107 protein-coding genes, 1 tRNA gene and 1 pseudogene (2 of these 109 cut by a window edge) are annotated in these 113561 nt (G+C 64.4%); 66 read left to right on the top strand and 43 right to left on the bottom strand.

Annotated elements, in window-relative coordinates; translation table 11 throughout:
* Positions 1-33: the final stretch of a CatB-related O-acetyltransferase gene (locus tag EN786_RS39285; protein ID WP_127310285.1), read on the top strand. It extends 543 nt beyond the left edge of the window; the window shows 33 of its 576 coding nt (coding positions 544-576); its start codon lies beyond the left edge, outside the window; its stop codon occupies positions 31-33.
* Here EN786_RS39285 and EN786_RS14660 read toward each other — a convergent pair.
* Complete coding sequence (locus tag EN786_RS14660; RefSeq protein ID WP_127282787.1) at positions 30-737, bottom strand: glycosyltransferase family 25 protein; 708 nt, start codon at positions 735-737, stop codon at positions 30-32. The genes EN786_RS39285 and EN786_RS14660 overlap by 4 nt on opposite strands.
* A 315-nt stretch (positions 738-1052) precedes the next feature.
* Here EN786_RS14660 and EN786_RS14655 point away from each other — a divergent pair, with 315 nt between their 5' ends.
* From EN786_RS14655 to EN786_RS14645, 3 genes are all read left to right on the top strand, one after another.
* Complete coding sequence (locus tag EN786_RS14655; RefSeq protein ID WP_127282788.1) at positions 1053-1643, top strand: VOC family protein; 591 nt, start codon at positions 1053-1055, stop codon at positions 1641-1643.
* Positions 1644-1663: 20 nt separating this feature from the next.
* A complete protein-coding gene (locus EN786_RS14650) occupies positions 1664-2557 on the top strand; it encodes a glutathione S-transferase family protein (protein WP_127310286.1) in 894 nt (297 codons plus the stop codon).
* A 337-nt stretch (positions 2558-2894) separates the two neighbouring features.
* Positions 2895-3215: a hypothetical protein gene (locus EN786_RS14645; RefSeq protein ID WP_245478266.1), complete on the top strand. Its 321-nt coding sequence runs from the start codon at positions 2895-2897 to the stop codon at positions 3213-3215.
* 39 nt (positions 3216-3254) lie between these two features.
* Here EN786_RS14645 and EN786_RS14640 read toward each other — a convergent pair whose 3' ends face one another.
* Together EN786_RS14640 and EN786_RS14635 are read right to left on the bottom strand one after the other, a co-directional pair.
* Positions 3255-3470, bottom strand: coding sequence for a hypothetical protein (locus EN786_RS14640; RefSeq protein ID WP_127282790.1), 216 nt, complete (start codon positions 3468-3470; stop codon positions 3255-3257).
* A gap of 150 nt (positions 3471-3620) precedes the next feature.
* Positions 3621-3968 carry a hypothetical protein gene (locus tag EN786_RS14635; protein WP_127282791.1) on the bottom strand — a complete coding sequence of 116 codons (348 nt, stop codon included), beginning with the start codon at positions 3966-3968 and terminating at the stop codon, positions 3621-3623.
* Between the two features lie 183 nt (positions 3969-4151).
* Between EN786_RS14635 and EN786_RS14630 the strand changes: the two genes are divergently transcribed.
* The 7 genes from EN786_RS14630 to phoB all read left to right on the top strand — a co-directional run bounded on the left by EN786_RS14630 (position 4152) and on the right by phoB (position 14699).
* A complete protein-coding gene (locus EN786_RS14630; protein WP_135908632.1) occupies positions 4152-7922 on the top strand; it encodes a response regulator in 3771 nt (1256 codons plus the stop codon).
* A gap of 553 nt (positions 7923-8475) precedes the next feature.
* The gene (locus tag EN786_RS14625; protein WP_127282793.1) at positions 8476-9504 is read left to right on the top strand and encodes a substrate-binding domain-containing protein; all 1029 of its coding nucleotides are present in this window, start codon (positions 8476-8478) and stop codon (positions 9502-9504) included.
* A gap of 141 nt (positions 9505-9645) precedes the next feature.
* Positions 9646-11106 (top strand): phosphate ABC transporter permease subunit PstC, encoded by a 1461-nt coding sequence (gene pstC, locus EN786_RS14620; protein ID WP_127282794.1) that lies wholly within the window; start codon positions 9646-9648, stop codon positions 11104-11106.
* Complete coding sequence (gene pstA, locus EN786_RS14615) at positions 11103-12419, top strand: phosphate ABC transporter permease PstA (protein ID WP_135908630.1); 1317 nt, start codon at positions 11103-11105, stop codon at positions 12417-12419. Before pstC ends, pstA begins: the two co-directional genes overlap by 4 nt.
* Before the next feature lie 15 nt (positions 12420-12434).
* Positions 12435-13259 carry a phosphate ABC transporter ATP-binding protein PstB gene (pstB, locus tag EN786_RS14610; protein WP_127282796.1) on the top strand — a complete coding sequence of 275 codons (825 nt, stop codon included), beginning with the start codon at positions 12435-12437 and terminating at the stop codon, positions 13257-13259.
* Positions 13260-13282: 23 nt separating this feature from the next.
* Complete coding sequence (gene phoU / locus EN786_RS14605; protein ID WP_127282797.1) at positions 13283-13990, top strand: phosphate signaling complex protein PhoU; 708 nt, start codon at positions 13283-13285, stop codon at positions 13988-13990.
* A gap of 19 nt (positions 13991-14009) precedes the next feature.
* A complete protein-coding gene (phoB, locus tag EN786_RS14600; RefSeq protein ID WP_006203872.1) occupies positions 14010-14699 on the top strand; it encodes a phosphate regulon transcriptional regulator PhoB in 690 nt (229 codons plus the stop codon).
* A gap of 3 nt (positions 14700-14702) precedes the next feature.
* Here the strand turns inward: phoB and EN786_RS14595 are convergent, their stop codons facing one another.
* The gene (locus EN786_RS14595; protein ID WP_127282798.1) at positions 14703-15947 is read right to left on the bottom strand and encodes an ROK family protein; all 1245 of its coding nucleotides are present in this window, start codon (positions 15945-15947) and stop codon (positions 14703-14705) included.
* A 265-nt stretch (positions 15948-16212) separates the two neighbouring features.
* Here EN786_RS14595 and xylF point away from each other — a divergent pair, with 265 nt between their 5' ends.
* From xylF to EN786_RS14575, 4 genes are all read left to right on the top strand, one after another.
* Positions 16213-17253, top strand: a complete 1041-nt coding sequence (gene xylF, locus EN786_RS14590) for a D-xylose ABC transporter substrate-binding protein (RefSeq protein ID WP_127310418.1) — start codon at positions 16213-16215, stop codon at positions 17251-17253.
* Between the two features lie 151 nt (positions 17254-17404).
* Positions 17405-18724 carry a sugar ABC transporter permease gene (locus EN786_RS14585; protein ID WP_127286893.1) on the top strand — a complete coding sequence of 440 codons (1320 nt, stop codon included), beginning with the start codon at positions 17405-17407 and terminating at the stop codon, positions 18722-18724.
* Positions 18725-18752: 28 nt separating this feature from the next.
* Positions 18753-19550: an ATP-binding cassette domain-containing protein gene (locus EN786_RS14580; RefSeq protein WP_127391062.1), complete on the top strand. Its 798-nt coding sequence runs from the start codon at positions 18753-18755 to the stop codon at positions 19548-19550.
* A 228-nt stretch (positions 19551-19778) separates the two neighbouring features.
* Positions 19779-21401 carry a CHASE domain-containing protein gene (locus EN786_RS14575; RefSeq protein ID WP_127286894.1) on the top strand — a complete coding sequence of 541 codons (1623 nt, stop codon included), beginning with the start codon at positions 19779-19781 and terminating at the stop codon, positions 21399-21401.
* A 100-nt stretch (positions 21402-21501) separates the two neighbouring features.
* Here the strand turns inward: EN786_RS14575 and EN786_RS14570 are convergent, their stop codons facing one another.
* The 6 genes from EN786_RS14570 to EN786_RS14545 all read right to left on the bottom strand — a co-directional run bounded on the left by EN786_RS14570 (position 21502) and on the right by EN786_RS14545 (position 24950).
* A complete protein-coding gene (locus EN786_RS14570; RefSeq protein WP_127286895.1) occupies positions 21502-21744 on the bottom strand; it encodes a YMGG-like glycine zipper-containing protein in 243 nt (80 codons plus the stop codon).
* 81 nt (positions 21745-21825) lie between these two features.
* The gene (locus EN786_RS14565) at positions 21826-22155 is read right to left on the bottom strand and encodes a hypothetical protein (RefSeq protein WP_127286896.1); all 330 of its coding nucleotides are present in this window, start codon (positions 22153-22155) and stop codon (positions 21826-21828) included.
* A 106-nt stretch (positions 22156-22261) separates the two neighbouring features.
* Positions 22262-22441, bottom strand: coding sequence for a hypothetical protein (locus tag EN786_RS14560; RefSeq protein ID WP_127287285.1), 180 nt, complete (start codon positions 22439-22441; stop codon positions 22262-22264).
* A 148-nt stretch (positions 22442-22589) separates the two neighbouring features.
* Positions 22590-23624 (bottom strand): PAS domain-containing sensor histidine kinase, encoded by a 1035-nt coding sequence (locus EN786_RS14555; protein WP_127287284.1) that lies wholly within the window; start codon positions 23622-23624, stop codon positions 22590-22592.
* Positions 23625-23793: 169 nt separating this feature from the next.
* Complete coding sequence (locus EN786_RS14550; RefSeq protein WP_127287283.1) at positions 23794-23958, bottom strand: DUF1328 domain-containing protein; 165 nt, start codon at positions 23956-23958, stop codon at positions 23794-23796.
* Positions 23959-24155: 197 nt separating this feature from the next.
* Entirely contained in the window at positions 24156-24950 is a 795-nt protein-coding gene (locus tag EN786_RS14545; protein ID WP_127310416.1) for a response regulator, read from the bottom strand.
* Positions 24951-25181: 231 nt separating this feature from the next.
* Here EN786_RS14545 and EN786_RS14540 point away from each other — a divergent pair, with 231 nt between their 5' ends.
* Both EN786_RS14540 and EN786_RS14535 read left to right on the top strand, forming a co-directional pair.
* Positions 25182-25385 carry a NepR family anti-sigma factor gene (locus tag EN786_RS14540; protein WP_187331438.1) on the top strand — a complete coding sequence of 68 codons (204 nt, stop codon included), beginning with the start codon at positions 25182-25184 and terminating at the stop codon, positions 25383-25385.
* 3 nt (positions 25386-25388) lie between these two features.
* Positions 25389-25940 (top strand): RNA polymerase sigma factor, encoded by a 552-nt coding sequence (locus tag EN786_RS14535; RefSeq protein WP_126057999.1) that lies wholly within the window; start codon positions 25389-25391, stop codon positions 25938-25940.
* Positions 25941-26009: 69 nt separating this feature from the next.
* Here the strand turns inward: EN786_RS14535 and EN786_RS14530 are convergent, their stop codons facing one another.
* On the bottom strand, positions 26010-26381 hold the full coding sequence (locus EN786_RS14530; RefSeq protein ID WP_127286212.1) for a response regulator: 372 nt from the start codon (positions 26379-26381) through the stop codon (positions 26010-26012).
* A 240-nt stretch (positions 26382-26621) separates the two neighbouring features.
* On the opposite strand from EN786_RS14530, the gene EN786_RS14525 reads away from it, so the two are divergent.
* Both EN786_RS14525 and EN786_RS14520 read left to right on the top strand, forming a co-directional pair.
* Positions 26622-26948 (top strand): DUF883 family protein, encoded by a 327-nt coding sequence (locus EN786_RS14525; RefSeq protein WP_127286206.1) that lies wholly within the window; start codon positions 26622-26624, stop codon positions 26946-26948.
* 9 nt (positions 26949-26957) lie between these two features.
* Complete coding sequence (locus EN786_RS14520; protein ID WP_127286207.1) at positions 26958-27413, top strand: hypothetical protein; 456 nt, start codon at positions 26958-26960, stop codon at positions 27411-27413.
* Positions 27414-27459: 46 nt separating this feature from the next.
* Here EN786_RS14520 and EN786_RS14515 read toward each other — a convergent pair whose 3' ends face one another.
* Entirely contained in the window at positions 27460-28986 is a 1527-nt protein-coding gene (locus EN786_RS14515) for an HWE histidine kinase domain-containing protein (protein ID WP_127286208.1), read from the bottom strand.
* Between the two features lie 151 nt (positions 28987-29137).
* Between EN786_RS14515 and EN786_RS37715 the strand changes: the two genes are divergently transcribed.
* Positions 29138-29305 carry a hypothetical protein gene (locus EN786_RS37715; RefSeq protein ID WP_187331436.1) on the top strand — a complete coding sequence of 56 codons (168 nt, stop codon included), beginning with the start codon at positions 29138-29140 and terminating at the stop codon, positions 29303-29305.
* Between the two features lie 58 nt (positions 29306-29363).
* Here EN786_RS37715 and EN786_RS14505 read toward each other — a convergent pair whose 3' ends face one another.
* Positions 29364-30284, bottom strand: coding sequence for a diacylglycerol kinase family protein (locus EN786_RS14505; RefSeq protein WP_127286209.1), 921 nt, complete (start codon positions 30282-30284; stop codon positions 29364-29366).
* Between the two features lie 251 nt (positions 30285-30535).
* Between EN786_RS14505 and EN786_RS14500 the strand changes: the two genes are divergently transcribed.
* Positions 30536-31852, top strand: a complete 1317-nt coding sequence (locus EN786_RS14500; protein WP_127309886.1) for a PRC-barrel domain-containing protein — start codon at positions 30536-30538, stop codon at positions 31850-31852.
* An 80-nt stretch (positions 31853-31932) separates the two neighbouring features.
* Here EN786_RS14500 and EN786_RS14495 read toward each other — a convergent pair whose 3' ends face one another.
* Complete coding sequence (locus EN786_RS14495; protein WP_127309895.1) at positions 31933-33474, bottom strand: alkaline phosphatase family protein; 1542 nt, start codon at positions 33472-33474, stop codon at positions 31933-31935.
* Positions 33475-33696: 222 nt separating this feature from the next.
* Here EN786_RS14495 and EN786_RS14490 point away from each other — a divergent pair, with 222 nt between their 5' ends.
* The 5 genes from EN786_RS14490 to EN786_RS14470 all read left to right on the top strand — a co-directional run bounded on the left by EN786_RS14490 (position 33697) and on the right by EN786_RS14470 (position 37239).
* Complete coding sequence (locus tag EN786_RS14490) at positions 33697-34629, top strand: VOC family protein (RefSeq protein ID WP_127309887.1); 933 nt, start codon at positions 33697-33699, stop codon at positions 34627-34629.
* 3 nt (positions 34630-34632) lie between these two features.
* On the top strand, positions 34633-35256 hold the full coding sequence (locus tag EN786_RS14485) for an alpha/beta hydrolase (protein ID WP_127309888.1): 624 nt from the start codon (positions 34633-34635) through the stop codon (positions 35254-35256).
* A 3-nt stretch (positions 35257-35259) separates the two neighbouring features.
* Positions 35260-35559, top strand: a complete 300-nt coding sequence (locus EN786_RS14480) for a GNAT family N-acetyltransferase (protein ID WP_127309889.1) — start codon at positions 35260-35262, stop codon at positions 35557-35559.
* A gap of 165 nt (positions 35560-35724) precedes the next feature.
* Complete coding sequence (locus EN786_RS14475; RefSeq protein WP_127285285.1) at positions 35725-36783, top strand: dipeptidase; 1059 nt, start codon at positions 35725-35727, stop codon at positions 36781-36783.
* 42 nt (positions 36784-36825) lie between these two features.
* Positions 36826-37239 (top strand): VOC family protein, encoded by a 414-nt coding sequence (locus EN786_RS14470; RefSeq protein WP_127309890.1) that lies wholly within the window; start codon positions 36826-36828, stop codon positions 37237-37239.
* A gap of 18 nt (positions 37240-37257) precedes the next feature.
* Here EN786_RS14470 and EN786_RS14465 read toward each other — a convergent pair whose 3' ends face one another.
* From EN786_RS14465 to EN786_RS14450, 4 genes are read right to left on the bottom strand one after another with little or no spacing between them, the layout of a single operon-like run.
* Complete coding sequence (locus EN786_RS14465; protein WP_127309891.1) at positions 37258-37518, bottom strand: hypothetical protein; 261 nt, start codon at positions 37516-37518, stop codon at positions 37258-37260.
* Position 37519: 1 nt separating this feature from the next.
* Positions 37520-38779 carry an aminomethyltransferase family protein gene (locus EN786_RS14460; RefSeq protein WP_127309896.1) on the bottom strand — a complete coding sequence of 420 codons (1260 nt, stop codon included), beginning with the start codon at positions 38777-38779 and terminating at the stop codon, positions 37520-37522.
* A 2-nt stretch (positions 38780-38781) separates the two neighbouring features.
* Positions 38782-40356: an NAD(P)/FAD-dependent oxidoreductase gene (locus tag EN786_RS14455; RefSeq protein WP_127309892.1), complete on the bottom strand. Its 1575-nt coding sequence runs from the start codon at positions 40354-40356 to the stop codon at positions 38782-38784.
* Positions 40343-41962, bottom strand: coding sequence for an NAD(P)/FAD-dependent oxidoreductase (locus EN786_RS14450; RefSeq protein WP_135908628.1), 1620 nt, complete (start codon positions 41960-41962; stop codon positions 40343-40345). Before EN786_RS14450 ends, EN786_RS14455 begins: the two co-directional genes overlap by 14 nt.
* A 197-nt stretch (positions 41963-42159) precedes the next feature.
* Between EN786_RS14450 and EN786_RS14445 the strand changes: the two genes are divergently transcribed.
* From EN786_RS14445 to EN786_RS14420, 5 genes are all read left to right on the top strand, one after another.
* Positions 42160-42954, top strand: coding sequence for a methyltransferase domain-containing protein (locus tag EN786_RS14445; RefSeq protein WP_135908626.1), 795 nt, complete (start codon positions 42160-42162; stop codon positions 42952-42954).
* 27 nt (positions 42955-42981) lie between these two features.
* A complete protein-coding gene (gene betI / locus EN786_RS14440) occupies positions 42982-43647 on the top strand; it encodes a transcriptional regulator BetI (RefSeq protein ID WP_245478508.1) in 666 nt (221 codons plus the stop codon).
* A 53-nt stretch (positions 43648-43700) separates the two neighbouring features.
* Positions 43701-44783, top strand: coding sequence for an ABC transporter substrate-binding protein (locus tag EN786_RS14435; protein WP_127312148.1), 1083 nt, complete (start codon positions 43701-43703; stop codon positions 44781-44783).
* Between the two features lie 385 nt (positions 44784-45168).
* Entirely contained in the window at positions 45169-46245 is a 1077-nt protein-coding gene (locus EN786_RS14425; protein ID WP_127311819.1) for an extracellular solute-binding protein, read from the top strand.
* Entirely contained in the window at positions 46242-47552 is a 1311-nt protein-coding gene (locus EN786_RS14420) for a flavin monoamine oxidase family protein (RefSeq protein ID WP_127311820.1), read from the top strand. Before EN786_RS14425 ends, EN786_RS14420 begins: the two co-directional genes overlap by 4 nt.
* Here the strand turns inward: EN786_RS14420 and EN786_RS14415 are convergent.
* The 3 genes and pseudogenes from EN786_RS14415 to EN786_RS39455 form a co-directional block, all read right to left on the bottom strand.
* Positions 47516-48589, bottom strand: a complete 1074-nt coding sequence (locus EN786_RS14415; protein WP_127311822.1) for an ABC transporter ATP-binding protein — start codon at positions 48587-48589, stop codon at positions 47516-47518. The genes EN786_RS14420 and EN786_RS14415 overlap by 37 nt on opposite strands.
* Positions 48590-48644: 55 nt before the next feature.
* Positions 48645-49469: an ABC transporter permease gene (locus EN786_RS14410; RefSeq protein WP_127391304.1), complete on the bottom strand. Its 825-nt coding sequence runs from the start codon at positions 49467-49469 to the stop codon at positions 48645-48647.
* A pseudogene (locus EN786_RS39455) lies at positions 49466-50383 on the bottom strand (ABC transporter permease). Before EN786_RS39455 ends, EN786_RS14410 begins: the two are co-directional and overlap by 4 nt.
* 315 nt (positions 50384-50698) lie before the next feature.
* On the opposite strand from EN786_RS39455, the gene EN786_RS14400 reads away from it, so the two are divergent.
* The gene (locus EN786_RS14400) at positions 50699-52117 is read left to right on the top strand and encodes an aminotransferase (protein ID WP_127286990.1); all 1419 of its coding nucleotides are present in this window, start codon (positions 50699-50701) and stop codon (positions 52115-52117) included.
* Positions 52118-52387: 270 nt separating this feature from the next.
* Here EN786_RS14400 and EN786_RS14395 read toward each other — a convergent pair whose 3' ends face one another.
* Positions 52388-53590: an aromatic ring-hydroxylating dioxygenase subunit alpha gene (locus EN786_RS14395; RefSeq protein ID WP_127311626.1), complete on the bottom strand. Its 1203-nt coding sequence runs from the start codon at positions 53588-53590 to the stop codon at positions 52388-52390.
* Positions 53591-54103: 513 nt separating this feature from the next.
* On the opposite strand from EN786_RS14395, the gene EN786_RS14390 reads away from it, so the two are divergent.
* Positions 54104-54508: a hypothetical protein gene (locus tag EN786_RS14390; RefSeq protein WP_127282675.1), complete on the top strand. Its 405-nt coding sequence runs from the start codon at positions 54104-54106 to the stop codon at positions 54506-54508.
* A 248-nt stretch (positions 54509-54756) separates the two neighbouring features.
* On the opposite strand, the gene EN786_RS14385 is transcribed toward EN786_RS14390, so the two are convergent.
* Positions 54757-56844, bottom strand: a complete 2088-nt coding sequence (locus EN786_RS14385) for a hybrid sensor histidine kinase/response regulator (RefSeq protein WP_245478382.1) — start codon at positions 56842-56844, stop codon at positions 54757-54759.
* A 230-nt stretch (positions 56845-57074) separates the two neighbouring features.
* Positions 57075-57803: a response regulator transcription factor gene (locus EN786_RS14380; protein WP_245478381.1), complete on the bottom strand. Its 729-nt coding sequence runs from the start codon at positions 57801-57803 to the stop codon at positions 57075-57077.
* A gap of 94 nt (positions 57804-57897) precedes the next feature.
* On the opposite strand from EN786_RS14380, the gene EN786_RS14375 reads away from it, so the two are divergent.
* Positions 57898-58584, top strand: a complete 687-nt coding sequence (locus EN786_RS14375; protein WP_127282650.1) for a response regulator transcription factor — start codon at positions 57898-57900, stop codon at positions 58582-58584.
* 64 nt (positions 58585-58648) lie between these two features.
* Here EN786_RS14375 and EN786_RS37710 read toward each other — a convergent pair whose 3' ends face one another.
* Together EN786_RS37710 and EN786_RS14370 are read right to left on the bottom strand one after the other, a co-directional pair.
* The gene (locus EN786_RS37710; protein WP_189340605.1) at positions 58649-58816 is read right to left on the bottom strand and encodes a hypothetical protein; all 168 of its coding nucleotides are present in this window, start codon (positions 58814-58816) and stop codon (positions 58649-58651) included.
* A 32-nt stretch (positions 58817-58848) separates the two neighbouring features.
* Entirely contained in the window at positions 58849-59181 is a 333-nt protein-coding gene (locus EN786_RS14370) for a hypothetical protein (RefSeq protein ID WP_127311128.1), read from the bottom strand.
* Between the two features lie 347 nt (positions 59182-59528).
* On the opposite strand from EN786_RS14370, the gene EN786_RS14365 reads away from it, so the two are divergent.
* On the top strand, positions 59529-59987 hold the full coding sequence (locus EN786_RS14365) for a L,D-transpeptidase (protein WP_127311127.1): 459 nt from the start codon (positions 59529-59531) through the stop codon (positions 59985-59987).
* 150 nt (positions 59988-60137) lie between these two features.
* Here EN786_RS14365 and EN786_RS14360 read toward each other — a convergent pair whose 3' ends face one another.
* Positions 60138-63221 (bottom strand): efflux RND transporter permease subunit, encoded by a 3084-nt coding sequence (locus tag EN786_RS14360; RefSeq protein ID WP_127282653.1) that lies wholly within the window; start codon positions 63219-63221, stop codon positions 60138-60140.
* On the bottom strand, positions 63218-64480 hold the full coding sequence (locus tag EN786_RS14355; protein WP_245493363.1) for an efflux RND transporter periplasmic adaptor subunit: 1263 nt from the start codon (positions 64478-64480) through the stop codon (positions 63218-63220). Before EN786_RS14355 ends, EN786_RS14360 begins: the two co-directional genes overlap by 4 nt.
* A 145-nt stretch (positions 64481-64625) precedes the next feature.
* Here EN786_RS14355 and EN786_RS14350 point away from each other — a divergent pair, with 145 nt between their 5' ends.
* The 12 genes from EN786_RS14350 to EN786_RS14295 all read left to right on the top strand — a co-directional run bounded on the left by EN786_RS14350 (position 64626) and on the right by EN786_RS14295 (position 77477).
* Positions 64626-65165: a TetR/AcrR family transcriptional regulator gene (locus EN786_RS14350; protein ID WP_127282655.1), complete on the top strand. Its 540-nt coding sequence runs from the start codon at positions 64626-64628 to the stop codon at positions 65163-65165.
* A gap of 321 nt (positions 65166-65486) precedes the next feature.
* Positions 65487-66275: a 3-hydroxybutyrate dehydrogenase gene (locus tag EN786_RS14345; protein WP_127282656.1), complete on the top strand. Its 789-nt coding sequence runs from the start codon at positions 65487-65489 to the stop codon at positions 66273-66275.
* A 159-nt stretch (positions 66276-66434) separates the two neighbouring features.
* Positions 66435-67253: a chromate resistance protein ChrB domain-containing protein gene (locus EN786_RS14340; RefSeq protein ID WP_127282657.1), complete on the top strand. Its 819-nt coding sequence runs from the start codon at positions 66435-66437 to the stop codon at positions 67251-67253.
* Positions 67250-68632 carry a chromate efflux transporter gene (chrA, locus tag EN786_RS14335; protein WP_127310824.1) on the top strand — a complete coding sequence of 461 codons (1383 nt, stop codon included), beginning with the start codon at positions 67250-67252 and terminating at the stop codon, positions 68630-68632. Before EN786_RS14340 ends, chrA begins: the two co-directional genes overlap by 4 nt.
* A gap of 208 nt (positions 68633-68840) precedes the next feature.
* A complete protein-coding gene (locus EN786_RS14330; RefSeq protein ID WP_127310825.1) occupies positions 68841-70232 on the top strand; it encodes a multicopper oxidase family protein in 1392 nt (463 codons plus the stop codon).
* A gap of 197 nt (positions 70233-70429) precedes the next feature.
* Complete coding sequence (locus EN786_RS14325) at positions 70430-71314, top strand: dihydrodipicolinate synthase family protein (protein ID WP_127310826.1); 885 nt, start codon at positions 70430-70432, stop codon at positions 71312-71314.
* A 19-nt stretch (positions 71315-71333) separates the two neighbouring features.
* A complete protein-coding gene (locus EN786_RS14320) occupies positions 71334-71993 on the top strand; it encodes a GntR family transcriptional regulator (RefSeq protein ID WP_127282661.1) in 660 nt (219 codons plus the stop codon).
* Between the two features lie 63 nt (positions 71994-72056).
* Entirely contained in the window at positions 72057-73394 is a 1338-nt protein-coding gene (locus EN786_RS14315) for a sugar ABC transporter substrate-binding protein (RefSeq protein WP_127310827.1), read from the top strand.
* On the top strand, positions 73394-74332 hold the full coding sequence (locus EN786_RS14310; RefSeq protein ID WP_127282663.1) for a sugar ABC transporter permease: 939 nt from the start codon (positions 73394-73396) through the stop codon (positions 74330-74332). Before EN786_RS14315 ends, EN786_RS14310 begins: the two co-directional genes overlap by 1 nt.
* Positions 74333-75154 (top strand): carbohydrate ABC transporter permease, encoded by an 822-nt coding sequence (locus tag EN786_RS14305; protein ID WP_135908624.1) that lies wholly within the window; start codon positions 74333-74335, stop codon positions 75152-75154.
* Positions 75155-75190: 36 nt separating this feature from the next.
* A complete protein-coding gene (gene ugpC, locus EN786_RS14300) occupies positions 75191-76249 on the top strand; it encodes a sn-glycerol-3-phosphate ABC transporter ATP-binding protein UgpC (RefSeq protein ID WP_127282665.1) in 1059 nt (352 codons plus the stop codon).
* 190 nt (positions 76250-76439) lie between these two features.
* The gene (locus EN786_RS14295) at positions 76440-77477 is read left to right on the top strand and encodes an ATP-grasp fold amidoligase family protein (protein ID WP_189340648.1); all 1038 of its coding nucleotides are present in this window, start codon (positions 76440-76442) and stop codon (positions 77475-77477) included.
* Positions 77478-77842: 365 nt separating this feature from the next.
* On the opposite strand, the gene EN786_RS14290 is transcribed toward EN786_RS14295, so the two are convergent.
* Positions 77843-78112: a hypothetical protein gene (locus EN786_RS14290; protein ID WP_245478422.1), complete on the bottom strand. Its 270-nt coding sequence runs from the start codon at positions 78110-78112 to the stop codon at positions 77843-77845.
* Between the two features lie 302 nt (positions 78113-78414).
* Positions 78415-79389 (bottom strand): helix-turn-helix domain-containing protein, encoded by a 975-nt coding sequence (locus EN786_RS14285; RefSeq protein ID WP_127311531.1) that lies wholly within the window; start codon positions 79387-79389, stop codon positions 78415-78417.
* Between the two features lie 223 nt (positions 79390-79612).
* Between EN786_RS14285 and EN786_RS14280 the strand changes: the two genes are divergently transcribed.
* The 8 genes from EN786_RS14280 (at position 79613) to EN786_RS14250 (ending at position 89430) form a co-directional block, all read left to right on the top strand.
* Positions 79613-80407 carry a hypothetical protein gene (locus EN786_RS14280; RefSeq protein ID WP_127311532.1) on the top strand — a complete coding sequence of 265 codons (795 nt, stop codon included), beginning with the start codon at positions 79613-79615 and terminating at the stop codon, positions 80405-80407.
* A gap of 559 nt (positions 80408-80966) precedes the next feature.
* Positions 80967-82472, top strand: a complete 1506-nt coding sequence (locus EN786_RS14275) for an arylsulfatase (protein ID WP_127311120.1) — start codon at positions 80967-80969, stop codon at positions 82470-82472.
* Between the two features lie 37 nt (positions 82473-82509).
* A complete protein-coding gene (locus EN786_RS14270; protein ID WP_245478380.1) occupies positions 82510-83469 on the top strand; it encodes a formylglycine-generating enzyme family protein in 960 nt (319 codons plus the stop codon).
* Positions 83470-83522: 53 nt separating this feature from the next.
* A complete protein-coding gene (locus tag EN786_RS39450; protein WP_348642238.1) occupies positions 83523-85268 on the top strand; it encodes a mechanosensitive ion channel domain-containing protein in 1746 nt (581 codons plus the stop codon).
* Positions 85174-85425: a hypothetical protein gene (locus EN786_RS39445; protein ID WP_348642241.1), complete on the top strand. Its 252-nt coding sequence runs from the start codon at positions 85174-85176 to the stop codon at positions 85423-85425. Before EN786_RS39450 ends, EN786_RS39445 begins: the two co-directional genes overlap by 95 nt.
* A gap of 67 nt (positions 85426-85492) precedes the next feature.
* Positions 85493-86488, top strand: coding sequence for a GlxA family transcriptional regulator (locus EN786_RS14260; RefSeq protein ID WP_348627102.1), 996 nt, complete (start codon positions 85493-85495; stop codon positions 86486-86488).
* Positions 86489-86892: 404 nt separating this feature from the next.
* A complete protein-coding gene (locus EN786_RS14255; RefSeq protein WP_127282673.1) occupies positions 86893-88458 on the top strand; it encodes a BCCT family transporter in 1566 nt (521 codons plus the stop codon).
* 168 nt (positions 88459-88626) lie between these two features.
* A complete protein-coding gene (locus tag EN786_RS14250; protein ID WP_127282674.1) occupies positions 88627-89430 on the top strand; it encodes a TerC family protein in 804 nt (267 codons plus the stop codon).
* 39 nt (positions 89431-89469) lie between these two features.
* Here EN786_RS14250 and EN786_RS14245 read toward each other — a convergent pair.
* Positions 89470-89546 (bottom strand) — tRNA-Arg (locus tag EN786_RS14245).
* Positions 89547-89713: 167 nt separating this feature from the next.
* Entirely contained in the window at positions 89714-90877 is a 1164-nt protein-coding gene (locus EN786_RS14240; RefSeq protein WP_127285671.1) for a M20 aminoacylase family protein, read from the bottom strand.
* A gap of 218 nt (positions 90878-91095) precedes the next feature.
* Here EN786_RS14240 and EN786_RS14235 point away from each other — a divergent pair, with 218 nt between their 5' ends.
* A complete protein-coding gene (locus EN786_RS14235) occupies positions 91096-92268 on the top strand; it encodes a D-alanyl-D-alanine carboxypeptidase family protein (protein WP_127311736.1) in 1173 nt (390 codons plus the stop codon).
* Between the two features lie 4 nt (positions 92269-92272).
* Positions 92273-93397, top strand: a complete 1125-nt coding sequence (locus EN786_RS14230; RefSeq protein WP_127286901.1) for a GTP-binding protein — start codon at positions 92273-92275, stop codon at positions 93395-93397.
* An 18-nt stretch (positions 93398-93415) separates the two neighbouring features.
* On the opposite strand, the gene EN786_RS14225 is transcribed toward EN786_RS14230, so the two are convergent.
* From EN786_RS14225 to EN786_RS14205, 6 genes are all read right to left on the bottom strand, one after another.
* The gene (locus EN786_RS14225) at positions 93416-93667 is read right to left on the bottom strand and encodes a sulfurtransferase TusA family protein (RefSeq protein ID WP_127286900.1); all 252 of its coding nucleotides are present in this window, start codon (positions 93665-93667) and stop codon (positions 93416-93418) included.
* Positions 93668-93720: 53 nt separating this feature from the next.
* Positions 93721-95010, bottom strand: a complete 1290-nt coding sequence (locus tag EN786_RS14220) for a murein L,D-transpeptidase family protein (RefSeq protein ID WP_127286899.1) — start codon at positions 95008-95010, stop codon at positions 93721-93723.
* 255 nt (positions 95011-95265) lie between these two features.
* Positions 95266-95394 (bottom strand): hypothetical protein, encoded by a 129-nt coding sequence (locus EN786_RS39280; protein ID WP_281015756.1) that lies wholly within the window; start codon positions 95392-95394, stop codon positions 95266-95268.
* Between the two features lie 234 nt (positions 95395-95628).
* On the bottom strand, positions 95629-96579 hold the full coding sequence (locus EN786_RS14215) for an acetyl-CoA carboxylase carboxyltransferase subunit alpha (RefSeq protein ID WP_127286898.1): 951 nt from the start codon (positions 96577-96579) through the stop codon (positions 95629-95631).
* 100 nt (positions 96580-96679) lie between these two features.
* Positions 96680-97591 carry a site-specific tyrosine recombinase XerD gene (locus EN786_RS14210; protein WP_127310077.1) on the bottom strand — a complete coding sequence of 304 codons (912 nt, stop codon included), beginning with the start codon at positions 97589-97591 and terminating at the stop codon, positions 96680-96682.
* Between the two features lie 10 nt (positions 97592-97601).
* Positions 97602-97754 (bottom strand): histidine kinase, encoded by a 153-nt coding sequence (locus EN786_RS14205; protein ID WP_126058048.1) that lies wholly within the window; start codon positions 97752-97754, stop codon positions 97602-97604.
* 198 nt (positions 97755-97952) lie between these two features.
* Here EN786_RS14205 and EN786_RS14200 point away from each other — a divergent pair, with 198 nt between their 5' ends.
* The 3 genes from EN786_RS14200 to EN786_RS14190 are packed head-to-tail and all read left to right on the top strand — an operon-like array spanning position 97953 to position 100572.
* Entirely contained in the window at positions 97953-98564 is a 612-nt protein-coding gene (locus EN786_RS14200; protein WP_127310078.1) for a shikimate kinase, read from the top strand.
* A complete protein-coding gene (gene aroB, locus EN786_RS14195; protein WP_127285326.1) occupies positions 98561-99682 on the top strand; it encodes a 3-dehydroquinate synthase in 1122 nt (373 codons plus the stop codon). Before EN786_RS14200 ends, aroB begins: the two co-directional genes overlap by 4 nt.
* Positions 99679-100572, top strand: coding sequence for a transporter associated domain-containing protein (locus EN786_RS14190; protein WP_127285327.1), 894 nt, complete (start codon positions 99679-99681; stop codon positions 100570-100572). The genes aroB and EN786_RS14190 overlap by 4 nt, the downstream gene beginning before the upstream one ends.
* Positions 100573-100611: 39 nt before the next feature.
* Here the strand turns inward: EN786_RS14190 and EN786_RS14185 are convergent, their stop codons facing one another.
* The 3 genes from EN786_RS14185 to EN786_RS14175 are packed head-to-tail and all read right to left on the bottom strand — an operon-like array spanning position 100612 to position 105454.
* Positions 100612-102162, bottom strand: coding sequence for a SpoVR family protein (locus EN786_RS14185; protein WP_127285328.1), 1551 nt, complete (start codon positions 102160-102162; stop codon positions 100612-100614).
* An 11-nt stretch (positions 102163-102173) separates the two neighbouring features.
* Entirely contained in the window at positions 102174-103487 is a 1314-nt protein-coding gene (locus EN786_RS14180) for a YeaH/YhbH family protein (RefSeq protein ID WP_127285329.1), read from the bottom strand.
* Positions 103488-103504: 17 nt separating this feature from the next.
* Entirely contained in the window at positions 103505-105454 is a 1950-nt protein-coding gene (locus tag EN786_RS14175) for a PrkA family serine protein kinase (protein ID WP_127285330.1), read from the bottom strand.
* 375 nt (positions 105455-105829) lie between these two features.
* On the opposite strand from EN786_RS14175, the gene EN786_RS14170 reads away from it, so the two are divergent.
* Positions 105830-106642 (top strand): alpha/beta hydrolase, encoded by an 813-nt coding sequence (locus tag EN786_RS14170; protein WP_127285331.1) that lies wholly within the window; start codon positions 105830-105832, stop codon positions 106640-106642.
* Between the two features lie 3 nt (positions 106643-106645).
* Here the strand turns inward: EN786_RS14170 and EN786_RS14165 are convergent, their stop codons facing one another.
* A complete protein-coding gene (locus tag EN786_RS14165) occupies positions 106646-106948 on the bottom strand; it encodes a BolA family protein (protein WP_127285332.1) in 303 nt (100 codons plus the stop codon).
* 135 nt (positions 106949-107083) lie between these two features.
* On the opposite strand from EN786_RS14165, the gene EN786_RS14160 reads away from it, so the two are divergent.
* The 5 genes from EN786_RS14160 to EN786_RS14140 all read left to right on the top strand — a co-directional run bounded on the left by EN786_RS14160 (position 107084) and on the right by EN786_RS14140 (position 113229).
* The gene (locus tag EN786_RS14160) at positions 107084-107704 is read left to right on the top strand and encodes a J domain-containing protein (protein WP_127285333.1); all 621 of its coding nucleotides are present in this window, start codon (positions 107084-107086) and stop codon (positions 107702-107704) included.
* A 123-nt stretch (positions 107705-107827) separates the two neighbouring features.
* Positions 107828-108814: a cobaltochelatase subunit CobS gene (cobS, locus tag EN786_RS14155; RefSeq protein WP_127285334.1), complete on the top strand. Its 987-nt coding sequence runs from the start codon at positions 107828-107830 to the stop codon at positions 108812-108814.
* 60 nt (positions 108815-108874) lie between these two features.
* A complete protein-coding gene (gene cobT / locus EN786_RS14150; protein WP_135908622.1) occupies positions 108875-110773 on the top strand; it encodes a cobaltochelatase subunit CobT in 1899 nt (632 codons plus the stop codon).
* Complete coding sequence (locus EN786_RS14145) at positions 110770-111792, top strand: esterase-like activity of phytase family protein (RefSeq protein ID WP_127287059.1); 1023 nt, start codon at positions 110770-110772, stop codon at positions 111790-111792. The genes cobT and EN786_RS14145 overlap by 4 nt, the downstream gene beginning before the upstream one ends.
* Before the next feature lie 132 nt (positions 111793-111924).
* The gene (locus EN786_RS14140) at positions 111925-113229 is read left to right on the top strand and encodes a hypothetical protein (protein ID WP_127310171.1); all 1305 of its coding nucleotides are present in this window, start codon (positions 111925-111927) and stop codon (positions 113227-113229) included.
* A 96-nt stretch (positions 113230-113325) separates the two neighbouring features.
* Here the strand turns inward: EN786_RS14140 and EN786_RS14135 are convergent, their stop codons facing one another.
* Positions 113326-113561, bottom strand: partial view of a hypothetical protein gene (locus EN786_RS14135; RefSeq protein WP_127310170.1) — the end only. Its footprint extends 445 nt past the window's final position; only the last 236 of its 681 coding nucleotides appear in the window; the start codon falls outside the window, past its right edge; its stop codon occupies positions 113326-113328.

The following is a 113561-nucleotide window of genomic DNA, read 5'->3' as shown; positions in this document are numbered from 1 at the left end:
CCGGCTGAGCGGTTTGTCGAGCGCTTTGGTTAGTTCGCGGTGTGGCCAAAGAACTGCCGGCGATACTTTTTCCACCTCCATTCAATGCGTTTCCACCAGAGAGGCCTCTGCTTGCCGCCCTCGATCGACGTCGTGAACCGGCCGTTGTGCGTGCCCTGTTCTACGATAGGGCGCTCGAACCACAGTATGTCCGTACCGGTGGCCTTGTCGCAGTCATTTACCGCAATATCGATTGGAAGATTAAGTTCGTTTCGGTCGAACCAGTTGCATCGCGCTTGCGCGGCGGAGCGAGTCAAGATGTAGGAATCCGTGCAGCGACTATGGTTCGCAGGATAGAGCGATCTGCCCTTTGTCAGCTTGGACCTTGGCGTGTAGTAGTTGCCGCCATTGCCCAGATAAACGACCGCCTGTCTGCCCGCCGCAAGCTCCTGAAGCGCGTCTTCGAGGCGTGCCACGAAGTTGCGAGCGAGAAACACGTCATCCTCAAACACCAGGCAATACGGCAAGTCCGTGTTGAGGAATTCTCTCCAGATGCCAATGTGCTTGCGCGCCAGGGACACCTGCGCAGGTTTGAGAGCTGCCTGTCGATCCTCTGCAGAGAGATCGGCGACGTCGTGGTCCAGATACCAGTGAACCGGGACACCGCGATGAGCAAACTCGCTGCGAATGTGCAGCTCCCGCTCCTCATATCCGATCTTTACGTGACAGATGCGGCAAAAGACTTGGTTGGGAAACATCGATACCCCCAGGGCATACGAAAACGGCGACTAACATTAGTGACTGCCCATCGACAAGTCACCGCGCTCGCACCCTTGAAACAAGCCCATGAGCTCGAAAGAGCCCTGTCGTCAACGCGACGGAGGCACGCACTTTCCAACGTGCACGATCGGCGTTTCTGATCTGGCAGACGGAACCGCCTTCGCTTCTGGCGCGCAGGGCCCGATTGATTTAGCATCGTGTGATGGGACTTTGGCTATCGCTCGGCGCGGCGGTGCAAAAGGCCGGGCGTAGATCCGGTGGGCGCCGATGCCGGGTTCCGGGAAGGGAGACCGATGCAGAAACTGCAGTCGCAGGGCGTCCATCACATCACGCTGGTCGGCGCCGGGCGCCAGACCTCGATCGATTTCTGGGAAGGCGTGCTCGGCATGCCCTTCGTCTTCGAGCAGCCCAATCTCGACAAGGCGAGCGAGAGCCATCTCTATTTCGATCCGGGCGACGGCCGGCTGATCACCGTCTTTACCGACGAGAGCCGCGCGGCGGTGGCCAGGCGCACGCCAACCGATACGGGCTGCGTCCACCACATCGCCTTTTCGGTGTCGCGCGTCACCTTCCTGCAGGCGGTTGGCCGGCTCGACGAGCGCGGCATCAAGCATAGCGGCGTCAAGGATCGCGGCTTCATGGATTCGATCTATTTCGAGGATCCGCTTGGCCTGCTGATCGAGCTCGCCTCGTATCGCTTCGAGCCGCCGACGGGCTTCACCCATGCCGACGTGCTGATGCAGGCGCACAAGATCCGTGTCGCGCGCGGCGATTACAACATCGCGGAAGTGCATCTCGCCGACGCGATCCAGACGCTGGTCGAATGGTCGCGCGCGACCTTGTCGGATGATCGGGGGCCAAAAAATCCATACGCACGAGACTGACAAGCCTGAGGGAGGAACAGATGGCGAAGGCAGCAACAAAGAGCGCAAGCAAACCGGCAACCAAGCCGGCAACAAAGACCGCCAAGCCGGCGGCGAAAGCGGCTGCGAAGTCGGCAACAAAGGCAAAGGCAAAAGCAGCAGCCAAGCCAGCCGCGAGGGCGACAGCTAAGGCCGGGCAGGCGACGGCAAGGGCCGCGCCTAAGGCCAAACCGGCGAAGAAGCCGGGGCTGAAGCTCAGCATGCTGAAGCCGAGCGTCAACAACATGACAGTTCGGGTGTTCGCGCGCGCCGCCGGCTTCGACCATGCCGAGACCGACGCCTGGGGGCTTACGCGCTCGCCGGAATTCCTGGCGCGCAACCCGGCCCATCTGACGCCGATGATCGAGGACAAGGGCCTGCCGCGGGGCGTGCTGTGGGAAAGCTGCGCCATCATGCAGTATCTCGCCAACAAGCACGGACTGGAGAAGTTCTACCCCAAGGCGCCGGCCAAGCGGGCCATGATCGACAGCGCCATGTTCTACCTTGTCGGCACGCTCTACCCTTACGTGGCGCGCGCCACTTATCCGGCGCTCGGCTTCCCGCAATATGCCGGCGAGGTCGGCCACAGCGACGCGCATCCCGACAGGAAATCGGAGGCCCAGAAGGCGGCCGCCTCCGCAATCGCCGAGCCGCTGGAGGTCTTCCACAGCTTCTTCCGCAACGGCAAGCCGTTCATCGGCGGCAGCAACCCGTCGATCGCCGACATAAGGCTGGCGGCGACGCTCGAATTCCTGGCGGTCATCGACTATGCGCTGCCGCAGTGGGCGAAGGACTATATGGCGGCGATGGAGAAGAAGCTCGGCAAGGCGTATGCCGAGCCGGCCGGCGACGTGCGCGGCTACATTGCCTATGTGCGGTCGCAGGCCAAGGCGTAAGCGCCGGCAAGTGGCGTCGCTGAGCCTGGCGACCGGTCGGGGTTAGGGATTGGTTAACCAAAGACCTGTCTACTGGCCGCTGGTTCACCTCAGGCGCGCGACCACGGATGTACTGGCGCGGATGCCGAGGCGAAAGGAAGGTCGGCCTTGCGCCGGCCTTTTGCTTTTCGCCGGCTGCCCGACCCTGGCGAAGGCGCCTGGCTATCCCTGCAAAACCTGTTGGCATCTTCGGCTTTGACCGTAGCATGAAGGTGGCGGCGGAGCGGGAGAGAGGAGAGGATCCCCGGCAATGAAAGGCACTGCACTCTCGGCATGCTTCGTCGCACTGCTGGCAGCCATGCCCTGTCAGTCGAATGCCGCCTCGCTCAACACCATGAACGATGTCGGAGCGGCGCTGCAGGCATGCTGGACCCCGCCGGCCAATTCGGAGAACTCGTCGGTGACCTTGAGCTTCAGCTTCAGGCGGGACGGCACGCTGATCGGCCCACCCAAGCCGACGGCGATAAAAGTGAAGGGCGACGCGAAGGCGAGGCAGGCCTATGTCGACGCAGCGACCGCGGCACTGCAGCAGTGCCTGCCGCTGAGCCTCTCGCCGGCGCTGGCGCAGGGCATTGCCGGCAACATCTTCACGCTGCGGTTCAATTCGCCCAAGCAATAAAGACATGGGCGGACTGCTGAAAGCTGGTCGGTCTGGGGATCAGTGCCGCGCGCGCCTCGCATCGACATGGCGCTGCAATTCCGGTGCCTCGAAGACGTAGTCGCTCCAGGCCGATTCCGGAATCTGGCCCGCCAGATAGCATTCCAACAGAAGGTTCTGCTCTTGTGTCAGGGGTCTCGGCGCCCGCTCATGATCCAGTCCAAGTGAATGGATGAGGTTCCTGGTCAGGCCAGAGACGGTGAAGTGAATCGACATCCTCTGTCTCCTTTGCCCTAGAACGCCGATTGTGCGCCAAAGGTTTCAACGAGGCCATTCGACACTTTGAGCTAGGCCCCGCGTTGGCGGCCGAGGACGCCGTCGGATCGAGCCGCCGGCCTTCCTTCCGGCCAACTGACCTTGCCGCCGCTATTCGCAGACCACGCGGTAGCGCTTGCCGGGCTCGCTGACGTTCCGGCAGGCGAGCGGCTGCTTCGGCTCGGACGACAGCGAGGGAGGGCTCGCCACCTGCCCTGCCGGCGCTGGCGGGGGGCCGAGCCTGCGGCCAGGCAACCGCCTTGGCGCCTGCGGCGCCACCGGAAAGGGGCCTGCCTGCATTCGCGGCGGTCCGGCCTGCGGCTGCGGCGGGGGCCTGTCCCAGATACGCCTGACGTCGAGCGGCTTCGGGATCATCACGGTGCCATCGTCGCTGCGTGCGCAGCCGCCTGCCGCAAGCAGCGCGGGGCACAGGAAAAACAGCACGATCCGTCCGAACATTAGCAACACCCCAATATACGGTTTATAACGCGGCAGCGCCGCAGCCGACAACCTGCGCGATGCGGCCAGACCGCGACAGTTCGCCCCCGGTCGCGGTTTGTTAAGGTTAGCGGATCGTTAATGCTTCTGAGGCACAGTCCGCCGACGAACCGCGACGGGGGTTCGGCTGGGGGTGGCATCAGCATGGCGGACGTGGACGGGACGGGGAACGGCGGCAAACGCGACCCCCTCGAAGCAGCGGTTGCGCGCAGCGACGACGCGCTCGCCGAAGACGGCGTACAGCATCTTGCCGATCTCGAGCGCACGATGGACGCCATGCATATGGGCGTCGTGCTCCTGGATGCCCAGCTCGACACGCTGATCATCAACAAGGCCTATCGCGACCTCTCCAGAATTCCCGACGGGGCAGTGAGCGTCGGCGCTCCGTTCAGCCGGCTGATGGAACTCAATCGCCGCAACGGCATCTATGGCGATATCGGCGAAGAGGAATGGCAGCGCTACCTCGCCAGCCGCTTCGCGGAGATTCGCGGCGGCTCCGTCGCGCCGCGCGAGTTTGTCCACGCCAACGGCAGGACAATGATGTTCTCGGTCACCGCGCTGTCCGGGGGCAAGCGGCTGTTGACCTACTACGAGGTCACCGACGTCAAGCGCCGCGATGCCGAGGTCGAGAGCGCCAACGCCAGGACCGCGGAGACCTTCGCCAATCTTCGCGCCATGGTCGACCAAATGCCGATCGGCGTCCTTGTCCTCGACGCGGACATGCGCGCGCAGGTGATCAACCGCGCCTTCCACGAGTTCTGGAAAATCGAGCCCAGCCGCGCCGGGATCGGCAGCGGCTTCCGCGAGCTGATGGAAGCGAGCCGCGGGATCGACCCCTACGGAGCCGACGACGAGGCATGGCAGCGCCTCATGGCCGAGCGCGAAGCCGAGATCAGGGCTGGCGTTGCCGGATCGCGGCAGCTGCCACTCAATGACGGCCGCACGCTGATTGCCTCGCTGGCGCCGCTTGCCGGCGGCAAGCGGCTGATCTCCTATGTCGACGTCACCGACATGAAGGAGCGCGAGGCGGAGGCCGAGGACGCGCGCAAGAACCTCGCCACCGTGCTGGAATCGCTGCCGGCCGGCGTCATCATCTACGATCGTGACGACAGGTTCGTCTTCGCCAACCGAAAACTGCAGGAGACGCTTCCGGCGCTGAAGCCGGTGTGGCAGCCCGGCCGAAGCTTCCGCGAGGCGCTGGCGCTCGGCCATTCGGTCGGCTATTTCCGCCAGAGCGGCGATCCTGAGATCGACAGCCTCTACGAGCGCGATCGCGACGGGTGGTTCGACGCGATGCTCGCCCACAACCGGCTGCCGAACTCATCCTATGAACGGCGCAATCCGGACGGCCGCTGGTACCAAGTCTACGACATGCGGACCGAGGACGGCACCTTCATCGGCGTGCGCGTCGACATTTCCGACATCAAGAGCCGCGAGAAGGCGCTGCATGACTCGATGCGGCAGATCGATCTGTTCCGGCACGTCATGGACGAGCTGCCGGTGGCTGCCTTCATCAAGGCCCAAGATCTCAGCATCGAATTCGTCAACAAGGTCTGGTGCGCCATCACCGGCCTCGCCAAGGAGGACGTCATCGGCCGCAGCGACCGCCAGTTGTTCGGCGCCGAGGATGCCGAAAGCTACAGCCATGACGACACCGAAGTGGTCGTCGCCGGCAAGGTCCTGGAGGTCGAGGAGCCTGTCACCCATCGCGACGGCACCGTGCGGCAACTGATGACGCGCAAGAGCCGCCTGGTGGCGACAGACGGGTCGGTGCATCTGGTCGGCTCCAGCACCGACATCACCGACGTCAAGGCGCGCGAGCGGGCGCTGGAAGAGAGCATGCGCGAGAACGAGGTGTTCCGCAGCCTCATCGACAACGTGCCGGTGTCGATCTACGCCAAGCGTTCGGACCTCAGGCAGTTCTACGTCAACAAGGGCTGGTGCGACCTCACCGGCTTCGCCAAGGAAGATGCGATCGGCAGGACCGACGTCGAAATCTTCGGGCCGGACGGCGAGGCCTTCGTCGCTGGCGATCTCGCCGTGCTGCGCACCGGCGAGACGCAGGAGATCGAGGAGAGCGTGACGCTGCCCGACGGCAGCGTGCGGCACCAGTTCGCGCGCAAGGGGGCGATGATTGCCTCCGACGGTTCGCTCTATCTGATCGGATCGACCACCGACATCACCGAGCTCAAGCAGCGCGAGGCCGAACTCAGCGAGGCGCGGCAGCGCGCCGTGCTCGCCGACCGCGCCAAGTCGGAATTCCTGGCCAATATGAGCCATGAGATCCGCACGCCGATGAACGGCGTGCTCGGCATGGCCGAATTGCTCGCCAAGTCCGACCTCGACCCCAAGCAGAAGACGTTCACCGACATCATCGTGAAGTCGGGCAACGCGCTTTTGACCATCATCAACGACATCCTCGACTTCTCCAAGATCGATGCCGGCCAGCTGGTGCTCGATCCGGCGCCCTTCAACCTTGCCGAGGCCATCGAGGATGTGGCAACGCTGGTGTCGACTCGCGCCAAGGAGAAGGATCTCGAGCTCATCGTGCGCGTGCAGCCTGGCCTCGACAGCCAGTTCGTCGGCGATGTCGGGCGCATCAGGCAGATCGTCACCAACCTGCTCGGCAATGCGGTGAAGTTCACCGACGAAGGCCATGTGCTGGTCGACGTCACCGGCGAGCGCGTGCCGACGGGAACGAAGCTCACCATCTCGGTGACCGACACCGGCATTGGCATTCCGGAAGACAAGCTGAAGGCCGTGTTCGAGAAGTTCAACCAGGTCGATACGTCGTCGACGCGGCGGCACGAGGGCACTGGGCTCGGTCTTGCCATCACCTCGCGGCTGGTCGAGCTGATGAGCGGCGAGATCGGGGTCGAGAGCGATGAGGGCAAGGGCTCGACCTTCTGGTTCACAGTGACGCTGCCGCGGGCCATGCAACAGAGCGGGCAGCGGATCATGCCGGTCGACGTCACCGGAGCCCGGGTGCTGATCGTCGACGACAATGCCGTCAACCGCTCGATCCTGAGCGAGCAGATGGCGTCGTGGACGTTCGATTCCTGCGCGGCCGAGAGCGGCGCCGAGGGGTTGAAGGTGCTGATCGCCGCCGCCGCCTATGGCGTGCCGGTCGATTGTGTCGTGCTCGACTACCAGATGCCGGGCATGAGCGGCGCCGAGATGGCGCGTATCGTGCGCAACACCGACGGCCTTGCGCACACGCCGATCATCATGCTGACGTCCGTCGACCAGTCGCTCGCCAACACCAGCTACCGCGACCTCGGCATCGATGCACAGCTGATCAAGCCGGCGCGCTCCTCGGTGCTGCTGGAGACGCTGGTCGCCACCGTCCAGCGTCACCGCCACAGCGCGGCGGTCAGCCATCCGCAGCAGGCGGCGAGCAGCAGTGCGGGGATAGCGCAGCCGGCGCCTGCCAGGGCCGCCTCGGCGGTGTCGGAGCGGGCGCTGCTGCAGCCGCCGCCGGTGCGTGCGCGCGCCCGGCCGACCGGTGGCGAACGCGGGCTCGATATCCTCGTGGCCGAGGACAATGAGGTGAACCAGATGGTGTTCACCCAGATCCTCGGCGAGACCGGCTACGGCTTCGAGATCGTCGGCAACGGCCGCAAGGCGCTCGACGCCTACGGTAGGCTCAAACCGCGCATGATCCTGATGGACGTGTCGATGCCGGAGATGAACGGGCTGGAGGCGACGGCCGCCATCCGCCGGCTGGAGGAGGAGAGCGGCATGCATGTGCCGATCGTCGGCGTCACCGCGCATGCGCTGAAGGGCGATCGCGAGCGCTGCCTGGAGGCCGGCATGGACGACTATCTGCCCAAGCCCATCAGCCCGAGGGCCCTGCTCGAAAAGCTGGAGCGCTGGATCGGCGCCGACGGCCAGGCGCAGAGAAACGCCGGCTAAACCTGTCGAGGCCGCTGCTTCGGGGCGAGTGTCGTCGCAGCGCCCGGTTTGCGAAGCACGCCGGACAACCGAGGCTGCCGTGGGGATATGGTGCGATCGCACCATATCGAACCGGGCATCGAGCCGAAACAATGGCGGCATCGGATTCGCTCCCCCGGTTACGGGCGGGAGCAGCGACCGCCGGCTAGAAACAGCGTCGACTCTACCCCAACGGACCTGTTTTCGGCGATGGCTCGGCCATGATACGCTCTGGCCAGGGGCAACGCGCTCTCGTCCGGCTTTTCTTTTCTCGGCGGCCGAGGCTCGTGCCGCCGAGGGCAGGGCGGGCCTCCAGAATCGCGCAAGTCCCTGATTCCCACGGCAAACCGCCGTTGCCTCGCCGAGGGCTGGCTGCCAGCCGTTTCCGGCGAGCCGGTCAGGCGTTACCGGGCTGACACGAAACTGTCATGCGACTGTAATAATCGGAAGCTATTGGCCTCACCGGGCGCCGATGGACAGCGGTGCCAAGAGTCCATCTTTCGAAGAGACCATCTTCCGAACAGGAGCAGGCCACATGAACAAATTTCTCCTCACGGCGTCGGCCGCCGCGCTTGCGCTGGCCGCGTCGTCCGGCTTCGCCGCCGCGCGCGACCAGATCCAGGTTGCCGGGTCGTCGACCGTGCTTCCCTATGCCAAGATCGTTGCCGAGCAGTTCGGCGAGACCTTCACCAAGTTCAAGACCCCGGTGGTCGAGTCCGGCGGCAGCGGCGCCGGCATCAAGGAATTCTGCAAGGGCGTCGGCGAAGACACCATCGACATCGCCAACTCCTCGCGCCCGATCAAGAAGGACGAGATCAAGTCCTGCGCCGACGCCGGCGTGAAGGATATCCAGGAAGTCCGCATCGGCTATGACGGCATCGTCTTCGCAACCGACATCAAGGGCCCGGACTGGGCGCTGGTTCCCGCCGACATCTACAAGGCGCTGGCCGCCAAGCTCGTTGTCGACGGCAAGCTGGTCGACAATCCGAACACCAAGTGGAGCCAGGTCAACCCGAAGCTGCCCGACTGGGACATCGCCGCCTACATCCCGGGTGAGAAGCACGGCACGCGCGAAGTGTTCGAGACCAAGCTTCTCGACGCCGGCTGCGACAAGGCTGCCATCAAGGCCACCGGCATCAGCGACGACAAGGAAATCGGCAAGACCTGCATCGCCATCCGCAAGGACGGCAAGGCTGTCGACATCGACGGCGACTACACCGAGACGCTCGCCCGCATCGACTCCAACAAGACCGGCGTCGGCGTGTTCGGCCTCGCCTTCTACGAGAACAATGCCGACAAGCTGAAGGTCGCCAGCGTTGAAGACGTCGTGCCTTCGACCGAGACCATCGCCAGCGGCAAGTATCCGGTTTCGCGCCCGCTGTTCTTCTACGTCAAGAAGGCGCATCTCGGCGTCGTTCCGGGCCTGAAGGAATATGTCGAATTCTTCCTCGACGACCAGATGATCGGCCCGGAAAGCCCGCTTGCCGAATACGGCCTGGTTTCGGCTCCCGACGCCGAGCGTCAGTCGCAGCGCGACGCCTTCGCCGCCGGAAAGACCATGTAATCAAGCTTAGGGCCGGGGCGCGGGATTACCTGCGCCCCGGCCTCTTCGCCCGCCGCAGTGGCGGTGGCGACCGGAGCGTGATCCCGAAATGGGACCGGACAAGATCATGCTCGAACGAGGGATTTCCCCTGGGGTGGGTTCATGTCGTCCATGCTCGTACTTGCCATAGTCGCCGCCATCGGCGTGGTCGCATTCTTCATTGGCCGCCAACGGGCCGTGGCGCAGGACAATGGTTCGGTGAAGCCGCATTCGCGCGCCCATTATCACGGCTGGTGGGCCTTCCTGCTCGCCGTGCTGCCGGCCCTCCTGCTGCTTGCCGTCTGGAACATCGGTTCCTCCGTCTATCTCGAGCGCCACATCCACGCCGCCTTGCCCGAGCGCACCGCCGACAGCGCGGTCGCCAGCGAGGCGCTCGATGTCAGCCTGGTGAAGAGCCTCGCCAAGGGGCTGCGCCAGCTCGATGCAAACACCCAGCTTCCCGCCAGTTTCGCCGAATTGCAGCCGCTGCTCGCCGCCAAGGGCGTGGCGCTGGCGACGGACACCCAGGACTACATGATCCCGATCGCCGTCGAGGCGAATGCGGTGCAGGACCGGCTCGGCCTGGTCGGCGCCGTCGTCACGCTCGTGCTGTCGATCGCCGGCGCCTTTTACGCGCTCCGGCAAGTCGCGCCGCGAGCGCGCGCCAGGAACAATGTCGAGCGGCTGATGCTGTGGGGGCTGCTGGCGGCCTCAACCATCGCCATCCTGACCACGGTCGGCATCGTGCTTTCGATGCTGTTCCAGACGATCCAGTTCTTCGACAGCGTTTCGCCGGCGAGCTTCTTCTTCGGCACCGTCTGGGATCCGCGCTTCGCCGCGGCCGGCTCGGGCGGCAGCCAGGGCCAGTTCGGCCTGATCCCGCTCCTGTCCGGCACGCTCTACATCGCCTTCGTCGCCCTGCTGGTGGCGGTTCCGGTCGGTTTGATGTCGGCCGTCTACATGGCCGAATACGCCTCGCCCAAGGTGCGCTCGGTGGTGAAGCCCGCGCTCGAGCTGCTGGCCGGCATCCCGACCATCGTCTACGGCATTTTCGCCGTCGTCACGCTGGGGCCGTTCCTGCGCGATCTCTCGGCGGCGCTGACGGGCGGTTCGCCCTTCATCCAGGGCCAGAGCATCTTCACCGCCGGCCTGGTCATGGGCGTCATGCTGATCCCGGTCGTATCCTCCCTGTCGGACGACATCATCACCGCGGTGCCGCGCGCCATGCGCGACGGCTCGCTCGGCCTCGGCGCGACGCGCTCGGAGACGATCAAGCGGGTGATCCTGCCGGCCGCGCTGCCCGGTATCGTCGGCGCCATCCTGCTGACCGCCTCGCGCGCCATCGGCGAAACCATGATCGTGGTGCTCGCGGCCGGCGTCGCCGCCAATCTCACCGCCAATCCGTTCGAGGCGATGACCACCATCACCGTCAAGATCGTCAACCAGCTGACCGGCGACCTCGAATTCAATTCGCCGCAGACGCTGGTCGCCTTCGCGCTCGGCATTACGCTGTTCGCGCTGACGCTGGTGATGAACATCGTCGCCCTCTACATCGTGCGCAAATACCGGGAGCAGTACGAATGACCGATATCCCGCTGGATACGATGGTCCGGGCCGCGGCTCCTGCGCGCCGCGACATCGGCCTCAAGGCCCGCTACGCCGCCGAACGCCGGTTCCGCATCTATGGCGTGCTGGCGATCTCGGTTGGCCTCGCCTTCCTCGCCATCATGCTGATCACCATCGTCTCGAAGGGCTACACCGCCTTCTGGCAGACGACGGTGACGCTGCCGATCAATTTCGACGAGAAGATCATCGATCCTTCCAACAAGCGCGCCACCGATCCGGACGTGCTGATCAAGGCGAACTATCCCAAGCTGGCCGACAAGGCGCTGATGGCCAAGCTCGGCATCGATCCCGCCAACAAGCCGATGGCGCTGAAGCTGAAGGGCTTCCTGTCGGAGGGCGCGCGCGTGCAATTGCGCGACATCGTCGTCGCCGATCCGTCGGTCATCGGCACCACGCGCAACGTCGACATCCTCGCCGCGGCCAATCTCGATTCCGCCTTCAAGGGCCAGATCGACCCCAACGTCGAGGAAGCGCGCCGCAAGGTCTCGGACCAGCAGATCGCCTGGATGAACCAGCTCAAGGGCGACGGCACCATGGCCGAGCATTTCAACAAGGGCCTGTTCACCTATGGCGCCTCCAGCCGTCCGGAAACGTCGGGCATGGGCGTGGCCATCATCGGCTCCTTCTACATGATGGTGATCGTGCTGCTTCTGGCGCTGCCGATCGGCGTCGCCGCCTCCATCTACCTGGAGGAATTCGCCAAGAAGAACCGCTTCACCGACCTGATCGAAGTCAACATCAACAATCTGGCGGCGGTACCGTCGATCGTCTTCGGCCTGCTCGGCCTTGCCGTGTTCATCAATTTCCTCGGCATGCCGCGCTCGGCCGCCTTTGTCGGCGGCCTGGTGCTGACGCTGATGACGCTGCCGACGATCATCATCGCCACCCGCGCGGCGCTTGCCGCAGTGCCGCCGTCGATCCGCTCGGCGGCGCTCGGTCTCGGCGCCTCCAAGATGCAGATGGTGTTCCAGCACATCCTGCCGCTTGCCGCCCCCGGCATCCTCACCGGCACCATCATCGGCCTGGCGCGCGCACTCGGCGAGACCGCGCCGCTGCTCCTGATCGGCATGGTCGCCTTCGTCGCCGACTATCCAAAGACGCCATTCGATCCGGCGACAGCGCTGCCGGTGCAGATCTACATGTGGGCCAACGAGGCAGAGCGCGCCTTCGTCGAGCGCATGTCGGGCGCGATCATCATCCTGCTCGTCTTCCTCATGGCCATGAACATCACGGCGATCGTGCTCAGGCGCCGCTTCGAACGGCGCTGGTAAAAGAAGGCATCTGGTATGAACATCATGACCGAACAGTCTCTTGAAAACGCAGTGGGCGACAAAATGAACGCCAAGTCGAACGAAGTGATCAAGATGCGCGGCGACAAGGTCGGCGTGTTCTATGGCGAGAAGCAGGCGCTGTTCGACGTCAATCTCGACGTCCGCCTCAACCAGGTGACGGCGTTGATCGGTCCTTCGGGCTGCGGCAAGTCGACCTTCCTGCGCTGCCTCAACCGCATGAACGACACCATCGATTCGGCGCGGGTGACCGGCAAGATCACGCTGGACCAGGAGGACATCTACGACAAGAGCATCGACGTCGTCGAGCTCAGGGCCCGGGTCGGCATGGTGTTCCAGAAGCCGAACCCGTTCCCGAAGTCGATCTACGAGAATGTCGCCTACGGCCCGCGCATCCATGGGCTGGCCAAGCGCAAGGCCGACATGGACCAGATCGTCGAATCCAGTCTGAAGAAGGCGGCGATCTGGAACGAGGTGAAGGACCGCCTGCACGAGCCCGGCACCGGCCTATCCGGCGGCCAGCAGCAGCGCCTGTGCATCGCCCGCGCCATCGCCGTCTCGCCGGAGGTGATCCTGATGGACGAGCCGTGCTCGGCGCTTGACCCGATCGCCACCGCCCGCGTCGAGGAGCTGATCGACGAGCTGCGCCAGAACTACACGATCGTCATCGTCACCCATTCGATGCAGCAGGCGGCGCGCGTGTCGCAGCGCACGGCGATGTTCCACCTCGGCTACCTGGTCGAGGAGGGCGCCACCGACAAGATGTTCACCAACCCCGACGACAAGCGCACCCAGGACTACATCACCGGCCGGTTCGGCTGATTTCCAAGCACGAGGACAGGATCATGGGTGAACATCATACGGTTGCGTCTTTCGACGAGGATCTCGGCGCCATCAGCAAGCTGATCTCCGACATGGGCGATCTCGCCCGCTCGATGGTCGCCGGCTCGACGCGGGCGCTGCTCAATTCCGACAACGCCCTGGCGCAGCGCGTGGTGTCCGACGACGCCATCATGGACGCGCGCCAGCGCGAACTCGACGACCGCGCCATCACACTGATCGCCAAGCGGCAGCCGATGGCCAACGATCTGCGCGCCGTGGTCGGCTCGATCCGCATGGCGGGCGACCTCGAACGCATCGGCGACCTCGCCAAGAACATCGCCAAGCGCGTCGGCACCGTCGGTCTCAGCGTCACGCCGCGCGACCTTTCGCATTCCATCGACGGCATGGCGCAGCTGGTGCTGATCCAGGTGCAGGGGGTCATCGAGGAATATGCCGCCGCTGATGCCGCGGCGCTTGCCAAGCTCCGCAACGACGACGAGCGCATCGACGTTAAATACACCTCGGTGTTCCGCGAACTTTTGACCTACATGATGGAAGATCCGCGCAACATCACCGCTTGCACGCATCTGTTGTTCTGCGCCAAGAATCTGGAGCGCATCGGCGACCATGTCACCAACATCGCCGAGAACGCCTACTACGTGCTGACCGGCCAGCAACTGCCCGCCAATCGTCCGAAGCTGGACGAGACGGCGATGTCGGCGCCGGCCTGAGAAGAAGGGTGACGGGCCGATGATCGCGCCACGCATCATGGTGGTGGAGGACGAGGAGCCGCTGGGGGTGCTGCTCCGCTACAATCTTGAATCGGAAGGCTACCAGGTCGAGGTGGTGACACGCGGCGACGAGGCCGAAATCCGGCTGCAGGAAAACGTGCCCGACCTCCTGGTGCTCGACTGGATGGTGCCGGCGGTTTCCGGCATCGAGCTCTGCCGGCGCCTCAGGATGCGGCCGGAGACCGAGCGGCTGCCGATCATCATGCTGACGGCGCGCGGCGAGGAAAGCGACCGGGTGCGCGGCCTCTCCACCGGCGCCGACGACTATCTGGTCAAGCCGTTCTCGACGCCGGAGTTCATGGCGCGCGTCAAGGCGCTGCTGCGCCGCGCCAAGCCGGAAGTCCTGTCCAGCATGCTGAAGGTCGGCGACATCGTGCTCGATCGCGAGTCGCACCGGGTGTACCGCAAGAAGAGCGAAATCCGGCTCGGACCGACCGAGTTCCGCCTGCTCGAATTCATGATGCGGCATCCCGGCCGGGTGTTCTCGCGCAGCCAGCTGCTCGACAATGTCTGGGGCGAGACGATCTACATCGACGAGCGCACGGTCGACGTGCATGTCGGCCGCCTGCGCAAGGCGGTCAACAATGGCCGCATGCCTGACGTCATCCGCACCATCCGGGGCGCGGGCTACGCGATCAGGGAAGATTGACGCTCAGGCCACGTTCTTCCCGGTGGCGCCGCCTTTCACCTGCACGCCCGGCGCGAAAATCTCCTGGTCGACGAAGGTCAGTGCGCGCATGGCGCAGCCTTCGCGGATGAGCGGCAATTCGTTCGGCTCGGTGTCGAAGGAGATCGACTTCGAATGCTGGCCGCCGGCGGTCTGGGCGATCGCCTCGCGCAGCGCCGGCTCGATCAGATCGAAGGCGGCGGCGCTGACGCCGACCATGGCGACGGGAGCTGGATCGATCAGCGCGAACAGGCTGCCGAGGCCGAAGCCGAGCGCCTCGCCGGCCTTGCGGTAGGCCTGGCGCTCCGGGCCGTCGCCGGCGCGCGCCCTGGCGGCGAGCGAGCGCATGTCGGCGTCGCTGACATCGACCGGCTCGGCGTCCTCGCCCATCTGCTTGGCATTGCGCCAGATCGCATAGTTGCCGGCATAGGCCTCGACGCAGCCGCGCCGGCCGCAGCGGCAGAGCGCGCCGCCCGGCCGGTGGATCATGTGGCCGAATTCGCCGCCGGAGGAATGGGTGCCGGTGAACAGCTCTCCCTTCAGCACCAGCCCCATGCCGATGCCGTGCGAGAGCAGGATGGCAATGAAGTCGTCGCGGTACCGCTCGGGATCGCGCCACTGCAAGGCCACCGCCATCATGTTGCAGTCATTCTCCATGGTGGCCGGAACGCCAAATTCGGCTTCCAGAATGTCGGCGAAGGCGATGTCGGTCTGCGGCGTGATCGGCGACCACAACATGGCGCGGGCATGGGTGTCGGTGATGCCCTGGATGCCCATGGCGATGCGGGCGACGCCGCGGACGTCGAGGTCGGGATCCTCGAAACGGCGCCGGACGATGGCCACGCATTCGCCGATCAGCTCGTCGCGCGGCATGATCGCCGTGTCGAGGCGGCGCTGCTCCTCGGCAATGACCTGCCCGGCATAGTCGATGACAGCGACGGAAAGGAAGTTCAGCGACAGGACCACCGTCATCACCGCCGTGGCTTCCGGATTGAGGGCAAGCCCGACCTGCGGCCGGCCGCGCTTCAGCGAAACAGCCTCGTTTGGCTTGCTCTCGGTCAGAATGCCTTCCTGGATCAGGTCGGACGAGATCGCCGAGATGGTCGAATGGCTGAGGCCGGTGGTGGCGGCGATCTCGGTACGCGACGGCTGGCCGGCGCGGCGCACGGCCGAAATAACCATCGCCCGGTTGCGTCGGCGCAGATCGTCGTGGCGGATTCCAACCGACATGCTTTGCCTTCCTCCCGGTCGTCGCGGCCGTTTTTGATTTCGAAGGCCGTCGGCGACACCGTATGAATAGTGGCAGAAGCGGGCCAGCCTGTCATTTATTTATTCCGGAGCTCGAAAAAAATTCGCCGAGGCCTCGGAATCGATGAGAATCGTTGTTGACAGCGCTCCGGCGTTGGATCATATTTTTTTCGAGGCTCGAAAAAAAGCCTCGATGCCGGCCTCAGGGCCAGTCTGGGTCGCGCCGCAATGGCGCAGGGAGGATATCATGAAGAAATTCGCAACCGCCATGCTGGCGGGTGTCGCCTTGTCGTTGACGCTCGCGTCGGTCGCCGAGGCGAAGGACAAGGTGATCGGCGTTTCCTGGTCGAACTTCCAGGAAGAGCGCTGGAAGACCGATGAAGCGGCGATGAAGAAGGCCATCGAGGCGGCCGGCGACAAGTATATTTCCGCCGACGCGCAGTCCAATCCGGGCAAGCAGTTGACCGACGTCGAAAGCCTGATCTCGCAGGGCGCCAATGCCCTGATCGTGCTGGCGCAGGACGCTTCGGCCGTCGGGCCGGCGGTGCAAAAGGCGCTGGACGAAGGCATTCCGGTCGTCGGCTACGACCGGCTGATCGAGAACAAGGACGTCTTCTACCTGACCTTCGACAACAAGGAAGTCGGCCGCATGCAGGCCCGCGAAGTGTTCAAGGTCAAGCCGGAAGGCAACTATGTCTTCATCAAGGGTTCGGGCGCCGATCCGAACGCCGATTTCCTGTTCGCCGGCTCGATGGAAGTGCTGAAGGAAGCCATCGACGGCGGCAAGATCAAGAATGTCGGCGAGGCCTATACGGACGGCTGGCTGCCCGCCAACGCGCAGAAGAACATGGAGCAGTTCCTGACCGCCAACGACAACAAGGTCGATGCGGTGGTGGCGGCCAATGACGGCACCGCCGGCGGCGTCGTCGCGGCGCTGACGGCGCAGGGCCTCGCCGGGACCGTTCCGGTGTCGGGCCAGGACGGCGACCACGCCGCGCTGAACCGCATCGCGCTCGGCACCCAGACCGTGTCGGTGTGGAAGGACGCGCGCGAACTCGGCAAGAACGCCGCCGAGATCGCCTCGGCACTCGCCGACGGCAAGAAGATGACCGACATTGCCGGCGTCAAGGACTTCACCACGCCGGGCGGCAATACCGTCAAGTCGCTGTTCCTGACGCCGGTCGCGATCACCAAGGACAACCTGAACGTCGTCATCGACGCGGGCTGGATCAAGAAGGACGAAGTCTGCGCCGGCGTTGCCGCGGGCGCCGTCGCTGCCTGCAACTGAGGCAGTTTGAAGACCAGGCGCCGCGGCCCATGAGCCGCGGCGTCCATCAAGCTTCGTTTCGCAACGGGCTTCCGGCTTCAAGTGAGCCGGGAAAGCCAATAGAATCGTGTTCCGGCAACCGCGCCAGACGGCAAACCGGTGGGAGGAAATCATGACCGATACGACCTCAAGCACGGTCGCCGCGGACCGGGCACGCGCAGCCGAACTCAGCGCCGCCGGCCGCTTCCTCAAGGCAACCGAACTCGACACGCGCATGCTCGGCATGGTCGGCGCGCTGCTGGTCATCTGGATCGGCATCCACGTCCTGTCGGGCGGGCTTTTCCTGACGCCGCGCAACCTGTGGAACCTGTCGGTGCAGACGTCCTCGGTAGCCATCATGGCGACCGGGATGGTGCTGGTCATCGTCATGCGCAATATCGATCTTTCCGTCGGCTCCGTCGAAGGCGTGGTCGGCATGATCATGGGCGTGGCGCAGGCCGAATTCCTGATCCGAGTCATCGGTCTCGAGCTCGGAAATCCATGGCTGTGGATCATCGCGCTCGCTGCCGGCGTGGTGCTTGGCCTGGCGATCGGCGCCTTCCAGGGCTTCATCATCGCCTATATGGAGGTGCCGGCCTTCATCGTCACGCTGGGCGGCCTGCTGGTCTGGCGCGGCATGGCCTGGATGATCACCAGCGGCCGCACGGTCGCGCCGCTCGACGCCACCTTCCAGTTGATGGGTGGCGGACCGCGCGGCTCGATCGGCGCCACGGCGAGCTGGGTCGTCGGCGTCGTCGCCTGCGCGGCGGTCGCCTTCGCGCTGCTCAACGGCCGCTCGCAGCGCAAGCGGTTCAATTTCCCGCTGCGTCCGGTGTGGGCTGAAGTCTTCCTCGGCGTCGTCGCCTGCGCCGCCATCCTCGGCGCGGTCTCAGTCGCCAATTCCTATCCGTGGCCGGTCGGCATCGTGCGCCAGTACGCCCAGCAGAACGGCATCACCCTTCCCGAAGGCGGTCTGTTCATCGCTCACGGCATCGCCATACCGGTGCTGATGGCGGTCGCGGTCGGCATTGTCATGACCTTCATCACCCGGCGAACCCGCTTCGGCCGCTATGTGTTCGCCATCGGCGGCAATCCGGAGGCGGCCTCGCTCGCCGGCATCAACACGCGCTGGGTGACGATGAAGGTGTTCATGATCATGGGCGTGCTGGCCTCGATCAGCGCCGCCATCTCGTCGGCGCGCCTCAACGCCGCCACCAACGCGCTGGGCACGCTGGACGAGCTGCTGGTCATCGCCGCCGCCGTCATCGGCGGCACGTCGCTCGCCGGCGGCTCGGGAACCGTGCTGGGGGCCATGCTCGGCGCGCTGCTGATGCAGTCGCTGCAGTCAGGCATGGTGCTGCTCGGCATCGACTCGCCGCTGCAGAGCATTGTCGTGGGCGCGGTTCTGGTCGTCGCCGTCTGGCTCGACACCGTCTACCGCAAGCGAGTCTGAGCAAGAACTTCAGGGAGGAGACGCGATCATGGAAAAGACAGCTCCCACCGGCACGCCGCTGATCGACATGCGCAACATCTCGATCGCCTTCGGCGGCATTCGCGCCGTCGACGATGCCTCGATCGATCTCTTTCCGGGCGAGGTGGTGGCGCTGCTCGGCCACAACGGCGCCGGCAAGTCGACGCTGATCAAGATCCTGTCCGGCGCCTACAAGCGCGACGCCGGCCAGATCTTCGTCAATGGCGAGGAGGCGCACATTTCCAACCCGCGCGACGCCAAGAAATACGGCATCGAGACGATCTACCAGACGCTGGCGCTCGCCGACAATGTCGACGCCGCCGCCAATCTCTTCCTTGGCCGCGAGCTGATGACCGGCTGGGGCACGCTCGACGATGTCGCCATGGAGGCCGAGGCGCGCAAGGTGATGGGCCGGCTCAATCCGCGCTTCCAGCGCTTCAAGGAGCCGGTGATCAAGCTCTCCGGCGGCCAGCGGCAGTCGGTGGCGATCGCGCGCGCCATCCTGTTCAACGCCCGCATCCTGATCATGGACGAGCCGACGGCCGCGCTCGGGCCGCAGGAGACGGCGCAGGTCGGCGAGCTGGTCAAGCAGCTCAAGGCCGAGGGCATCGGCATCTTCCTGATCAGCCACGACATTCACGACGTGTTCGAGCTTGCCGACCGGGTCTGCGTGATGAAGAACGGGCAGGTGGTCGGCACCGCGCGCACCAGCGACGTCACCCAGGACGAGGTGCTCGGCATGATCATCCTGGGCAAATGCCCGCCCGGCGCCATTCCCGGACCGGGGGCGCTGAAGATCGCCGCCTGAGGATTGGAAGCCGGCCAGAGAGGTTCAACGTTTCACGGAAACGCAGAACCGCTCTATCTCTTTGTTTTCACTCAATTCCGGACGGAAAACCGTTTCCCGCTTTTCCTGGCATTGCTCTAATGTCCGATACGTGATGTGCCAGGCGTCATGATGATTTGGCCGCGCCATTGTGTTGCCGCGGGGACTTGCTCATAAAGGTGCCCAACCGTTCAGGGGCCACTTCCTCAGTTGAAAAAGTTCTTCCCGATCCTCGCCTTCATCGCCGTCGCGCTGATCAGCCTGACGATGGCGGGGTTCGCCTATTTCGCCACGCAGGAAGCGGCGCGGATCAAGTTCGACGCGACCGCGGACGACGCGCTCAACCGGATCGAGAGCCGTATCGATCTCCATCTTTCGCTGCTGCGCTCGACCCAGGCGCTGTTCGACGCCCGCAACGGCGACATTTCACGCAATGAATTCAAGGCGTTCTTCAACGCGCTCGATGTCGACAACAATTTCGCCGGGCTGCGCGGAATCGGCTTCCTGCGGCTGGCTAAGGCCGGCGACGAGGCGGCGGTCGAGCGCGATATCCTGCGCGACCATGGCGTCGCGCATCAGGTCTACCCCGCGACGACGCAACCGTGGCGCACGCCGATCGTTATGTTCGAACCGATAGCTCCGTCCAATCAGGCCAGCATCGGCTACGACATGTTCACCGAGCCGGCACGGCGGGTGGCGATCGAAAAGGCGATGGCCGACGACCAGCAGCATGCAAGCGGCCTGGTCCAGCTCGGCCAGGGGACGGGCGCTACCCAGACCTTCCCCGGGTTCCTGGTCTTCGTGCGGCTCAATGTCGAAACCGCGCCCGAGGTCATCAACGCCAGCCGGTCGTCGACGGCGGGATTCCTCTATGCGGCCTTCCGCGCCCGAGACCTGTTCCAGACTGCGCTCAGCCGCGCCCCGCTGCTGCCGGTCAACACCGAGATCTATGACGGCAAGGTGGACGCCGGCAATCTTCTGTTCCGGTCGGAGACGCCGCCGTCCGAGACCCTCGGCGAGAGGCTGCTGGTGAGCCGCAAGCTCGTCGTCGCCGGCCGTCCCTGGACGGTGCTGTTTCGGCCGACAAGCGCTTTCTCGCTGCCGTCCTCGCGCGCCATTCCGGTGATGCTCGGCCTGTTCGGACTGTTGCTCGCCGGCGCCATAGCGCTGGTGGCGCGCTATCAGGAGCGTGCCTATGACGCGGTATCGCTGCTGCACGAAACGACGGAAAAGAGCCTGCTCGAGAAGGAGCTGATGCTGCAGGAGATGAAGCATCGCATCAAGAACTCGATCACCAGGGTGCTGGCGATCGCGCGCCAGACGGCTTCGCACGCCACCGACGTGAAGGAGTTCTCGTCGTCCTTCGCGGCGCGGCTGCAGGCGATGGCGGCGTCGCAGGACATGCTGACCCGCTCGCGCTGGCAGAAGGCCGATCTCGGCGATCTGCTGCGCATCGAGCTCGGCCAGGTGTTCGGCAAGGAGCTTCCCGCTGGCATATTGTCCGGACCGGAGGTGCTGCTCGACGAGACGACGACCCAGGCACTCGGCCTGACTTTCCATGAGCTGGCGACCAACGCGTTGAAATATGGCGAGGCCGGCAATTCCGTGGGGGCGCTCAAGGTCGACTGGTCGCTGCAGGGGCGCGGCCGCGACAGGCTGCTGGTGCTCAACTGGCGTGAAGCCGGACAGAAGCAGCTCGAAGCCCCGGCCAAGACCGGCTTCGGCACCAAGCTCATAGATCTCAACGTGACGCGCGAATTGCGTGGCACGATCAAGCGCGAGTTTCTCGCCGAGGGGCTGAAGGTGGAAATCAGAATCCCGCTGGCGACCTGAAAGGCGCTCCCCTCACCAGGAAGCTTCAAGTGCAGGCGGCACAAACAAACGGAGACCGGACGAGCCGGCCTCCGTTCCTATTGCGCCTGGTCCGAAGCGATCAGCAGCGAGCCGTGTAGAGACGGCCGCGATTGTCGCGATACTGGCAATAGCCATTGCGCAGGTTGCGAACCAGCAGACCCGAGCCCGCGCCGACGGCCGCACCGATGAGCGCGCCCTTGGTGCCGCCAATCAGGCCACCGGCAACGGCGCCGACGCCGGCGCCAACGCCAACATCCCGCTCGGTCGTGCTGCAGCCGCTGACCGCGACAACCGCAACCATGGCAATAATTATCTTCCGCATGAAGTCACCTCTCCTTTGTCCTCACTTTAGGAGGCTACAACCGCCATTTAACATGAAACAACGGCCTTTGCCCGCTCGATTTTATTGTTGACCAAGATCGGTTTTTTCGGGGCGCGCACTGTCGTTGGAGGCCAGGACGAGGCCGGAGACCTGCAGGGACGCGTCGAGCGTGCCGTCCGGACGCACGTTCCAGACGATCTGGTCGTAGTCGTCCTCCAGCGCCGGGTCGACGGCGAGGCATTTGGCAACGACATGAGGAGCCTGGCCCCGAACGTCGGTCAGGGCGAAGGGCCGTTCGGCGGTGCATTGCTCGGCGGTCTCGAAGACGCTGACAGGCACCGACAATTCACGGCATTCGGTCATGGAGTTGGAGCAGCCGATGACCAGCAGCAAGGCAGCAATATGTTCCATGGCGAGATTCCTCTCGCACAAGAACGGAGCAAAACCGGCAAAGTTCCTGCGGCAGCGGTGTCGCCCTCGAATAATTGGCGGGCGGGAGCGAGCAGATGGCGGGACGTCAGCTGAACTGCATCGCCAGCGTCAGCGCGATGGCCGCGAGCAGGATGACGGCAGCGGCCAGGCGAAGCAGGTGATGGGAGACGCTGGATGAGGCCGAGGCCGGAGCTTCGGCATCCTGGAACCCGCTCATCGAGACGCGAGCGGCCTGCTCCAGCCTGTTCATGTCGGCAACCGTCACGGACCCACCCTCCCTGTCGCGCTGCAACCGGCGAGGGCCTCCGGCCCTGGCAAGTTGCAGCGCCATCTGGGAAGAACAGCATCGGACTTTATGGTGAACAGCCGGTTAAGGGTCTTGCCGGCGCGCCCGTGGCGCGGCGCCGAGCAAGTCAGTCCGTGGCAAAATTGCCCTTGGGGATGACGAGGCGATATTCGAGGCGATCGCCGATGATTTCGAGTGTCGCCGTGCCGTTGAGCGATGCCGGCACGACCCGTTCCAGGGCGACGCTGCCGAAACGCTTCTCGCTGCTACTGACGTCGCGGGCGCCGATGGCTTCGCACCATGTCAGCGACAAGGCCGGCTCGCCGCCGGCGTCGGTCGTCAGCCTCGCGGTCAGCTCGACGCGCCCGTCCGGCCGCGACAGGGCGCCATAGCTCACCGAATTGACGGCAAGCTCATGCATGGCCAGACCGACATGCAGGGCGGCGTTGGGGTTGAGATAGGGGTTCTCGCCCTCGAGGCGCAGGCTGCGCTCCGGGTCGGCGGCGTAGCGGCCAACCTGGCCGGAGACGAGCTCGTGAAGGGCTGCGCCCCGCCAATTGGAGGAGGTGACCAGATCCTGCGAGGAGGCCAGCGACTGCAGCCGGCCGCGAAAGCGCGGCAGGAAATCACCCGATGCTCCGGAATAGCGGCCGGTTTGGGTGGCGATGCTCTGGATGATGGCGAGCAGGTTCTTCGAGCGGTGGCTGACCTCGCGCAGCAGCGTCTTCAGCGTTTGCTCGCGTCGCCTTTGCTCGGTGGTCTCGACCATGGTGGTGACGATGCCCTGCACTTCGCCGCCCTCGCCGTGGTCGGCGTCGATCCAGACCTGGAACCAGCGCACGCCGTCGTCGCCCGGCACGCCAAGCTCGAGCCGCTCCGGCTTGCCGGAGGCAATGACGCCGCGTTTGGCGGCGGCGATGCGCTCGGCCTGGGCGGGCGGCAATATGCCGTTGCTGTCGGCCGTGTCGGTGGCCCACGGCGCGCGCATGTTGCGCGCCCAGACCGTCTTCATCTCGCGGTCCTGATAGAGAACGGAAATGCCGGCATTGTGCAGCGCGTGAAGCAGGGCCCGGCCAAGCTGCATTCCGCTTTCGGCCGGATGCAGGGCGATGACCTCTTCGCCCTGTCTGTTGTCGCTCATGTTTGAGGCCTTGGAACGCATCGATCGCTTGCCACCGAGCTCAAGCTGAACGGCTTATTGCAAAATGGGTTCCCGAAAATGAGGATCCAGATGCGGTCCGCCGAGCGGCATCTCGTTGGAGGATACCGCCCGGCGGTGGCTGGAAACCGTTTGAGGGGTGCGGCTTCCAGTGTTCGGTCGAGCCTCGCCGTCACGCCCTTCTGAACAGGCCGGCGACCAGCGAGATGATCAGGAACGCGAGGAAGATGAAGAACAGTATCTGCGCGATGCCGGCGGAGGTGCCGGCGATGCCGCCGAAACCAAGCGCACCGGCGATGATCGCCACGACGAGAAAAACGAGCGCCCAGTAAAGCATGATCCGTCTCCTTCCTATGCTGCGGTAAAAACGTGGGTGGTTGGCGTTTGTTCCACCCTTTGCCGAAAAAGACGATCCCTGGAAGGGGGGTGAGACGCGAATTCCCAAGCCTCTCGGCGACGCCCGTCGCAGACGCGCCGAAAGCTTCATTCTCGAGTGGAATGGCGGATGGCCCAGGCGCGCGCGGCGCCCCTGGATTACGCCGCGGCCTTGGCCTGCCGATCGAAGAACAGCGCCTGGCTGATCAGCGCCTTGACCATGTCCGGGTTGAACGGTTTGGTGACCAGGAAGGCCGGTTCCGGCCGCTCGCCGGTCAGCAGACGCTCCGGAAAAGCGGTGATGAAGATCACCGGCACCGGCGTCGAGGACAGGATCTCGTTCACGGCCTCGATGCCTGAGCTGCCGTCGGCGAGCTGGATGTCGGCCAGCACCATCTTCGGCCTGGTCTTGCCGAAAATCGTCACCGCCTCGGCATGGGTGCGCGCGGTGCCGACGACACGATGGCCGAGGCTCTCGACCATCTCCTCGATGTCCATGGCGATCAGCGGCTCGTCCTCGATGATCAGGACGTCGGTCGCGACCTGGCGGGAAATCTCGTTGCTCGCCTGGGCGAGCAGGTCGGAGAATTCCTGTTCGTCGGCATCCAGGACCTCGGCCGCCTCGTCTTCGCTGAAGCCTTCGACCGCAACCAGAAGGAAGGCCTGGCGCGGGCGAGGGGCGATCGCGTTCAGATTGGCGGCCGCGCGCTGCTCCCATGCCGATTGCGCATGTTCCTGCGGAACGCGAATGGCGATCGAGGTGAAGAGCCGCGCGAAAACCTTGTACAGCGCGATGCGGTCGTTCGATGCCTGGGGGAAAATATCGACATCGGCGATGATGGCTTCGAGCATCGCGGCGACCAGCGCATCGCCGCTCTCCTGCGATCCGGAAACCGCGCGCGAGAAGCGGCGCAGGAACGGAAGGTGCGGCGTGATGGTGGCGGACAGGCTCATGTTGGACGTCTCCCTCAGATGACGCAATTGCATCAGGTGGCTATTGCATAGGTGGCTGGCCAAGCTGATTGCAAGCCCCGAGGAGCCAAACGCCGGCTTGCCGAAAAAGTTCCGGTTGCGATGGAACTAATATAAGGGGACGACGTTTGAGATCGGGATGGGCAACCAGATGAGGGGGCCGCTTTGCGTTGTATGTTAGGGGCGGCCAGGGTGCTGGAAATAAAGGGCGAAATGAAGGACATGACGAAAGACACTTCGGCCGGCGCCGCGGGCCGGCGTCGGGTTGTTTCCGGCGACCCCTTGGGGCCAAACTCGGAAATCGGCCGCAAACTCAAGCAATATTACGATGAATTGGTCTCCGACCACGTGCCGGACCGCTTCGCCCAACTGCTCAGCGAGCTTGAGCAGGCCGAGCCCGCGCGGAAAAAGGACTGAGGCATGGCGGCCGTCTCGCAGAGCTTCAAGACCGACCTGCTCGGCTCGATCCCGAGTCTGCGCGCCTTTGCCGTGTCGCTGACGCAGAACGCCGACAAGGCCGACGACCTGGTGCAGGAAACGCTGGTCAAGGCCTGGGACAAGCATGAGAGCTTCCAGCCGGGCACCAATCTCAAGGCCTGGCTGTTCACCATCCTGCGCAACGAGTTCTACTCGCAGATGCGCAAGCGCGGCCGCGAGGTGCAGGACAGCGACGGCATCATGACGGCGAGGCTCGCCGTCCATCCGGCCCAGCACGGCCAACTCGATCTCAAAGACTTTCGCGGCGCACTCGAACAGTTGCCGGAGGATCAGCGCGAAGCCATCATCCTGATCGGCGCGTCGGGCTTTTCCTACGAGGAGGCGGCCGAAATCTGCGGCTGTGCCGTCGGGACGATCAAGAGCCGAGTCAGCCGCGCCCGCGCCAGGCTGCAGGAGATCCTGAAAATCTCGGGCGAAGACGAGTACGGCCCGGACGCGATCTCGGCGCAAGTGACGGGGTCGAACGCCGCCTGACTATCCGGCCGCCTACCGCTCTATCCCTGTTTGACGAATTCCGGACTGAAAAACCGTGGCGTTGCTTGCTCAGGCGAGCGGTCCGCGGCCGCAGGCCGCCGCCACCGCTTCGACGAGGTCCTCGCCGGAGAAGGGTTTGCTGACCAGCCGGATCTCCGGAAAGGCCGTCTTCAATTCGTCCACCTCGGAGTGGCCGGAGGCGAAGATGAAGGGCAGGCCCGATTCGCGCAGCCGCGAGGCGAAGCCGAGGGTAGAGGTGCCGCTCAGCATCAGGTCGACGATGGCGGCATCGAATTGCGCGGCCACGTGCTCCGGCTCGATCTCCGCAAGGTCGCCGGCAACAACCACCTCGCCGGCGCCATAGTCGCGGCACAACTGTTCGACGTCGGCGGCGATCAGGAATTCGTCCTCGAGGACGAGAATCCGCAATCCGTCAAGCAATGGCACCTAGCGAAGTCTCCTTGCGGTAATGTCTTCCGGAAGAGGCAGTCATGAGCGCTATCGGGCGAGCTGTCATTTAAAAAGTTGTGTCGGAGCGCCGATGAAGTTTTGATGAGACAGGAAGGCGCGGTTCGGATAGGGCGCCGCGGCGCCGAAGCGCTTCGCCAAGTCCCCTTTTTTTGGCGCGGAACCTTGCCGTATGTTGGACGTTGAAAGCAAGCAAACGCAAGGAGTTAAGCTATGGCGACCGCCGCAGGAAAATCCGCGACAGACGGCCGGACGAGTCCCGACCTCGAAGCCGACATCAGGCAACTGAAGGCCGACATCGAAAAACTGACCAAGCAGTTGGCCAAGACCGGCGAGCACGGCTACGGAACGGCGCGGCGGGCGGCCACCGAGGGCGTCGAACAACTGCGCGCCCAGGGCGAGGCCGCCTTCGAAGGGTTGCGCGGCAATGCTAGGGATATCGAGGCGCAGATCGTTGCCAATGTGCGCGAAAAGCCGGTGACCTCGCTGGCGATCGCGGCGGGCGTCGGCTTCCTGTTCGCGCTTCTGGCGCGGCGCTAGTCCCACCCGATGGCAATGCTGGCATCGCTGATTTCGGCTCTCGCCTCCGGCGAGGCCTTGGCGGCGCTTGGCCGCGCGCGGACCGCGGCGATCGTCTACATAATCGTCACGCTCGCAGTGATTTGCGGCGTCGGCTTTCTCATCGGCGCGGCTTACATCTGGATCGCCGGGCTTTATGGCCCGATGGCGGCCTCGTTGGGTTTCGGCGTCGGCTTCCTGGTGATCGCCGGATCGGTCCTCATCGTTTACCGGCTGTCGGCGGGCCTGCGCGCGCGGCGCCGGGCGCGACAGCGCAGTGCCGACATGAAGGCGCTCGGCATCACCGCCGCGCTCGCTGCCCTGCCCGTCCTGCTCAAGGGAAAGGGCGGGCTCGGCGCCGTTCTCGCCCCGGCGATCGCGCTCGCCGCCTACGCCATCTACCGCGAGAATGCCGGACCGGATCGTGACGCCGACGATGCGGACTAGAGCCGGGCGCGCGGCGTGAATCCGCTCCGACGCACCGTGCTATGGACTATTTCGGCAGATCCTCGAGCGGTATCGATATTTCGGCAAAGACGCCATCCGGGCGGAACTCGTGCTTCACCGCGCTGGAAATGATTTTGGCCAGGCTGCGGCGGATCAGGATCGAGCCGAAGCCGTGACGGTCCGGCGGCTCGACCTGCGGGCCGCCGGTTTCACGCCAGGTCAGCACCAGATGACGGGCACCCTTCCTGCCTTGCGTCTTCCAGCCGAGCTCGACCCTGCCGGTGGCGACCGACAGCGAGCCGTATTGCAGGGCATTGCTCGCCAGCTCATGCAGGATCAGGCCAAGTCCCACTGCCTGGTCGGGGGTCAGCAGCAGGTCTTCTCCGGTGATCGTCATGCGCGGCTGCGCGGCGCTGTCGAACGGCTTGGCTTCGATCTGCACCAGTTCGTGGATGCCGATGCCACGCCATTCCCGGTCGGACAGGAGATTGTGGGCGGCGCCCAGCGCCTGCAGCCTGGCGCCGAAGGCTTCCAGGAATTCGCTCGGCTGCCGGGCGTGGCGAACGGTCTGCGTCGCCAGCGCCTGCACCGTGGCCAGGGTGTTCTTGACGCGGTGGTTCAGCTCGCGCAGCAACAGGCGCTGGCGCTCGTCGCCGAGCTTGCGCTCGGTGATGTCGTAGTTGACGCCGAAGATCAGCGTCGGCTTGCCGTCACTGTCGCGTTCGATGACGCGGCCGCGGGTGGCGATCCAGCGCGGCGGGTAGATGCCCTTCACCCGGTATTCGCCGAAATAGTCGTCGCTGCCGGTCAGCGCGTCGCGAAAGCGCGTCTCGGTCTGATAGACGTCGCGCGGATCGATGGCCGCCAGTATGTCGCGCGCCTTCAGCCGGTTCGAGCGCGGCAGGTCGAAAAGTTCGGACAGCAGGACGTCGCATTCGATGATGTCGGTGCGGATGTCCCATGCCCAACTGGCGAGCGAGGCGGCGTCGAGGGCGATGGCGCGACGCTTTTCCTCCTGTGCCAGGGCCTCCTTTGCGATAGCGCCGCTGCGGGTGGCGTCCTTCAGCGTGAACAGGCTGGCGGCGAGTTCGGCCAGTGCCTTCAACTGGCCGAGCTGGACTGCGGACGGAAAGGCGTGCGGCTTGCGGTCCAGCACGCAGAGCGTGCCGATACGGGCGCCCGCCACGACCATCGGGACGCCGGCATAGAACTGGATCCGATGCTTGCCGCTGACTGCGGGACTGGCGGCGAAGCGCGGGTCCAGGGTCGCGTCGGTCACCACCATCGGCTCGTCGCCGGCGGCGATGGCATGTGCGCTGAAGGGCATTCCCGCGGTGGTTTCGGTTTCGTCGAGGCCAAGGCTCGACTTGAACCACTGGCGCTCGGCGTCGACCAGGGTGATCAGCGCGATCGGCGCCTGGAGCACAGCGGCGGCAAGAGCTGTGATGCGGTCGAAATCAGGATCGGGCGCCGTATCAAGCAGACCGTGAAGCACGGCAAGTCGATCCTGCGCCTTCACGACGCCAAGGACGTCGGCCGGCAGTCCCGGCGTTTTGCGAACCCTGCTATCCACCAAGCCCCCAAATGCCGCGTCCCGCTGCCAACGGCCGCGGTGCCGACCAATGCGTACGCCCCAGGCTCCGGAACCTTCGCGGCGAGGAACCGTTACCCGACCATATTCTGCCAGACGCGCCGGCCGGTGCCAAACGATACGGAGGCCGACCATGACCAAGATCATCCCCGAGGAGAAAGCCCGTCAGGGACGCTGGGGCGTCAACGTGCTCAAGATCCTTGTCGCAGGCCTGCTTCTGGCATTCGTCGCCTGGGGGGTCGCGGAGATTTATGGGGAAGTGATCAAGGCTCCGACCACCGAACAGGGGCCGAAGGGCTAGCGGTCGCGCCAATGTCGTTTCCCTATGCATCACGCCGCCTCCGCCCGTTCCCTATGCATCACGCCGCCTCCGCCCGTGCGATGCGAGACGGGACCAGCACCCTTAGCGCTCCGGGGTGAATTGCGATCTCGGTCTCGCGTTCGAGCTTGACCAGCTCACCATCCATGACGGCGCGGTATTTGCTGCTCGCGGCATGGATTTTCAGTCTCGCACTCTCCGCCTGATGGATTTCGACATGGGCGCTGTCGCGCCATTTGCCGCGCGCCATGTCGAAGAAGACCCTGACCAATTCGCCGCGCCTGCGCGCCACCGAGATGTAGATGCCGAGTACGCCGCCGGTGGGATTGTCGGCATAGGGCAGGTGACCTTCCCCGAACAGGTTGTTGGTGACGCCGATGCCGGTGGCTCGGGTTACGATTTCCGCCTCGCCGATGGTGAGCGTCGCCTTCAAGGCCGGCGGGTTTTTGATCGTCGCCCAGGCGGCACGCGCCGAGGCCCGCATCTTGCCGAGGCGTGAGCCAAATTCCATGCCCTCGCGCAGTTGCACCATCTTGGCGTGCAGGCCGATGGAGAATTGGTGCACGAAAGGCCGGCCATTGGCGCTCGCCATATCGACTTCTATCACCTCGCCATCGGCAAAGGATTTCAGCGCCGCATCCAAGGTCTGCGGAACGCCGAGCCCGCGGGCAAAGAGATTCATCGTGCCCGCCGGCAGGATGGCCAGTGCCGTCTTGCGGTTCATCAGCAGGCCGGCCGCGGTCGAAATGGTGCCGTCGCCGCCGCCGGCCAGTACGACGTCGATTCCGCGCCGCCGGACCGCCTTCTGCAAGGCCGCCGCAATGTCCTTGCCGGCAACGACATCGACGTCGATGGAATGGCCGGCCGCCTCCAGCGTCTGGCGCAGCCGGTCACAGAAGCCGGAAAGATCGGTGGTCCGCAAGGTGCCGCCGTCCCGGTTCAGCACCGCCGCAAATCGCATGCCCCGCTCCGTTTCGCTCACCGAGCCGCAGGGCTCAGCCGCAGGCTGAAACGGAATGCCCGGAGAAAGGTTCCAGGGTCCGCCGAAACACGGCAGCCGGGCCAGCAATTTCATGGGCTTGTCCGGAGCGGGAAGCCGCCTTTTTCGGAACAACGATCTGGTCACGACGTTGTGAATCTGTAGAAGCGCCGCGGCCGCTCTTCCAGCGACCCTGCGGTGTGCCCGAAAATCATGCACGAGGAGGAAGCATTATGATCCGCACCCTTTTTGCGACCACCGCGCTCGCCACGCTGATAGCAACCGGCGTCCAGGCGCAAACCGCAACGACGCCCGCGCCAGCCACGCAGAACGAAGCGCCGGCCGTTCCCGTGATGCGCGCCGAGGGCAGCCTCGCCACCAACATCATTGGCGAATCCGTCTATAACGGCACCGCCGACGATGCCCAGGATATTGGCAAGGTCAGCGATGTCGTCTTTGACGAGACCGGCAAGGCAAAATCCGCCATCATCGGCGTGGGCGGTTTCCTTGGCATAGGAGCCAAGGACGTCGCCTTCGACTATGACAAGCTGCAATGGGTCGAGAAGAACGGAGACCGCTGGCTTGTCGCGGAGACCACCAAGGAAGCCCTGACGGCGCTGCCGGACTTCGACAGGAAGCCCTATGATCCGGCACCGGCCACCCAGACCGACACGACAGCGCAGGCGCCGGCGACCACGACGGAAGGCACCGGTGCGCAGAAGCCTGTCGACATGAATGCCGCTTCGGCTGAGCCGGTGAAGAAGGCAGATGGCAACCTCGCCACCAACATCATCGGCGAGTCCGTCTACAACGGCACCGCCGACGATGCGCAGAACATCGGCGACGTCAACGACATCGTGCTCACCAAGGACGGCAAGGTCGAGGCGCTCGTCATCGGTGTTGGCGGCTTCCTCGGCATAGGCGAGAAGAACGTCGCCTTCGACTTCGCCAAGGCCAAGTGGGCCGAAAAGAACGGCGATCGCTGGCTGGTCGCCGAGACCACGAAGGAAGAGCTGCAGGCGCAGCCGGACTTCAACCGCAAGGCCTATGATCCGGCGCCGGCAACCACCGCGTCGGCTGAGGTGCCAAAGGCCGCCGCTCCAACCGCAACCGCTCCGGCGCCGGCCGAAAAGACGGCCGAGGCCCCGGCAGCGCCGGCAACCCCTGAAGCCAAGACCACCGACCCGACGCAGACCGCGGCGATCGACAAGTCGACGCTGACGGAGATGCCGGTCGGCGAGATCCGGGGTGACGACCTGAAAGGGACGACCGTCTACGGCGCCAACGATGTCCAGGTCGGCGAGATTGGCGATGTCGTGCTGACGCCCGAGAACAAGCCGGACGCGGTGATCGTCGATGTCGGCGGCTTCCTCGGCATCGGCGAAAAGGAAGTCGCTGTCGGCATGGACAACCTCAAATTCATGACCGACAAGGACGGCAAGAAATATCTCTACACCACCTTCACCAAGGAACAGCTCGAAGCGCAGGCCGCCTACGACAAGGGCAGCTACGCCGAGAAGCGTGACCAGCAGAGGATGAAGGTGCAGTAGGCAATAGGAGTTGGGTGGCAGTAGGCAGTAGGCAGTAGGCAGTAGGCAGTAGGCAGTAGGGAAATGAGCTTTTCTACTGCCTACTGCCTACTCACATATCCAGCCACGCCATTCTCCGTCAGCTCCGCCAGCGCCAGCGACTGGTCGAGATGCTCCGCCCGCCAGGCCAGCAGCCTTTCGGCAAACTGCAGCCGCACCGCGAGATAGGCGGGATCGTTGGCGACGTTGGTCAGCTCGCTCGGATCCTTCTTCAGATCGAACAGCAGGGGCGGCAGGCCGCCGCCGAAATGCACATATTTGAAGTCTTGCGAACGGATGACGGCGAGGTTGCACTGGCGCGAGCCGATGCCGAAGTGGCGCTCGGCCTCGCCATCGGCCACCGAGCGGAAGTCGAATTCCCAATGCGCGGCGTCGCGCCAATCGCGCGGCGCGCCGCCCTCGAGGAACGGTTTCAGTGAGCGGCCGTCGAGATGCGGTGGCGGATCCTCGCCGAGGAGATCGAGCAGGGTCGGCAGGATATCGACGGCCTCGCTGAAGCAATCGACGCTGCCGCCGGCCGCTTGGCCCAGGCGCGGGTCGCGGATGATCAGCGGGATGTGGTAGCTGCCGTCGAAGAAGCCGCACTTGCCGAGCATGAAATGGTCGCCCATCATCTCGGCGTGGTCGGAGGTCAGCACGATCACGGTCTCGTCCCAGGCTCCCACCGCCTTGAGCGCCTGCCAAAGGCGTCCGAGTTGCGCGTCGACCTCGGAGATCATGCCGTAATAAATGGCGCGGATGGCGCGGATATTGTCCTCACCCCAGTCGCGCACCTTGCCTCCGGCGCCGGGGCGGAAGTTCTGCCGCATCCGGCGGTCGAGATCGTAGGCGAGGTACGGGTGGCTTTCCGCCTCGGCCTGCCAGTTCCCGGCGCGACTGAAAGCGGGGCCGTCGGCCGGATCATACACGGCGTTGTAGGGCTCAGGCACCATGAAGGGCGGGTGCGGGCTGATGAAGGAGAGATGCGCGAACCAGGGCGCGCCACGCTCCTGCTCGCCCAGCCAGCGGATGAACTCGCCGGCCAGGAAAGCCGTCGGCGTCTGGTCCTTCGAGTAAATTGGTGGCGCATTGGTCACGGGGTCGCTCGGTTCGCCACCCGGGCGGTGGATGTCGGGATGGCCGGCACTGGAGTCGATGCCCTGGGCGCTCAGCCAGGACAGCCAAGGCTTCTGATGCTCGGGCAGGAATTGGCGCACCGTGAAGCCGGGCAGGACGCCCTCATAGGTTCTCAGCCTGGGGTCGCCGGGCGCGAGCAGGCGTGGGTCGAGCGAGACATCCGTGTAGCCGAAGAGCGTCGGGTCATAGCCAAGGGCTCGGGCGGAAAGCGCGATGTTGCCGTGCCGGGCATCGAGCGGCGTGCCGTTGCGGCAGACGCGGTTGTTCATCTGGTAGAGCCCGGTGTAGAGGCAGGCGCGCGCCGGCGAGCAAGGGGCTGCCCCGCCAAAGTGGCGCCGAAACAGCACGCCTTCGGCGGCAAGCGCATCGGCATTCGGTGTTTTCAGCACCGGATGGCCGGCCGCCGACAGGCAATCGCCGCGCCACTGGTCGCATGTGATCAGGAGAATGTTGGGGCGTCCGCTCATGCTGGCCAAGCGCTGGTCTCCTCATCCGGCATGCCGCTCATGGAGCCGAATTCAGGCCGCCGCGCAAGGCCGCTCCTTGATTGGTGAACAAATGTTGCGCTATCGTTCACTTTTACAGCACAGTCCATTCTGTGTTTGCCTCCTTTGCCGCGGCCGTGCCTATCCTCATATTGGCGTGGACAGCGGCGAGGGCCGCACCAGCAAAAGGGAAGGAGCAGAAAAATGCTCGACCAGATCAAGGGCCTGCATCACGTCACCTCGATGGCCAGCGATGCGCGCCGGAACAATGAATTCTTCACCAAAAAGCTCGGCCTGCGCCGGGTCAAGAAGACCGTCAATTTCGACGCGCCTGACGTCTATCATCTCTACTATGCGGACGAGGCCGGCACGCCGGGTTCGGTGATGACCTATTTCCCGTTCCCCAATATCGGCAAGGGCCGGCATGGGGTGGGCGAGGTCGGCACGACGGTCTATTCGGTGCCGGAAGGCACGCTCGGCTACTGGGAGAAGCGCCTTGCCGATGAAGGCGTCGCGGGCCTGTCGCGCGAAGAGACGTTCGGCGAGAAGCGGCTCGCGTTCGCCGGCCCCGATGGCGACGGCTTTGCGCTCGTCGAAGACAAGGCCGACGGCCGCGCGCCCTGGGCGAAGGGCGGCGTTCCCGCCGACGAGGCGATCCGCGGCTTCCACTCGGTGCAGCTTCGCCTGAGGGATGGCGGCGCCACCGAGGAGCTGTTGAAGTTCATGGGCTATCAGGAGGTCGACAAGTCCGGCAACGTCCGCCGGCTTGCGGTCAAGAATGGCAATGGCGCCGACATCGTCGACATCGAATCGCTGCCGGGCGCGGCGTTTGCCAATCTCGGCGCCGGCTCGGTCCACCATGTCGCCTTCGCGGTCGAGAACCGCGCCAGGCAACTCGAAGTGCGCAAGGCGCTGATGGACACCGGCTACCAGGTGACGCCGGTGATCGACCGCGACTATTTCTGGGCGATCTATTTCCGCACGCCGGGCGGGGTACTGTTCGAGGTGGCCACCAACGAGCCAGGCTTCGACCGCGACGAGGACACCGCTCATCTCGGCGAGGCGCTGAAGCTGCCGGCTCAGCACCAGCATCTCAGGCCCTATCTCGAACAGCACCTGCAGAAACTGGAAGACTGAGCCATGAGCAAGGATACCTACACTCACAAGCTGCTGCCCGGCTCGCCGGGCAGTCCGCTGCTTTTCGTCTTTCACGGAACCGGAGGCGACGAGAACCAGCTGGTATCGCTGGGACGCGAGCTGGTGCCTTCGGCAAGCATCGTGTCGCCGCGCGGCGATGTATCGGAGCAGGGTGCCGCCCGCTTCTTCCGCCGCACCGGCGAGGGGGTCTACGACATGGAAGACCTGGCGCGGGCGACCGCCAAGATGGCTGCCTTCATCAAGGCGCATGTCGAGGAGGCAAAGCCCTCGACGGTGCTTGGGCTCGGCTATTCCAACGGCGCCAACATCCTGGCGTCGGTGGCGTTCGCGGAACCCGGCCTGTTCGACGCGACGGTGCTGATGCATCCGCTGATCCCGTTCGAGCCGCAGGTGAAAGGCAGCCTCGCCGGCCGTCATGTGCTGATTACGGCCGGCAGGCGCGATCCGATCTGCCCGCCCAATTTGACGTCGCGGCTGGAAGCCTATTTGCGCGCCGACGGCGCCGCTGTCACTGTGGAATGGCACGATGGCGGGCACGAGGTGCGGCCGAATGAAATCGAGGCGGCGCGGCAGCTCTTTGCCGGCCTGCCGGTTGAAGGAGCGTGAGCAATGGCTGATCAATTGCCCGAGGTCGAACTGGAGGATCGCGGCTCCAAGGGCCGCTATGTCCTGCGTGGGCCCGGCGGCGCCGAGGCCGAGATGACCTTCACCAAAATCGGCGAGCATCAGCTGATCATCGATCACACCGAGGTGCCTGACGCGTTTCGCGGCCAGGGCGCGGGGCTTCGCCTCGTCACCCGCGCCGTCGAGGACGCGCGCGCGGCCGGCAAGACGATCATCCCGCTCTGCCCGTTCGCCAACGCCCAGTTCCGCCGCCATCCGGAATGGGCCGACGTGCTGAAGCGGTAGCAAGTTCCCCCTTCTCCCACAACGGGAGAAGGAGAACACGCCTCAGCCACAAATGCGAACACGCCACTGGCATTTGCGCGATTTAGCCATCTTGCCTAAGTAGAGGTATCGTCCGCGGACGCACTCGCCGTCCGCGGCCCGCCACCTCAAGCCAATGGCCTCCTGATGACCGCAACCGACCTCATCCCCGTCTTTGACGGCCACAACGACACGCTGCTCAGGCTCTACCAGTCGAAGGAAGCGGATGTCGAAAAGCTGTTCATCGACGGCACGCCGGGCGGCCATATCGATCTGCCACGCGCGAAGAAGGGCGGCTTTGCCGGTGGCATGTTCGCGATCTTCCCGCCGCCGATCGAGAAGACCAAGCGCAGCGCCGTGCCGCCGGCGCCGAGCGACAACGAGCCGCTGCCGCCGGAGCTGCCGCGCGCCGAGGCGATCACCTCGACCATCGGCATGGCCTCGATCCTGTTTAGGCTGGAACGCGCCGGCGCACTGACCGTCTGCCGCAGCGCCGGCGACGTGCGCGAGGCGATGGCGAAGGGCTCGATCGCGGCGGTGTTCCACATCGAAGGCGTCGAGGCGATAGACCCCGAGCTTGCCATGCTCGATGTGCTGCACGCCGCCGGCCTGCGCTCGCTGGGCATCGTCTGGAGCCGGCCGAATGCCTTCGGCAATGGCGTGCCGTTCCGCTTCCCGTCATCGCCCGACACCGGGCCCGGCCTCACCGATGCCGGTAAGGCCCTGGTCAAGGCCTGCAATCAGCTCAGGATCATGATCGACCTCTCGCATCTCAACGAGAAGGGCTTTCGCGATGTCGCGGGCTTGAGCGATGCCCCGCTGGTCGCGACCCACTCCAACGTGCATGCGATCTGCGGCCATTCGCGCAACCTGACCGACTGGCAGCTCGGCGCGATCCGCGAGACCGGCGGCATGGTCGGCCTGAACTTCGCCACCGGCTTCCTGCGCGAGGACGGCAAGATGAATGCCGACACCGGCCTCGACATCATGGTCCGCCACATCGATTCGCTGCTGCAGGCGCTCGGCGAGGATGGCGTCGGGCTCGGCTCCGATTTCGACGGCGCGATGATCCCGGCCGTCATCGGCGATGTCGCCGGCCTGCCCAAGCTTATCGACGCGCTGGCCGCGCGCGGTTTTGGGCGAGCGCTGATCGAGAAGATCGCCTATCGCAACTGGTTGAGGGTGCTGGAAAAGACGATAGGGTGATGCGGGCCGACTTCACTACTTTGTAAACGCCGATGGTGCGCCATGCTTACCTATGTCTACTTCGGCACCAACGACTTGAAACGCGCCACGACGTTCTATGACGCGGCTTTGGCGCCGCTCGGCATGCAACGTTGCATCACCGGCGATCCGGACTGGGATCGCGCGTCGGCGGGTTGGGGCACGTACGAGGATGGCGGTTTGCGGGAGCTCGCGTTCTGGGTCGGAACGCCGTTCGACAAGCAGGCAGCGACAACAGGCAACGGCAGCATGGTCGCTTTCAGAGCGCGATCATGGAAGGAAGTGGATGATTTCCATGCTGCAGCCCTTGCCAATGGCGGGAGTTGCGAAGGTGCGCCCGGCCTGCGATTGCACTACAGCCCGGACTTCTACGCAGCTTACGTGCGCGATCCGGACGGCAACAAGCTCGCCGCTGTGAGCCGTGGTGCGCAAGCGTAGCGAAGGGTATAGCGCGCCCTATTCGAAGCCGATGCGCTTCAGCCAGTCCTTGCCGACGCTGCGGTCGCGGATGATCGGCAGCGGATTTTCCGAATCGAGCCGGGCGCAGATGCGGTAGACTTCGAGCGTCTCGGCATTCATCTCGCCGCGCTTGAAGAAGAACATCGCCGCCGCATAGCGGGTGCGGCCGGACCACGGTTCGCCGAGCGGCGTGTTGACCAGCTGCCACTGATCGGCGGCTTCCGCCTCCGCATCCAGATTCTCCGCTTCGCTTGCCATGTCAGAAATCCGCGGGCGGGCTGGCGGTGCGGCGGTCGAGCTTGATGAAGGGCCTTTGCACCACCTTCGCCTTCTTCATCAGCTTCTGGTACTGCAGCTCGCGCATGGCGTAGATCTCGACCCAGAGGTCGTCCACGATCGTGTCGCCATAAGGCCGTTGCAAAGACGCAATGGCGATGTTGCGCTTGGCCATCGGCGACCACATGGCGGCACTGACCAGCCCGACCTCCTGGCTTTTGCGATAGTAGACGATGGCATGCTCGGCCGGGATGTTGCCCTCGATCTCCAGCCCGACCAGCACGTGGCGCAGCTTCTTCTTCGTCCGCGCTTCGAGGATGGCGCGGCGGCCGTTGAAGTGCCCCTTCTCGGGATCGACCATGAAGCCGAGGCCGATCTCGTCCGGCATGCGCAGGCGGTCGGCGCGGATGGCATGCTCGGCGGTGGTGAAGTCGGCATTGGCGACGATCAGGCCGGCTTCGAGCCGGGCGCGGTTCAGCGCCGTGTAGCCGATGGCGCGGATGCCGCGCAACTCGCCCGCCGCCATCAGCCGATCCCACAGGCTCAGCGCCTTGTCGGCGGGCACGAACAGCTCGTAGCCGAGATCGCCGGTGAAGCCGGTGCGCGAGATCGTCACGGTGGCGCCGTCATGCGCGAATTCGGCGAGGTCGAAAACCTTCAGCCTTTCGACGCCGGCGAAGCCGGCGTCGCGGAGGATGGCGAAGGAGGTCGGGCCTTGCAGCGCAAGCCCGGCGACCGCTTCGGTCTCTTCTTCGATGCTCACTTCATAGCCGATCGCGCTGTCCAGCAGCCAGGGCAGATGCCGCTCCTGCGAGCAGAGGCGGAAGCGCGTCGGCGACAGCCGGAACAGGGTGCCGTCGTCGAGAACGAAGCCGTCATCGTCGCACCAGGCGGTGTAGTGGACGCGGCCGGGCTGCAGCCTGGTCACGTCGCGCAGCGTGACGCGGTCGAGATAGGCTTCGGCGTCCGGCCCCTCGATGCGGTACTTCGTCATCGGCGAGATGTCGAAGAGTGCCGCCTGGCTGCGGATGGCGAAATATTCGAGTTCCTCGTCCCACAATGAGTGCGGGGCGCGATAGCCGGCCCAGCTGTACCAGTCCTGCTTCAAGCCCAGCGCGTCGATGCGCGCCTGGAAGGGCGTGCCGAGCCGCAGCGTTCGGAAATGCGGTTGCGCCGCGAGGCGGGCTTCGAGGGCGGTGTCCACCTCGCTTGCGATGGGCTTCTTCCTGGTTGCTTGCGCCATGCTCATGCCCTCATCGCGATGATGCGGCGCGCGGCGTTGAGGCCGGGCGCGCCGGAGATGCCGCCGCCCGGGTGCGAGCCGGCGCCGGCGAGGAACAGTCCTTCGAGCGGGGTGTCGTAGCCCGACCAGCCGGAGACCGGCCGCGACATCAGCATCTGGTCGGCCTGCAATTCGCCATGGTGCCAGTGGCCGCCGGGCATGCGGTAGCGCGCCTCGATGTCGGCCGGCGTCAGAAGCTCGGCATGGCGTACTGTCGCGCCGATCCCGGGCGCGTAGGTCTCGAGCTGGGCCATGATCGCCTTGAGGAATTGCGGCCTGCCGGCGGCCCAGCCCGCTCTCAGCGCATAGGGCGCATATTGCACCACTGCCGAGAGCACGCAGGCGCCGGAGGGTGCCAGCGATACATCGGCCAGACTGGGCAGCGTGATCTCCATCACCGGCTCGGGCGAGAACTCGCCGTATTTCGACGGGTTGAAGGCGCGCTCGACATGGTCGGGCGAGGGCGCGATGACCAACCGGCCCTTGTGGCCGGCGGCATCGACGCCGGAAAATTGCGGTGGCCGGTCGAGCGCCAGATGCAGCTTCGCCGCGTCGCCCTTCATGCGGATGTTCTTCACCTTGCGCACGAAGCCCGTGTCGACCTCGCGCGGGCCGACGAGATCGAGGATGGTGGTGGCCGGATTGATGGCGGAAACGACGGACTTTGCCCGCAGCGTCTCGCCGCCTTGCGTGACGACGCCGACGGCGCGGCCATTCTCGACGATGACCTTGGCGACCGGCGATGCCGGGCGGATCGAGACGCCAGCCTGCTCGGCCGCCGCGCGGATGGCGGCGACGACGGCGCCCATGCCGCCTTTCGGCAGCATCTGCGCGCCGGCAAGGCCGCCGATCTCGCCGGCCAGCCGGTAATAGAGACCGAGCAGCGAGGTCGGCGAGCGCGGCCCGAGATGGGAGCCGAGCGTCGCGTCGAAAGCGAGCAGGCCCTTCAGCCTGTCGTCCGAAAGCTGCTCGTCGAGCAGGTCGTAGACATTCATCAGCAGAACGCGCAGGAAGTCGCGCATGTCCTCCTTGCCGAGCCGCTTCAGCGCCAGCGCGGTCTGGCCGAGGCCGGTCATCTCGGCGATCGACATGCCGGCAAGATCCGGCGGCCGGCGCGACAGGAAGGGCTTCAGCACGCCGGCATATCGCAGCAGCTGCGCGCGCAGTTCCTTCCAGGCGGATTGCTCGGTGGGGCTGGCGCCCGTCAGCACCTCGCCATAGGCGCCGTGCAGCACCAGCGAGCCGTCCTTCGACAGCGCCACCGAAGGCACGAAATCGGCGCGCTCGACCTTGAGGCCGTGGCGCTCCAGCTCCAGCGTCTTCACCACATCGGGATGCAGGCGGTTGAGCAGGTGGGCGACCGCGGAGACACGGAAGCCGGGCGCAAATTCCTCGGTGCGGGCGGCGCCGCCGAGATCGTTGCCGGCTTCGAGCAGCAGCACCTTGCGGCCCGACTTCGCCAGCGTGGCGGCGGCGACGAGGCCGTTGTGGCCGCCGCCGATGACGATGGCATCCCAATTCACTTCAGATGACGTCATGGGCCGGGCTCATATGTGAGGTTGGCTTGGCAAGATCGCGCAGGATCTCGGCGGCGGCGTTGCGTCCGGGCGCGCCCATGACGCCGCCGCCGGGATGGGTGGAGGAGCCGCACATGTAGAGCCCGCCGACCGGCGAACGGTATTGCGCGTAGCCAGGCACCGGGCGGTTGAACAGCAACTGGTCGAAGGTCAACTCGCCCTGGAAGATGTTGCCTTCGGTGAGGCCGACCTCGGCTTCGATCTCGCGCGGCGTGCGCACTTCCATATGGACGATGCGGTCGCGGAAGCCGGGCGAATATGCGGCGATTTGCGCAATCACGCTTTCGGCGAAGCCGTCGCGATCGGCGTCGGTCCAGTCGCGGCCATCAATCTTCGGCGGCGCGTATTGCACGAAGCAGCTCATGAAATGTTTTCCCGGCGGCGCCATGGTCGGGTCGAGCGTGGTCGGGATCATCATGTCGAGGAAGGGGTCGGCCGACCAGCGACCGGCCTTCCAGTCGTCATAGGCGCGCTCCATGCGCTCGATGGAATCGGTGAAGTGCATGTCGGCGCGATAGACCGGCGAATCCTTGGGCAGGGCCGGGAATTCGGGCAGCGAATCCAGCGCGATGTTGACCTTGCCGGAGGAGCCGCGGATCTTGAAGTTCCTGACACGGCGCAGAAAGATGTCGGGCAGTTCCTTTTCCTCGACCAGCTTCAGGAAGGTGCGCTTGACGTCGGCATTGGAGATGACGAGCTTGCCGTAGATCTCCTCGCCGCCGACGAGCAGGACGCCCTTGGCCTTGCCGTTCCTGACCAGCACATGATCGACCTCGGCGCCGGTGCGGATGGTGCCGCCGGAGGCCCTGAAGGACGCGGCCAGCGCCCTGGTGACGGCGCCCATGCCGCCGCGCGCATAGCCCCAGGCGCCGACCGAGCCGTCGACCTCGCCCATATAGTGGTGCAGCAGCACGTAGGCCGTGCCCGGCGACATCGGCCCGAGCGCGGTGCCGATGATGCCGGACAGCGCGAAGTTAGCCTTGATGACGTCGGTCTCGAAATACTCGTCGAGGAAGTCCGAGGTCGACATCGTCCAGAAGCGCAAGGTCAGCGCCATCTCCTCGGCCGTTAGGCCGGCGAACTTCTTCCCCAGATAGAGCAATTCGCCGAGGTCGCGCGGCTTGAAACTGGTCGGGTCGGGCGCGGTGCGCATCAAGAGCGGCTGGATGAAGCGGCATTGCCGCGTCACGTCGCGCGAATAGCGGTCATAGGCCTCGGCGTCGCGCCTGGAGAAGCGGGCGAACTCGCGGCGATGGGCGTCGTGGTCGCGGTAGTTGGCGAGATAGTCGCCGTCGCGGGTGAACACCGCGCCGCCTTCATAGGAGATCACCTGCAGGCCGAAGCGCGGCAGCTCCAGGTCGCGCATGATCTCGGGCCGAAACAGCGAACAGACGTAGGAACAGTTCGAATAGAGGAAGCCCGGCGTCAGCTCGCGGCTTGTGGCCGCGCCCCCGACCCAGTCGTTCTTCTCGACGACCAGCACGTCGAGTCCGGCGCGCTGCAGGTAACAGGCATTGACCAGGCCGTTGTGGCCGCCGCCGATGACGATCGCATCCCACGCCTTCATGTGCGCTCAACCTCCATCCGGCTGCCCTTCTTTTGTGTGGTCTGTTCCCCGATGCGTCGAATTTGGCACGGATCAAGGATTTCTGTCCAGCCATTTTGAATGAATGTTCAACAAATGGTGTTGCGTTTTCCTGTTTATGCGCTAGGCTTTGCGGGCAATTGGAACTGGCCACTTTCGAAATCTTGGGTTGAGATCCGATGATCGAAACGGCGGACGACGAGCCGGAGTACGACGACACCGCCATTCGCTTCCTGGAGGCGCTCTGGGGCGAGGGCTATCTGTCGCCGGGCGGACCCGAAGAGGTCGACCGGGTGGTCGAAGGCCTGTCGCTGAAGGGCAAGACGGTCCTCGACATCGGCTGCGGCGCCGGCGGCATCAGGCTGCATCTGGTCAAGCGTCACGGCGCGGCACATGCGACCGGCTTCGATGTCGAAGGACCCGTCATCGAGGCCGCGAGGCAACGGGCGGCCGCGCGAGCTGTCGGCGAGCGCGTCAGCTTCGTCCAGGCGCCGCCCGGTCCGCTTCCCTTCGCTGACGCATCCTTCGATGTCGTCTTCTCCAAGGATGCGCTGCTGCACGTGCCCGACAAGGAAGCGCTGTTCGCCGAGATCTTTCGCGTGCTGAAGCCGGGTGGCGTCTTCGCCGCGTCGAACTGGATGATTGCGCATGACGGCGAGCCGTCGCCGGACATGAAGGCCTATGTCGCGGCCGAAGGCCTGTCCTTCACCATGGCCTCGCCGGCGCGCTATGCGCAGGCGATGCGCCGGGCGGGCTTTGCCGACATCGCCGTGCGCGACCGCAATCCCTGGTATCGCGACGTGGCGCGCGAAGAGCTGGCGCGGCTCAAGGGGCCGCTTTATTGGCCTGTCGCCGCCGTGGTGGGTGCCGCCTATGTCGACAAGAACATCCATACCTGGGAGGCGATGCAGAAGGTGCTTGACAGTGGTGAGCACCGTCCCACTCATCTGCGCGGTTGGAAGCCGGTTGGATAGCCGGCGATGCTGGAGACCGTGACGCTCATGAAGACTGCAGAGGCCAGCGATATTGTCCCCGAACCGTCACCAAAGGGCGACGCCGAAAAGCGCGGCCGCAAGGCCTCGAAGGAGGTCAGGCAGCTGCAACTGATCGAGGCGACGATCGATTCGCTCGCCAAGCGCGGCTACGCGGAGACGACGATGGCCGATGTCGCCGACGGCGCCGGCCTGTCGCGCGGCATCGTCAACTTCCATTTCGAGAGCAAGGAAAAGCTGCTGATCGCCACGCTGCAGCACATGTATGACGAGTATTCGGCGCACTGGCGCGCGGCCCTGCAGAAGGCTGGCGATGATCCGGCAAGGCAGCTGCAGCTGCTGGTGTGGGCCGACTTCGACCGCTCGATCTGCAACAAGCGCAAGCTCGCGGCATGGCTGGCCTTCTGGGGCGAGGCCAAGTCGCGGCCGACTTACCAGGCGCTCAGCAGTTCGCGCGACAATTACTACCAGCAGGTCTTCATCGATCTCTGTGCGACGCTCAAGGAGAGCGGTGGCTACTCTTATGACCCCCAGGTCATAGCGCTGGCGCTCAGCGCCATGCTCGAGGGACTGTGGCTGCGGCTGATGATGGGGACAGAGGACACCACTCGCGAGACCGCGCTGCAGGCGGCCAACGCGTTCCTGGCGGCGGCCTTTCCCAGACACTACCAGTGAGAAGAAAGCCGGCCGACCGAGCGGGCGGAAACGACAAGGAGGATGGAACAGCAATGAGAACCCTGAGCCGACGCCTGACGCTGACCTTGGCACTGACCGGTGTGCTCGCCGCTTCCGCGGCGGCGCTGGCGGTTGCCGCCGACAAGGACCTGATCGTCTTCGACTGGTCGGGTTACGAGGACCCGAGCTTCCATCCGAAATATGTCGAGAAGAACGGCGATTCGCCGACCTTTGCCTTCTTCGGCGACGAAGACGAGGCCTTCGAAAAGGTGCGCTCCGGCTTCAAGTCCGATCTTGGCCACCCCTGTTCGCAAAGCGTGGTGAAGTGGCGCGAGGCCGGCCTGCTGCAGCCGCTCGATACGTCGAAGATCACGGGCTGGAAGGACCTCAATCCCGGCATCATGGCGATGAAGGATCTCGCCACCACCGCCGACGGTAAGGCCTGGTTCATGCCGTGGGACTGGGGCAACACCCAGCTCACCTACAATTCCGACAAGGTCGACGAGAAGGACGTGCAGTCGCTGAAGGCCTTCGCCGATCCGAAGTTCAAGGGCAAGGTCTCGATCGGCGACAATGTCGACGATGCCTATGCGCTGGCGAGCCTTGCCATCGGGCTCAAGGACTGGACCATGATGACGGACGACCAGTTCAAGCAGGCGTCTGACTTCCTGCGCCAGGTGCACAAGAATATCCGCTCCTACTGGACCGACACCACCGACATCGTGCAGCTCCTGAGCGGCGGCGAGGTCGATCTCGCCTGGGCATGGAACGATGCGACGGTGCAGTCGGCCGCGGCCGGCGCGCCGATCAAATCCAAGAAGGATACCGCCGAAGGCATCTCGACCTGGGTGTGCGGCTATGTGCTGTTCAAGGATGCGCCGGACAATGTCGACAAAGCCTATGACTATCTCAATGCGATCAACGATCCGGACGTCGCCAAGGTGCTGGTCAAGGACTGGGGCTACGGTCAGGCCAACGCCAAGGGCATGGCCGGCGTCGACCAGGCCGTCCTGAAGGAAAAAGGCTACGACGACGTGCAGAAATTCGTCGACAAGACGCTGTTCCAGTCGCCGGTGCCCTCCGCGCTCAAGCTCAAGATGATCGCCGAGTTCGAGAAGATCAAAGCCGGTTATTGAGCATTGTCTTGGCGTCTCGCTGTTTCGTTGGAAACGGAAACGGGGCCTTAGGCTTCCGAGCTCGTCCGATCGCGCTCCCGAGCGCTGGCGCCGCCCCTCACCTGCCTGCCGGCATCCTCTCCCCGTATAGTGACAGGGAGAGGGGCGCTGTCATCGCCGGTTTCGCCAATCGCTAACGTTTCAGGAAAGGCGACGAGGTTGCGGCCAGCCCCTTCTCCCCGTCACTATACGGGGAGAAGTGCCCGGCAGGGCGATGAGGGGCTGCGCAGACTTCGACAATTTCGTGATCTCAGCCATAGATTGAAGCGGAGCGAGCGGCCTCGCCAAGGGCCTGCAATTCTCCTAACCTCGCGGAAACGTATTTGCGATGGGGGAGTTTCGCGTCATGAATTCCATGCTTCGCCGCCCTGCGCTCGCCGCCGCCTGCACGGTCGGCGTTGGCGTGGCCTGCGCGCTTGCGGAGGGCGGTGGCGATCTCGTCGTCTTCGACTGGTCGGGCTATGAGGACCCGCTGCTGCATTCCGGCTACGCGGCGAAATACGGCGCCGAACCGACCTTCTCCTTCTTCGGCGACGAGGACGAGGCGTTCGAGAAGATGCGCGCCGGCTTCAAGGCCGACATCGCGCATCCCTGCTCGCAAAGCGTGGTCAAATGGCGCGAGGCAGGCCTGCTGCAGCCGCTCGACACCAGCCGCATCGCCGGCTGGAAGGACCTCAACCCTGGCATCATGGCGATGAAGGATCTCGCCACCACAGCCGACGGCAAGGCCTGGTTCATGCCGTTCGACTGGGGCAACACCTCGCTGCTCTACCGCACCGGCAAGGTGACGGCGCAAGAAGCGCAATCCCTCAGGATCTTCGCCGATCCGAAGTTCAAGGGGCGCGTCACCATCGGCGACAATGTCGACGACGCCTATGCGCTGGCGAGCCTGGTGATCGGATTGAAGGACTGGACCAAGATGACGGATGCCGAGTTCGAGGAGGCGTCCGACTTCCTGCGCCAGGTGCACAAGAATGTGCGCTTCTACTGGACCGACGACACCGACCTCAACCAGGCCTTCACCGGCAACGAGGTGGATCTCGTCTGGGGCTGGAACGAGACCTATGTGACGCTCAAGGGCCAGGGCATGCCGATCGAGATGAACCGCGACACCAAGGAAGGCCTGTCGACCTGGGTGTGCGGCTATGTGCTGATGAAGGACGCGCCGGGCAAGCTCGACCAGGCCTATGATTTCCTCAGCGCCGTCAACGCGTCCGGCGTATCGGACTATCTGGTCAAGACCTTCGGCTACGGTCACGGCAACGCCGCCGGCATGGCGGCGCTCGACCACAAGATCCTGGCCGAGCGCGGCTTCGACAATCTGGACAAGTTCCTCGACAAGACGCTGTTCCAGCAGCCGGTGGCGCCGGAGCTGAAGCAGCGGATGGTGGCTGAGTTCGAGAAGATCAAGGCCGGCTATTGACGACAGCAGTCGAAAGAACCGAGGTCGTCATCGTCGGCGGCGGCTTCACCGGCCTGACGGCAGCGCTCGAACTGAAGCGCGCCGGCATCGATTTCCTGCTTCTCGAAGCGCGTGACCGGGTCGGTGGGCGGGTCGAGGCAATTCTGAACGGGCTCGGCGAACGGATCGACAGTGGCGGCCAGTTCCTGTGCGAGGACATGCCGGAGCTGATGGCTCTGGCCAGGGCGCGCGGCAAGACATTCGTCGAGACCTATGTCGATGGCGATTTCATCACCCATCCGCCGATGTCGGCCGGCCAGGCGGAGCGGACCTATGTCGCGGCGATGGCGATCCGCGACCGGCTGAACGGGATCGAGCCGGATGATCCGGCAATTGCCGGGCTGACCGTCGCCGACTGGCTCGAACACCAGAAGGACACCGCCGACGCGAAGGCGGCCTTCCGCTCGATGATCGAGGGTCTCTGGTGCCTGGCGTTGGAGAAGGTGCCGCTCTGGTATCTGATCGACAATGATCGCCGCATCACCAACGAGGTGCCGGAGCTGCAATATTTTCTGCGCGAGACCATGCAGTCGCTGGCCGAGGATCTGGCCGGCGATCTCGGCGACCGGTTGCGATTGAACGAGCCGGTGACGCGGGTCGAGCACGGACCGCAAGGCGTTCGCGTCACCACGGCCAGCGGCGCGATCGATGCGCGCGAAGCTTTGGTTGCGGTTCCGCCAGCGACGGCCGCGAAGATCGATTTCGCGCCCGCCCTGCCGAGGCACCTGGCGAAGGCGCTTGGCGTCTGGGAAAGCGGCGCCGTGGTCAAGATCCTGGTCCGTTACCGCAATCCGTTCTGGCGCGATCGGGACCTGAGCGGCATGGTGATGTGGCGCGACATGCCGGGCCTGTTTGCCTGCGACGCCAGCAAGGATGCAGGGCATGCGGCGCTGGTCGTCTTCATCGGCGGACCCTTGGCGCTGCGCTGCCGCAAGCTGGGCGCCGCGGCGCTGCGCGCCGAAGTCACCGCCAAGCTCGTGGATGCGCTCGGTCCGGAGGCGGCCGATATCCTCGACTTCAACCAGCGCGACTGGACGGATGACCGCTGGAGCGGCGGTGCCTATAGCGACCTCATTGTCGATGTGACGGCGCGGGATGCCGAGCGCACGATCCTCGCCGGCGCGCCGCCGGTGCATTTCGCGTCGTCGGAAGTGTCGCCGTCGTTCCCCGCCTATGTCGAAGGCGCGATCGTGGCCGGGCGCATCGCCGCCGGCAAGATCCTGGCTGGCCTTCAGTCCGCCATCGCCACCAGGGCCTCGGGATCGTAGGCGAGGCGGATCGGCGCGCCGACCGGGATGTCGTCGGCGCCGAAATCGTTGGTCTCGGTCACCGAGAGCGGCTTTTCCAGTCCGGGTATCTCAACGATCAGGTGGGTGATCTCGCCGAAATAGTGGCGCTCGACCACCTTGCCGGCAACCTCGAATTTCGCCGTCGCATTGTCCCACAGCACGCGCAGCCGTTCCGGCCGGATGCCGAGCGTCGCCTGGCCGCCGTTGCGGACGAAGGCCTTCGGCTTGTCTGTCTTCACACGCCCAAAGCCCACCGTGTCGAGCACCAGCGAGGCGCCGTTCTCCTCGACGATTTCGGCCTTGACGAAGTTCATGCCGCCGAGGAAGTCGGCAACCTGGCGGTTGACCGGCCGCTGGTAGATTTCCTTCGGCGAGGCGACCTGCGCGATCTTGCCGCCGAACATCACGGCGATGCGATCCGACATGGCCAGCGCCTCATACTGGTCGTGGGTGACCAGCACGAAGGTGATGCCGACCGCCTGCTGCAGGCGGCGCAGCTCGACCTGCATCTGCTCGCGCAGTTTCTTGTCCAGCGCCGAGAGCGGCTCGTCGAGCAAGAGCACCTTGGGACGCATGACCAGCGCGCGGGCGAGCGCCACGCGCTGGCGCTGGCCGCCGGACAGCTCGGTGGCGCCGCGCTTGCCGAGGCCGGTCAGCGACACCTGCGCCAGCGCCTCCTCGACGCGGCGTCGTTCCTCGTCGCCTTGCAGCTTCAGCCGCTTCAGCCCGTAGGCGACGTTCTGCTCGACGTTGAGATGCGGGAAGATCGCATAGCTTTGGAACACCATGTTGGTGGGCCGGCGATTGGCGGGGATGCCGTCCATCGGCTGGCCGCCGACGGCGATCGAGCCGCTGGTCGGATTGTCGAAGCCGGCGATCATGCGCAAGAGCGTGGTCTTGCCGCAGCCCGAGGGACCAAGCAGCGAGAAGAACTCGCCTTCCTTGATGGTCAGCGAGGCATCGTCCAGCGCCTTGAAGGCGCCGTAGCTGCGCGTGACGTCGCGGATCTCGATCATGGCCCGCTCGGACTGGGGTCGCTCGGACTGGTGGGGCCGTTCGGCCAGGGACAATTCAGGCATAGAGGCCTCCCTCGTTCCGGGTGCGGCTGGCCGCGCGGCGGCGCAGGATCTCGGCAATGGTCATCAGCAGGAACGAGGCGAAGAGCAGCAGCGTGCCCAGCGCCAGCACACCCGGCAGCTTGGCCGCGAAACGCAGTTGACCCCAGATGTAGATGGGCAGCGTCGCCTCGGTGCCGGTCAGGAAGAAGGCGATGATGAACTCGTCGAGCGAGATGGTGAAGCAGACGAGCAGGCTGGAGATGATCGCCGGCATCACCATCGGCAGCGTCACCCGCCGGAAGGTGCCGAAGGCGCTCTCGCCGAGATCGGCGGAGGCTTCCTCCAGGCTGCGGTCGAAGCCCTCGAAGCCGGAGGTCAGCACCGTCATCGAATAGGGTATGCAGACCAGCACATGGCCGAGCACGACGGTGAACAGCGACAGGCTGAGGCCCAGCTGCAGCATCACCAGCAGCATCGAGATGGCGACGATGACCTCAGGCAGCACCAGCGGCGCCATGATCAGGCCGTTGATGGCGCGCCGTCCGGGATAGCGATAGCGGGTGATCGAGCGGGCGGCCAGGATGCCAAGCACGGTCGACAGCACCGAAGCGGAGACGCCGACGATCAGGCTGTTCCACGTGGCGTCGATCAGCGCCGGCGTGCGCGGCAGGTCCTCGTACCATTTGAGCGTGACGCCCGAGAGCGGGAATTTCGGCGTCGCTGCCGTGTTGATCGAGAAGATCGGCAGGAAGATCACCGGCAGATAGAGGAAAGCGACATAGAGGAAGGCATAGGCCGAGAGCCAGCCGCCTGGGAGCAAGCGTTTGATCGCCATCATCGAGCCAGCCTCTGCGCGGCGCGGATGATCAGCACCGTGGCGCCCGCCATCAGCGTCACGATCACCATGGTGGTGACCGAGAGCGCGGCGCCCAGCGGCCAGTTCGACGCCTTGCCGAACTGCGCCTGGATGGCGTTGGCGATCATGACGCCGTCCTTGCCGCCGACCAGCTTCGGCGTGACATAGTCGCCGACCGTCGGGATCATGACGATGAGCATCGCCGAGACGACGCCCGGCGTCGACAGCGGCAGCGTCACGCGCAGGAACGAGCGCAGCGGGCCGTCGCCGAGATCCGTCGCAGCCTCGACCAGCGTACGGTCGACCTTCTCCAGCGAAACGAAGATCGGCAGGATGGCGAAGGTCGCCTAGGCATGGGTCAGCGTGATGATGACGGCGCTCGAATTGTAGAGCAGCGCCGTCGACGGCTCATCGATGATGCCGAGACCCATCAGGCCGGAATTCAAGACGCCGTTGTAGCCGAGGATCACCTTCCACGACATGACCCGTAGCAGGTAGCTGGTCCAGAACGGGATGGTGATGAGGAACAGCCACAGGCTCTTGTGACGACCGCCATGGAAGGAAATGAAATAGGCGATCGGGTAGGCGAGGATCACGGTGAGCACGCTGACCGTCAGCGAAATGTAGAGCGAGCGCCATAACAGATCGCGATAGATCGGCTCGGTGAGCGCGACGCGGTAATTCTCCAGCGTGAAGGTGTGGTCGATGGTGAGGTAGTTCTGCGTCCAGAAGGAGTGGGCAAAGACCACCAGGATCGGCAGCACCAGCAGGATGAGGGCATAGAGGAAGGTGGGACTGATCAGGGCAAAGCCCTGGACGGGTTCCGACTGCAGAAGGGCACTTCGCCTGACCTGCGTCATGCGCAGCGGAGGCGACCCTTCGGCAGCCGCCGTCATTGCAGCGCTCCGGGCGTGATTTCGCTTGCTGGCACGAACAATTCCGCCATGTGGCTCCCATCTCTCAGGCCCGGCGGCTTGTTCCCATTTGTCCTTGTAGCGCGACCCAATGCAAACCGGTGACCCGTCTTGCTGGCCGCGCCCTGGCTTGCCGGCTTTCTTTCATCATGAGCGCATCCGCCAATTGAAATCAAGCGCTATTTCTGCAATATTGATTGAACGGACATTCAAAATGAAGTGAAGAAAGACCGATTTTCCGGGACTTGTCGCGTCATTCTGTGTCCACCGAAGGGCCCACAACCACACGAGGCGATTATGGCGGCTGCAAGGGAGATCAGGGCGCGGGAAGGCAACGAGGCCGGCGATGACGATGCCGTGGAGTTGGCCAAGCGCCACCTCGTCCAGCCTTGGCCGTATGCCGGCTCGGTCGGTGCCGAGGCGCGCGCGCTGATCGGCGAGGGCGACGGCATCTACATCACCGACGCGTCCGGCAAGCGGCTGATCGACGGGCCGGCCGGCATGTGGTGCCTCAATGTCGGCCACCGCCGCGAGGAGCTGGCGCGGGTGATGTACGACCAGGCGATGGCGCTCTCCTACAACACGCCGTGGTACACGATGAATGCGCCGTCGGCGGAACTCGCCTGGCGCATCGCCGGCCATGCGCCAGGCGAGCTCAGCCATGTCTTCTTCACCACCGGCGGCTCGTCCGCGGTGGAGACGGCGCTGCGCTTCATGCAGTTCTACAACAATGTGCGGGGACGGCCTGAGAAGAAGCTGATCCTCAGCCGTGGCGGCGCCTATCACGGCTCGACCTATCTGTCGGCCTCGCTCAATGGCCGTCCGCGCGACCGCGACTGGATGGACGGCGCCGACGAGCTGGTGGTCAAGCTTTCCTCGCCCGACCCGTTCCGGCGGCCGAAGGAGATGAGCCCTGCTGCCTTCACCGATTTCCTGGTCAGTCAGTTCCGCGACACCATCGCCCGCGTCGGCGCCGAGAGGATCGGCGCCTTCGTCGGCGAGCCGGTGCAGGCTTCCGGCGGCGTGATCGTGCCGCCGGAAGGCTATCTCCAGCGCATCCGCGAGATCTGCCGCGACAACGACATCCTCTATGTTTCGGACGAGGTGGTGACCGGCTTCGGCAGGCTCGGGCACGTCTTTGCCTCCGGCGACGTGTTCGGCATCGATCCGGATATGATCACCTTCGCCAAGGGCGTCACCTCGGGCTACTTCCCGCTCGGCGGCGTCATCATCTCGGAACGGCTGCTGGAGCAGCTGCGGCGCTCCAACCATCCGGACGCGCTGTTCGGCCATGGCCTCACCTACACCAGCCATCCGATCGGCTGCGCGGTGGCGCTGAAGAACCTCGACCTGCTGGAAGAGGGCGTGCTGGCGCACGCGCGCGAGGTCGCGCCCTATTTCCAGGCGCGGCTGAAGACGCTGGAGGAACTGCCGCTGGTCGGCGAGGTGCGCGGCATGGGGCTGATGGCCTGCATCGAATGCGTCGCCGATCGCGAAAGCAGGAATCCGCTGCAGCTCGACAAGGACGTCGGAAAACGCATCGACGCGCATTGCCACGAGCTTGGCCTGCTGGTCCGGCCGCTGATCAACATGTGCGTGATGTCGCCGCCGCTGATCATTTCGCGCGAACAGATCGACGACATGGTGGCGATCCTGCGCGAAGGCATTTCACGCACGATGGACGATCTCAGGAAAGAGGGCGTCTGGCGGGGGTGATTTTCTTCCTTCTCCCCGTTTCACGGGGAGAAGGTGCCGGCAGGCGGATGAGGGGCGGCGCCGACATTGGCGATTGGCTGCGGTTCAGGACCTCATCTGCCTGAAATCATAACCGTCCTGGCCCAGCGCCGTGCAGCGCCAGCTTACGACCTTCAGTTTGACGATCAACCTTGAGGTTGCGAGCAAGCATAATCATAAGGCGTTGGTGCCGCCCCTCATCCGCCCTTCGGGCACCTTCTCCCCGTGGAACGGGGAGAAGGAAGAGAGGTGCTACCCCCTCGACCGCAACGCGTCGTTCAGCGCCCACATGTCCTTTTCCTCCGGGGCCGTCTCCAGGCCGAGCACGGGGACCTGCCTGCGCAGATGGTCGTGGTGGGTGCGCACGCCGTATTCGAGGTCGGAGAGATAGAACCCTCCGAACGCTTCCGACAGCATGGATTCGTTCGACCACACCGAGAGCTGGACGTCCTCGTTCATGGTGTCGCGGTCGATGCGGTAGGCGAGGTAGCGCGCCGCGGCCTGCTCCCTGGTCTCGTCCTTGTAGCGGTAGATCGCGCCGCGCAGCAGCGTCTCGCCGGTCGACAACGGGAACTCCTGATAGAACTGCACGGATTCCGGCATGATCGACAGCGCGTTGTTGGGGAAGATGCCGTAATAGATCCAGGCCTTGCGCAGGTGCTCCGGCAGGTGCGAGGCGTCGGGCGCGAGCTTGATGTATTCGCGCACGCTCCAGCGCCGTCCGGCATGCGGGTTGTAGGTGGCGAAGGAGCGCGACACGCCGTTGACGAAGGGCTCGTCGAAATAGGTCGCGCCATAGAGATCCTGCAGCGCCGGATGCGCCATGGCGACGTGATAGCCTTCGTTGTCGACGTCGCGCACCGACTTCCAGTTGACTGGCGACTTTTGCGTCCAGATGCCCCAGGACGGCACCATCTCGGCGACGTTGTAATGAGCCATCTCGGCCTCGATCGGCTTCAAAAGTTCCGCCACCGAAGGCTGCGGCCCGCCCTTGCGGAAGCGGATGAAGATGAAACCCATCCAGATTTCGAGGTCGAGCGGCATCAGGCCGAACTCGGTCTTGTCGAGATCGGGGAAAGAGCGCGGGCGAGCAGCACCGCGCAGCGTGCCGTCGAGATTGTAGACCCAGCCGTGGAACGGGCACACAAGCGCGTTCTTGCAGGTGCCCTGGCTGTCGGCGACGACGCGGCTGCCGCGATGGCGGCACATATTGTTGAAGGCGCGCACGACGCCGTCCTTGCCGCGCACGATCAGCGCCCGCTCGCCGATGACATCCATGGTCAGATAGTTGCCGGGATTGGGCACGTCGGAGACGTGTCCGGCGATCTGCCAATGGTTGCGGAAGACGTATTCCTTCTCGAGTTCGAGAAGGGCGTTGGAGTGATAGCTCCAGCCCGGCAAACCCCGCCGGTCCCAATCGTTGGGGATCGCCACGTCACGGAGGTGCGGGTTCATGGAAGGCTCTTCTTTTGTTGAATGCTCATTCAATATAAACATATTTTCCATTGAAATGCAATGGTTTGCGAAAGTATGAAATTATTGCGGCGCAAGGCCTGCGTCGATCTTCAGCCCGTCTGGTTGGGAAAAATCGCGGAAAATCCGAGCGTTAACTGGGGTTCCGGACGCCGGCACCGCCGCGTCCGGATGGAGCAGGGCGGGCCGCGAAAACGGCAGCTCCCCGGCGATAAGACCCGACTCGATTTCGCTCGCAAAGTGTGAGGTTGCTCATAGTCCGCAACGTCGCGTCGGCGCATTGCTCCGGCTTGTGATGTCGCTCTTTCAGGTCTCGCTTATGGAACTGCATCGCAAAGGAACACGAAAATCGGCGCATGACCGAATATGCCCGATCATGCCCGATTTTTCTGTTTCAAGCCGGTTACACGGGCAGGCCTCGCGTATCATTCCCCCGTTACCGGGTGCGATTAAATTCGTTTCATAGAAAAAAGAAAGACAACGAAGGGGATTGCGATGTTCACGAAAGTCGAGACCGCCAACCAGCGCCTCCAGGCTCCGGAGCGCAGCGACCGGCGTCCGAAGCTGGCGCTGCGCCAGCGCGCCAGCGACCATCCGATGGCAATGTTCATGGCGATTGGCGCCATTGCCTTCGCCGGCATGTTCTTCACACCGGCGGCAGGCCCCGCCTTCGCGTCGTTCGACCCGCCGGCCGGTGTCGTCGATGGCGCGCCGACCACGATCAAGACCGGGCGTCTGCCGATGCCGCAGATCGATTTCGCCTGCAAGGGCCAGGCCTGGGGCGCCGAGAGCGCGGATTGCCTGCGCGCCATTGCCGAGCAGTCCGGCAAGCACAGGGAACGCGCGGTGCGCATGATCGCCAATGCCGCTCCGCTGACCAGCACGCCGAACGTCTTCTGATTTGTCGAACGTGATCCGCGAAACAGTTCCCCGCTTCGCAATCACGCTTTGACCTCCCCAGAGCGCTCCTCCTGCGCTCGAGTCAGGCTCCCACCGCATAGTCGGTTGGGAGCCTCTTTTTTTGGGATCTATTGATATTCAGGTGAGGCCGGCCTGCGTAGGGCGGTTTGCTGCGCTTCCGGTACTCGCGTGTTCGCTCAAACCGCCATTCTCGGCTCGGCCTGACAGATCCCGGGGGGCGCCTAATCTTAGCTCTCGACAGAAGCCTGCTCGGCTATGGCAGAGAGCACGCCGCGCACATCGAGCGTGCTGAACGGCTTTTCCAGGATCTGCGGCCGCTGGTGCGGCGGCAGCGCCTCGATCTCGGCCTTGGCACCGATGAGATCGCCGGTGACCAGCACGAAGCACTGCGCCAGCGCCGGCCGTTCGGCGAGCAGCTCGCGATAGATCGATATGCCACTGGTGCCGGGCATGCGCAGGTCGGAAAAGACGATGTCGGGCGGCATCTGGCCGCTGAGGATCGACGCCGCCGATGTCCAGGCCGGCACCACCCGCGACTTGACGCCCATCAGCTCCAGTATGTCGGAGAGCGAGCCGGCGACGTCGGGCTCGTCGTCGATGATCAGCGCGTGGCGCAAGCCGCTCGAACGTGTCGGGCTGTCGGTGCCGGCAGCCGGGCCGGCGGTAATCGCCGGCAGTTGGACGACGAAGCGGGCACCGTGCGGCTGCACCTCCTCGAACCAGATGTTGCCATTGTGCCGCTCGATGATCGACTTCGAGATCGACAGGCCGATGCCGGTGCCGACGCCGACCGGCTTGGTGGTGAAGTAGGATTCGAAGATGCGTGAACGGATCGCGTCCGGCACGCCCGGCCCGTTGTCCTCGACGGAGAAGCCCGGATTGCCGCGCTCGCTGCGAAACGTGCGCACCTTGATCAGCCGGTCGCCGGCGACGCCGGCCAGCGCATGCTGGCTGTTGACAAGGAAGTTGGCGGCCACCTGCGTCACATGATCGGCATCGGCCATGGCCAGCAGCGGGCCGGCGGCGAAATCGGTGTCGATGATGATGCCGCTGGAGCGCGCGCCATAGGCGGTGACTTCCAGCGCGGCGCGGATCACCTGGTTGAGATCGGTCTCGGCCTGCTCGGTCGGATGCAGGCGCACCATCGACAGGAAGCTCTTCACGATGCGGCCGCACCGCTCCGCCGCCGCGCGCACCTTCTCGGCGCGCACCTTGGTCTGCGGGTCGCTGGCGAACTCATGCAGCAGCGTCGACTGCGCGACGACGACGGCAAGCGGATTGTTGAGCTCATGCGAGACGCCGGCCAGCAGCGAGCCCATGGCCGCCATCTTCTCGTTCTGGTGCAGCTTCTCACGCTGGCGGCCGATCTCCTCCTCGGCGCGCAGCTTGTCGCGCAGGTCGCGGATCGAGCCGAAGATCAACCGACGGTCGGCGACCCGCATCTCGGTTGCGGTCAGCTCGATCGGGAATACCTCGCCGACCGAATTCTGGGTCACGGTCTCCAGCCGCTGGCCGACCATCGGCGAACCGCGGCCGGACATGTATTCGGCGCCCGAGGCATAGCCCTTGCGGTAGTAGATCGGCACGATGGTGTCGAGCAGGTCCTTGCCGAGAATGTCGCTGCGCTGGAAGCCGAACATCTTCTCGGCCGCCGGGTTGAACTCGATGATCGAGCCGGTCTCGTCGATGACGACGATGGCGTCGAGCGAGGCCTGCAGCATGGTGCGGCGGATGACCTCGCTGGCATGGGCGTCGGAGGGCGAATGCTCGATAGCGTCGCCGATGGCGAGCGCGATGATGTGCAGCGTCGCCTCTTCCTCGTCGGTCCATTCGCGCTCGGCGACGCAGTCGTTGACCGCCAGCGTGCCCCAGAGGTGACCGTGCGCGAAAACCGACACCGACAGGAACGACTTGATGTTCTGCTTCTCGAAGTCGGCCCTCAGGAAACCGTCGAGATCGCGGGTATGGCCGGCAAATACCTTGCCTTGCCGCTCGTCCTCCTGCAGCCGCTCCAGCAGCGGATCCGAATTGATGATCGACTGCATGATGACGGTGGGAGAGGCGAGCTCGCCGCCAAAGTCGGGATTGATCCAGTAGGCCGAGACCGATTGGGCGAAGCCTTGGCCGGGAAGCTCGCGCAGCCGAAACAGGATGCCGCGCTGGCAGTCCATGGCGCGGCAGAGCGTCTCCAGGATGACGTCCATCTCGCGCTGCCAGTCGCCGGCCTCTCGGAGCCGGCGCACGACGCGGACAGCCGCCATTGCCGCGCCCTGGCGGGTGGCTTGCGTGTCGGTGCGCGCGGCTGCAGCAGTCATGTCTAACAAGTCACCCAGGGCCAGATCGGCAAGATATGAAATTGAGCACACAGGCTCGGAAAAATCGACCACGGTTTCCCGCAGGAACCATACGCAGGGCCAAAATGCTACAGTGTTCTTTGCGCATCCGGAAGGATGCGCGGCGTCGATGGTTGCGGATCTGGAAAGTCCCGGGCCGTCATCACCACGTGACGGCACCTCAAATCGATCCAGGCCGCCCTGGCTCGGCCCTAGTTGCCGTCGCCGGCGGGGAGCGAAAAGATATAGCCTTCGCCGCGCACCGTGCGCAGGAACTTCGGGTTGGCCGGATCGGCCTCGATCTTCTTGCGCAGCCGCATGATGCGGATATCGACCGCGCGGGACGATTCGGGGTCCTCGACGAATCCGATCGCCTCGGAGATCGCGGCCCGTGTCAGCAGCCGGTTGGCGCGGGTCAGGAAGACTTCCAGCACGTCGAACTCGCTCTTGGCCATGTCGACGACCGCGCCGTTGGCGCCGGTGACCAGCCTGCCGTCGAGATCGGCGTGGAAGGCGCCGAAGCTCATGCGCCGGCCAGTGCCGGTTTCAGGCTTGGCCGCCTGGGGCTCCGCCGGTTGCGGAACGCGGCGCAGCACGCTGCGCACCCGTGCCAGCACCTCGCGCAGCTCATAGGGCTTGACGATGTAGTCGTCGGCGCCGAGCTCCAGCCCGACGATGCGATCGAGCGCGGTGCCGGCAGCGGTGGCGTAGATGATGCCGATCGGGGTCTTGGAGCGCAGCCAGCGACCGAACGACAGGCCGTCCTCGCCGGGCATGGCGATGTCAAGGATGGCGAGATGAAAGGATTGCGTCTCAAGCAGGTTGCGCGCCGCGGCGGCACTTTCGGCCGTCGCCACGTCATAGCCGCTGGCGCCGAGATACTCGGCGACGGCATCCCTCAGGTCAGGCTCGTCCTCGACGACGACAATTCTTGCCCGCACTATGCTCTGGCTCCCGCTTTCAGCGGAAAGTAGATTGGGTATAAACATGATGTCCAGCACTCATCTTGAGAAGTCTGTCGCAGGGTGGAGAAAAATGGCCGCACGATCCGTCATCGCGCTCGTTTCCGTCGCCGAAGTGGTGGCGGGCGACCTTGCCGACCATCTCGAGCGGCGCGGTCATGACGTGCGCGCGGCGCGCCAGCCCTGGGAAGCGGAATCGCTGCTTTCGGCCAAGGGCATCGATGTGGTGGTTGTCGGCGACAGTGTGAGCCAGGCCGAGGGGCGCGATCTGCTTCGCCGCTTTGGCGGCGAGGGCGGCCCCGACTTCATCCTGATCTGCCGGCCGGCCGACCTGGTCGACAAGGTGCTGGCGCTCGAGCTCGGTGCCGCCGACGTCGTCGAGAGCCCGCTCAACGTCAGGGAACTCGCCGCGCGCATCGGTGGCCTGCTGGCGCGGCGCGGCAGGGCCGCCGGGGAACTGATCGTGCTGGAGAACGCGACCGTCGATCTGCGGTCGGCGATGGTGATGCACCGCTCGGGCGCGGAAGACCAGCTTTCGCCCGGCCAGGTGGCGCTGCTCAAGCTGTTTCTGGCAAGCCCCCGCAAGGTGCTGACGCGCGACGACATCATCGCCGCGGCGCCGGCCGAAAACGCCGACGCCTTCGACCGCTCGATCGATTCGCGCATCGTGCGGCTGCGCCGCAAGCTCGACACCGAAACCATCACCACGATACGCGGCGCCGGCTACCGGTTCGACCCGCCGACGCAGCGCGTCGATTGAATCAGCCAGACTGTTCGATTGTTTCAGCATCGGACCGGTTTCCATTCTGGTCCGATGCTCTGGCTCAGCGCAGCACGATGGCCGATGGGCCGGATGGCGCATCGCTGGCGACGGCGACCACCTCAGCCTGGGCACGGTCGCGCAAGAGGACAGTGGCAAGGCCGGCAAAGCCCAGAAGGCCTTGCGCGTAGAGCAATGCGGAAAGCACGGCTGCGGCAGATTTCGTGTTCATTGGCTCCATCCCTTCAACTATGCGGTTTCGCTTCAGGAAACCCCCGAAGCGCCCGCGCCGCCCACGGAGCCCCCCGCAGCGGCGCGGGCCTTCGGTCCTCTCGGCAGCAAGTAGCCGGAGGCGCCGCGCATCCACTTCAGCCGAAGGCCGACCCGCCAGAGGGCCTTCAGCCGGTTAACGCGCAGGCTGGACACGATCCAGACCGTGGCGATGAACAGCGCGGCATGCAGCGTCGAAATCTCGCCGGAATTCATGGCTGCAAGTGTCGTCGCTGGGTTGCCGGCAAAAGAGCCGACACCGCCGAGGACGATTGCAGCGACGCTTATCCGGAGAAGCCAGGAGCGTAGGTTCGTTTTCCTGCCCATTTTCGTTTTGCTGTCGTCTGTTCCCGTTGCGTCAACTGTGCTGCCGGCTTGTATCGGGATCATGCCGCACGGGCTGCGCTTTGTTGCAGGCTGGTTTCGGCGCCGGTCGTATCGCTTTCATATCAGAGACATACGCGCTTTCGTTTGGGGGCTTTGCAGCCTCAAGCCGGTAACCAGGCGTTAACCATATGGCGTGCGCCCGACCACGCCCATCGCCGGGCTTGTTAACCAGGGGAAACAGATTCGAAACAAATGTGAGCATCAAGCGAAATCGGCTTGAAACATCACCCAGCGATAAGTCCGGCATCGAATTGGAGCCGGCCCGACCGGCAGAGAGAGGGGACAACATGAGCACCACCATTTCCGCCAGGCTTATCAACATCACCGCCGCTGCCCTGACTGGCGCGGCCCTGCTTTTCGGCGCCGGCAGCGGCGCCGCCCACGCCAACCAGATCCTGGCGCGCGTCTCGCTTTCGCAGCAGACCATGGAAGTGCTGGTGGACGGCCGGCCGACCTTCGCCTGGAAGGTCTCGACCGGCGACAGGTCGCATGTCACGCCGACCGGCTCGTTCAAGCCGACCCGCCTGCACGAGATGTGGTATTCGAAGAAGTACGACAACGCGCCGATGCCGCATTCGGTGTTCTTCAGCGGCGGCTACGCCGTGCATGCGACCTATGCCATCAAGCGCCTCGGACAGCCGGCCTCCCATGGCTGCGTGCGGCTGCACCCGGATGCCGCGGCCGATTTCTACCAGCTCGTCCAGGCCTTCGGCCCGTCGAACACCAGCATCGTCATCGTCAAGTAGCAGGCTGTGGTCGAAGGCGGCGAGGAGGGTCGGCAAAACCTCCTCCTCCGTTCCGCCTCCCGCCTGAAGAGGCATTGCTTCTTCCGCGGTAAACGCCCAACCAAAAAAGAGGCCGGAATTTTCCGGCCTCTTTTTTGTCTTTCGTTTCCGTCAATCCTGCAGCGCCGGCATCAGGTTGGGATCCGGCTTCTCGGCATGATGCGGCAGGTCCTTGCTGGCGATGAAGGTGTAGAACATCGGCACCACGAACAGCGTGAACATGGTTCCGACCAGGATGCCGGTGAAAATCACCAGGCCCATCGAATAACGGGCGGCGGCGCCGGCGCCGCTGGAGGTGATCAACGGCACGACGCCGAGCGCCATCGCCGCCGTGGTCATCAGGATCGGCCGCAGCCGCACCTTGGCCGAAGCGACAATCGCGTCGCGCCGACGCATGCCATGCAGCTCGCGCTGCTGGTTGGCGAACTCGACCAGCAAGATGCCGTGCTTGGTGATCAGGCCGATCAGCGTGATCAGGCCGACCTGGGTGTAGATGTTGAGCGTGCCGAGCCCGATATTGAGCGGCACGATGGCGCCGAAGATCGACAGCGGCACCGCCATCATGATGATCAGCGGGTCGCGGAAGCTTTCGAACTGCGCCGCCAGCACCAGGTAGATGACGAGCACGGCCGCGGCGAAGGCGATCATGATCGTGTTGCCCTGCTCCTTCTCCTGCCGGGACTGGCCGGCATAGTCGACGAAGAAGGTTTCGGGCAGCGTCTCCTTGGCGATGTCCTCGATCGCCTTCAGCCCGTCGCCGGTGGTGACACCGGGCAGCGGCAGGGCCGAGATCGTCGCCGAGTTCAGCTGGTTGAACTGCTCGATCGCGGCGGGCGCCGCGTTGGTGGAAATCTTCACCACCGCCGACAGCGGCACCATGTCGCCCGAGGCGCTGCGGACGAAATACTGCGACAGCTTTTCCGGGTTGTCGCGGAATTCCTGCGGCACCTGCGGGATGATGTCGTAGCTGTTGGAGTCACGGTCGAACTGCGCCACCTCAGCGCCGCCGACGAGCAGCGTCAGCGTGCGGCCGATATCGGCGATCGGTAGGTTCAACGCCGCCGCGCGGTCACGGTCGATCGTCACCGTCACCTGCGGCGCGTCATAGGACATCGAGTTCTGCACGACGATGAAGCGGCCGGAGGCCTGCGCCTTGTTCTTGATATCCTCGGCCGCCTGGTAGACTTCGGAGGCGTCGCCGGTGGAACGCACCACAAAGGAGATCGGCAGGCCGCCGCCCGAACCGGGCAGCGTCGGCGGCGCGAAGACGAATGCCTCGACGCCGGCCACCTTGGCAAGCCGGCCGGTGATGTCCTCCTGGATCTCCTTCGAGCTGCGGCTGCGCTCGGCCCAGTCCTTGAAGGCGAAGCCGACGAAGGCGCCGTTGGTGGCGCCGCCGAAGGCGACGGCCGAGAACTGCGCGCGCGTCTCGGGGATGTCCCTGACCAGGCCGAGGATCTGATTGACGTAGGTCTCGGTATAATCTGAGGTCGCATAGCGCGGCGCGGTCACGATCGAGAGCAGGAAGCCCTGATCCTCCTCCGGCGCCAGTTCGCTCGAGGTCTTGGTGAACATGAAGCCGGTGAGCGCGACCAGCGCGACCACGATCAGCAGCGTCACCGGACGGTTTCTGAGCGAACTGGTGACCATCCTCTCGTAGACGCGCTCGACGCGGCCGAAAGTGCCGTCGACAATGCGCTGGAAACGGCTGTGCGAGCCTGCCTTGAGGATGCGCGCCGACATCATCGGCGTGATGGTGATGGCGATGATGCCCGAAAGCACCACCGAGCCGGCAAGCGTCACCGCGAATTCGCGGAACAGCGCGCCGGTGAGGCCGCCGGTGAAGGCGAGCGGGGCGAACACGGCAGCCAGCGTGATGGTCATGGCGACAATGGCGGACAGGATCTCGCGCATGCCGTTGAACGCCGCCTGCATCGGCGACATGTGATCCTCTTCCATGTGGCGATGGATGTTTTCCACCACCACGATGGCGTCGTCGACGACGAGGCCGATGGCCAGCACCATGGCGAGCAGCGACAGTAGGTTGATGGAGTAGCCGACCGCAAACAGCAGGAAGCAGACGCCGATCAGCGACAGCGGAATGGTGACGATAGGCATCATCACCGAGCGGAACGAGCCGAGGAAGAGCAGGATGACGACGATGACGATGGCCACCGCCTCGCCGATGGTCTTGAACACTTCCTCGATCGAGGCGCTGATCTGCTCGGTGGAATCGTAGACGACCTCGATCGACATGCCTTGCGGCAGCGTCTCCTGGATCGTCGGCACCAGCTTGTGGATCGCCGCCGCCGTGGTCAGCGGATTGGCGGCCGGCGTCGGGAAGATGGCAAGGAAGGTGCCGGGCTTGCCATTGAAGCTCACCCTGGTGTCGGTGCTTGCCGCGGCAAGCTCGACGCGCGCCACGTCGCGCAGCCTGACCACATTGCCATCCTTGGAGCGCAGCGGCAGGGCGGCAAAAGCCTCCGGCGTCTGCAAGGTCGAGCGTACGGTGATCGAGGAGACGACGTATTCGTTCTCGGTGTTGCCGGGCGCCGACAGGAAGTTGCTGTCGTTGATGGCGGTCAGCACCTCGGCAGCCGTCACGCCGCGCGCGGCAAGCTTGACCGGGTCGATCCACACCCGCATCGAATATTCCTCGGCGCCGAAGATCTGCACGTCGGCGACGCCCTCGACCGTCGACATGCGCGGGCGGATGACACGCTCGATATATTCGGTCAGCTGCTCCTTCGTCATGTTCGGATTCTGCATCGAGATGTACATCATCGCGAACTCTTGCCCGGTGCCCTTGACGATCACCGGATCCTTGGCGGCGTCAGGCAAAGTGCCGCGCACGCCCTGCACCTTGGACAGGACTTCGGTCAGCGCCACATCGGGATTGGAGCCGAGCTTCATCTGAACAACAACGGTGCTGGACGACGGCCGGCTCGAAGAGGTGACGTAGTCGATGTTCTCGGTCGAGGCGACGGCGCGGGCGATCGGGGCGGAGATGAAGCCCTGGATCAGGTCGGCGCTGGCGCCGGGATAGGCCGTGGTGATCGTGATGGCGGTTTCCTCGACCTTCGGATACTGCCGGATCGACAGGTTGAAGATGCCCTGGAAACCCAGCAGCAGGATCATGCAGGCAAGCACGGTCGACAGGACCGGCCGGCGGATGAAGATGTCGGAGAAATTCATTGCTGTGCGGCCTGCTTGTTTGCCGGCTTGGTCGGATCGATCGTGTTGTCGACAGCAACGGACATGCCGTTGAAGAGCCGGTTCTGGCCGGCGGTGACGACCTCATCGCCGGCGGCGATGCCCTCCAGGATCTCGACCATGCCGGCATTGCGGCGGCCGGGCTTGACGAAGACCTGGGCAAGCACGAGCTCCGGCTTTTCGCCCTCCGCCGGCTTGGCCGCGGCATCGGCGGGCTTTTCGTCCGGCTTGGCCTGCGGGGTTGAGCCGGTCTTTGTCGCGTCCGGCTTCTCTTCGGGCTTGGCCGCCGGGGCGGCAGCGCCGGCCGCGGGCTTTGCCGGACGGACGACGAAGACGAAGTCGCCATAGAGGCTGGAGGTCAGGGCCGTCTGCGGCAGGCCGAGGACATTCGGCTCCTCCGGCAGTTCGACGCGCACCTGGACGAACTGGCCCGGCGTCAGCTTGCCTTCGGGATTGGCGACCTCGGCGCGGATCGAGACCAACCGGCTCGCCGGGTCGATCTTGGGATCGATGCCGCGAATGGCGCCGGCGAACGGCATGTCGCTGCTGCCGCCGCCGATGCCAAGCCGCACCGTCTGGCCGATCTTGAGCAGCGGCAGCTGCTGTTCAGGCACCGAGAAGTCGACCCGCATGGTGTCGAGGTCCTGCAGGGTCACCACCGAGGAACCGGTGGCGAGATATTGGCCAAGGTCGATCTTGGGGATGCCGACCGTGCCGGCGAAGGGCGCCGTCAGCTGCTTCTGGTCGAGCACCGCCTGCAGCTTGTTGACCTGCGAGGCGGAGGCCGACGCGGTCGCCCGCGCGGTGTCGAGCGTGGCGTCGGTGCCGACGCCGCGCCGCTGCAATTCGATGGCGCGTTCCAACGCCGTCTGGTCGGACACGTTCTGCGCCTTGGCCGCCGCGAGATCGGCGCGCTCGACGGCATCGTCGAGCTGCAGCAGCACGGCGTTGTCGGCAACCTTCTGGTTGGCGTGGAACATGATGCTCTTGACGATGCCGGCGGTTTCAACGGTCAGATCGACGCCGCGCACGGCGCTGACGGTGCCGATCGCCTCGACGCCGGGCGTCCAGTCGGACGGTTTGACGATGACCGTCGACACGGTCGCCGCAGGCGGCTTCATGGTGGCGAAATACTGCTTGATCGCGCTGTCGCGAAACAGGTTGAAGCCAACGATGCCGCCGCACACCAGGATGAGCAGAAGCAAAATTCCGGTGATGATCAAGAAGCGCTTCACGAACAGTCCCCCTCGGCCGGCGTCCGGCATAGTCGTCGAACAGCGGGACAAATATCGAAGACAGGTCCCGCTTTCAAATGATGGCGATCTTACTGTACCGTCTGGACGGTGTTGTCAATTCCGCCTAGGCTAATGTAAGGGGGAGACACCGATGAAAGCCCGCAGAGCAAATTCGCGTGACAGGATACTGGCCGCCGCCGCCGACGTGGCGCGCGAGGCGGGGCCGGGCAGCCTGTCGCTGGACGCCGTCGCCAGCCGCGCCGGCGTCTCGAAGGGCGGCCTGCTCTACAATTTCCCGACCAAGGCCAAGCTGATGCAGGGCCTGGTGGAGGACTATCTGAAGGCGTTCGAGCAGGCGCTGGAGACGCGCACGGCGGACGCAGGCGGCGAGACGCCGCTCGAGGCCTATATCCGGCTTTCGGCCAATGATTGCGAGGAGCCGCAGCCTTCCGCCTCATGGATATTCTCGGCGATCGCCGAGGATCCGGATTTCCTGACGCCGATAAAATCCTTCAAGCGGCAGCTGTTCGAGCGGCTGAAGGGCGAGACGAACGACCTCAAGGCGCTGCTGGTCTGCTTTCTCGCCATCGAGGGGCTTCGCAGCATGAATCTCTTTGATTCCGATGTGCTTTCGCCGGACGAGCGCAGGCTGCTGCTGGCGTCACTGCTGGAGATCGCCAAGGTGAATTGACGCTGGCCGCGACAGGCTAGGCCAACTATCAACCACTCGCCCAAGTTGGTCTGGTAAGCCGTCGCACCTAGCGAAGCGGGGATCCCGAGACCGGATCATCCGCTCAATCAAACCGGCGGCGCGAGGTGCGCGAGACGCGCAGGAGGATTATGTTGCACGGCACCATGACAATCCCATGTCACGCCCGGCGAGCGCCAGTGCGCGCGCTCCCGGACGGCATCACAACATTGTAATCGCACCGACATATGGCCATGGCATTGTTATGTTGCGGCGCACAAACTATGTGCGGCAATATCCCGTTCCACCTGTCGCGAGATCATCATGGGTTCCCTGTCCTCGAAGAACGCCCTCGTCACCGGCTCAACCAGCGGTATCGGTCTGGCAATCGCCCGCGCCTTTGCCGCCGAGGGCGCCAATGTCACCATCAATGGACTCGGCGATGCCGCTGCGATCGAGCAGGAGCGCGCCGGCATCGAGAAGGATTTTGGCGTCAGGTGCCGCTATTCAGACGCCAACATGATGGATGGCGCGGCGGTCAGCGCCATGGTGCGTGAGGCCGAAGAGGCGTTCGGCAGCCTCGACATCCTGGTCAACAATGCCGGAATCCAGCATGTCGCGCCGATCGACGAGTTTCCCGACGACAAATGGGAAGCGATCATCCGCATCAACCTGCTGGCGGCCTTCTATGCGATCAAGGCAGCACTTCCCGGCATGAAGGCGCGCAAATGGGGCCGCATCATCAACACGGCCTCGGCGCACGCGCTGGTCGCCTCGCCGTTCAAATCGGCCTATGTCTCGGCCAAGCACGGCATCGCCGGCCTCACCAAGACGGTGGCGCTGGAGGTTGCGCAGAATGGCATCAGCGTCAACGCCATCGCGCCGGGCTATGTCTGGACGCCGCTGGTCGAAAAGCAGATCCCCGACACGATGAAGGCGCGCGGCATGACCGAGGAGCAGGTCAAGCACGACGTGTTGCTCGCGGCACAGCCGACCAAGGAGTTCGTCACCGTGGACGAACTCGCCGCGCTGACGCTGTTCCTTTGTTCGGACGCGGCCAAGCAGATCACCGGCACGACCTTGCCGATGGATGGCGGCTGGACGGCGCAGTAGGCGCCGTCTCCCGCGGCGCGGGCGCCGTTTGCGAAAGCGTCTTTCTTGACAAGGCGAGAGGATCGTTCCAGCATTGCGGCAAGGGGTTCATCGCGATGACCCCGTGAGGCGTCAGCCCAACGATCGCGTCCAAGCTCTCTCTTTCCGGAGGTGGACGCCATGCCGTCAACGACCGAAATCACCGTACAGCAACTTTCCCGCCTCGTCGGCTTACCGGACGCGCCCGTCCTCATCGATGTGCGCATCGACGAGGATTACCAGGCCGATCCGCGCCTGCTGCCGGCATCCTGCCGGCGCAATTTCAGAACCGTCGCGAACTGGGCGGGGGAGTTCACCGGCTCCAGGGTGGTCATCATCTGCCAGAAGGGGCAAAAACTCTCGCAAGGCGTGGCAGCCTGGCTGCGCCATGAAGGCATCGAAGCGGAATCGCTGGAAGGCGGTTTCGAGGCCTGGGCGGCGGCCAAGGCGCCGCTGGTCACGGCCGGCGCGATACCGCCGCGCGACGACAAAGGCCGCACGGTCTGGGTGACACGGGCGCGGCCCAAAGTCGACCGCATCGCCTGCCCCTGGCTGATCCGCCGCTTCGTCGATCCCGAAGCGGTGTTCCTGTTCGTCGACGCGGCCGAAGTGCCGGCGGTGGCCGACCGCTTTTCGGCGGTTCCCTTCGACATCGACAATGTGTTCTGGAGCCATCGCGGCGAGCGCTGCACCTTCGATACGATGATCGAGGAGTTCGGCCTCGCCTCCGAAGCGCTCGATCGCCTGGCGCTCATCGTGCGTGCGGCCGACACGGCGCGGCTCGATCTCGTGCCGCAAGCGGCGGGCTTCCTCGCCGCGTCGCTCGGCCTGTCGCGCATGTTCCGCGACGATCTCGAGCAGCTCGAGGCCGGCATGCTCCTCTATGACGCTTTCTTCCGCTGGTGCCGCGACGCCACAGAGGAAACGCACAACTGGCCGAGCGGGAGCAAGCCGTCATGAACGACCTCGCGGCGGACGACGATGCCGAGGCCGCCGTGCCGGCGGCGCCGAGCTTCAGGGAGGCGGTGCGTCTGTGGGCGAAGATCGGTCTGCTCTCCTTCGGTGGGCCGGCCGGGCAGATCGCCCTGATGCACAAGGAGCTGGTCGAGGAGCGCCGCTGGATCGGCGAGCAGCGTTTCCTGCATGCGCTCAACTACTGCATGCTCCTGCCCGGGCCGGAGGCGCAGCAGCTCGCCGTCTATATAGGCTGGCTGCTGCACCGGACCGCCGGCGGCCTCGTCGCCGGCATCCTGTTCGTGCTGCCGGGAGCGGTCGTGATGCTCTGCCTCAGCAGCTTCTACATGCTCTACAACGACGCGCCGGTGATCGAGGCGCTGTTCTTCGGCGTCAAGGCGGCGGTGCTGGCGGTGGTCGTCGAGGCCGTCATCCGCATCGGCAGGCGGGCGCTCAAGAACCGGGCGATGGTGGCGATCGCGGTCGCCGCCTTCCTCGCCATCTATGTCGTCAAGCTGCCGTTCCCGCTGATCATCCTGCTGGCTGGGTTAACCGGGTGGGTCGGCAACCGCCTCGTGCCGGGCCTGTTTTCCGGATCCGCCCATGGCAAGGACACCAAACAGGACAGCCGGGGCGTTGTCGACCTGATGTTCGAGCGCGGCCAGCTCGGACACACCAGGCCAACGAAATGGCACGCGCCGCGCACCATCGCCATCTGGCTGCCGATCTGGCTGGGGCCGGTAGCGCTGATTGCGGCGCTGACCGGCCCGGCCAGCGTCTGGACGCAGCTCGGCAGCTTCTTCAGCGTCATGGCGGTCGTGACCTTCGGGGGCGCCTATGCGGTTCTCGCCTATGTCGCGCAGGCGGCGGTGTCGTCGTTCGGCTGGCTGGCGCCTGGCGAGATGGTCGACGGCCTCGGCCTGGCGGAGACGACGCCGGGGCCGCTGATCCTGGTGCTGCAGTTCGTCGGCTTCGTCGCCGCCTACCGTCACGCCGGCGCGCTCAGCCCGCTGCTTGCCGGGTCGCTCGGATCGCTGCTGACTCTATGGGTGACCTTCGTGCCTTGCTTCTTCTGGATATTCCTCGGCGCGCCCTACATCGAGCAGCTGCGGCAGAACAAGGCGCTGTCGGCGGCGCTCGGCGCCATCACCGCGGCCGTCGTCGGCGTGGTGATGAACCTTGCGCTGTGGTTCGCGCTGCATGTCATCTTCGGCACGGTGCGAAGCGTCGGCCTGGGCATGGAGATCCCGGTGCTGGCGTCGCTCGACTGGCGCGCGGCGCTGCTGTCGCTGGCGGCGATGGTCGCCATGCTGAGGCTGAAGGTCGGCATGCTGCCGACGCTGGTTGCATCGGCGCTGGCGGGGCTGGCGCTGCAGGCGCTCTGACCTCGGGGACATCAGCACCCGCTCTCTGGTGGCGGCACTGCAGCAGCGCGTCGATCCGGTCGCGACCGGGGCGATCACGGCAGGGTGATTTCCAGTCCGATCGAACGGCATGGTGTTGTCGGCAGCCGGCATCGAAGGCTACACGGATTGTCGCGTGTGCCCGCAACGATGCCCGGCTGCACGGTTGTCTTTCGAGTTGGAACGCAACATGACGCTGACGCGCCGCAAATTTCTGAATGCCACGGCGGTGGCCGGCGCGGCAGGGATCGGGCTGTCGGCCATGGGGAAGTTGGTCAGCCGGGCATTGGCCGGGCCCGATCCGGTGACGCTGAAGACGGCCAGGATCGAGGCGAAGCTGATGGATGTCGGCCGGACCAGGGATGTCCTGACCTATGGCGAGGCCGGCATGCCGCCGGTGCTCAGGATGAAGAAGGGCGAGCCCTTCGCCGCGCGGCTGATCAACGGCATCGACGATCCGACGACGATCCATTGGCACGGCATCCGCGTCCCCAACAAGATGGACGGGGTGCCGTTCCTGGTGCAGCCCTATGTCTACACCGGCGATCATTTCGACTATCAGTTCACGCCGCCGGACGCTGGCACCTTCTGGTATCACCCGCACTGCAACACGCTGGAGCAGATGGGTCACGGGCTGACCGGCGTGATCGTGGTCGAGAACCCCAACGATCCGCAATTCGATGCCGAAAAAGTGATCAATCTGCGCGACTGGCGCCTCGGCGACGACGGCCAGTTCATCGACCAGTTCCGGCCTCGCGACGCGGCAAGGGCGGGCACCTATGGAACGGTGCGAACCGCCAACTGGCTCGACCAGCCGCAATTCGACGCGCCGGCCGGCGGGCTGGTGCGGCTGCGGGCAGCCATCACCGACGTCACCCGCGTCTACGCCTTCCGTGTCGAGGGCGCCGAGGCGGCGGTGATCGCGCTCGACGGCAATCCGGTGCCGCAACGCTTCGCGCCCGACGCCTTGCAGCTTGGACCTGGCCAGCGGCTGGATCTCGCCATACGCATGCCCGACGACGAGGGCGCCATCGTCAGCCTGAGGGACGTCAGGGGCACCAAGCCCAAGATACTGGCGACGCTGCGCGCGGTCGGAAAGTCGCTCAAGCGCGACGTTCGCGATCTTGCGCCGCTGGAGGCCAATCCGGTGGCGGAGGTGGATGCCGCCAGCGCCCAGCACATTTCGCTGGCACTCAGCGCCACCGCGGAAAACGTTCCGGCTGACGGCATCTGCGGCTCGCTCGGCTACAGTTTCTGGGCGATCAACAAGGTGCCGTGGCCGGGCGACACGCCGGACCCGACCGCGCCGCTGGCCGACCTGAAGCTCGGCCGAAGCTATGTCATCGACATGGAGAACCTGACGCCGCAATCGCATCCGATCCATCTGCACGGCATGAGCTTCAAGGTGCTGTCGTCGTCGACGCGCCCGGTCCAGCCGCTGGTTTCCGACACCTATCTCATCCAGCCCGACGAGAAGGTTCAGCTGGGTTTCGTGGCCGACAATCCCGGCGACTGGCTGCTGCATTGCCACGTCATCGAGCACCAGAAGTCGGGGATGACGAGCTATATCCGCGTAGCCTGAAGGGACTGGTCGCAAACGCATAGGGCGGTTTGCGCCGCGGAGGCAAAGGCTGGTTTCGCTGCCGCTTGGACAAGGCGCCGTCGCTCGTTTCCAAACTTGACCAGGATGCCATTTCCAAAACCTGCGACCCTGCATTTACAACTAACATGTTAGTGTGGTAAAGCTGCCTGCATAGTGATATCAGGAGAGCTTTCGCAGTGACTTCGCGCTTTGGTCTTTCGGTCGCCCTGGCGACGCCTTTTCACGCGTCCGGGCAGATCGCGGTTCCCGCGATGGTCGCGCAGGCCAAGGCCTGCCTTGTCGCCGGCTGCGGCAGCGCCACGCTGTTCGGCACCACCGGCGAGGGCGCCTCGATCGGCACCGAAGAGCGGCGCCGGATCGTCGAGGCCATTCTTGCCGACGGCATCCCGGCGCATCAGCTCGTTTCCGGCGTGCTGGTCGATGCGGCCGAGGACGCGGCCGAGCAGGCGCGGCATGCGCTGCAGCTCGGCGCCCGCAACATCCTGCTGGCGCCGCCGAGCTATTTCAAGAATGTCGGCGAGGACGGGCTGTTCGGATGGTTCGCCGCCGTCTTCGCGGCGCTCGGTCCGCTGGCCCGCGACGTCCTGCTCTACAACATCCCGTCCGTCACCATGGTGCCGTTGCCGCTCAGCCTGATTGGCCGGCTGCGTGCCGCCTTTCCGAATGTGGTCGCGGGCGTCAAGGATTCGGGTGGCGACTGGACCTACAGCGAGGCGCTGCTTGCCGCGCATGGCGACCTGGTGATCCTGATTGGAGACGAGCGGCATCTGGCGAGGAGCGTGCGGCGGGGCGGGCAGGGCGCCATTTCCGGCATGGCCAATTTCGTTGCCGGCGAGATCCGCGCCATGGCGGTGGACGGCCGCGATGATGCCCGGGTCGAGAATTTCGTGCTCGAACTGCTCAAATTTCCGGTGATACCGGCGGTCAAGGCGATGCTGGCGCGCAGCACCGGCGACGACGGCTGGCTTGCCGTTCGTCCGCCGCTGGAGCCGACCTCGCAGCAGGGGCGCAAGCAGCTTGCCGCGGCCTACGACCAATTGTTTGCGACAGAGCCGGCCTGACCGGCAAAGGAAGCGCTGAATGGAAGACGGCAGCGAACCGGCGACCCTCAGGGAAAAGGCCTATGCCAGCTTCACGCGGCATCTGCTGGCGCGCGACCTGAGGCCCGGGCAGTTCGTGTCGCAGCGCGAGCTGGTCGCCTTCACCGGGCTGCCGCTCGGCGCTATTCGCGAGATCGTGCCGCGGCTCGAGGCCGAGGGCCTGCTGACCACCATTCCGCAGCGCGGCATGCAGATCGCCCATATCGACATCAACCTGATCCGCGAGGCCTTCCAGTTCCGCCTGTTCATGGAGCGCGAGGCGGTGGCGCTGTTCACCGTCAGCGCCGCCGATGCGGAGCTCGCCCGTTTGCGGCGCGAGCATGAGGAGATGCTTGCCGAGGCGCTGGCGCAGCCGGCGACGCCGGAGATGGAAGCCAGGGCACAGACCATCGACTGGGCGATGCACGACACCTTCATCGACGCGCTCGACAACGAAATCATCGCCAAGGCCTATCTGGTCAATTCGGTGAAGATCCGGCTGATCCATCAGGAGAGGTTCCGCATCGACGGCCGCGTCGTGCCGGTCATGCGCGAGCACCTGGCAGTGATCGAGGCGATGGAAAGCCGCAACCCGCAAAAGGCGGTCGAGGCGATCAGTCTGCACATCGACAATGCGCGCCGGCTGGCGCTGCAGATCTGAGGGAAATGAGCCGCGCCGCCGCAGCGGCGCAATCCACAACGACAGCAACCCCGGGAGGAAGAAATGTCGTCCAATCCGTTCACCCCAACCAGAAGGCAACTGCTTGCCGGAACAGCCGCTCTTGCCGCCGCCGGCTTCGCCGGCTTGCGCCCCAGCTTTGCCGCCGGCGTCGATTGGAAGCGCTTTTCCGGCACCACGCTCGACGTCAATCTGGTCAAGAGCCCGCGCAGCGACACGCTGATAAAATATATCGGCGAGTTCGAGGAACTGACCGGCATCAAGGTCAATGCCGAGGCGACGCCCGAACAGCAGCAGCGCCAGAAGACGGTGATCGAGCTCAGCTCAGGCAAGCCGAGCTTCGACGTCGTGCATCTCAGCTACCACGTGCAGAAGCGGCAGTTCGAGAAGGGCGGCTGGCTGGCCGACATCTCCGGCTATCTCGCCGATCCGACGCTCACCGATCCGGCACTGGTCGAGAGCGACTTCGCCGATGCCGGCATGGTCTTCGCCAAGGATACGCAAGGCGTGCTGCGCTCGCTGCCGTTCTCGGTCGACTACTGGATCGTCTACTGGAACAAGGAACTGTTCGAGGCCAAGGGGCTGAAATATCCCGAGACCTTCGAGCAGCTGGTGGCGGCGGCCGAGGCGCTGACCGATCCTTCGGCCAACACCTATGGCTTCGTCGCCCGCGGGCTGAAGAACGCCAACACACCGGTGTGGACGTCGCTGATGCTGGGCTACGACATGACGCCGCTCGATGCCGAGGGCAAGCTGCGCACGCTGTCTCCCGAGGCGGTCGAAGCGGCCGGCCTCTACCAGCGGCTGATGACCAAATCGGCGCCTCCCGGCGTCACCGGTTTCAACTGGGCCGAGGCGCAGTCGGCCTTCCTGCAGGGCAAGATCGGCATGTGGTTCGACGGCGTCGGGTTCGCGCCGCCGATGGAAAATCCTGAAAAGTCGCGGGTCGTCGGCAAGGTCGGCTACGGCGTCATGCCGAAGGGCCCCAAGGCGCATGCCTCGGGCACGTTCGGCGACGGCATCGGCGTCACCGCCGCCAGCGAGAAGAAGGAAGCGGCCTATCTGTTCTGCCAATGGGCGGTGTCGCCGGCCATGGGCGCGCGTCTCTTGCAGGCCGGCGCCGGCGTGCCGTTCCGCAAATCGGTGCTGGAGGATCCCAAGGTGCGCGAGGGCGTCACCATGCCGGCAAGCTGGCTCGACGCCGTGGTCGGCTCCGGCAATGTCAGCCGGCTGGCGCTGCCGGTCATCATCCCGGTCACCGAGTTCCGTGACATCTATGGCGTGGCGCTGAGCAACATGATCGCCGGCGCCGATCCGGCGGAAGAGCTGAAGAAGGCCACCGACCAGTTCCAGCCGGTCCTGGACCGGAGCGAGCAAGGCTGATGTCCGCCACCACCCCAGAACGGACCGGGGTGACGATGGAAGCCATGGAAGGGAGCCAGACGGTGCGTCTGGCTCCAAACTACTGGCCCTTCGTCCTGCCGGCGCTCGTCGTCGTCGGCGCGGTGATCGTCTTTCCCTGGGCATTCACGCTGTGGATGAGCGTCAACAGCTGGACGCTCGGCCAGTCGCGCAGCTTTGCCGGGATGGACAACTATCTGCGCCTGGCGGGCGACCCGCGGTTCTGGGAATCGCTCTGGCACACGCTTACCTACACCTTCCTGTCGGTCGTCGCGCCGATGTTCCTCGGCACGGTCGCGGCGCTGATCTTCGATGCGAAGGTTCCGCTGCGCGGCCTGCTGCGCGGCGTCTTCGTGATGCCGATGATGGCGACACCGGTCGCCGTGGCGCTGGTGTGGACGATGATGTTTCATCCGCAGCTCGGCGTGCTCAACTATCTCTTGTCGCTGGTCGGCATCCCGCCGCAGGAATGGATCTTCAACGCCAGGAGCGTCATTCCCTCGCTGGTCGCGGTCGAGACCTGGCAGTGGACGCCGTTGGTGATGCTGATCGTGCTGGGCGGGCTGGCCTCGGTGCCGCGCGAGCCGTTCGAGAGCGCGGAGATCGACGGCGCCAACGCCTGGCAGCAGTTCCGCTACCTGACCTTGCCGATGATCGCGCCGTTCCTGATGATTGCCGTCATCATCCGCACCATCGATGCGCTGAAGAGCTTCGACATCATCTACGCCATGACCCAGGGCGGTCCGGGGACCGCGTCGGAAACCATCAACATCTATCTCTACAACACCGCCTTCTCCTACTACGACATCGGCTACGGCTCGGCCATGGCCGTGGTGTTCTTCGTCGTGATCGTGGCGCTGTCCTTCGTCCTGTTGATGCTGCGCCAGCGCTCGCAATGGATCAACGCGGAGGGCAAATAGATGACGTCGCGGCTCCTCACCCGGATCGGACTGTTCTTCGCGGCCCTGGTGCTCGTCTCGCCGGCGATCCTGTTCTTCCTCTGGATGATCTCGCTGTCGCTGAAATTCGAGATCGACAACGGCGCCTATCCGCCGATCCTGATCCCCGAGCGCTTCGCGTGGTCGAACTATGTGAAGGTGTTCGAGGAGAACAACTTCCTGCTCTATCTGTGGAATTCGGTGCTGGTCACCGGCACGGCGACGCTGCTGGCGCTCCTGATCGGCGTGCCGGCGGGCTACGGCATCGCGCGGCTCAAGGCCGAGCGCTCGGCCGTCGTCATCATGATCGCCCGCATGACACCCGGGCTGTCCTACCTGATCCCGCTGTTCCTGTTGTTCCAGTGGATCGGCATCCTCGGCACGCTGTGGCCGCAGATCATCATCCATCTGGTGGTGACCGTGCCGATCGTCGTCTGGGTGATGATCGGTTATTTCGAGACGACGCCGATGGAGCTGGAGGAAGCGGCCAGCATCGACGGCGCCAGCTCCTGGCAGGTGTTCCGGCTGGTGGCGCTGCCGATCGCCAAGCCGGGCATCGTCGTCGCCTTCATCCTGTCGGTCATCTTCTCGTGGAACAATTTCGTCTTCGGCGTGGTGCTCGCCAGCCGCGAGACGCGCACCTTGCCGGTCGCCGTCTACAACATGCTGTCCTACGAGCAGGTGAGCTGGGGGCCGCTCGCCGCGGCAGCACTCGTGGTGACGCTGCCGGTGCTGGTGCTGACCCTGTTCGCGCAAAGGCAGATCGTCGCCGGGTTGACCGCCGGCGCCGTCAAGGGCGGCTGAGGCCGGTCCGACATCACACGTTCGTGGAGAGATAAAATGGCATCGGTGACCATCAACAATGTGCAGAAGGCTTTTGGGACCGCCAAGATCATCCACGATGTCAGCGTCGACATCGCCGACGGCGAGTTCGTCATCCTGGTCGGACCGTCGGGCTGCGGGAAGTCGACGCTGCTGCGCATGATCGCGGGGCTGGAAACGATCTCGGCCGGCAAGATCGCCATCGGCGAGCGGGTCGTCAACGAGCTCAGGGCGCGCGACCGCAACATCGCCATGGTGTTCCAGAACTACGCGCTCTATCCGCACATGACGGTGGCCGACAATATGGGCTTCGCGCTCAAGATCAAGAAAGCCGACCCGGCCGACACCGCCAGCCGGGTGAAGCGGGCGGCAAGCATACTTGGCCTGGAAAAGCTGCTCGACCGCTATCCGCGCCAGCTTTCCGGCGGCCAGCGGCAGCGCGTCGCCATGGGCCGCGCGATCGTGCGCGACCCGCAAGTGTTTCTGTTCGACGAGCCGCTCAGCAATCTCGACGCCAAGCTGCGGGTGCAGATGCGGGGCGAGATCAAGGCGCTGCACCAGCGGCTGGGCACCACCACGATCTATGTCACGCACGACCAGATCGAGGCCATGACCATGGCCGACAAGATCGTCGTGCTGCATGACGGGCTGGTCGAGCAGATCGGCGCGCCGCTCGATCTTTACGATCGTCCGGCCAATCTGTTCGTCGCCGGGTTCATCGGCTCGCCATCGATGAACTTCATCCACGGCCGCATCGAGGAAGGCGTGTTCCGCAGCGCCAGCGGACTGACGCTGCCGCTGCCGCATGACCTCCACCCGGCGCGGGTCCCGGACGGCGAGCTCGTCTACGGCATCCGTCCCGAACACATCCGGGCACGCAGCGAGGGCATTGCCGGCACCGTGACGCTTCTGGAAGCGACGGGCTCGGAGATCTTCGCCACGGTTGATTGCGGCGGCGAGGAAATCTCCTGCCTGTTCCGCGAGCGGCTTAAGCTGAAGCAGGGCGAAACGGTGCGCATCGAGGTCGACCGCGCCAGCGCCCATCTGTTCGCGGCGAACACCGGCCAGCGCATCTGAACGCCTTAAGGCGGGACTTGCCCGAAGCGTCCTAGTGGCTTCGACGGCGCTTGGCCGCTCGAACCGATAGCGCCAGCTTGCCGGCGCGCGCCGGCGGTGCTTAGGTGCGCCGTCAATGGGCGGGGCGTGCCGTGGATCAGCGATCTCAGTCGCCGGGGAAAAAAATCATCCGGACAACCGTAACCGTTCGATGAGGTCGGCGTCCGACTTCCCGGCGCGGCACCGCTTCGTCCTGGCGGCGGCACGGCTGCTGATCACGCTACGTCACCCCCTGCTCGTGGTGCGATTTGCAAGAAAGATGGGCTATTGGCCCAATCCCGCCGCGCCCGAGCGCTACAATGAATGCATGCTCTGGCGAAGGCTGATCGACCACAATCCGTTGTTCGTCACGCTGTCGGACAAGCTCGCCGTGAAGGAGTATATCCGCGCCGTCTGCCCGGAGCTGGAAGTGCCGAAGACGTTGTGGCGCGGCCGCGACCCCGACGACATCCCGTCGGCGCTGCTCGCGGGCGAGGCGGTGGTCAAAGCCAACCATGGCTGCGACATGAACATCTTCGTCTCGGGCGGCCAGCCGGATCGCGCCTCCATCGTGCGTCAGCTGAGACGATGGCTGCGCAAGCGCCAGGGTCGCCGCAACAGCGAGTGGGCCTACTGGCCGATCGTGCCGGAGGTATTCGTCGAGGAGATGCTGCCGCTCGCCGGCGGTGAGATCGCCACCGAGATCAAGGTCCAGGTCTGCAGCGGCGTCGTCTGCCATGTCCGGGCCGAAGACAAGAAGGCGCTCAAGTCGCGGCTGTTCGATCCTGACGGCAACCCCCTGGCGGGGCGCGACATCGACTATCCGCGCGAGGATCAGGCGCTGCCCGTCACCGCCCGCCTTGTCGAGCTGATCAGGCAAGCGGCCCTGATCGCGCCGCGTGTCGCCGGCGATCTCGACTATGTCCGCGTCGATTTCCTGGTCACGCGCGAGCGGCTCTACGCCGGCGAGATCACCGTCTATTCGGCCGGCGGTTATGCGACCTGGAGCAATCCTGCGATCATGGCGGACATGGAGCAGCGCTGGCGGCTCGATCACTCGGACTATCTGCGGCGGCGGCATTCCGGGCTTGCCAGAGTCTACGCCGACGCGCTGCGCTCAAAATGCCTGCGGGCCAACGGCAGTCCGGAACCTGTTGCGGTCGCCGAAATCCACCCGCCGCTGGGTGTGCCGGATCCGCACGACGCCTGAACGGTCCGACTGGCAGCGTGTGCGGGTCAATGACTGCGTGCTGCAAACCGTCATGAAGGGGGTTGCGGCCGTGGGCGGCAGCGTCCTGCCAGGCTTCGGCGGCTCGCTGGCGATGGTTGGGGATCGGACGCGTCGGCCGGGTTCTTTCGAACAGGATCTCGACCGCGCGCGTGGACGATCACCGCACCGGCGGAAACATCAATCCTTTGGAGCCCAGAGCGCCGCCAGGGAGCAAATCGAAGACCTGCGAGCATCCCAATCGACACGGGGTGCTATCGACACGGCTTTCGAACGCCGTGCCGATCAGCCTTTGCTGGCGGAATGTGATCCACCATGTCCACCAAGGGGACGAGGCCCACTTTCATTCACTGTATGTGCACGACGACGTAGCGTCCGCCGTAGGGTTGATAATACGTGCTGCCGCAGTGCCACAGCACGGTGCCGTTGATCGTGGTCTTCACGCACGCTGCGGGGAGCCGGGTCACGTAGATCGTCGAGCGGCGGATCGTTCGGCGTGTGGTACGCCTCGCGACCCCTGCGACACTGCCTGGTGTGAGCGGACGGCCAACTTTCGCCTGCGCGTTGCCAACGAAGGGCGCGAACGGGATAATCGCGTCGGCCAGATCGGCAAACATCAAGGCAACGACGATTCCGGCGGCGCCGGTCAATCTCAAGCTAGATCTCGTCATCTTGCATCCTCCCAAGAACTCGCCACTCAGTGCGTTTTGACTGGCCGACGACCACGCGCCCGGCGCGAGCCTGCGCCAACCCAAATCAGCGGACCTGCTCGCTGACCCAGCGAGCCCGAGGCGGTGCGTTATAAGCATTTTAGAATGTACTAATTCTCGAGCGCGACTTCTATCCGGATTGCGCAAACCCAGTCGAACTGCTTGCACTGATGACGTGGCGCAATTTCTCGGCGCACCTTACGCCCTGGTCACGATCTCCCGGCACGCTGAAGCGTTTCCTTGGGAGACTCGCCGAAGAACAGCCGATAATTCGCGGCGAAGCGGCCCAGATGGGTGACCCCCACGTCCATAGCGATCGTCGTAACGCTCAAGCCGTTGGCGCGAGCCGTGACAAGGAGCCGTCTTGCTTCGTTGAGGCGGAGCGCTCTTATGAATTCGAGCGGGGTTACCGCGAACGTGGTGCGAAAGGCGTATTCGAGCTGTCGACGGCTGACACCGATTTCCCGGCACAGTCGAACAATGGGTATGTCTTCCCGGATATGAGTGCGAATGAAATCCTCGGCCGCCGACGCTTGTCTAAAGTGGCGACTCGCGCAATCGACTGTTCCGCTCCCGCGACTGTCTGCCCCCGCGAAGGCGTCAGCCACTGCCCCCAGATATTCCTCGAACGCAGCTGGAGGCTGCTCCGGCAAAACCGACTCGCTTCCGACTGTCCCGAGGTAGTCTGCCATCGACTTCATCTGGCGTCGGATTCTTTGCGCTTCCTTGGTGGCGAGCCGAATTGCCGAGGGGCGATTGTTGATCTTCTCGATAACCATCCCCGCGGCAACCAACTGGATTTCCATCCAGGTCGCGGTGGGAACAATGGCGACAGCGTAAGTGAGGCCGGGCCGGACCGTAGCCGTCACACCCGTGCCGGCAGGGATTGCCAGGATCAAGTCGTCTTCGAGCGGAACGCCGCATATTGTCGACCCACAGGCCCGCTCGATAGCCACTAACGCCACCGAGCCTGGATCGAAACCGCCTCTGGCGCGGAAGGCGCAATTGAATTCTGGCAGGTCGAGCGCCCACTTACCGGGGGACTGGATTTGCCGGATGCGCGAGGGACGCCAGCCTGCCGAAAGCCTGTCGACCTCCACGGGCAGACCAGAGGCGGCGCTGGTCAGGTCGTCTGGGCCAAGCAGCACATCCCTGTACGAAGGCGATGAAGGCCACGTGGTCACGCAAGGCGTCCTTTGCGCAAAGTGGATAGAAGAACGACTATATTAGGTTTAGCTTAAGCGTAAATTGCGCGAGATCAATTGGCACTTAGGTACCCCGACGAACGGCCTAGCGGGGATAGACCATGCGGCCAAGTTGACAGAGCGCAAAGCGAGGGTTCATCCAGTATGGAAGAGAAACCTCTGCTTGGCGTAGTTCGGGCAGCAAAAACGATAAATGGGGACGATGATGAAGAAATTTCGTTTGGCCGCCCTGGCAATGGCAGGTGTATTGGGACTTGGTGCGGCCAATGCCTTTGCAGCAGACATCGCCAAGCCACAGGATGAAGGTTGGACCTTCACTGTCGCCCCGTATCTGTGGGCATCAGGAATCAAGGGCGAAAGCGGCCTCTTCGGATTCCCGCCTCAGGATGTCGATGTGAGCTTCAGCGACGTGCTGCAACACCTCAAATTCGGGTTCATGGGGCTCACGGAAGCCCGTAACGGGCCTTTCACAATCAGCACGGACATAGTCTACGCCAAGCTCGACGCCAACATCGGCACCCCGCAAGGAATACTCGCCTCGAATATCGATGCGACGGTGAGCACTTTCATGGGAACGGCGCTAGGCGGCTACAGCGTTTACTACCAGGATGGGACGAATTTCGATCTCGTGGCCGGCGCCCGCCTTTGGTCGGTCGACAACAAGTTCGACTTCAACGGCGGTGCGCTTGGTGGCAGCTCAGCGAGCGACGGCGATACGTGGGTCGATCCGGTGATCGGCGCCAAATTCAAGGCCGATGTCGGCAATGGAATCTACCTGGCCGGCTGGGGCCTCGTCGGTGGTTTCGGCGCAGGGTCCAAATCGATGTGGGATGTGATGGGCGGCGCCGGCTATCAGTTCAACGACAAGATGTCCATGTTCGTCGGCTATCGGGCCGTGCACGACAATTACAGCCACGACGGCTTCGTGAACAAACTCACTCAGCAAGGTCCGATATTGGGGCTCACCTATCAATTCTCGCCAGCCCATCCGGGATAGGAAGGGATTGACATGAAGTTGTTGGTCCGCGGCGCGGCTCAACTTCATCTATGCCAGCGCCAAATTCTTGCTGATGGCTGCGGTCGCACCTGCCCCGAGGCTGCATCGGCGGGCTCGTCAAGGCTGAAGCGCAACGTCTGTGTGGGAAAGCGATGCAGGCCGGGAGCCAAAAAATGCATCCTTTGCGCAAAGTGGATAGCAGTACGGTTGTATTAGGAATAACTTAAGCCCGAATAGCGCGAGATCAAACAGCGCGGGAGCATCGCCGACCAACGGCGAGTGGGGCGCATGAACAGACAGGACCATTTCGGAAGCATGCGCAGTGGACATCGAGCCCGCTGCAGCAAGCATGCCTTGTGGAGGTGGCCGCTTCCCGGACAGGCCATGACGGTGTTGGCCACCCTATTTCGGACTCCAAGAGATTTTCGCGCAGGCAGGCGGCCGTGTGGATGCCAAACCCTGTGCGCTGCCTCCTGGGTTCCTGGAGAATGATCGGCGACAGAACGCCAGACGCGCATTTGTTTTGAGTAGGTCCGTATACACAGAGCAGGGGCACAACATGAGCAACGATCGCGACTTCCCGGCTGAAGCCGGTACAACCAACAGGATCACGCGGCGGGATGCTTTGATGGCCGGCACGGCGGCTGCCGTTTCGCGATTTGCCGCGCCAGCCGGCCTTTCGGGCGCACTCGCCGGCCTCGCCGGTGTTCAGGTTGCCGCAGCCCAGCCCTCGCAGCCCAACATCGTCTTCATCGTTGCGGACGATCAGGGCTGGAAAGACGTCGGCTACCACGGCTCAGACATCAAGACGCCCAACATCGACAAGCTTGCCACTGAAGGGGCGAAGCTCGAAGAATATTATGTGCAGCCGATGTGTACACCGACGCGCTGCGCCCTCATGACCGGCCGCTATCCGCTACGCTATGGCATGCAGGTTGGCGTTGTCCCCGCTGCAGGAACCTATGGCCTTTCGCTTGACGAAACCCTCCTTCCGCAAATCCTCAGAGACGCGGGCTATCGGACGGCAATGAGTGGCAAATGGCACCTCGGCCATGCCAAGACGGCCTACTGGCCGAAACAACGTGGATTTGATTCATTCTACGGGGCCACCGTCGGCGAGATCGACCATTTCAAACATTCCTCGCACGGCGTCGCGGACTGGTACCGCAACAACAAGCCGATCAAGGAGCCGGGCTTCGACAACACCCTGTTCGGTCAGGAGGCCGTCCGGGTCATCAAGGCCCACGATCAGAAGAAGCCGCTGTTTCTCTACCTCGCCTTCACCGCGCCCCACACGCCGTTCCAGGCGCCGAAAGAATATCTCGACCGCTATAAGAACATTACCGACGAGAACCGGAGGGCCTATGCCGCGATGATCTCGGTGATCGATGACAAGGTTGGGAATGTCGTGGCCGCGCTCGAGAAGAAGGGGATACGCGACAATACCCTCATCGTTTTCATGAGCGACAATGGCGGCGTCGTCAATTCGATGTTCACCGGTGACTCCAAGGTGGAAGGCAAACTTCCCGCCGATAATGGTCCCTATCGCGACGGCAAGGGTACTCTCTATGAGGGAGGCACGCGCTCGGTTGCCTTCATGAACTGGCCCGGCAAGATCAAGCCCGGCGCCTTCAACGGCCTTATGCACGTCGTTGACATGTTGCCGACACTGGCTGGGCTGGCTGGAGCCAAGCCCGGCAAGGACAAACCCCTGGACGGCATGGATATGTGGCCGGCCATCAGCGAGGGCAAACCTTCGCCCCGCACGGAGATTGTCTACAATGTGGATCCCATGGTCGGCGCGGTGCGTGAGGGCGATTGGAAACTGGTGTGGGCCGCGGCGTTGCCGCAAAAGATAGAGCTTTTCAATTTGGCACAGGACAAATCGGAAGCCACCAATCTGGCCGACAAGAACCCTGATAAAGTCAAGGAGTTGCAGGCAAGGATTACGGAGCTGGCAACCCAGATGAAACCCCCGCTGTTGCTGCTGGAAGCCATGCGCTTGACGTTCTTCACACCGTTGGTGACGCCAAGCCCGGAAGAGATGTTCGCTGCGGGGGACTGAAAGGCAGATGAGTTCGGCCGTTTAGACGAGACGCCCGATGACTGAGGCACGACTTACCGCAAAGCCAGCAATCTCGTCGCACGGCGATATGGCCTGGATTCCCGGCGGTGAGTTCCTAATGGGCTCCGACGACCACTATCCGGAAGAGGCGCCGGCGCATCGTGTCGTGGTCGGCGGCTTCTGGATGGATCGCACCGCCGTCACGAATGCTGAGTTCAGGCGCTTTGTCGAGGCCACCGGCTACGCCACGCTGGCCGAGCGACCGGCAAATGCCGCGGACTATCCCGGAGCCAGCCTTGAGTCGTTGGCACCGGCTTCGGCCTTGTTCGTCCGGCCTTCACGCAGCATTGATCGCGGCAATCACTACGACTGGTGGGCCTATGTGCGCGGCGCGAATTGGCGGCATCCTCGCGGGCCTGCCAGCGGACTCAAAGGGTTCGAAAATCATCCCGTCGTGCACATCGCTTACGAGGACGCGGAAGCTTATGCGAGCTGGGCAGGCAAGGAGCTTCCGACAGAGGCCGAATGGGAGTTCGCCGCCAGGGGCGGGCTGGAAGGAGCCGAGTTCGCATGGGGCGACGACCTGACCCCGGGTGGCCAGCATATGGCCAACACCTACCAAGGCGAGTTCCCGTTCCGCAACGATTGCGAGGACGGCTACGAATGGACGTCTCCGGTCGGCTCGTTTCCGGCAAACGGCTATGGGCTCCATGACATGGCCGGCAATGTCTGGCAGTGGACAACTGACTGGTACCAGGAGCACCGCCGCATCGACAGCCCTTGTTGCACGATGGCCAACCCGCACGGTGCCGAGCGTGAGGCAAGTTACGATCCGCTGACGCCCGACATCAGGATTCCGCGCAAGGTGACCAAAGGCGGGTCTTTCCTGTGCGCGCCAAGTTATTGCCGGCGTTACCGGCCGGCCGCGCGCATGGCGCAAGCTGTCGATACGTCCACTTGCCACCTCGGCTTCCGTTGCATCGGGCGTTCGTCGTGAGGGAGCGTGCGCTACGCTCGACAGCATGACCGCCCGGAGAGACGAGCGGCGAATTGTTCGACGGTCGGGCGACCGCCGAAACTGGCTTGCGAGGTGCTGAAGAGGGGGAAATCGTGGGCACGACGGCAGAAACGGATGTTACTTCGTTGATTTCGGGCTTCGAGCAGCTGGCCGAGCGTTTCGTCTCCGGACTGTTCGCGCGGGTTGCGGCTTTGAGCGACGTGCCTGTCGAGTTTGAAAACCTGAGGGCCTCGCTCGCGGCCAGCGGAACATCTCTCCTTGCGCTCCTGTTCGAGATTGTGCTGGTTGTTGCGCTCGTCGCGGGCGTGTTCATTCTGTTCGCCGGTCGGTTCAAGAAGGCGGCTGCCGCAAGTAGCGCATGGCGCAGATTCTTCGCAGGCGTGGCGGCTGCTGTGGTGGCGCTGGCGATCGGTTTCATTGCCGCGCGGCTGCTGGCCGGTTCTGGCGCACCTTTGCAAACCCTTCGCCTTTGGACGATGGCGACCGTGCTCGGCTTCGTCATCCTCGCCGCCGTCAGATCACTGTTGATGGCATCGCGGCGAACCGAGTTCGCGGAGCGCTCCGTCCATCTGGCGGCGCTCGTGCGCGACCTCTCGCTTGCTATTGGCCTGGCGATCATCGCCACCACGCTGCTCGCGACGTTGCGGCTCTGGAGCGTCGGGCCGGCCCTGGGGGATCTGCTGCGGACAGGTTTGGCAATTCCGACCTACCTTATGTTTGCATGGGCGGTATGGCGGCACAGGCGCACAATGGCGGCCGCCGTCGCCGGTCCGCGTCCCAGAAGCCGCTGGCGAACCCGTCTCGCCAAAATGTGGCCGGCAGTGGTGATCGCTTTCGTGGTAGTCACCTTCCTCAGCGCTCAGGCCGCGCTGACCCTGGGAACATCGCTTCGTGGGCCGGCCGTCCTGGTGACCGCGTTGCTGTTTCTCGCCGCGCCTCATCTCGACGCAATGATCGGGAATTGGGCTCAGCGCGGATTGGAGTCTCCCGACATCTCGATCCTGGCAGCGGCGGGGCGACAGACAGCCCGCTTCACCGTCGTGGCCATCATGATCGCCATGCTGGGAACGCTATGGGCGACTCCGCTGGCTGCCGGGTTCGGCATAGATTTGCGAGAGGTCGCCAAGGGCGCATCCGGGGTTGCGCTGATCATGTTGGTGGCGGCGTTTCTGTGGAATGTGGTCGGCACAGCGACGGCTCGCGCCTTGCGCGCGGAGTTGCCCGCCGTTGGTGACGACGAGATGCTGGGAGCGCCGCGTTCACGGCTGGGCACGCTTGTGCCGCTGATCAGCGGGATCGGCAAGTCGAGCATTCTGGCCTTGGCACTGCTCTCGATCCTGGTGTCGATCGGGATCAATGTCTGGCCCCTGATCGCCGGTTTGAGCGTGTTCGGGCTGGCGATCGGCTTCGGCTCGCAGACGCTTGTGAAAGACCTGGTCTCCGGGCTGTTTTTCCTGATCGACGACGCATTCCGCTTCGGCGAATATATCGAAACGTCAGGCGCCAAGGGGGACCGTGGAAAAAATCTCGGTCCGGTCGGTTTCCCTTCGCCACCAGCGCGGTGCCTTGGCGACAATCCCCTACGGCGAGATTGGCAAGATTCAGAATTTCAGCCGCGACTGGATGATCGAGAAACTGACCTTTCGCGTTGCGTTCAACACCGATGTCGAAAAAGTCCGCAAGATTTTCAAGAAGATCGGCCAGGATATTTCGGCCAACCCGGAACTTGCTGGAGATCTGCTCGAGCCGTTCAAGAGCCAGGGAATTGCCGAGGTTGAGGACGGCACGCTGGTTATCCGGGCCAAGTTCAAGGCAAAAGCGGGCAGAAATTTCATGATCCGCCGCGCCGTTTTACTCGCCGTGCACCAGGCATTTCGGGAAAACGGCATTCAGGCCGTCCCAAAGCCACTGACATCCAATCCCGGAGCAGCCTGAGCAAATTCCGAGACGATGGCGCATTCGCGATATCCATTTCGCGACACGGACGTTAGTTTCAGTGAACATGTCTCAACATCCGATCAAGCGCTCGCTCGTCTTCTTTATGGTGCCGGATTTCACCATGGTCGCCTTTGCGACTGCACTGGAGCCGATCCGCATCGCCAACCGGATGCTCGGTTACGAAGCCTATAAGTGGCGGCTGGCCAGTATCGACGGGCAGCCCGTGCCCGCCTCGAGCGGCGTGTTGTGCGCGGTGGACACGTCGTTGCAGGACGAGCGGCGCATGATGGCCGGCCCCGACAGGCCATCGATGGTCATCGTCTGCACCGGCATCAACATCGAGCGCTATTCGAACAAGCCGGCTTTTGCCTGGTTGCGTGAGGAACATGATCGCGGCGTTGCGATCGGCGGCCTCTGCACCGGCGCCCATGTGCTGGCGGCTGCCGGGCTGCTCTCCGGCAAACGCTGCGCCATCCATTGGGAAAACCTGCCGGGCTTCGCCGAGGCATTTCCGAATGCGCATGTGTTTGCCGACCTCTTTGAGGTCGATCAAGACATCTACACATGCGCCGGCGGCACGGCCGCGCTCGACATGATGCTGAAGCTGATCGGCGATGATTTCGACGAAGATCTGGTCAGTCGCGTCTGTGAGCAGGTGCTGACCGATCGCGTGCGCGGCGCAAGCGACGGCCAGCGGCTTCCCTTGCGCGCGCGGCTCGGCATTCAGAATTCAAAAGTGCTGACCATCATCGAGCTGATGGACGCCAATCCGTCCGAACCGATATCGATAAGCGATATTGCCAGGCAGGTCGGGCTGTCGCGACGGCAGATCGAGCGTCTCTTCCGCGATGAGATGGGGCGCTCCCCCGCCCGCTACTATCTGGAGATACGCCTCGAGCGCGCACGGCATATGCTGATCCAGTCATCCGTGCCCATCGTCGAGGTGGCCACCGCCTGCGGCTTCGTTTCGGCGTCGCATTTTTCCAAATGCTACCGCGAACTCTACGCCCAAACCCCGCAGCAGGAACGGCTGGAGAGGAAATACCCCGCCGCCTCATAAGCGTCATCGGTTTTGCCACGCCGACGACAGGTTCGGCCAGGCAGCCGTGCGTGCGTCCACGGGCTTGCGCAGCGACCAATCCGGCTGGCTCGACAAAGGGTTTCGCAGAGGGTGTTTTTGACGCGCCATGGCATGGCGTGCCTTTGCCCGGGTAGGTTCTTCCCTACCCGGGATCTGCCGGTTCCCCACTGACCCGCCAGATTCCTCCCATCCTTGCCTGCCCACCCTTTCTACCCTGACGGGTGTGGTGGCGGAGGGCCTAATCCGACACTTCGAAACGGCGCCAACGGCGGACGCTTCAGCGTGCGCCGTCCGCGACCCTGGTCTCGCAGGAGGTCGGGGTCTTTGACGTCCAAGGGGAGTTTTTCAGGAACTGGTTTCGAAATTGATTTGGGAGGTCACGCATGTCGACTACAAGCAGGTTACGGGGCATAGATACGGCGGTATTCTGGCCGGCCCTGATCATAACAGCCGCGTTCATTTTATGGGGAGCCGCTGCCCCGGATAGCCTCGCCTCCGTGACGAACGCCACGCTCGCGGCCATCATCAATGGTTTCGGATGGGGCTTTGTCGTATCGACGGCTATGTTTCTGGTCTTTGCCGGGTTCCTGGCGATCAGCCGTTTCGGCAAGATCAGGCTTGGAGCCGACGACGAGCAGCCGGAGTTCACTACAGTTTCGTGGGTGTGCATGATGTTCAGCGTCGGCATGGGCATCGGACTGATGTTCTGGGGGGTTGCCGAGCCGGTTTTCCATTTTGGCGCGCCGCCTCACGGGCTGGCCGCCCCGCAGTCCAAGGAAGCTGCGCTGATCGCGATGGAATATGCCTATTTTCATTGGGCGCTGCACCCTTGGGCGATCTACGCCATTGTCGGTCTGGCGATCGCCTACTTCACCTACCGCAAGGGCCTGCCCATCCTGATATCGAGTGCATTCACCCCCTTGCTCGGCGGTGCCGTCAACGGGCCGATCGGCAAGACGATCGATATTCTGGCCCTCATCGCCACGCTGTTCGGCACGGCGACATCGCTCGGCCTCGGCGCACAGCAGATCAACAGCGGTCTGAATTTTCTCTGGGGAACCGGCGAGGGGACAGGCATTGCGCTTGCGATCATCGCCGTGCTGTCGGTGCTGTTCATCCTTTCGGCAGTGTCCGGTGTCGGCAAGGGCGTCCAGTTCCTGAGCAACATGAACATGGTTGTCGCCGCCGCCTTGCTGCTCTTCCTGGCCGTCGTCGGACCAACCGTCTTCATCCTCAACACCTTCACCGAAGCGCTCGGCGAATACCTGACCAACCTCGTCACGATGTCGTTCCGCACCGCCGCCTTCAGCGACGGCAAATGGCTGAGCAGCTGGACCATCTTCTACTGGGCGTGGTGGGTTTCCTGGGCGCCTTTCGTCGGCGTTTTCATTGCCCGCATTTCCAGGGGGCGGACGATCCGCGAATTCGTCATCGGCGTTCTGCTCATCCCGAGCGGCGTGACCTTTCTCTGGTTCACCATCATGGGCGGCACCGCGCTGCACTCCGAACTGATGGGGGTCGGCGGACTTGTCGAGGCGGTCAACACCAAGGGCGCCGCCATCTCGCTGTTTGCCCTGCTCGAGCAATATCCGGGAACAGCGATCACCTCGTTCGTCGCGATCTTCCTTGTGGCGATCTTCTTCATCTCGGGAGCCGATGCCGCCTCGATCGTGATGGGCATGCTGTCGTCACGCGGCACGCTCGAGCCCGCGCGCATCGTTGTCGTCCTGTGGGGCGTCCTTGCGGGAGCGTCGGCCTGTGTGCTGCTGGTGATGGGAGGTCTGGAGGGCCTGCAGACCGCTTCGATCATCGCGGCAGCACCCTTCCTTGTCGTCATGGTCGGGCTGTGCATCTCGCTGTGGATGGCGCTGCTGGACGACCTCGAGGGGCGGAGTGAACCCGTCTCTCTGTTGCCCGACGCCCAGCCTGTCGCCGCAGCGGCAGAGTAAACCGCAGCACCGCCATCCAGACGGCCGGCAAACCGCATCTGAAAACGAACTTCAGGTGCGGTTTGCCGTTCCGCGCCAGCCGGCCGGCGCTCCTCATCGTCGTCACCAGCAGCGCGACAAGATCAAGCCAAAAGCAAATCCAACCGGGTGCTCGAGGGAAGGGCAAAGATGATAACCGATCCGCAAATCTGGCTCAGCCTGCTGACGCTTACAGCGCTCGAAATCGTCCTGAGTGTCGACAACCTGGTCGTGATCTCGGTTCTGGTCAGCAAACTTGCTCCCGAGTTGCAGCCAAAGGCGCGGTTTCTTGGAATGACGCTGGCCCTGGTTCCGCGACTGGTCCTGCTGCTGTTCATCGGCTGGATCATCGGTTTGACCGAGCCTTTGTTCGAGGCCTTCGGGCACGGCTTTTCCGGGAAGGATCTCATCCTGGCAGGCGGCGGTCTGTTCCTCATCTACAAGGCCACCCAGGAGATACATGCAAGTCTCGAGGGAGAAGAGGGCCACATCGGCGCTACCGTGCGCGCAGGTTTCGTAGCCGTCGTGTCGCAGATCGCCCTGATCAACCTCGTGTTTTCCATCGACTCGATCGTGACCGCCGTCGGCATGGCCAACCAGATCTGGGTCATGGCCGTCGCTGTCGTCGCGTCGATGGCCGTCCTGATCGCTGCCGCCGGACCGGTTGGAAAATTCGTCGATGCCCATCCCACAGTGAAGATGCTGGCACTCGGCTTCCTCATCATGATCGGCATGACGTTGGTCGCGGATGCCTTTGGCGTCCATGTCCCCAAGGGTTACATCTATTCGGCGATGATTTTCTCGATGGCGGTCGAAGGCGTGAACATGCTGCACCGCCGAAAAGCCAGGCCGGTTCATTTGCACAATCAGTATGGGCCGGAGGCTGCGGTTGCGGCCAACGACGGATACGCGCGATCCGCGCCGGTCGCTCAAACAAGCAAACAGGAAGCCTGACGCGCCGCGGCGTATTTCTCGGCAAGTGCCTGAAAATTATGGTGATCCCGACAGGAATCGAACCTGTGACCTACAGATTAGGAATCTGCCGCTCTATCCTACTGAGCTACGGGACCACGCGGCCCGACACATAGCCGCTTCGGACCGGTTCGCCAAGAGGCGTAGTGAACGCAAATCGGCGCGCCGTTGCGCAGGGCTCACAACTCTTGCTTCGGTCCCTGCGCCATGCCCCCGGGCAACGGCTTTGCCGTGCCCGAGGATTCGCTCCTTGCCGGAACCAGCCTCAGGCGGCCAGCGCCGTCTCCGCCAGCTTCACCCAATAGCTCATGCCGTGCGGGATGACCTCGTCGTTGAAGTCGTAGGCCGGGTGGTGCAGGCCGGCCGTGTCGCCGTTGCCAATGAAGATGAAGGCGCCCGGCCTCGCTTCCAGCATGTAGGAGAAATCCTCGCCGCCCATCACCGGCTGGATGGCGCGGTGAACCTGGGAATTGCCGGCGATGTCGGCGGCGACGTCGGCGGCAAAGACCGTCTCTTCGGGATGGTTGAAGGTGACCGGATAGTTGGGCTCGTAGTCGAAGGTGATGGTGGCGCCGAAGGCGGCGGCCAACCCGTCGCAAAGGGCGCGGATGCGCTCCTCCGCCTTCTTGGCCACTTCCTTCTTCAGCGAGCGCACCGTGCCTGCGATCTCGGCGCTTTCGGGGATGACGTTGTAGGCGTCGCCGGCATGGAATTTCGTCACCGACACAACCACCGACTCGACCGGGTCGGTGCTGCGCGACGCGATCGTCTGCATCGCGCCGACAAGCTGGCTGGTGATGACGATCGGATCGATGGTGCCGTGCGGCATCGCCGCGTGGCCGCCCCGGCCCTTGACGGTGATGGTGAATTCGGCGGTCGCCGCCATGATCGGGCCAGGCCTGATGGCGAACTGGCCGACCGGCAGGCCCGGCATATTGTGCATGCCGAACACTCTTGAGATGCCGAAGCGTTCCATCATGCCGTCCTTGACCATCTCGTTGCCGCCGCCGCCGCCCTCCTCGGCCGGCTGGAAGATGACCGCGACCGAGCCGGTGAAATTGCGGGTCTCGGAGAGATATTTGGCCGCCCCCAAGAGCATCGCCGTGTGGCCGTCATGGCCGCAGGCATGCATCTTGCCGGCAACGGTCGAGGCATAGGGCTTGCCGGTGATCTCGTTGATCGGCAGCGCATCCATGTCGGCCCGCAGCCCGATCGTCGTGCCGTCGCCGTTGCGACCGCGGATGATGCCGACGACGCCGGTCTTGCCGAGGCCCGTCACCACCTCGTCGCAACCGAATTCCTTCAGCTTTCCGGTGACGAAGGCGGCGGTCTGGAAAACGTCGAAATTCAGTTCCGGCGTCTGGTGCAGATGGCGGCGCCAGCCGGCGACCTCGTCTTGCATCTCGGCGGCGCGGTTCAAAATCGGCATGATTGTCCCATTTCATCGTTGAAGCAGCCAGTTCCAGCCTGCTGCATTGTAATTGTGATTGCCAGGCGCTTTGCCATGTTGACGTCACATAGGGTAAATAGCACCGCAACAATGCAGCCTGGGGAATCGAGGGCCGGGCCGCACCATGCTGGCGATCGCGTAACGAAATCTTACGGAGCCAGGGGCGACTACGGCAAGAGGCGATTTCGGATTCCATGATGCGGCACGGGCATTTCCTCAAACTATTGCTGGCCGGCGCGCTGGCTTTGCCGATGCTGGCGGGCGTCGCGCGCGCCAACCCGGTGATCCTTTTCGACCTGCAGAGCGGCAAGATCCTCGAGCACCAGGACGCCTTCAAGCGCTGGTATCCGGCGTCGCTGAGCAAGCTGATGACGGCCTATGTGACGTTTCGGGCGATCGCCGCCGGCGAGGTTCAGCTCGATTCGCCGATCAAGGTGACGAAACATTCCGCCGGCGAGCCGCCCAGCAAGATGGGCTTCAAGCCGGGCTCGGTGATGCGGCTCGACAATGCGTTGAAGATGATGCTGGTCAAATCGGCCAACGACATCGCCATGGCCGTCGGCGAGAATATCGGCGGGTCGCAGGCGGCCTTCGCCGACCGCATGAACGCGGAGGCGGCGCGCCTCGGCATGACGGGAACCCATTTCGTCAATCCGAACGGGCTGTTTTCGCCGGACCAGTACACCACCGCGCGCGATCTCGCGCTGCTGGTGACGGCGATCCGCAGCGAGTTTCCGCAATACGCGCCCTGGTTCTCGATCGAGGGGCTGGCGGTCGGCAAGAAGGCGATCCCGAACTACAACCTCTTGATCGGCCGCTATCCGGGCGCCGACGGCATGAAGACCGGCTTCGTCTGTTCCTCGGGATTCAACATGATCGGCTCGGCGACGCGCAACGGGCGCACGCTGGTCGCCGTGGTGCTCGGCGAGAAATCGGCTGTCAGCCGCGCCGAGACCGTTGCGAAGCTGCTCGACCAGGGTTTTGACACGCCGGCGACCGGCTCGGCTACGCTTGCCGCCTTGCCGTCCTATGGCGATACGCTGTCGCCCAACGATCTGCATGACGAGATCTGCAAGAAGAAGCCGAAGGCGGAGCAGTCGGAGGCCGCCCCCGCCGTCGCCGCCAAGGATGCGCCGAAGTCGCCCTACCAGGTGAAGCTCGCTCACCCGACCCTGGTCGCCGTCGGCCTCGGCGGCGCAACCGGGCCGACGCCGAAGGCGATGCTCGACCAGTCGGGCCAGGAATATGCCGATGTGCCGCTGCCGAGCTGGCGGCCCGACATTCCGGCGCCGACCGGCGCCGAGCCGGCCGCAAGCGGGACGGCCGCGGTTGCCGTGCAGGGCGACCAGCCGGTCAAGGCCGCGAACTAGCCCGATGGGCGGCAGCTTTCCCATCCCGGTCTCGGTGCTCACCGGCTTCCTCGGCGCCGGCAAGACGACGCTGCTCAACCGGCTGCTGAAGGACCCGCAACTTACCGACACGGCGGTCATCATCAACGAGTTCGGCGAGGTGGCGATCGACCATCTGCTGGTCGAGCAGGCCTCAGACGGCATCATCCAGCTTTCCGACGGCTGCCTGTGCTGCACGGTGCGCGGCGAACTGGTCGATACGCTGGCCGACCTCGTCGACCGGCTGCAGACCGGCCGCATCGCCAGGCTGGCGCGCGTCGTGGTAGAAACCACCGGGCTTGCCGATCCGGCGCCGGTGCTGCAGTCGATCATGGCGCATCCGGCGCTGGTGCAGGCTTTCCGGCTCGACGGCGTGATCACTCTGGTCGATGCGGTCAACGGCAATGCGACCCTCGACGCTCATGTCGAGGCGGTGAAACAGGCGGCGGTCGCCGACCGCATCGTGCTCACCAAGACCGACCTCGTCACCGATGCCGGCGATGTCGCGGCGTTGCGAGCGCGCCTGCGTCAGCTCAATCCCGGCGCCGTTCTGCTCGATGCCGATGACAGCGGAACCGGCGCCGCGGCGCTGTTCGACTGCGGGCTCTACAACCCCGAAACCAAATCGGCCGATGTGCAGCGCTGGCTGGGCGAAGAGGCTGGTCATCATCACCATGATCATGATGGCCACCACCACCATCATGGCGACGATCATCATCACGATCACCAGCATCGCCACGATTCGCGTGTGCGCTCGCATTCGCTGGTCCATGACGGTCCGGTGCCGTTCTCGGCGATCGAGATGTTTCTCGATCTGCTGCGCTCGACGCATGGCGAGAAGCTGCTGCGTATGAAAGGCGTCATCGAATTGCTGGAGGATCCGTCGCGGCCGCTGGTCATCCATGGCGTGCAGAAGATCCTGCACCCGCCGGCAAGGCTGCCGGCCTGGCCGGAGGGCAATCGCGGCACCAGGCTGGTGCTGATCACGCTCGACATGCCGGAGGACTATGTGCGCCGGCTGTTCGCCGCCTTCACCAACAGGCCGTCGATCGACACGCCCGACCGCGCGGCGCTGGAGGACAATCCGCTGGCCATAGCCGGGCGGCGGTAGGGAGCCAGGACCGCGAACTCAGGCGTCGCCGCGCTCGACCAGGAAGCGATGGCCGCCGGACACCGCGGCCGTTTCGACGAGCTGATGGCCTGCGTCCGAGCAGAAGGCCGGAATGTCGATGACGGCAAGCGGATCGGTGGTTTCCAGCCAGAGCAGGCTACCCGGCCGCATCGCGGCCAGGCGCTTCTTCGCCTTGAGCACGGGGAGGGGACAGTTCAGCCCCTTGAGATCGTAGACGGCAGGGCGCTTGCTTTCTGTTTTTTCATGCATGTCGTTGTCTCAAACCGCCCCACACTTTTGGGCGACATGCATCAGCCAAAGCCTCAGCCGCCGAACATGCCGAGCAGCTTCTTCTTCAGCTTCGTCACCGTGCCGTCGTCGGCGCTCGCGGCCTGCGTTTCGGCTGCCGGCTCGGCCGCTTCGACGCCCGCGGTGGTGACCGGCTGCTGGGCAGCCTGCTTGGCGGCTTCCGCCTCGGCCAATGCCTGGGCCTTGGCAGCTTCCTTGGCGGCCTTTGCTGCCTGTATGGCCGCGAGCCGCTGTTCCTCGGCCTTGCGCTTGGCTTCCTTCTCGGCGTCGAGCGCGGCCATCTTGCGGCCGAGCGGCGAATCGATGCGGCCCATGCGCGCGGTCTCGGTCACCGAGCCGTCGCCATTCATCGACGGCGGGTCGATCGGCACGCGCTCGCCGCGGGCCCGGCGCTTCGACCAGTCGGAAACGATACTGGCTTCCTTGATGCCGGCAATCGTCGGCTTGGGCGCCGGCGCGCTCGACTTGACGGCGCCGTTGAAGGCCGAGTCATAGGTGCTCTGATAGGCGCTATAGGCGCTCTTCAGCGAATCCGGCTGCGTCGTGGCGGGGCAGGGCCCGGTGGGATCGAAGGTCGTGCCCTCCGGCGCCACTTGATTGAAGACGTAGCGCTTTTCGCAGACGTCGACCTTCGGCGGCACCTTGGTGATTTCGAAATTGTCGTAGCCGACCTTCAGCATCTTCCAGAAATCGTAGTTCGGGTCGTTGCGGTAACGCGCCATGTTGGCGGCGGTCATGCGGAATGGAAAGGCCTGGATCTGGAACTCGGTCTGCCCGCCCTGGAAGGCATCGCGGCCGAAAGCGTAGATCTGCTCGATCTGGGCATCGGTCATCGAATAGCAGCCCGACGACGAGCAGGCGCCATGCACCATCAGATTGGAGCCGGTGCGGCCATTGGCGCGGTCGTAGGCGTTGGGATAGCCGATGTTGAAGGACAGATGGTAGTTCGAGCGCGGGTTCATCTGCGAAGGGCGAACCGTATAAAAACCTTCCGGCGCCTGGCGGTCGCCCTCGGTGTATTTCGGCCCGAGCTTGCCCGACCATTTGCAGATGTCGTAGTTGGCCACCATCTCGTAGCGGCCATTGGTCTTGGCCTTCCAGATCTCCAGCTTGCCCTCTTCCTTGAAGATACGGGCCATCACCGACGAGGTGCGGACCATGCCCTTGGCCTTCATGTCGGCCAGGATCTTGTCCGGCAGCGGCTTGTTGGCCTCCGGCGCGAAGTCCTTCATCGAGGAATCGTTGCAGCCGGCGACGCCGATGGCGGCGATCAGGACTCCGGTGCGGGCAAGCTCGGCAAACATGGGTACGGCTTAGTCTTTCCCTCGGGCCACGGGTTCAACCGCCAGGCCCGCACGCTGAACATTAGCGGACCGTAAGCCCGTTAACCTTGAAAAATCCTTACCGCAAGCCTCGAACGACCCCTCGCGGCAATTTCATTGAGCCGAACGCGGCGGCATTTTTGTGGCGGAATCGTGCCCGTACACCACTTTGCCGCGTAGCGGCCGAAGCTATTCCAAGGCGATCAAACGTTTTGATAGAGACGGATTTGACGGGGACTAGTTGATGTCGGTGCCGCTGCCATTGCTGTTGCCGTTTTCCACTGGCGGCTGGGAAGTCGCTTGTTGAGCCGTCACTGCTTGCAGGCGGGCGACTTTGATCAGCGTGGGTTTCTCGTATTTCTTCATTTCAAATCCCCCGAAACGAGAAGCTTAATTAGCAGCCGTTAAAGCAAAGTGTCTATGGCGGCCCCGCTCCGAACCACCGGATCGTTGCCCTGGACCACCGATGTGGTGGCACCTTCCGGACGGAAAACCGTTCCAGAAGTTTGCTGGAATTGCCCGGATATAAAGCGCGTCGGGCTGAAACGGAGTCAGGCGACGCGCCTTAAGCCCTCCCGGAACCGCCCACATTTCCGGGCACTAGAGGCTGCGGCCCATGGCAAGGTATTTCTCGCGACGCTGCTCGCGGAAATCGGTGTTGGCGCCGGCAAAATCCTTCATCGTCTTGGCGATGAGGTCGCCGGTGGCGGCGATCACCGTTTCGGGGGCGCGATGGGCGCCCCCGAGCGGCTCGGGGACGATGGCGTCGATGATCTTCATTTCGTAAAGATCCTGGGCGGTGATCTTCATGTTGGTCGCCGCATCCTTGGAGCGGGTGGTGTCGCGCCACAGGATCGAGGCAGCGCCCTCCGGCGAGATCACCGAATAGATGGCATGCTCCAGCATGTAGACGCGGTTGGCGGTGGCGATTGCGATGGCGCCACCGGAGCCGCCTTCGCCGATGACGACCGAGATCGAGGGCACCTTGAGCGCCAGGCAGGCCGAGGTCGAGCGGGCAATCGCCTCGGCCTGGCCGCGTTCCTCGGCACCGACGCCGGGATAGGCGCCGGCGGTGTCGACCAGCGTCAGAAGCGGGATCTTGAAGCGGTCGGCTAGCTCCATCAGCCGCACCGCCTTGCGATAGCCTTCCGGCCGCACCGAGCCGAAATTGTGCTTCAGCCGGCTCGCCGTGTCCGAGCCCTTCTCCTGGCCGATAACCGCCACCGGCTCGCCGCGGAAGCGGGCGAAGCCGCCGACGATCGCCTGGTCCTCGCCGAAATTGCGGTCGCCGGCGAGCGGCGTGAAATCGCTGAGCAGGGCCTTGATGTAGTCGACGCAATGCGGCCTGTCGGGATGGCGCGCCACCTGCACCTTCTGCCAGGGCGTCAGCGACTTGTAGGCCTCGCGCAGCGCGTCGCGCGAACGCTTCTCCAGGCGGCTGATCTCATCGCCGACATCGACGGCCTCGCCGTTCTCGGCAAGCTTCTTCAGCTCGAGGATCTTGCCTTCGAGATCCTGCACCGGCTTTTCGAAATCGAGGTAGTTGTACATTCTTGAGCGGACCGACAGTTCGGAAGGCAGTGGCTGGCGAAACCCTCGAAAACCGGGGCTCCGGGCGGTGGAACGTCGTCCTCACATAGCGACATGAGGCCTAGTCGGCAAGCGGATGATGATCATTGACCAGCCGCACCAGCCGCTCCTCCAGCACATGGGTGTAGATCTGCGTGGTCGAGATGTCGGCGTGGCCGAGCAGCTGCTGCACGGCCCTGAGATCGGCGCCGTTCTGCAGCAGGTGGCTGGCGAAGGCGTGGCGCAGCACATGCGGCGAGATCTTGGCCGAGGCGATGCCGGCCCTTGCGGCAAGGCCTTTCAGGTCGCGGGCGAAGACCTGGCGGGACAGATGGCCGGTGTCGGAGGCGGCCGGAAACAGGAAGGGGCTGTTAGCGAGCGCCGGCCGCTCTGCCCTGGCGGCAAGCCAGGCGCGCATCGCGGCGCGCGCCTTGGCCGAGAGCGGCACCATGCGTTCCTTGTTGCCCTTGCCGCGCACCATGAAGAAGCGGTCGTCGCGCAGCGCCACCGTCACCGGCAGGCCGACCAGCTCGGAAACACGCAGGCCGGTGGCGTAGAGCACCTCGACCAGCGCATGCAGGCGCAGCCGCGCCAGCCGATCGCCGCCGTCGGCTTCGCCCGCTTCCGTGGCGGCGCGGTCGATCAGCCGGCCGGTTTCGGCCTCGCTCATCGTCTTCGGCAGCGGCCGGCCCTTCCTCGGGCTGTCCAGCGTGCCGGTCGGGTCGTCGCCGCGCAGGCCCTCGGCGTAGAGGAACTTGAAGAACTGGCGGATCGCCGACAGTTTGCGCGCCTGCGAGGTGGCGGCGAAGCCGCGCGCGGCGATATCGTCGAGATAGGCGCGGATGTCGGCGGCCGCGGCGGCGGCAAGCCCGCCGCTGATCGCCATCGAAGCGTCTTCCAGGTCGCGGCGATAGGAGGACAGCGTGTTTTCGGCCGCGCCCCGCTCGGCGCTCATCATCTCCAGAAAGGCCTCGATGCGCGCCGCGCTGTTCATGTCCCGGGCATCAGTTCTTCTTGGGGTTCAGCTTTTCCGGCGGAATGCGCACGCTCATTTCGGCCTTTTTCGGTTCGACGAACATGGCCAGCGCGAACATCGTTCCATAGGCAATGCCGGCCAGAATCGTCAGCGTCACGACAAAGCGAAACAGTGTCGGCATCAATATGCGCCCGTCTCTTGTTCTGCATTTCCAAACCCTGTGCCCTTATGGGACGCCAATCCGTCCAATTCAAGGTAGAAGCCTGTCGTCCTGGCGCGGGTTCTGTTCGGAAAACCGTATGACACTTTTCCGGGAGCTGCGCGCCATGCTTGACGCAACCAGGCTTTTGATGTCGATAACGCCGGCAAAGGGGCCCGTATGAACGCGCTACAAGCAAATCCCCCCGCTGAAGGCCATACCGAGCTGCTCGAGCGGCTGGGCACCCGCTCCATCGTCTTCGTCGGCCTGATGGGCGCCGGAAAGACGGCGATCGGCCGAAAGGTGGCGGCGATGCTTTCGCTGCCCTTCATCGACAGCGACCAGGAGATCGAAAGCGTGTCGCGCATGACCGTGCCCGAACTGTTCGAGCGTTATGGCGAGACGGAATTCCGCGCGCTGGAGCAGCGCGTCATCCTGCGGCTCCTTGAAAACGGCCCGCAGGTGCTGTCGACCGGCGGCGGCGCCTTCATGAACGCGCAAACGCGCGAGGCGATCGCCGGCCATGGCGTGTCGGTCTGGCTGAAGGCCGAGCTCGACCTGTTGATGGAGCGCGTGTCCAAGAAGCAGAACCGGCCGTTGCTCAAAAGCCCCGATCCGCGCGCTGTGCTGGAAAGGCTGATGGGCGAGCGCTATCCGGTCTACGCCACATCGGACGTCACCGTGCCGACCCGCGACGACCGCAAGGAGGTCATCGCAGCCGAGGTCGTCGCGGCGCTCTGCGGACATTTCGGCGTCGCCATGGTCGCGGCCGGCGACGAGGCGCGGCCATGAGCGCCATCGCGCCTGTCACCGTCGAAGTCGGGCTCGGCGAGCGCGGCTACGACATATTGATCGGCCCCGGCCTGCTGTCCGGCGCCGGCCAGGAGATCTCGCGCCGCTTGCCGGGCAGGCGAGCGGCCGTCGTCACGGATGAGAACGTCGCCGCCGCGCAGCTCGGCACGCTGAAGGCCGGTCTCGAGACCAGTGGCATCCAGCCGGCCGTAATCACCTTGCCGGCGGGCGAGAAGACCAAGAGTTTTGCCCATCTCGAAGAGGTGGTCGACGGCGTGCTCGCCGCCAAGCTCGAACGCGGCGATGTCGTCATCGCGCTCGGCGGCGGCGTCATCGGCGACCTTGCCGGCTTTGCCGCCGGCATCGTGCGGCGCGGCATGAATTTCGTGCAGATCCCGACCTCGCTGCTCGCACAGGTCGATTCGTCGGTCGGCGGCAAGACCGGCATCAACAGTCCGCGCGGCAAGAATCTTGTCGGCGTCTTCCATCAGCCGAAGCTGGTGCTGGCCGACACCGGCGTGCTCGACACGTTGCCGATCCGCGAATTCCGCGCCGGCTACGCCGAGCTCGCCAAGTACGGGCTGATCGACCGCCCCGCCTTCTTCGCCTGGCTGGAGGCGAACTGGCAGGACGTGTTCGCCGGCGGTCCGGCGCGGGCTGAGGCGATCGCCGAGGCCTGCCGCGCCAAGGCCGATGTCGTCGCCCGCGACGAGTTCGAGACCGGCGACCGCGCACTGCTCAATCTCGGCCATACGTTCGGCCACGCGCTGGAAGCCGCCACGCACTATGACGGCGCCCGGCTCGTCCACGGCGAGGGGGTCGCCATCGGCATGGCGCTGGCGCATCGCTTCTCGGCGCGGCTCAACCTGGCGAGCCCGGACGATGCGGGGCGCGTCGAGGCGCATCTTCGCGCTGTCGGCTTGCCATGGCGGATGGCCGACATACCGGGCGAACTGCCCGACGCTGAGGCGCTGCTCTCGTACATCGCCCAGGACAAGAAGGTGTCCCGCGGCGCGCTGACCTTCATCCTGACGCGCGGTGTCGGCCAGGCCTTCATCGCCAGGGACGTGCCGGCGTCGGAAGTGCTTGGCTTCCTTGCGGAAAACCACCCGGGATGAACGAGCCCGGCTGGATCGTCGCGGCCATCCTTGCCGGTCTGGTACTGCTGGCGTTGCTGTTTCGTGCCCGCCTGCTCGCTGCCTTCGGCTACGAATTGCGGCCAGTCGATCCGCAAGGTTTCGCTGATGACCAATCGCGCGAGCCGGCCGACGATTTCCGCCGCGACGGCCAGGGTGCGCGCGAGGAGCGCAATCGCCTGGAGGGACTGTTCGACCTCGAGGAACTCGAAGTGTCCGACGTCATGGTCCACCGCACCAACATGCGCTCGGTCAATGCCGACAACCCGTCGGAAGCGGTGGTGCGCGAGATCCTGAACAGCCCGCATACCCGCATGCCGTTGTGGAAGGGCTCGCTCGACAACATCGTCGGCGTGCTGCACGCCAAGGACCTGCTGAGGGCGCTGAACGAGGTCGGCAACGACTTTTCCAGGATCGACGTGATGAAGATCGCGTCGAAGCCCTGGTTCGTGCCGGACACCACCACCTTGCAGGACCAGCTCAACGCCTTCCTGCGCCGCAAGGCGCATTTCGCCATCGTCGTCGACGAATATGGCGAAGTGGAAGGGCTGGTGACGCTGGAGGACATCATCGAGGAGATTGTCGGCGAGATCGCCGACGAGCACGACGTCGACATCCAGGGCGTCAAGCAGGAGGCCGACGGCTCGGTCGTGGTCGACGGCACGGTGGCGATCCGCGATCTCAACCGGGCGCTCGACTGGAACCTGCCGGACGAAGAGGCCACCACGATTGCCGGCCTCGTCATCCACGAGACCCAGTCGATCCCCGATGAAAAGCAGGCCTTCACTTTCCACGGCAAGCGCTTCGTGGTCATGAAGCGCGACAAGAACCGCATCGCCAGGCTGCGGATAAAGCCGGCGGGCGACGCTTAATCAAACACACGGGGTGAGCGACGCGGCTTGCCTCCGGCGCTACTCCACGATCTCCCTGGTCGAGCGCTCGTGCAGCGTCGCGCCTGTTTCGGCGTCGACCGCCGCAAGACTGACCTCGTAGCCCCAGAGGCTGCGGATATGGCGCAAAGTCGCGTCGCGGCTGCCTTCCTCAAGGAGGATGCCGGCCTTCACCTTGTGCTGCAGCCGCAGTTGCCTGTCGCCGCGCAGGTCGACATCGACAATCTGGATGTCGGGCCTGTTCGCCCCCACGTCGTAGCTGTGGGCCAGGGCGCTGCGTATCTTCTCATAGCCGCGCTCGTTGTGGATCGACGCGACCTCCAGATGCGGTTCGTCGGCTCGATCGGCAAGCGCGAAGAGCCGCCATTTCCGGATCAGTGTTGGGCTGAGGTACTGGCGGATGAAGGACTCGTCGCGATGGTCGGCCCATGCCTCGAGCAGCGTCTCGCGCCAGTCGCCGCGGCCCGCAATGTCGGGAAACCAGTCGCGGTCCTCCGCCGTCGGCTCGGTCGAGATGCGCCGTATGTCCTGCATCATGTCGAGACCGAGCGCGTAGGGATTTATGCCGGAAAAGCGGGGATCGTCGAAACCGGGCTGGAAGACCACATTGGAATGGTTGCGCAGGATTTCGAGCATGGCGCCCTCGCCGATCAGCCCGCGATCGAACAACAGGTTCATCAGCGTGTGGTGCACGAAAGTGGCGCAACCCTCGTTCATCACCTGGGTTTGCCGCTGCGGGTAGAAATATTGCGCGATGATGCGGACGATGCGGACGATTTCGCGCTGCCACGGTTCCAGCACAAGGCTGTTCTTCTCGAGGAAATAGAGCAGGTTCTCCTCGGGTAGATTGAGCGACTTCTTCCGTTCCGCCAGGCTCTCGTCCTTCTCGCCGGTCTTGCCGGCCTCGTGCGAGGCCGGCAGCGTGCGCCACAAATCATTGTAGGAGCGTTCCTCATATTCGAGGCGCTCGCGCAGGCCTTCGCGCTGCCGCTCCGACGACAGCTTCGGCGGCCGGCGGTAGCGGAACACGCCCTGTTCCATCAACGCATGCGCCGAATCGAGGACCGCCTCGACCGCCGCCAGCCCATGCCGCTCCTCGCAGCGGGCGATGTAGCCCTTGGCGAAGTCGAGATAGCTCAGGATGGCCCCGGCGTCGGTCCACTGCCGAAACAGGTGATTGTTCTTGAAGAAATGGTTGTGCCCAAGTGCCGCGTGCGCCGTAACCAGGGCCTGCAACGCCATGGTGTTCTCCTCCATCAGGTAGACGATGCAGGGATTGGAGTTGATGACCAGCTCATAGGCCAGGCCGCGACCGCCCTTGCGGTAGAGAAGGTCATGATGAAGGAAATGCTTGCCGAACGACCAATGGCGATACATCAGCGGCATGCCTATCGACGAATAGGCGTCGAGCATCTGCTGGGACGAGATGATCTCCATCTGAACCGGATAGATATCGAGGTGGAGTTCCTCCAGCGCGATCGCCTCGATCGCGTCATAGGCCCGCGACAGCGTCTTGAAATCCCAATCAGATCCGGAAAACAGCAAAGCTGGTTTGCTTGCCTGCCTGGCCATTTGCACCCCTCTCAAGCGCTCTTGCGGGCGGCCGGTTGCCTTGCGAAGAGCTGGCGGAAGACCGGGTAGATGTCGGCCGGCGTGGCGATGCGGGTCATCTGGAAGTTCGGCCATTTCTGCGCGACGACGCTGTAGGCGCGCCACAGCGACGTCCCGTTTTCGGTGGCTCCGAAAATATGGCTCTCGCGTTCGTCGATGATCTCGACATAGGCGAAATACTGGCAAAGACGCATGAGCGCGCCGTCGAGTAAGGCTATGCAGCGTTCCGAATCGGTGGCGAAATTGTCACCGTCCGAAGCCTGGGCGGCGTAGATGTTCCACTCGTTGGCCGGGTAGCGTTCTTCGATGACGCGGCGCATTTCGTCGAGCGCCGTGGAAACGACGGTGCCGCCGCTTTGCGTGCAATGGAAGAAGGTTTCCTCATCCACCTCCTGGGCCTCGTGGGTGTGGCGGATGAAGACCACCTCGGTGCGCTCGTAGCGCCGTTTCAAGAACAGATGCAAAAGCACGAAGAAGCGTTTGGCCAGATCCTTCTCGCGCTCACCCATCGATCCGGACACATCCATCAGGCAGAACATCACGGCACTGGCATTCGGCAGCGGCCGGGGATCGAAGCGATTGAAGCGGATGTCGATCGGATCGACATAGGCGATGCGTTTGCGGCGGCGCTCCAGCCGTTCGAACTCCTTGCGCAAATCCGCGACACGCAGACGCGTCGCTGCGCTGACCGGCTGAGAGTCCAGCGCGGCGATCTGCCCGGCGATGGCATCCACGTCCGCCTGCTTCGGCCGCCTCAACGCTATGCGGCGGCCATGACTGTTGCGCATCGTACGCGCGACGTTGATGTTGGTCGGCGAACCGGTTGTCGCGAAGCCGGCACGCTGCGACTTGAAGGCGAGGATTTCCTTGAGGTTGAGCTTGACCATGTCGGGCAGTTCGAGATCCTCGAAAAAGAGATCGAGAACCTCCTCACGCGACAGCACGAAACGGAAATCGTCTTCAGAGACCGTGTCGCCCGGAGACGACGACCCGGCGCCGCCGCCCTGGCCGGGTTTGGGGATCAGGTCTCCGGGAGAGAAACTCTTGTTGCCCGGCAGGATGTGCTGGCGCCGCCCGCTGTTCCTGGCATCGTTGAAGCTCGGCTCACCGGTGCCTTTTTCCGGCATCGGCACGGCATATTCCTTGTCCGCTTCGGCGATCCGGCCGGTGCGGATGCGGTCGCGTATACTGCGCTTCAGTTCGTCCCGCGCGCGCTTGAGGAAGCGCTGGCGGTTACCCAAGCTCTTGTCCTTGGGATTCAGGCGTCGGTCGATGAAGATCGGCATGGAACCCCCAGGCGTTCTCAACCCGCCTTGTTCACCCGCATGTACCAGTCGACGAGCCGGCGCACCTGACGCTGGGTGTAACCGCGCTCGACCATGCGCTGCACGAATTCATTGTGCCGCTTTTCGGTCACGCTGTCCTGCTTGGAGCCGAAGCTGATCACCGGCAGAAGATCCTCGACCTGGCCGAACATGCGCTTTTCGATGACCTCGCGCAGCTTTTCATAGCTTGTCCAGGACGGGTTGCGGCCGTGATTGCGCGCCCTGGCCCGCAAGGTGAACTTGACCACTTCGTTGCGGAAGTCCTTGGGATTGGCGATGCCTGCCGGTTTTTCGATCTGTGACAGTTCGTTGTCCAGCACCTCGCGGTTGAGGATCTGGCCGGTGTCGGGATCCTTGTAGTCCTGGTCCTCGATCCAGGCATCGGCATAGGCGATGTAGCGGTCGAACAGGTTCTGGCCGTATTCGCTGTAGGATTCGAGGTAGGCCTTCTGGATCTCGTGGCCGATGAATTCGGCATAGCGCGCGGCGAGTTCCGACTTGGTGAACTCCAGATAGGCTGCCTCCGTCTGCTTCGGAAACTGCTCGCGCTTGATCGCCTCTTCCAGAATGTACATCAGGTGCACGGGGTCGGCGGCCACTTCCTTAGTGTCGTAGTTGAAGGTCTGCGACAGGATCTTGAAGGCAAAACGCGTGCTGACGCCGGTCATGCCCTCGTCGACGCCGGCGGCATCGCGGTATTCCTGTACCGACTTCGCCTTCGGGTCGACCTCCTTCAGGCTCTCGCCGTCATAGGCGCGCATCTTGGTGTAGCGGGGTGAATTGTCGTGCTCGGCAAGGCGCGTCGCGACGGTGAAGCGGCTGAGGATGTCGAGAACTTCGGGGGCGCAGGGACTGGCCGCCAATTCGCTTTCGCGCAGCAGCTTCTCGTAGATCTGCCGCTCTTCGGTGACGCGCAGGCAATACGGAACCTTGACCACCAGGATGCGATCGAGGAAGGCCTCGTTGTTCTTGTTGTTCTTGAACTGCTGCCATTCCGATTCGTTGGAATGCGCCACGACGATGCCCTGGTAGGGGAAGGCGCCGAAATTCTCGGTGCCGTTGTAGCTGCCCTCCTGCGTGGCGGTCAGCAGCGGATGCAGGACCTTGATCGGCGCCTTGAACATCTCGACGAACTCGAGCAGGCCCTGTGTCGTGCGATTGAGCCCGCCGCTGTAGGAATAGGCATCCGGGTCGGATTGGCTGAAATTCTCCAGCTGGCGGATGTCGACCTTGCCGACCAGGGCCGAGACATCCTGGTTGTTCTCGTCGCCGGGCTCGGTCTTGGCGATGCAGATCTGGCGCAGCCGCGACGGCATCAGCTTGACGACGCTGAATTTGGAGATGTCTCCAGCCAGTTCGTCGAGGCGCTTGGCGGCCCATGGCGAGATCAGCCCGTTCAGGCGGCGGCGGGCTATGCCGTATTTGTCCTCAAGCAGGTCGCCCATATGGTCGGGGTTGAATAGGCCGAGCGGCGATTCGAAAACCGGGCTGATCTGGTTGCCGACCTTCAGCGTGTAGATCGGCCGCTGCTCCATGAGCTTCTTCAGCCGTTCGGCTAGTGAAGACTTGCCGCCGCCGACAGGACCGAGCAGATAAAGGATCTGCTTGCGCTCCTCGAGACCCTGCGAGGCATAGCGGAAATAGCCGGCGATACGCTCGATCGTATCCTCCATGCCATAGAAGTCGGCGAAGGATGGGTACACCTTGACGGTTCGGTTGGAGAAGATGCGGCCGAGCCGCTCGTCCTTGCTGGTGTCGATCAGATTTGGCTGACCAATCGCCGCGACCATCCTTTCGGGGGCCGTGGCGTACATCGATTTGTCTTCGCGGCAGGCAAGGAGGAATTGCTGGAGGCTGATCTCTTCCTGTGCCGCATGGGTATAGATCTCCGAGAACAGGTCGAAGACGTCGGATTGGTTCTCGCGCATGATTATGTGCCCTCGGAGCCGCTCTGGCTGCCAGTCGGCTCATCACATATTCAACTGCCGGAAAGCGTTGTTGGTTCCCTTCAATTGAAGAAGAAACGTGCAATCTGGCGTTGACCTCCGGAAGGCATCCGATGTTGCCGAAATGCCTGCCTAGAGAATAACGTGGTGATTGCCCGGCGCGCTTCAAGGGCTAACCTCGATTGGTTTTGCATTCGCATCTCGCAAGCCGGAATTCGGAGGCGTGCCGAATGCCCGGATGTCGGGTAAATGCTGTCCAGATCGGCCGCGTTCCAAGCTCAGGCCATTACCGATCGTTAACTGGACGCCTGGGGCGCGCATGTGCACTCTGCCGTCGCAAGGCGGTGGGAGATGGTGATGATCGATCGACGCAGCCTCATCATGGCATCGCTTGCCGCGCTGCTGCCAGCGCGTGCCTCCGCCGCATGGCGTCCGCGCCAGCCCAAGCCGCAAACCGTCGACTACGGGCCGGCCAGGCTCGACATCTACACGCGCGACGGCTTCAGGGACCGTCCTGTCGTGTTCTTCATCCATGGCGGTGCCTGGCGGCTCGGCAACCGCAACAATGTCAACGCCAAGCCCGGCTTCCTGCTCGACAACGGCTTCCTGTTCGTCTCGATCGATTATCGCATGCTGCCTGGCGCCGATGTCGCCACCCAGGCGGGCGACGTCGAGAAGGCCTATGCCTATGTGCGCGCCAACATCGCCCGGCATGGCGGCGACCCCGACCGCATCGCGGTGATGGGGCATTCCGCCGGCTGCCACCTTGCCGCGCTGACCGGCCTGCGCGGCGGATTGCCCGGCGTCGCCGCGCTGGTGCTCGACGACACCGAAGCCTATGACATCGAGGCACTGGCCAAGGCGCAGGGCGGCAGGCTGCGGCCGATCTACGCGCAGGCCTTCTCCGATCCGGCGCAATGGCGCGCGCTGTCGCCCGCCACCTATATCGGGAGCGGCAAGCATCCGCCTGTCTTTGTCGCCTATTCGGACGCACCGATCCGCGCGGTCGTCGCCCATGCCTTCACGGACCGGCTGCGGGCGGCCGGCACCAAGGTCGCGCTGTTCGACGGCAGCGCCTATTCGCACATGGCGATCAACCGCCGGTTCGGCGAGGAGGGCGACGCCCTCACCGGCGCGGTGATGGCCTTCCTAAAGGAGACGGTCGCCTGAGACTTACCAGCGCGTCTGTTCGCCCGGCGCCGCCGGCTCGATCGCCAGCGCATGGACGCCGGCGTTCAGCTCATCGGCCAGCAAGGCGTTGACGGCGCGGTGGCGCTCGATGCGGCTCATGCCGGCAAAGGAAGGCGAAACGATGCGGACGCGGAAATGCGTCTCGCCGCTGCCGTCAAAGGCGCCATGATGGTCGGAGCCGTGATGGTGATGGCCGGCGTGAAGGTGGCTCTCATTGATGATGACCAGCCGCTCCGGCGAGAATGCCGCCTTCAGCTTGCTTTCCATCGTCGACTGTATGGACATTGGACCTTCCCTTCACCACATGACGGCAGAGCCGCAAAATCCGCATTTTCGACCGCTTTTAAGCCGCGATTCAGCGGTTAGGGCGATCATCGCCGAAATGTCAATTCTTGTTTCGCACGTGCGAACAGCCCATAAATGGGTGAGATGAAGCCATATCCCAAATATTTCGAAAAAATCCGCATCCGGCCGGAGAAGGATGCGGAGCTGAAGTCGCGCGCGCCGATCTGCCAGTGGGACGGCTGCAAGGAGGCCGGCACCCATCGCGCGCCGGTCGGACGGCTGAAGGAGGGCGAGTATTTCCGCTTCTGCTTCGACCATGTGCGCGAATACAACAAAGGCTTCAACTACTTCTCGGGCGTGCCGGACACCGAAATCGCCCGCTTCCAGAAGGAAGCGCTGACCGGCCACCGGCCGACATGGAAGATGGGCATCAATGGCGGTTCGACGCGTTCGGCGCCGGACTTTGCCCAGCAGCGCTCCGGCCGCGCCGGCTACTACAACCGCATGCGCGACCCTTTCAACCTGTTCAACGACCCGAAGAGCCCGCGCGAACGCAAGGCCAAGCCGCTTGAGGCCAAGGCGCTGGAAACGCTTGGTCTTGATACAAAGGCGACTGGCAAGGATATCAAGGCGCGCTATAAGGAACTGGTCAAGCGTCACCATCCGGATGCGAATGGCGGCGACAGAGGTTCGGAAGACCGGTTCCGCGATGTGCTGCAGGCCTATCGCGTGCTCAAGCAGGCGGGTTTGTGCTGAGCGACCCCACGGTTCGTGTCGCTTTCCAACTTTCATAAGGTTGGAAAAGGCTCTAAGACCGCCCCCGAACAAAATCGATTGCCGGCGAAATCAGCCATTTCGCCTGTGGAGACGTGGATAGAGATGAACAAGGTCGACCGCGACATCGCCAACCTGCCCGATACGACAGTGTCGGTGAAGGACAAATTCGGCTTCGATTCCAAGATGGTGGTGCCGGCCTATTCGGTGTCTTCCGAGCATGTGCCGGACGTCGATCCCGACTATCTGTTCGACAAGAACACGACGATGGCGATCCTCGCCGGCTTCGCCTACAATCGCCGCGTCATGGTGTCGGGCTATCACGGCACAGGCAAGTCGACCCATATCGAGCAGGTCGCCGCCCGCCTCAACTGGCCCTGCGTGCGCGTCAACCTCGACAGCCATGTCAGCCGTATCGACCTGGTCGGCAAGGACGCCATCGTGGTCAAGGACGGGCTGCAGGTCACCGAATTCCGCGACGGCATCCTGCCCTGGGCCTACCAGCACAATGTCGCGCTGTGCTTCGACGAGTATGACGCCGGCCGCCCGGACGTGATGTTCGTCATCCAGCGCGTGCTGGAATCCTCGGGCCGCCTGACGCTGCTCGACCAGAGCCGTGTCATTCGCCCGCACCCGGCGTTCCGGCTGTTCTCGACCGCCAACACGGTCGGCCTTGGCGACACCACCGGCCTCTATCACGGCACCCAGCAGATCAACCAGGCGCAGATGGACCGCTGGTCGATCGTCACCACGCTGAACTATCTGCCGCACGATAACGAGGTGAACATCGTTCTGGCCAAGGCCAAGCACTACCGCGACAGCAAAGGCAAGGACATCGTCAACAAGATGGTGCGGGTCGCCGACATGACGCGCTCGGCCTTCATCAATGGCGACCTGTCGACGGTGATGAGCCCGCGCACGGTGATCACCTGGGCCGAGAACGCCGAAATCTTCGGCGACATCGGCATGGCGTTCCGGCTGACCTTCCTCAACAAGTGCGACGAGCTGGAGCGTTCGGTGGTCGCCGAATTCTACCAGCGCGCCTTCGGCGAAGATTTGCCCGAATCCGCCGCCAACGTGGTGCTGGGGTAAGAGCATGGTTCCGGAAGGTCGTATGACTTTTCGGCCGACACCATGCTCCAGGGATGATTGATGGCGGGTCCGGGCGACAATACGCGCAACAAGCCGAAGAACGGGTCTGAAGCCGATAGCTTCAAGCGCTCGGTGACCGTCTGCATGCGCGCCATTGCCGGCGACAAGGACCTCGAGGTCGGTTTCGCCAAGGACCGGCCGGCGCTCGCCGGCAGCCGCGCCCGGCTGCCCGAACTGCCGAAGAAGGCCTCGAGGGCCGATATCGCCATCACCCGCGGGCTCGGCGATTCCATGGCGCTGAAGCGCGCCTGCCACGATCAGCGCATCCACAACAAGCTGGCGCCGGAAGGCAAGCTGGCGCGCTCGATCTACGACGCGGTCGAGCAGGCCCGTGTCGAGGCGATCGGCAGCCGCGCCATGCAGGGCGTCGCCGACAATATCGGCTCGATGCTGGAGGACAAATACGCCAAGGCGAACCTCGTCGACGTCAAGGACAAGGCCGATGCGCCGCTCGAGGAGGCCGTGGCGCTGATGGTGCGCGAGAAGCTCACCGGCCGCGCCGTGCCCAGGAGCGGCGAGCGCCTGGTCGATCTGTGGCGCCCCTGGGTCGAGGAGAAGGCCAGCGCCGATCTCGACGGCCTGTCGGCCAAGCTCGACGACCAGCAGGCTTTTGCCCGCATCGTGCGCGACATGCTGGTCTCCATGGAGATGGCCGAGGAGCTCGGCGACGACCAGGAGAGCGAAGACACCGAGGACAATGACGACAACGAGCCGCAGGGCGAGGAGCAGAGCGAGGAGGGCGGCGAGGACGATTCCGGCTCCGAACAGTCGCAGTCCGACGACGCCGAGGCGTCCGACGATGACGAGCAGTCGGCCGAGACGGAAGCGTCCGACGCCACTGCCGACGACCTCTCCGACGAGGACGATTCCGACGCCGAGACGCCCGGCGAGGCGCGGCGCAACGACAATCCCTTCACCAACCTGCCGAAGGAGATCGACTACAAGGTCTTCACCACGGCTTTCGACGAGACGGTCGGCGCCGAGGAATTGTGCGAGGAAGAGGAGCTCGACCGGCTGCGCGCCTTCCTCGACAAGCAGCTCGCCAACCTTTCCGGCGTCGTCGGCAGATTGGCCAACCGGCTGCAGCGCCGGCTGATGGCGCAGCAGAACCGCTCGTGGGATTTCGACCTCGAGGAAGGCTATCTCGATCCGTCGCGGCTGGTGCGCGTCGTCATCGATCCGATGCAGCCGCTGTCGTTCAAGCAGGAGCGCGACACGAAATTCCGCGACACGGTGGTGTCGCTTGTGCTCGACAATTCCGGCTCGATGCGCGGCCGGCCGATCACCGTCGCCGCCACCTGCGCCGACATCCTGGCGCGCACGCTGGAGCGCTGCGGCGTCTCGGTCGAGATCCTCGGCTTCACCACCCGCGCCTGGAAGGGTGGGCAGGCGCGCGAGAAATGGCTGAAGGACGGCAAGCCGCCGAACCCCGGCCGGCTCAACGATCTGCGCCACATCATCTACAAATCCGCCGACCATCCGTGGCGGCGGGCGCGGCGCAATCTCGGCCTGATGATGCGCGAGGGCCTGCTCAAGGAAAACATCGACGGCGAGGCGCTGCTTTGGGCGCATAACCGGCTGATCGGACGGCCGGAGCAGCGCAAGATCCTGATGATGATCTCCGACGGCGCGCCGGTCGACGATTCCACGCTCTCGGTCAATCCCGGCAACTACCTGGAGCGGCATCTGCGCGCGGTCATCGAGCTGATCGAGACGCGGTCGCCGGTCGAGCTTCTGGCCATCGGCATCGGTCATGACGTCACCCGCTACTACCGCCGTGCCGTCACCATCGTCGATGCCGAGGAACTGGCCGGCGCCATGACCGAGCAGCTGGCTTCGCTGTTCGGCGAGGAAAGCGCCCGCGAGATGCGGCGCGGCGGTCTGCGGCGCGCCGGATGAGGATCTCGGGGCGGAGCTTGCGGCGTATGGTTCTGGCTGCCTGCGCGCTGGCCGGCATGTTGTCGTCGGCCATCGCCGCCGGTCCGGCTTCCATCGAGCCGGTCGAGATCTCGGCGCGGCCGATCAACCAGTTCCACATCGGCCACGACGACAGGAAGTTCGGCCCGCTCGAATTCGTCGGCGGGCTGGAGATGACCTCGCCGTCGCGCGATTTCGGCGCGCTGTCGGCCTTTCGCTTCTTGAAGCCCGGCCGAGATTTCATCGGCGTCGCCGACACCGGCTTCTGGTTCTTCGGCACCGTGGCGCACGATGCCGACAAGCGGCCGTCGGGCATTCAGAATTTCCGTATGCAGCAGATGATCGACCAATCGGGGCAGCCGATCGAAAGGAAATGGGAAGTCGACGCGGAAGGCCTCGCGGTCAAGGATGGCATCGCCACGGTCGGCTTCGAGCGCAACCAGCGCGTCGCCCAGTTCAGGATCGATCCGGACAAGATGAAGGCGCCGTTCAAGGAGCTCGACTATCTGGTGCCGGCCCGGGAGCTGCGCCAGAACCGCGGCTTCGAGACCGTCACCCACGCCAATCCCTACGGCCAGCACGAAGGCGGGCTGGTCGTGGTGTCGGAAAAGAGCCTCGACAAGGCCGGCAACATCTATGCCGCGATCATCGAGGGGCCGAACAAAGGCGTTTTCACTGTCAAGCGCAACGGCGATTTCGACATCACCGACGGCGCCTTCCTGCCAGATGGCGACCTGCTGCTGCTCGAACGCAGCTTCTCGATGGCCGGCGGCGTGAAGATGCGGCTGAGGCGCATCTATGGCGAGAGCGTCGAGAAGGGCGCCGTCGCCGACGGTCCGGTGCTGCTGGAAGCCGACATGGGCTACCAGATCGACAATATGGAAGGGCTCGACGTCTGGACCCGCGACGACGGCGCTCAGATGGTGTCGCTGATGTCGGACGACAACCACTCGATCCTGCAGCGCAACCTCTACCTGGAATTCATCCTGCACGAGGATTGAGCCGATACCGGATTTCTGCCCGACCCAGGCCGCCATGCACGGTTTGGTAACCTCGAGCGGCGAAACTCGGATGCAATCCTGGGTTTCAGTCTGGCGGCGCCGTTCTGGAATCGCGCAACCGGTTCCGGGCTCATGACGACCGTCCCATCCATATCGCGACATCAGGTAGCCCTGCAATTGCTGCAAAGGGGCGAACCCGGTGAGGCGCCGCAACCAGTCGGTCTGCTGACCGATGGTCCGAGCCTTCGCAGCGGCGACAGCGCCCAGCAAAGTGCGCTGGAAAGGATCGTCAAGCTGTCGATTGAAGGGGCCTGGAGCAGCGGCGGCTATCTTGTCGTCATGCCCGTCAACGCAGAGTTCATCGAAACCGGATCCGGCAACGATACGGTCGACATTAGCTCGTCCGGCGACGACACCGCGCCGAACTACGTCTCCCTGGGAGACGGAAACGATCGGCTCGATCTGGTGGCCACCGAGGACGCAACTTCAGACTATTGGCAGGGCAACACGACGGCTGGCGCCATGGCGCTGAAGGCATCCAATGCCGTCAACCACGAAATCTCGGTCTTCGTGCCAAGCGGTCGCGGCATCTTCGCCGGCGCCGGCAATGATGTCGTCAACATTGCCGCCGGACGCGATGTCTATAACGTCTCGGCCGGCGAAGGCGACGACGCGCTCACCGTTTCCGCTGGACGGGATATCTCGGGACTCTGGGGCGGCGACGGGCGCGATGTGCTTTCCCTTGCGGGTGGAATGAACATCGACAACGTTACCGGCGATGCCGGCGACGACATCATCACCGTTGCGGCGGGCAATGAAGCGCACAGTATTTCGGGCGGCCAGGGCCAGGACATCATCACTGTCGCCGGGCAAAGCGTCGGCGACATTTCCGGTGGCCAAGGCTCCGACATCATCACTGTCGCGAGCGGGCAGGCCGTCTTCGGCATCCGTGGAGCCGATGGTGATGATGCCATCACGATCGCCACCGCCAAGGTCGATCAGGTCGAGGGCGGCCGCGGCGACGACACCATCACGATCAACGCAGGCACCGCCGCCGCGATTTCGGGCGGGCTGGGCGACGACAGGATCGATCTCACCGGCACGGACAAAGCCAAGCTGTTCTTCGATCGCGGTGACGGCAATGACGTCGTCCGCGTTGCCGGAGAGACCACGATCGTCTTCGCCGAGCGCTCAATCGACGACGCTGACATCAGCTATGGCGACGGCAAGATCACCATCTCCTTTGCCGACACAGGCGACTCCGTGACCTTGGATTACAGCGCGGCGACGTTGAAAGGACCCGCGCCCGAATTGAGCTTCGAGGACTCAGATCACCTCGAGGTCCGCCGCGAGGCGCCGCATGGCTGGAATGCTTCCACCCTGTACCGATACTTCGATGCCCACGGCGCCGGCGGCTTCTCGCTCACACTGAGATAGGGCGCATTGCCTTTTCACGGTTGGCCGCGGCGGCGAGCTGGCGCCCGACCGGTATCTGGAAATTGCTGGCCATTCCGCGCGAGGCGCAGGGTTTCCCTATCGCGCTTCCGGAGCGGTCGCGATCCAGATGACATGGCGGGCGCCACGCTTGCCATGGGCGCGCGCCTTGACCTCCTCGACGGCGAAGCCCGCCTGCTTGAGGCGGCGCGTAAAGCCGCTGTCGGGGCCCTGCGACCACACCGCCAGTACGCCGCCGGGGCGGAGCGCGGCGCGTGCCTGGCCGAGGCCGGCGGCGCCGTAGAGCGCGTCGTTGCCCTTGTAGACGATACCTT

It is taken from the genome of Mesorhizobium sp. M4B.F.Ca.ET.143.01.1.1, assembly GCF_004792275.1.
Taxonomy (GTDB): domain Bacteria; phylum Pseudomonadota; class Alphaproteobacteria; order Rhizobiales; family Rhizobiaceae; genus Mesorhizobium; species Mesorhizobium abyssinicae.
The sequence above is the reverse complement of the archived record's forward strand: the minus strand, read 5'-3'. Positions and strand labels throughout refer to the sequence as shown.

Coding starts and splice junctions, on each gene's coding strand:
- EN786_RS14660 (WP_127282787.1), bottom strand. CDS start 737: ATGTTTCCCAACCAAGTCTTTTGCCGCATCTGTCACGTAAAGATCGGA.
- EN786_RS14655 (WP_127282788.1), top strand. CDS start 1,053: ATGCAGAAACTGCAGTCGCAGGGCGTCCATCACATCACGCTGGTCGGC.
- EN786_RS14650 (WP_127310286.1), top strand. CDS start 1,664: ATGGCGAAGGCAGCAACAAAGAGCGCAAGCAAACCGGCAACCAAGCCG.
- EN786_RS14645 (WP_245478266.1), top strand. CDS start 2,895: ATGCCCTGTCAGTCGAATGCCGCCTCGCTCAACACCATGAACGATGTC.
- EN786_RS14640 (WP_127282790.1), bottom strand. CDS start 3,470: ATGTCGATTCACTTCACCGTCTCTGGCCTGACCAGGAACCTCATCCAT.
- EN786_RS14635 (WP_127282791.1), bottom strand. CDS start 3,968: ATGTTCGGACGGATCGTGCTGTTTTTCCTGTGCCCCGCGCTGCTTGCG.
- EN786_RS14630 (WP_135908632.1), top strand. CDS start 4,152: ATGGCGGACGTGGACGGGACGGGGAACGGCGGCAAACGCGACCCCCTC.
- EN786_RS14625 (WP_127282793.1), top strand. CDS start 8,476: ATGAACAAATTTCTCCTCACGGCGTCGGCCGCCGCGCTTGCGCTGGCC.
- pstC (WP_127282794.1), top strand. CDS start 9,646: ATGTCGTCCATGCTCGTACTTGCCATAGTCGCCGCCATCGGCGTGGTC.
- pstA (WP_135908630.1), top strand. CDS start 11,103: ATGACCGATATCCCGCTGGATACGATGGTCCGGGCCGCGGCTCCTGCG.
- pstB (WP_127282796.1), top strand. CDS start 12,435: ATGAACATCATGACCGAACAGTCTCTTGAAAACGCAGTGGGCGACAAA.
- phoU (WP_127282797.1), top strand. CDS start 13,283: ATGGGTGAACATCATACGGTTGCGTCTTTCGACGAGGATCTCGGCGCC.
- phoB (WP_006203872.1), top strand. CDS start 14,010: ATGATCGCGCCACGCATCATGGTGGTGGAGGACGAGGAGCCGCTGGGG.
- EN786_RS14595 (WP_127282798.1), bottom strand. CDS start 15,947: ATGTCGGTTGGAATCCGCCACGACGATCTGCGCCGACGCAACCGGGCG.
- xylF (WP_127310418.1), top strand. CDS start 16,213: ATGAAGAAATTCGCAACCGCCATGCTGGCGGGTGTCGCCTTGTCGTTG.
- EN786_RS14585 (WP_127286893.1), top strand. CDS start 17,405: ATGACCGATACGACCTCAAGCACGGTCGCCGCGGACCGGGCACGCGCA.
- EN786_RS14580 (WP_127391062.1), top strand. CDS start 18,753: ATGGAAAAGACAGCTCCCACCGGCACGCCGCTGATCGACATGCGCAAC.
- EN786_RS14570 (WP_127286895.1), bottom strand. CDS start 21,744: ATGCGGAAGATAATTATTGCCATGGTTGCGGTTGTCGCGGTCAGCGGC.
- EN786_RS14565 (WP_127286896.1), bottom strand. CDS start 22,155: ATGGAACATATTGCTGCCTTGCTGCTGGTCATCGGCTGCTCCAACTCC.
- EN786_RS14555 (WP_127287284.1), bottom strand. CDS start 23,624: ATGCGTTCCAAGGCCTCAAACATGAGCGACAACAGACAGGGCGAAGAG.
- EN786_RS14550 (WP_127287283.1), bottom strand. CDS start 23,958: ATGCTTTACTGGGCGCTCGTTTTTCTCGTCGTGGCGATCATCGCCGGT.
- EN786_RS14545 (WP_127310416.1), bottom strand. CDS start 24,950: ATGAGCCTGTCCGCCACCATCACGCCGCACCTTCCGTTCCTGCGCCGC.
- EN786_RS14540 (WP_187331438.1), top strand. CDS start 25,182: ATGAAGGACATGACGAAAGACACTTCGGCCGGCGCCGCGGGCCGGCGT.
- EN786_RS14535 (WP_126057999.1), top strand. CDS start 25,389: ATGGCGGCCGTCTCGCAGAGCTTCAAGACCGACCTGCTCGGCTCGATC.
- EN786_RS14525 (WP_127286206.1), top strand. CDS start 26,622: ATGGCGACCGCCGCAGGAAAATCCGCGACAGACGGCCGGACGAGTCCC.
- EN786_RS14520 (WP_127286207.1), top strand. CDS start 26,958: ATGGCAATGCTGGCATCGCTGATTTCGGCTCTCGCCTCCGGCGAGGCC.
- EN786_RS37715 (WP_187331436.1), top strand. CDS start 29,138: ATGACCAAGATCATCCCCGAGGAGAAAGCCCGTCAGGGACGCTGGGGC.
- EN786_RS14505 (WP_127286209.1), bottom strand. CDS start 30,284: ATGCGATTTGCGGCGGTGCTGAACCGGGACGGCGGCACCTTGCGGACC.
- EN786_RS14500 (WP_127309886.1), top strand. CDS start 30,536: ATGATCCGCACCCTTTTTGCGACCACCGCGCTCGCCACGCTGATAGCA.
- EN786_RS14495 (WP_127309895.1), bottom strand. CDS start 33,474: ATGAGCGGACGCCCCAACATTCTCCTGATCACATGCGACCAGTGGCGC.
- EN786_RS14490 (WP_127309887.1), top strand. CDS start 33,697: ATGCTCGACCAGATCAAGGGCCTGCATCACGTCACCTCGATGGCCAGC.
- EN786_RS14485 (WP_127309888.1), top strand. CDS start 34,633: ATGAGCAAGGATACCTACACTCACAAGCTGCTGCCCGGCTCGCCGGGC.
- EN786_RS14480 (WP_127309889.1), top strand. CDS start 35,260: ATGGCTGATCAATTGCCCGAGGTCGAACTGGAGGATCGCGGCTCCAAG.
- EN786_RS14475 (WP_127285285.1), top strand. CDS start 35,725: ATGACCGCAACCGACCTCATCCCCGTCTTTGACGGCCACAACGACACG.
- EN786_RS14470 (WP_127309890.1), top strand. CDS start 36,826: ATGCTTACCTATGTCTACTTCGGCACCAACGACTTGAAACGCGCCACG.
- EN786_RS14465 (WP_127309891.1), bottom strand. CDS start 37,518: ATGGCAAGCGAAGCGGAGAATCTGGATGCGGAGGCGGAAGCCGCCGAT.
- EN786_RS14460 (WP_127309896.1), bottom strand. CDS start 38,779: ATGGCGCAAGCAACCAGGAAGAAGCCCATCGCAAGCGAGGTGGACACC.
- EN786_RS14455 (WP_127309892.1), bottom strand. CDS start 40,356: ATGACGTCATCTGAAGTGAATTGGGATGCCATCGTCATCGGCGGCGGC.
- EN786_RS14450 (WP_135908628.1), bottom strand. CDS start 41,962: ATGAAGGCGTGGGATGCGATCGTCATCGGCGGCGGCCACAACGGCCTG.
- EN786_RS14445 (WP_135908626.1), top strand. CDS start 42,160: ATGATCGAAACGGCGGACGACGAGCCGGAGTACGACGACACCGCCATT.
- betI (WP_245478508.1), top strand. CDS start 42,982: ATGAAGACTGCAGAGGCCAGCGATATTGTCCCCGAACCGTCACCAAAG.
- EN786_RS14435 (WP_127312148.1), top strand. CDS start 43,701: ATGAGAACCCTGAGCCGACGCCTGACGCTGACCTTGGCACTGACCGGT.
- EN786_RS14425 (WP_127311819.1), top strand. CDS start 45,169: ATGAATTCCATGCTTCGCCGCCCTGCGCTCGCCGCCGCCTGCACGGTC.
- EN786_RS14415 (WP_127311822.1), bottom strand. CDS start 48,589: ATGATCGAGATCCGCGACGTCACGCGCAGCTACGGCGCCTTCAAGGCG.
- EN786_RS14410 (WP_127391304.1), bottom strand. CDS start 49,469: ATGATGGCGATCAAACGCTTGCTCCCAGGCGGCTGGCTCTCGGCCTAT.
- EN786_RS14400 (WP_127286990.1), top strand. CDS start 50,699: ATGGCGGCTGCAAGGGAGATCAGGGCGCGGGAAGGCAACGAGGCCGGC.
- EN786_RS14395 (WP_127311626.1), bottom strand. CDS start 53,590: ATGAACCCGCACCTCCGTGACGTGGCGATCCCCAACGATTGGGACCGG.
- EN786_RS14390 (WP_127282675.1), top strand. CDS start 54,104: ATGTTCACGAAAGTCGAGACCGCCAACCAGCGCCTCCAGGCTCCGGAG.
- EN786_RS14385 (WP_245478382.1), bottom strand. CDS start 56,844: ATGACTGCTGCAGCCGCGCGCACCGACACGCAAGCCACCCGCCAGGGC.
- EN786_RS14375 (WP_127282650.1), top strand. CDS start 57,898: ATGGCCGCACGATCCGTCATCGCGCTCGTTTCCGTCGCCGAAGTGGTG.
- EN786_RS37710 (WP_189340605.1), bottom strand. CDS start 58,816: ATGAACACGAAATCTGCCGCAGCCGTGCTTTCCGCATTGCTCTACGCG.
- EN786_RS14370 (WP_127311128.1), bottom strand. CDS start 59,181: ATGGGCAGGAAAACGAACCTACGCTCCTGGCTTCTCCGGATAAGCGTC.
- EN786_RS14365 (WP_127311127.1), top strand. CDS start 59,529: ATGAGCACCACCATTTCCGCCAGGCTTATCAACATCACCGCCGCTGCC.
- EN786_RS14360 (WP_127282653.1), bottom strand. CDS start 63,221: ATGAATTTCTCCGACATCTTCATCCGCCGGCCGGTCCTGTCGACCGTG.
- EN786_RS14350 (WP_127282655.1), top strand. CDS start 64,626: ATGAAAGCCCGCAGAGCAAATTCGCGTGACAGGATACTGGCCGCCGCC.
- EN786_RS14345 (WP_127282656.1), top strand. CDS start 65,487: ATGGGTTCCCTGTCCTCGAAGAACGCCCTCGTCACCGGCTCAACCAGC.
- EN786_RS14340 (WP_127282657.1), top strand. CDS start 66,435: ATGCCGTCAACGACCGAAATCACCGTACAGCAACTTTCCCGCCTCGTC.
- chrA (WP_127310824.1), top strand. CDS start 67,250: ATGAACGACCTCGCGGCGGACGACGATGCCGAGGCCGCCGTGCCGGCG.
- EN786_RS14330 (WP_127310825.1), top strand. CDS start 68,841: ATGACGCTGACGCGCCGCAAATTTCTGAATGCCACGGCGGTGGCCGGC.
- EN786_RS14320 (WP_127282661.1), top strand. CDS start 71,334: ATGGAAGACGGCAGCGAACCGGCGACCCTCAGGGAAAAGGCCTATGCC.
- EN786_RS14315 (WP_127310827.1), top strand. CDS start 72,057: ATGTCGTCCAATCCGTTCACCCCAACCAGAAGGCAACTGCTTGCCGGA.
- EN786_RS14310 (WP_127282663.1), top strand. CDS start 73,394: ATGTCCGCCACCACCCCAGAACGGACCGGGGTGACGATGGAAGCCATG.
- EN786_RS14305 (WP_135908624.1), top strand. CDS start 74,333: ATGACGTCGCGGCTCCTCACCCGGATCGGACTGTTCTTCGCGGCCCTG.
- ugpC (WP_127282665.1), top strand. CDS start 75,191: ATGGCATCGGTGACCATCAACAATGTGCAGAAGGCTTTTGGGACCGCC.
- EN786_RS14295 (WP_189340648.1), top strand. CDS start 76,440: ATGAGGTCGGCGTCCGACTTCCCGGCGCGGCACCGCTTCGTCCTGGCG.
- EN786_RS14290 (WP_245478422.1), bottom strand. CDS start 78,112: ATGTTTGCCGATCTGGCCGACGCGATTATCCCGTTCGCGCCCTTCGTT.
- EN786_RS14280 (WP_127311532.1), top strand. CDS start 79,613: ATGATGAAGAAATTTCGTTTGGCCGCCCTGGCAATGGCAGGTGTATTG.
- EN786_RS14275 (WP_127311120.1), top strand. CDS start 80,967: ATGAGCAACGATCGCGACTTCCCGGCTGAAGCCGGTACAACCAACAGG.
- EN786_RS14270 (WP_245478380.1), top strand. CDS start 82,510: ATGACTGAGGCACGACTTACCGCAAAGCCAGCAATCTCGTCGCACGGC.
- EN786_RS14260 (WP_348627102.1), top strand. CDS start 85,493: ATGTCTCAACATCCGATCAAGCGCTCGCTCGTCTTCTTTATGGTGCCG.
- EN786_RS14255 (WP_127282673.1), top strand. CDS start 86,893: ATGTCGACTACAAGCAGGTTACGGGGCATAGATACGGCGGTATTCTGG.
- EN786_RS14250 (WP_127282674.1), top strand. CDS start 88,627: ATGATAACCGATCCGCAAATCTGGCTCAGCCTGCTGACGCTTACAGCG.
- EN786_RS14240 (WP_127285671.1), bottom strand. CDS start 90,877: ATGCCGATTTTGAACCGCGCCGCCGAGATGCAAGACGAGGTCGCCGGC.
- EN786_RS14235 (WP_127311736.1), top strand. CDS start 91,096: ATGCGGCACGGGCATTTCCTCAAACTATTGCTGGCCGGCGCGCTGGCT.
- EN786_RS14230 (WP_127286901.1), top strand. CDS start 92,273: ATGGGCGGCAGCTTTCCCATCCCGGTCTCGGTGCTCACCGGCTTCCTC.
- EN786_RS14225 (WP_127286900.1), bottom strand. CDS start 93,667: ATGCATGAAAAAACAGAAAGCAAGCGCCCTGCCGTCTACGATCTCAAG.
- EN786_RS14220 (WP_127286899.1), bottom strand. CDS start 95,010: ATGTTTGCCGAGCTTGCCCGCACCGGAGTCCTGATCGCCGCCATCGGC.
- EN786_RS39280 (WP_281015756.1), bottom strand. CDS start 95,394: ATGAAGAAATACGAGAAACCCACGCTGATCAAAGTCGCCCGCCTGCAA.
- EN786_RS14215 (WP_127286898.1), bottom strand. CDS start 96,579: ATGTACAACTACCTCGATTTCGAAAAGCCGGTGCAGGATCTCGAAGGC.
- EN786_RS14210 (WP_127310077.1), bottom strand. CDS start 97,591: ATGAACAGCGCGGCGCGCATCGAGGCCTTTCTGGAGATGATGAGCGCC.
- EN786_RS14205 (WP_126058048.1), bottom strand. CDS start 97,754: ATGCCGACACTGTTTCGCTTTGTCGTGACGCTGACGATTCTGGCCGGC.
- EN786_RS14200 (WP_127310078.1), top strand. CDS start 97,953: ATGAACGCGCTACAAGCAAATCCCCCCGCTGAAGGCCATACCGAGCTG.
- aroB (WP_127285326.1), top strand. CDS start 98,561: ATGAGCGCCATCGCGCCTGTCACCGTCGAAGTCGGGCTCGGCGAGCGC.
- EN786_RS14190 (WP_127285327.1), top strand. CDS start 99,679: ATGAACGAGCCCGGCTGGATCGTCGCGGCCATCCTTGCCGGTCTGGTA.
- EN786_RS14185 (WP_127285328.1), bottom strand. CDS start 102,162: ATGGCCAGGCAGGCAAGCAAACCAGCTTTGCTGTTTTCCGGATCTGAT.
- EN786_RS14180 (WP_127285329.1), bottom strand. CDS start 103,487: ATGCCGATCTTCATCGACCGACGCCTGAATCCCAAGGACAAGAGCTTG.
- EN786_RS14175 (WP_127285330.1), bottom strand. CDS start 105,454: ATGCGCGAGAACCAATCCGACGTCTTCGACCTGTTCTCGGAGATCTAT.
- EN786_RS14170 (WP_127285331.1), top strand. CDS start 105,830: ATGATCGATCGACGCAGCCTCATCATGGCATCGCTTGCCGCGCTGCTG.
- EN786_RS14165 (WP_127285332.1), bottom strand. CDS start 106,948: ATGTCCATACAGTCGACGATGGAAAGCAAGCTGAAGGCGGCATTCTCG.
- EN786_RS14160 (WP_127285333.1), top strand. CDS start 107,084: ATGGGTGAGATGAAGCCATATCCCAAATATTTCGAAAAAATCCGCATC.
- cobS (WP_127285334.1), top strand. CDS start 107,828: ATGAACAAGGTCGACCGCGACATCGCCAACCTGCCCGATACGACAGTG.
- cobT (WP_135908622.1), top strand. CDS start 108,875: ATGGCGGGTCCGGGCGACAATACGCGCAACAAGCCGAAGAACGGGTCT.
- EN786_RS14145 (WP_127287059.1), top strand. CDS start 110,770: ATGAGGATCTCGGGGCGGAGCTTGCGGCGTATGGTTCTGGCTGCCTGC.
- EN786_RS14140 (WP_127310171.1), top strand. CDS start 111,925: ATGACGACCGTCCCATCCATATCGCGACATCAGGTAGCCCTGCAATTG.